The 100,511-nt window shown below is 64.8% G+C and carries 92 protein-coding genes and 2 pseudogenes; 42 read left to right on the top strand and 52 right to left on the bottom strand.

The features are described from left to right. Window positions 1-125: 125 nt before the first annotated feature. Together AB4Y34_RS32030 and AB4Y34_RS32025 are read left to right on the top strand one after the other, a co-directional pair. Window positions 126-599 (top strand): annotated as a pseudogene (locus AB4Y34_RS32030) (GGDEF domain-containing protein); the annotation flags it as partial. A 160-nt stretch (window positions 600-759) separates the two neighbouring features. Continuing rightward, window positions 760-2,067 (top strand): solute carrier family 23 protein, encoded by a 1,308-nt coding sequence (locus AB4Y34_RS32025; RefSeq protein ID WP_368718307.1) that lies wholly within the window; start codon window positions 760-762, stop codon window positions 2,065-2,067. A 62-nt stretch (window positions 2,068-2,129) separates the two neighbouring features. On the opposite strand, the gene AB4Y34_RS32020 is transcribed toward AB4Y34_RS32025, so the two are convergent. Then, window positions 2,130-3,785, bottom strand: coding sequence for a Na+/H+ antiporter (locus tag AB4Y34_RS32020; RefSeq protein WP_368718306.1), 1,656 nt, complete (start codon window positions 3,783-3,785; stop codon window positions 2,130-2,132). A gap of 239 nt (window positions 3,786-4,024) precedes the next feature. Here AB4Y34_RS32020 and AB4Y34_RS32015 point away from each other — a divergent pair, with 239 nt between their 5' ends. After that, on the top strand, window positions 4,025-5,311 hold the full coding sequence (locus tag AB4Y34_RS32015) for an EAL domain-containing protein (protein ID WP_176383824.1): 1,287 nt from the start codon (window positions 4,025-4,027) through the stop codon (window positions 5,309-5,311). Between the two features lie 35 nt (window positions 5,312-5,346). Next, window positions 5,347-6,042, top strand: coding sequence for a copper homeostasis protein CutC (locus AB4Y34_RS32010; protein ID WP_368718305.1), 696 nt, complete (start codon window positions 5,347-5,349; stop codon window positions 6,040-6,042). Between the two features lie 22 nt (window positions 6,043-6,064). Here AB4Y34_RS32010 and AB4Y34_RS32005 read toward each other — a convergent pair whose 3' ends face one another. Both AB4Y34_RS32005 and AB4Y34_RS32000 read right to left on the bottom strand, forming a co-directional pair. After that, window positions 6,065-9,652, bottom strand: coding sequence for an indolepyruvate ferredoxin oxidoreductase family protein (locus AB4Y34_RS32005; protein WP_368718304.1), 3,588 nt, complete (start codon window positions 9,650-9,652; stop codon window positions 6,065-6,067). 242 nt (window positions 9,653-9,894) lie between these two features. Next, the gene (locus tag AB4Y34_RS32000) at window positions 9,895-10,872 is read right to left on the bottom strand and encodes an ion channel (RefSeq protein ID WP_368718303.1); all 978 of its coding nucleotides are present in this window, start codon (window positions 10,870-10,872) and stop codon (window positions 9,895-9,897) included. Window positions 10,873-11,372: 500 nt separating this feature from the next. Between AB4Y34_RS32000 and AB4Y34_RS31995 the strand changes: the two genes are divergently transcribed. Next, a complete protein-coding gene (locus tag AB4Y34_RS31995) occupies window positions 11,373-11,948 on the top strand; it encodes a DUF3828 domain-containing protein (RefSeq protein WP_368718302.1) in 576 nt (191 codons plus the stop codon). 91 nt (window positions 11,949-12,039) lie between these two features. Here AB4Y34_RS31995 and AB4Y34_RS31990 read toward each other — a convergent pair whose 3' ends face one another. The 6 genes from AB4Y34_RS31990 to AB4Y34_RS31965 form a co-directional block, all read right to left on the bottom strand. After that, window positions 12,040-12,285, bottom strand: coding sequence for a hypothetical protein (locus AB4Y34_RS31990; RefSeq protein ID WP_368588395.1), 246 nt, complete (start codon window positions 12,283-12,285; stop codon window positions 12,040-12,042). Between the two features lie 77 nt (window positions 12,286-12,362). Continuing rightward, complete coding sequence (locus tag AB4Y34_RS31985; RefSeq protein WP_176383813.1) at window positions 12,363-12,593, bottom strand: hypothetical protein; 231 nt, start codon at window positions 12,591-12,593, stop codon at window positions 12,363-12,365. 153 nt (window positions 12,594-12,746) lie between these two features. After that, window positions 12,747-13,655, bottom strand: coding sequence for a carbohydrate kinase (locus AB4Y34_RS31980; RefSeq protein ID WP_176383811.1), 909 nt, complete (start codon window positions 13,653-13,655; stop codon window positions 12,747-12,749). Continuing rightward, window positions 13,652-14,953 (bottom strand): AGE family epimerase/isomerase, encoded by a 1,302-nt coding sequence (locus tag AB4Y34_RS31975; protein WP_368718301.1) that lies wholly within the window; start codon window positions 14,951-14,953, stop codon window positions 13,652-13,654. Before AB4Y34_RS31975 ends, AB4Y34_RS31980 begins: the two co-directional genes overlap by 4 nt. Further along, window positions 14,950-15,936, bottom strand: coding sequence for a LacI family DNA-binding transcriptional regulator (locus tag AB4Y34_RS31970; RefSeq protein ID WP_368718300.1), 987 nt, complete (start codon window positions 15,934-15,936; stop codon window positions 14,950-14,952). Before AB4Y34_RS31970 ends, AB4Y34_RS31975 begins: the two co-directional genes overlap by 4 nt. 371 nt (window positions 15,937-16,307) lie before the next feature. Further along, entirely contained in the window at window positions 16,308-17,333 is a 1,026-nt protein-coding gene (locus AB4Y34_RS31965; RefSeq protein WP_368718299.1) for a bile acid:sodium symporter family protein, read from the bottom strand. 531 nt (window positions 17,334-17,864) lie between these two features. Here AB4Y34_RS31965 and AB4Y34_RS31960 point away from each other — a divergent pair. From AB4Y34_RS31960 to icmF, 4 genes are all read left to right on the top strand, one after another. Then, window positions 17,865-18,401 carry a hypothetical protein gene (locus tag AB4Y34_RS31960; protein WP_368367393.1) on the top strand — a complete coding sequence of 179 codons (537 nt, stop codon included), beginning with the start codon at window positions 17,865-17,867 and terminating at the stop codon, window positions 18,399-18,401. A gap of 558 nt (window positions 18,402-18,959) precedes the next feature. Next, window positions 18,960-20,045 carry a porin gene (locus AB4Y34_RS31955; RefSeq protein ID WP_368718298.1) on the top strand — a complete coding sequence of 362 codons (1,086 nt, stop codon included), beginning with the start codon at window positions 18,960-18,962 and terminating at the stop codon, window positions 20,043-20,045. Window positions 20,046-20,195: 150 nt separating this feature from the next. After that, window positions 20,196-21,128, top strand: coding sequence for a LysR family transcriptional regulator (locus AB4Y34_RS31950; RefSeq protein WP_176383805.1), 933 nt, complete (start codon window positions 20,196-20,198; stop codon window positions 21,126-21,128). Between the two features lie 118 nt (window positions 21,129-21,246). Then, a complete protein-coding gene (icmF, locus tag AB4Y34_RS31945) occupies window positions 21,247-24,639 on the top strand; it encodes a fused isobutyryl-CoA mutase/GTPase IcmF (protein ID WP_368718297.1) in 3,393 nt (1,130 codons plus the stop codon). A 39-nt stretch (window positions 24,640-24,678) separates the two neighbouring features. Here icmF and AB4Y34_RS31940 read toward each other — a convergent pair whose 3' ends face one another. After that, complete coding sequence (locus AB4Y34_RS31940; protein ID WP_176122287.1) at window positions 24,679-25,638, bottom strand: nitronate monooxygenase family protein; 960 nt, start codon at window positions 25,636-25,638, stop codon at window positions 24,679-24,681. A 316-nt stretch (window positions 25,639-25,954) separates the two neighbouring features. Between AB4Y34_RS31940 and AB4Y34_RS31935 the strand changes: the two genes are divergently transcribed. Continuing rightward, window positions 25,955-26,845: an alpha/beta fold hydrolase gene (locus AB4Y34_RS31935; protein WP_176383803.1), complete on the top strand. Its 891-nt coding sequence runs from the start codon at window positions 25,955-25,957 to the stop codon at window positions 26,843-26,845. 38 nt (window positions 26,846-26,883) lie between these two features. On the opposite strand, the gene AB4Y34_RS31930 is transcribed toward AB4Y34_RS31935, so the two are convergent. Next, window positions 26,884-27,354 (bottom strand): Lrp/AsnC family transcriptional regulator, encoded by a 471-nt coding sequence (locus tag AB4Y34_RS31930; protein ID WP_129960278.1) that lies wholly within the window; start codon window positions 27,352-27,354, stop codon window positions 26,884-26,886. A gap of 113 nt (window positions 27,355-27,467) precedes the next feature. Between AB4Y34_RS31930 and AB4Y34_RS31925 the strand changes: the two genes are divergently transcribed. Beyond that, window positions 27,468-28,406, top strand: a complete 939-nt coding sequence (locus tag AB4Y34_RS31925; protein WP_176383802.1) for a DMT family transporter — start codon at window positions 27,468-27,470, stop codon at window positions 28,404-28,406. 282 nt (window positions 28,407-28,688) lie between these two features. Here the strand turns inward: AB4Y34_RS31925 and AB4Y34_RS31920 are convergent, their stop codons facing one another. From AB4Y34_RS31920 to AB4Y34_RS31895, 6 genes are all read right to left on the bottom strand, one after another. Further along, window positions 28,689-29,606, bottom strand: coding sequence for an MBL fold metallo-hydrolase (locus AB4Y34_RS31920; RefSeq protein ID WP_368718296.1), 918 nt, complete (start codon window positions 29,604-29,606; stop codon window positions 28,689-28,691). Further along, window positions 29,603-30,076: a MaoC family dehydratase gene (locus tag AB4Y34_RS31915; RefSeq protein ID WP_176383800.1), complete on the bottom strand. Its 474-nt coding sequence runs from the start codon at window positions 30,074-30,076 to the stop codon at window positions 29,603-29,605. Before AB4Y34_RS31915 ends, AB4Y34_RS31920 begins: the two co-directional genes overlap by 4 nt. Beyond that, window positions 30,073-30,318: a DUF1289 domain-containing protein gene (locus tag AB4Y34_RS31910; protein WP_176383799.1), complete on the bottom strand. Its 246-nt coding sequence runs from the start codon at window positions 30,316-30,318 to the stop codon at window positions 30,073-30,075. Before AB4Y34_RS31910 ends, AB4Y34_RS31915 begins: the two co-directional genes overlap by 4 nt. Window positions 30,319-30,323: 5 nt before the next feature. After that, window positions 30,324-30,845: a YbaK/EbsC family protein gene (locus AB4Y34_RS31905; RefSeq protein WP_176109725.1), complete on the bottom strand. Its 522-nt coding sequence runs from the start codon at window positions 30,843-30,845 to the stop codon at window positions 30,324-30,326. Window positions 30,846-30,880: 35 nt separating this feature from the next. Further along, the gene (locus AB4Y34_RS31900; RefSeq protein WP_176383798.1) at window positions 30,881-31,807 is read right to left on the bottom strand and encodes a hydroxymethylglutaryl-CoA lyase; all 927 of its coding nucleotides are present in this window, start codon (window positions 31,805-31,807) and stop codon (window positions 30,881-30,883) included. A 117-nt stretch (window positions 31,808-31,924) separates the two neighbouring features. Next, on the bottom strand, window positions 31,925-32,866 hold the full coding sequence (locus AB4Y34_RS31895) for a 2-hydroxyacid dehydrogenase (protein ID WP_368718295.1): 942 nt from the start codon (window positions 32,864-32,866) through the stop codon (window positions 31,925-31,927). 316 nt (window positions 32,867-33,182) lie between these two features. Between AB4Y34_RS31895 and AB4Y34_RS31890 the strand changes: the two genes are divergently transcribed. Both AB4Y34_RS31890 and AB4Y34_RS31885 read left to right on the top strand, forming a co-directional pair. Further along, window positions 33,183-33,785, top strand: coding sequence for an RBBP9/YdeN family alpha/beta hydrolase (locus tag AB4Y34_RS31890; RefSeq protein ID WP_368718294.1), 603 nt, complete (start codon window positions 33,183-33,185; stop codon window positions 33,783-33,785). A 102-nt stretch (window positions 33,786-33,887) separates the two neighbouring features. Then, window positions 33,888-34,925, top strand: coding sequence for a sulfate ABC transporter substrate-binding protein (locus AB4Y34_RS31885; protein ID WP_176383793.1), 1,038 nt, complete (start codon window positions 33,888-33,890; stop codon window positions 34,923-34,925). A gap of 263 nt (window positions 34,926-35,188) precedes the next feature. On the opposite strand, the gene AB4Y34_RS31880 is transcribed toward AB4Y34_RS31885, so the two are convergent. From AB4Y34_RS31880 to AB4Y34_RS31820, 13 genes are all read right to left on the bottom strand, one after another. Beyond that, complete coding sequence (locus AB4Y34_RS31880) at window positions 35,189-35,776, bottom strand: type VI secretion system amidase effector protein Tae4 (RefSeq protein ID WP_368718293.1); 588 nt, start codon at window positions 35,774-35,776, stop codon at window positions 35,189-35,191. Then, window positions 35,776-36,330, bottom strand: coding sequence for a PAAR domain-containing protein (locus AB4Y34_RS31875; protein ID WP_368718292.1), 555 nt, complete (start codon window positions 36,328-36,330; stop codon window positions 35,776-35,778). The genes AB4Y34_RS31880 and AB4Y34_RS31875 overlap by 1 nt, the downstream gene beginning before the upstream one ends. A gap of 261 nt (window positions 36,331-36,591) precedes the next feature. Next, complete coding sequence (gene bioB, locus AB4Y34_RS31870; RefSeq protein ID WP_368718291.1) at window positions 36,592-37,692, bottom strand: biotin synthase BioB; 1,101 nt, start codon at window positions 37,690-37,692, stop codon at window positions 36,592-36,594. Between the two features lie 52 nt (window positions 37,693-37,744). After that, on the bottom strand, window positions 37,745-38,485 hold the full coding sequence (gene bioD, locus AB4Y34_RS31865; RefSeq protein ID WP_368718290.1) for a dethiobiotin synthase: 741 nt from the start codon (window positions 38,483-38,485) through the stop codon (window positions 37,745-37,747). Next, window positions 38,482-39,666 (bottom strand): 8-amino-7-oxononanoate synthase, encoded by a 1,185-nt coding sequence (bioF, locus tag AB4Y34_RS31860; protein ID WP_368718289.1) that lies wholly within the window; start codon window positions 39,664-39,666, stop codon window positions 38,482-38,484. The genes bioD and bioF overlap by 4 nt, the downstream gene beginning before the upstream one ends. Continuing rightward, window positions 39,666-41,027 (bottom strand): adenosylmethionine--8-amino-7-oxononanoate transaminase, encoded by a 1,362-nt coding sequence (gene bioA, locus AB4Y34_RS31855; protein WP_368718288.1) that lies wholly within the window; start codon window positions 41,025-41,027, stop codon window positions 39,666-39,668. Before bioA ends, bioF begins: the two co-directional genes overlap by 1 nt. Before the next feature lie 449 nt (window positions 41,028-41,476). Next, window positions 41,477-42,784 (bottom strand): dienelactone hydrolase family protein, encoded by a 1,308-nt coding sequence (locus AB4Y34_RS31850; RefSeq protein ID WP_368718287.1) that lies wholly within the window; start codon window positions 42,782-42,784, stop codon window positions 41,477-41,479. A gap of 612 nt (window positions 42,785-43,396) precedes the next feature. Then, entirely contained in the window at window positions 43,397-43,852 is a 456-nt protein-coding gene (locus AB4Y34_RS31845) for a YchJ family protein (protein WP_368718286.1), read from the bottom strand. A 7-nt stretch (window positions 43,853-43,859) separates the two neighbouring features. Continuing rightward, a complete protein-coding gene (locus tag AB4Y34_RS31840; RefSeq protein WP_368718285.1) occupies window positions 43,860-44,990 on the bottom strand; it encodes an acyl-CoA dehydrogenase family protein in 1,131 nt (376 codons plus the stop codon). Between the two features lie 33 nt (window positions 44,991-45,023). Continuing rightward, window positions 45,024-45,701, bottom strand: coding sequence for an SDR family oxidoreductase (locus AB4Y34_RS31835; protein WP_176109713.1), 678 nt, complete (start codon window positions 45,699-45,701; stop codon window positions 45,024-45,026). A gap of 27 nt (window positions 45,702-45,728) precedes the next feature. Beyond that, window positions 45,729-46,937, bottom strand: a complete 1,209-nt coding sequence (locus AB4Y34_RS31830) for an acetyl-CoA C-acetyltransferase (RefSeq protein ID WP_368718284.1) — start codon at window positions 46,935-46,937, stop codon at window positions 45,729-45,731. A 72-nt stretch (window positions 46,938-47,009) separates the two neighbouring features. Further along, the gene (gene aceK / locus AB4Y34_RS31825) at window positions 47,010-48,827 is read right to left on the bottom strand and encodes a bifunctional isocitrate dehydrogenase kinase/phosphatase (RefSeq protein ID WP_368718283.1); all 1,818 of its coding nucleotides are present in this window, start codon (window positions 48,825-48,827) and stop codon (window positions 47,010-47,012) included. Window positions 48,828-48,866: 39 nt separating this feature from the next. Then, entirely contained in the window at window positions 48,867-49,271 is a 405-nt protein-coding gene (locus AB4Y34_RS31820; protein WP_368718282.1) for a MerR family DNA-binding transcriptional regulator, read from the bottom strand. Between the two features lie 158 nt (window positions 49,272-49,429). Here AB4Y34_RS31820 and AB4Y34_RS31815 point away from each other — a divergent pair, with 158 nt between their 5' ends. Next, on the top strand, window positions 49,430-50,503 hold the full coding sequence (locus AB4Y34_RS31815) for an MBL fold metallo-hydrolase (protein ID WP_368718281.1): 1,074 nt from the start codon (window positions 49,430-49,432) through the stop codon (window positions 50,501-50,503). A gap of 100 nt (window positions 50,504-50,603) precedes the next feature. Here the strand turns inward: AB4Y34_RS31815 and AB4Y34_RS31810 are convergent, their stop codons facing one another. Then, entirely contained in the window at window positions 50,604-51,038 is a 435-nt protein-coding gene (locus AB4Y34_RS31810) for a lysozyme inhibitor LprI family protein (RefSeq protein ID WP_255208996.1), read from the bottom strand. Continuing rightward, on the bottom strand, window positions 51,035-51,775 hold the full coding sequence (locus AB4Y34_RS31805) for a LysM domain-containing protein (protein ID WP_176383776.1): 741 nt from the start codon (window positions 51,773-51,775) through the stop codon (window positions 51,035-51,037). Before AB4Y34_RS31805 ends, AB4Y34_RS31810 begins: the two co-directional genes overlap by 4 nt. A 174-nt stretch (window positions 51,776-51,949) precedes the next feature. Between AB4Y34_RS31805 and AB4Y34_RS31800 the strand changes: the two genes are divergently transcribed. After that, window positions 51,950-52,543 (top strand): hypothetical protein, encoded by a 594-nt coding sequence (locus AB4Y34_RS31800; RefSeq protein ID WP_368718280.1) that lies wholly within the window; start codon window positions 51,950-51,952, stop codon window positions 52,541-52,543. Window positions 52,544-52,638: 95 nt separating this feature from the next. Here the strand turns inward: AB4Y34_RS31800 and AB4Y34_RS31795 are convergent, their stop codons facing one another. The 6 genes from AB4Y34_RS31795 to argS all read right to left on the bottom strand — a co-directional run bounded on the left by AB4Y34_RS31795 (window position 52,639) and on the right by argS (window position 59,566). Then, complete coding sequence (locus AB4Y34_RS31795; protein WP_368718279.1) at window positions 52,639-54,225, bottom strand: ABC transporter substrate-binding protein; 1,587 nt, start codon at window positions 54,223-54,225, stop codon at window positions 52,639-52,641. Between the two features lie 223 nt (window positions 54,226-54,448). Beyond that, on the bottom strand, window positions 54,449-55,267 hold the full coding sequence (locus tag AB4Y34_RS31790) for a helical backbone metal receptor (protein ID WP_368718278.1): 819 nt from the start codon (window positions 55,265-55,267) through the stop codon (window positions 54,449-54,451). A gap of 3 nt (window positions 55,268-55,270) precedes the next feature. Beyond that, window positions 55,271-56,044 (bottom strand): SDR family oxidoreductase, encoded by a 774-nt coding sequence (locus AB4Y34_RS31785; RefSeq protein WP_368718277.1) that lies wholly within the window; start codon window positions 56,042-56,044, stop codon window positions 55,271-55,273. Window positions 56,045-56,059: 15 nt separating this feature from the next. Further along, on the bottom strand, window positions 56,060-56,698 hold the full coding sequence (locus AB4Y34_RS31780; RefSeq protein ID WP_368588427.1) for a thiol:disulfide interchange protein DsbA/DsbL: 639 nt from the start codon (window positions 56,696-56,698) through the stop codon (window positions 56,060-56,062). Between the two features lie 176 nt (window positions 56,699-56,874). Beyond that, window positions 56,875-57,696 carry an SPOR domain-containing protein gene (locus AB4Y34_RS31775; protein ID WP_255215168.1) on the bottom strand — a complete coding sequence of 274 codons (822 nt, stop codon included), beginning with the start codon at window positions 57,694-57,696 and terminating at the stop codon, window positions 56,875-56,877. Between the two features lie 79 nt (window positions 57,697-57,775). Further along, complete coding sequence (gene argS / locus AB4Y34_RS31770; RefSeq protein ID WP_368718276.1) at window positions 57,776-59,566, bottom strand: arginine--tRNA ligase; 1,791 nt, start codon at window positions 59,564-59,566, stop codon at window positions 57,776-57,778. A 460-nt stretch (window positions 59,567-60,026) separates the two neighbouring features. Between argS and AB4Y34_RS31765 the strand changes: the two genes are divergently transcribed. Beyond that, a complete protein-coding gene (locus tag AB4Y34_RS31765; RefSeq protein WP_013088219.1) occupies window positions 60,027-60,353 on the top strand; it encodes a DUF1840 domain-containing protein in 327 nt (108 codons plus the stop codon). Window positions 60,354-60,485: 132 nt separating this feature from the next. Here the strand turns inward: AB4Y34_RS31765 and AB4Y34_RS31760 are convergent, their stop codons facing one another. The 7 genes from AB4Y34_RS31760 to AB4Y34_RS31730 form a co-directional block, all read right to left on the bottom strand. Then, entirely contained in the window at window positions 60,486-60,683 is a 198-nt protein-coding gene (locus tag AB4Y34_RS31760) for an acid-shock protein (protein ID WP_176122261.1), read from the bottom strand. Window positions 60,684-60,871: 188 nt separating this feature from the next. Beyond that, window positions 60,872-63,598: a methionine synthase gene (metH, locus tag AB4Y34_RS31755; protein WP_368718308.1), complete on the bottom strand. Its 2,727-nt coding sequence runs from the start codon at window positions 63,596-63,598 to the stop codon at window positions 60,872-60,874. Window positions 63,599-63,669: 71 nt separating this feature from the next. After that, on the bottom strand, window positions 63,670-64,740 hold the full coding sequence (locus tag AB4Y34_RS31750; RefSeq protein ID WP_368718275.1) for a homocysteine S-methyltransferase family protein: 1,071 nt from the start codon (window positions 64,738-64,740) through the stop codon (window positions 63,670-63,672). 294 nt (window positions 64,741-65,034) lie between these two features. Beyond that, window positions 65,035-65,292, bottom strand: coding sequence for a DUF3567 domain-containing protein (locus AB4Y34_RS31745; RefSeq protein ID WP_013088223.1), 258 nt, complete (start codon window positions 65,290-65,292; stop codon window positions 65,035-65,037). A 116-nt stretch (window positions 65,293-65,408) separates the two neighbouring features. Continuing rightward, the gene (locus AB4Y34_RS31740; protein WP_368718274.1) at window positions 65,409-66,197 is read right to left on the bottom strand and encodes an alpha/beta fold hydrolase; all 789 of its coding nucleotides are present in this window, start codon (window positions 66,195-66,197) and stop codon (window positions 65,409-65,411) included. Window positions 66,198-66,348: 151 nt separating this feature from the next. Beyond that, window positions 66,349-67,629: a DUF3108 domain-containing protein gene (locus tag AB4Y34_RS31735; RefSeq protein WP_368718273.1), complete on the bottom strand. Its 1,281-nt coding sequence runs from the start codon at window positions 67,627-67,629 to the stop codon at window positions 66,349-66,351. A gap of 41 nt (window positions 67,630-67,670) precedes the next feature. After that, window positions 67,671-68,597: an IclR family transcriptional regulator gene (locus tag AB4Y34_RS31730; protein ID WP_176122256.1), complete on the bottom strand. Its 927-nt coding sequence runs from the start codon at window positions 68,595-68,597 to the stop codon at window positions 67,671-67,673. 159 nt (window positions 68,598-68,756) lie between these two features. Here AB4Y34_RS31730 and AB4Y34_RS31725 point away from each other — a divergent pair, with 159 nt between their 5' ends. From AB4Y34_RS31725 to rfaE2, 6 genes are all read left to right on the top strand, one after another. Further along, the gene (locus AB4Y34_RS31725; RefSeq protein WP_368718272.1) at window positions 68,757-69,740 is read left to right on the top strand and encodes a fumarylacetoacetate hydrolase family protein; all 984 of its coding nucleotides are present in this window, start codon (window positions 68,757-68,759) and stop codon (window positions 69,738-69,740) included. 196 nt (window positions 69,741-69,936) lie between these two features. After that, on the top strand, window positions 69,937-71,190 hold the full coding sequence (locus tag AB4Y34_RS31720; RefSeq protein WP_368718271.1) for an ABC transporter substrate-binding protein: 1,254 nt from the start codon (window positions 69,937-69,939) through the stop codon (window positions 71,188-71,190). Between the two features lie 54 nt (window positions 71,191-71,244). After that, window positions 71,245-72,102 carry an enoyl-CoA hydratase/isomerase family protein gene (locus AB4Y34_RS31715; RefSeq protein WP_368718270.1) on the top strand — a complete coding sequence of 286 codons (858 nt, stop codon included), beginning with the start codon at window positions 71,245-71,247 and terminating at the stop codon, window positions 72,100-72,102. 82 nt (window positions 72,103-72,184) lie between these two features. Further along, the gene (locus tag AB4Y34_RS31710) at window positions 72,185-72,970 is read left to right on the top strand and encodes a PhaM family polyhydroxyalkanoate granule multifunctional regulatory protein (RefSeq protein ID WP_368718269.1); all 786 of its coding nucleotides are present in this window, start codon (window positions 72,185-72,187) and stop codon (window positions 72,968-72,970) included. A 620-nt stretch (window positions 72,971-73,590) separates the two neighbouring features. Continuing rightward, on the top strand, window positions 73,591-74,469 hold the full coding sequence (locus AB4Y34_RS31705) for a ferritin (RefSeq protein ID WP_013088232.1): 879 nt from the start codon (window positions 73,591-73,593) through the stop codon (window positions 74,467-74,469). Between the two features lie 153 nt (window positions 74,470-74,622). Continuing rightward, window positions 74,623-75,105, top strand: coding sequence for a D-glycero-beta-D-manno-heptose 1-phosphate adenylyltransferase (rfaE2, locus tag AB4Y34_RS31700; RefSeq protein WP_368718268.1), 483 nt, complete (start codon window positions 74,623-74,625; stop codon window positions 75,103-75,105). Window positions 75,106-75,173: 68 nt separating this feature from the next. Here rfaE2 and AB4Y34_RS31695 read toward each other — a convergent pair whose 3' ends face one another. The 3 genes from AB4Y34_RS31695 to AB4Y34_RS31685 form a co-directional block, all read right to left on the bottom strand. Next, entirely contained in the window at window positions 75,174-75,413 is a 240-nt protein-coding gene (locus AB4Y34_RS31695; protein ID WP_368718267.1) for a hypothetical protein, read from the bottom strand. Between the two features lie 78 nt (window positions 75,414-75,491). Continuing rightward, a complete protein-coding gene (locus tag AB4Y34_RS31690) occupies window positions 75,492-76,331 on the bottom strand; it encodes a type III pantothenate kinase (RefSeq protein WP_368718266.1) in 840 nt (279 codons plus the stop codon). After that, window positions 76,328-77,266 carry a biotin--[acetyl-CoA-carboxylase] ligase gene (locus AB4Y34_RS31685; RefSeq protein WP_368718265.1) on the bottom strand — a complete coding sequence of 313 codons (939 nt, stop codon included), beginning with the start codon at window positions 77,264-77,266 and terminating at the stop codon, window positions 76,328-76,330. Before AB4Y34_RS31685 ends, AB4Y34_RS31690 begins: the two co-directional genes overlap by 4 nt. A 148-nt stretch (window positions 77,267-77,414) precedes the next feature. Between AB4Y34_RS31685 and AB4Y34_RS31680 the strand changes: the two genes are divergently transcribed. The 10 genes from AB4Y34_RS31680 (at window position 77,415) to AB4Y34_RS31635 (ending at window position 86,188) form a co-directional block, all read left to right on the top strand. Continuing rightward, window positions 77,415-78,548 carry an MlaE family ABC transporter permease gene (locus AB4Y34_RS31680; RefSeq protein ID WP_368718264.1) on the top strand — a complete coding sequence of 378 codons (1,134 nt, stop codon included), beginning with the start codon at window positions 77,415-77,417 and terminating at the stop codon, window positions 78,546-78,548. Continuing rightward, window positions 78,545-79,423 carry an ABC transporter ATP-binding protein gene (locus tag AB4Y34_RS31675; RefSeq protein WP_176385431.1) on the top strand — a complete coding sequence of 293 codons (879 nt, stop codon included), beginning with the start codon at window positions 78,545-78,547 and terminating at the stop codon, window positions 79,421-79,423. The genes AB4Y34_RS31680 and AB4Y34_RS31675 overlap by 4 nt, the downstream gene beginning before the upstream one ends. Window positions 79,424-79,469: 46 nt before the next feature. Next, window positions 79,470-80,447 carry an MlaD family protein gene (locus AB4Y34_RS31670; protein ID WP_176385429.1) on the top strand — a complete coding sequence of 326 codons (978 nt, stop codon included), beginning with the start codon at window positions 79,470-79,472 and terminating at the stop codon, window positions 80,445-80,447. Window positions 80,448-80,477: 30 nt separating this feature from the next. Continuing rightward, on the top strand, window positions 80,478-81,104 hold the full coding sequence (locus AB4Y34_RS31665) for an ABC-type transport auxiliary lipoprotein family protein (protein WP_176385427.1): 627 nt from the start codon (window positions 80,478-80,480) through the stop codon (window positions 81,102-81,104). Between the two features lie 31 nt (window positions 81,105-81,135). Continuing rightward, window positions 81,136-82,293: a VanZ family protein gene (locus AB4Y34_RS31660; RefSeq protein ID WP_368718263.1), complete on the top strand. Its 1,158-nt coding sequence runs from the start codon at window positions 81,136-81,138 to the stop codon at window positions 82,291-82,293. 129 nt (window positions 82,294-82,422) lie between these two features. Continuing rightward, window positions 82,423-82,746: a ferredoxin gene (locus AB4Y34_RS31655; RefSeq protein WP_176122244.1), complete on the top strand. Its 324-nt coding sequence runs from the start codon at window positions 82,423-82,425 to the stop codon at window positions 82,744-82,746. A 32-nt stretch (window positions 82,747-82,778) separates the two neighbouring features. Continuing rightward, a complete protein-coding gene (locus AB4Y34_RS31650; protein ID WP_176385423.1) occupies window positions 82,779-83,423 on the top strand; it encodes an alpha/beta hydrolase in 645 nt (214 codons plus the stop codon). Window positions 83,424-83,744: 321 nt separating this feature from the next. Beyond that, window positions 83,745-84,974, top strand: coding sequence for a D-alanyl-D-alanine carboxypeptidase family protein (locus tag AB4Y34_RS31645; RefSeq protein ID WP_176109679.1), 1,230 nt, complete (start codon window positions 83,745-83,747; stop codon window positions 84,972-84,974). A 13-nt stretch (window positions 84,975-84,987) separates the two neighbouring features. Further along, window positions 84,988-85,947 carry a D-amino acid aminotransferase gene (locus AB4Y34_RS31640; RefSeq protein ID WP_368718262.1) on the top strand — a complete coding sequence of 320 codons (960 nt, stop codon included), beginning with the start codon at window positions 84,988-84,990 and terminating at the stop codon, window positions 85,945-85,947. Beyond that, complete coding sequence (locus tag AB4Y34_RS31635; protein WP_013088246.1) at window positions 85,919-86,188, top strand: DUF493 family protein; 270 nt, start codon at window positions 85,919-85,921, stop codon at window positions 86,186-86,188. Before AB4Y34_RS31640 ends, AB4Y34_RS31635 begins: the two co-directional genes overlap by 29 nt. A 21-nt stretch (window positions 86,189-86,209) precedes the next feature. Here the strand turns inward: AB4Y34_RS31635 and AB4Y34_RS31630 are convergent, their stop codons facing one another. Then, on the bottom strand, window positions 86,210-87,193 hold the full coding sequence (locus AB4Y34_RS31630; RefSeq protein WP_176122239.1) for a transcriptional regulator GcvA: 984 nt from the start codon (window positions 87,191-87,193) through the stop codon (window positions 86,210-86,212). 98 nt (window positions 87,194-87,291) lie between these two features. Between AB4Y34_RS31630 and AB4Y34_RS31625 the strand changes: the two genes are divergently transcribed. The 7 genes from AB4Y34_RS31625 to AB4Y34_RS31595 all read left to right on the top strand — a co-directional run bounded on the left by AB4Y34_RS31625 (window position 87,292) and on the right by AB4Y34_RS31595 (window position 95,463). After that, on the top strand, window positions 87,292-87,618 hold the full coding sequence (locus AB4Y34_RS31625; protein ID WP_368718261.1) for a DUF2917 domain-containing protein: 327 nt from the start codon (window positions 87,292-87,294) through the stop codon (window positions 87,616-87,618). A 118-nt stretch (window positions 87,619-87,736) separates the two neighbouring features. Then, window positions 87,737-88,462: a lipoyl(octanoyl) transferase LipB gene (gene lipB, locus AB4Y34_RS31620; protein WP_176385417.1), complete on the top strand. Its 726-nt coding sequence runs from the start codon at window positions 87,737-87,739 to the stop codon at window positions 88,460-88,462. Window positions 88,463-88,475: 13 nt separating this feature from the next. Continuing rightward, window positions 88,476-89,483: a lipoyl synthase gene (gene lipA, locus AB4Y34_RS31615; protein WP_368718260.1), complete on the top strand. Its 1,008-nt coding sequence runs from the start codon at window positions 88,476-88,478 to the stop codon at window positions 89,481-89,483. Between the two features lie 110 nt (window positions 89,484-89,593). After that, window positions 89,594-90,346 (top strand): glycerophosphodiester phosphodiesterase, encoded by a 753-nt coding sequence (gene ugpQ / locus AB4Y34_RS31610; RefSeq protein WP_176385413.1) that lies wholly within the window; start codon window positions 89,594-89,596, stop codon window positions 90,344-90,346. 377 nt (window positions 90,347-90,723) lie between these two features. Continuing rightward, the gene (locus AB4Y34_RS31605; RefSeq protein WP_176109672.1) at window positions 90,724-92,004 is read left to right on the top strand and encodes a dicarboxylate/amino acid:cation symporter; all 1,281 of its coding nucleotides are present in this window, start codon (window positions 90,724-90,726) and stop codon (window positions 92,002-92,004) included. Between the two features lie 152 nt (window positions 92,005-92,156). Continuing rightward, window positions 92,157-94,082, top strand: a complete 1,926-nt coding sequence (locus AB4Y34_RS31600; protein WP_368718259.1) for an ATP-binding protein — start codon at window positions 92,157-92,159, stop codon at window positions 94,080-94,082. 31 nt (window positions 94,083-94,113) lie between these two features. After that, window positions 94,114-95,463 (top strand): sigma-54-dependent transcriptional regulator, encoded by a 1,350-nt coding sequence (locus tag AB4Y34_RS31595; RefSeq protein WP_368718258.1) that lies wholly within the window; start codon window positions 94,114-94,116, stop codon window positions 95,461-95,463. A gap of 59 nt (window positions 95,464-95,522) precedes the next feature. Here the strand turns inward: AB4Y34_RS31595 and AB4Y34_RS31590 are convergent, their stop codons facing one another. Beyond that, window positions 95,523-96,059: a TlpA disulfide reductase family protein gene (locus AB4Y34_RS31590; protein ID WP_176122234.1), complete on the bottom strand. Its 537-nt coding sequence runs from the start codon at window positions 96,057-96,059 to the stop codon at window positions 95,523-95,525. A 205-nt stretch (window positions 96,060-96,264) separates the two neighbouring features. Between AB4Y34_RS31590 and AB4Y34_RS31585 the strand changes: the two genes are divergently transcribed. Beyond that, window positions 96,265-96,948: a hypothetical protein gene (locus AB4Y34_RS31585; RefSeq protein ID WP_176385405.1), complete on the top strand. Its 684-nt coding sequence runs from the start codon at window positions 96,265-96,267 to the stop codon at window positions 96,946-96,948. A 332-nt stretch (window positions 96,949-97,280) separates the two neighbouring features. Here the strand turns inward: AB4Y34_RS31585 and AB4Y34_RS31580 are convergent, their stop codons facing one another. Then, window positions 97,281-98,888, bottom strand: coding sequence for a YifB family Mg chelatase-like AAA ATPase (locus AB4Y34_RS31580; RefSeq protein ID WP_368718257.1), 1,608 nt, complete (start codon window positions 98,886-98,888; stop codon window positions 97,281-97,283). 120 nt (window positions 98,889-99,008) lie between these two features. Beyond that, the gene (locus AB4Y34_RS31575) at window positions 99,009-99,263 is read right to left on the bottom strand and encodes an accessory factor UbiK family protein (protein WP_176109667.1); all 255 of its coding nucleotides are present in this window, start codon (window positions 99,261-99,263) and stop codon (window positions 99,009-99,011) included. Between the two features lie 385 nt (window positions 99,264-99,648). On the opposite strand from AB4Y34_RS31575, the gene AB4Y34_RS31570 reads away from it, so the two are divergent. Further along, the gene (locus tag AB4Y34_RS31570; protein WP_013088261.1) at window positions 99,649-99,987 is read left to right on the top strand and encodes a P-II family nitrogen regulator; all 339 of its coding nucleotides are present in this window, start codon (window positions 99,649-99,651) and stop codon (window positions 99,985-99,987) included. A gap of 46 nt (window positions 99,988-100,033) precedes the next feature. Beyond that, window positions 100,034-100,511 (top strand): annotated as a pseudogene (locus tag AB4Y34_RS31565) (ammonia channel protein); the annotation flags it as partial.

Below are 100,511 nucleotides of genomic sequence, written 5' to 3'. Positions count from 1 at the left end.
GTCATGCGCAACGCCAATCCAGCCATCCGGTCCGCTCGGTCACGTTCCCGAAATAACCGGTCACGTTGCCGAAATCGCCGGTCACGATCCCGAAACGGCCGGTCACGTTCATCCGAAATACGCAGCTGTCGTTGCTGCTGATCGATGTCGACAACTTCAAGGGCTTCAACGACCTGTACGGTCATTCGGCCGGCGACGAAGCGCTGATTGGCGTCGCGCGCTGCATCGCGCAGAACGCGCGGCGTCCGGGCGACACGGCCGCCCGCTTCGGCGGCGAGGAGTTCGCGGTGCTGTTGCCGGACACGGATGCGACGGGCGCGCAGCGGATCGCCGAGCAGATCCGCGCGGCGGTGCAGGCGCTGCAATGCCGCCACGTGGCCAGCACGCATCACGTGCTGACGGTGAGTGCCGGAGCAGCAACGGCGCAGGACGCGGCGTTCGCGACCAGCCGCGCACTCGTCGACGCCGCCGACCAGGCGCTGTATCGCGCTAAGGATGCCGGTCGCAATCGAGTGATGGCCTACGGTGCAGCGATGGACAACTCCTCGCGGGCCGGCTCCGCGGTGACGCCGGACATCGACGCGCGCGGCGCGAAGTGACGCGCACCCGGGCCGTGCTTGTCGGCCCGCTTCATGGCCCGCTTTATAGCCTGCTTGCCAGCCCTTATTGCTCTCCGTAAACTCGCGCGTAATTTCGCCGAACCCACGCCGCAGCGCGTGATCGGCACACACCGCGCCGACCCAGAGGAGAATCCCCGCGATGGCCGCATCCTATTTCCCCCGCTGGCGCCGCCAGCCTGCCGCCGCCCAGGGCGGCATCGTCGGCATCGACGAGAGGCTCGGGTGGCCGCAGATGTTCGCGATGGGCGTCCAGCACGTCGTCGCGATGTTCGGCTCGACGGTGCTCGCGCCGCTGCTGATGGGCTTCGATCCGAATCTGGCCATCTTCATGTCGGGGATCGGCACGCTGCTGTTCTTCGTGCTCGTCGGCGGGCGCGTGCCGAGCTATCTCGGTTCGAGCTTCGCGTTCATCGGTCTCGTGATCGCGGTCACCGGCTACGGCGGACACGGAGCGAATCCGAACATTCCGGTCGCGTTGGGCGGCATCATCGCGTGCGGTGTTGCGTACGGGGTGATCGGTCTGATCGTGGCGGCGGTGGGAACGGGGTGGATAGAAACGCTGATGCCGCCGGTCGTGACCGGCGCGATCGTCTGCGTGATCGGTCTGAACCTCGCGCCGATCGCCGTGCATGGCGTGAGCGGCAGCAATTTCGAGTCGTGGATGGCGCTCGTCACGGTGCTGTGCGTCGGCGCGGTCGCGGTATTCACGCGCGGCATGCTACAGCGTCTCTTGATTCTGGTCGGCCTGCTGCTCGCCTACGTCATCTACGCGATCGTCACGAACGGTCTCGGCATGGGCAAGCCGATCGATTTCTCGATCGTCGCGAACGCCGCGTGGTTCGGCATGCCGCACTTCATGTCGCCGGTGTTCGACCCGCACGCGATGACGCTGCTCGCGCCGATCGCGGTGATTCTCGTCGCGGAAAACCTCGGCCACATCAAGGCCGTCAGCGCGATGACGGGCCGGAACCTCGATCGCTACATCGGCCGGGCGTTTCTCGGCGACGCGCTCGCCACGATCGTGTCGGGCTTCGCGGGCGGCACCGGCGTGACCACGTACGCGGAGAACATCGGCGTGATGGCGGTCACGAAGATCTATTCGACGCTGGTATTCGTGATCGCCGCGTTGATCGCGCTCGTGCTCGGCTTCTCGCCGAAGTTCGGCGCGGTAATCCAGACGATTCCGGGACCGGTGCTGGGCGGCGTGTCGATCGTCGTGTTCGGCCTGATCGCGGTGACGGGCGCACGCATCTGGGTCGTCAACAAAGTCGACTTCTCCGATAACCGCAACCTGATCGTCGCGGCAGTCACACTCGTGCTCGGCGCCGGCGACTTCTCGCTGAAGCTCGGCAGCTTCGGGCTCGGCGGCATCGGCACCGCGACGTTCGGCGCGATCATTCTGTACGCGCTGTTGAGAAGGAAGCCAACGCAAGGGCCGGTGGCCTGAGCTTCTTCTACCGGCACCGGCGTTTCGAGCGCCGGTGCCGAGCCTGATCCAGCAGCGACCTCCTACCTTTTGCGCGCGGTCAGCGCCGTCTCCGACAGATCCACTTCCCGCATCAGCTTGTTCATCGTCTCGTCGTTGATGCGCTGGGTGTCGCGCAAATCGAGCAGCGTCTTGCGCTCGGCACGCATCGCCGCGAGCTTCATGCGGAATTCGAGCGCATCGGCACGGCGCGCGAGTTCGCGTGGCGCCTGGTCGTCGTCGAGTGACGCGAGGCGGCGGCGGTACAGGTCCATCACGCGCGCAGTCACGTCGGTTGCATAGGCCTGCGCCGATTCATCGAGGTCCGCGCACTCGGTGTCGTGCAGATGATCGATAGCGCGAATCGCCGATTGAGCGGCCAGCGTGCGCGCGAGCGCTTCCTCGGCCGCGTGCGGGTCCTTGCCGCGCCGCCAGCCGCGCAGCAGCAGCGGCAACGCGGCCACCGCCACCAGCAGCGACAGCAGGATCACGCCCGACGCGATGAAGATCGCGAGATCGCGTCCCGGCAGCGGCGTGCCGTTGGGCAGCACCTCAGGCAACGACAGCACGCCCGCGAGCGTCACCGCGCCGCGCACCCCGGCCACGGTTGTCACCGACACCATGCGCAATCCCGGCACGGCGTTCGCGACACCATGTTTCGTCGCGCCGCGGCTCGCGAACCAGCGCAGCAGCCACACCCACGCGAAGCGCATCGCGTACAGCGCGAGCGCCACCGCAACGATATAGCCGATCAGCAGCACCACCTGCGCGTCGTTGGTTTCATGCGCGTCGAGCAGCGCCCGGCCGAGGATGTGCGGAAACTGCAGGCCGAGCATGATGAACACCATGCCGTTGAACACGAACTCGATCATCGTCCACGTGCTCGTGGCCCGCACTCGCGAGGCGACCTGCCACTTTTCCATGATGCTTGCGTAGTTCATCATCATGCCGGCGGACACTGCGGCGAGAATGCCCGACAGCTCGAAGCGCTCGGCGGTCAGATAGGCGGCGAACGGAATCAGCAGCGTCATCACGACGCCGGGCGCGGGATCGCCTTCCTCGGTGAGATTCAGGAAACGCGCGGACACGAAGCTGAACACCGCGCTCACCGCTGCACCGACCGCGAGGCCGCCCACCGCGATGATCACGAAGCTAACCGACGCTGCGCGCAGCGAGAACGCCCCGGTCAGCGCGGCGGCGATCGCGAACTTCAGCGCGACGAGGCCCGACGCGTCGTTCATCAGCGCCTCGCCTTCGAGGATATGCATCAGCTGCCCCGGAATCTTGCCCTTGCCGGCGATACCGGACAACGCGACCGCGTCGGTCGGCGACAGCACCGCGGCGAGCGCGAACGCGACCGGCAACGAGATCTGCGGCACCAGCACGTGCACGAATTGACCGACGACCAGCACCGTCATGAACACGAGGCCGAGCGCGAGCATCAGGATCGCGCGGCGCGCCATGAAGAACTCGCGCTTCGGAATGCGCCAGCCATCCGCGAACAGCAGCGGCGGAATAAACAGCAGCATGAAGATTTCCGGATCGAACGCGACGTGCAAATCGAGGCGCGGCCACGCGAGCATCGCGCCGATCGCGATCTGCACCAGCGGCAACGGCAGCTTGAACGGCAGCGCGCGAGTCAGCATGCCGGACGCGGCGACGGCGAGAAGCAGGATCAGAACGGTGAAGACTATTTCCATCGTGTATTCCGGGTGATGAAGGACGGACAATCCGCGCACCGCAACGGTGCGCGCCACGCCCTTGAGCGGCGCACGAACACTGTCGCCGGTGCAATCTTTCGGGCGAATTACAGCACAGTGTGCGCCAGCGTGCGCATGGACCTTGCTTAACCGGTAACGATGACGCACATTTTGAGAGACGGTGTCGGTCTCGTTGCCGTTCTCGTTCTGACCGACCGGTTCTCGCGTGAGAGGATTGCATGACGATTGCGCAACAGGACAGGGCGGCGGGCGTGCCGCACGGCTTCGAGGTCGAGGTGACCTCGGGCCTTCGACGCTATTCGGTGCAGCACGGCGAACTGACGCTGACTAGCGTGTTCCAGCCGATTTTCAGTCTGTCGCACCTGCGCGCGGTCGGCTACGAGGGCTTGCTGCGCGCACACGACGCGCTCGATCGCGCGGTGTCGCCGCTCGACGTATTCGGCGAGGCCGCGCGCCTCGGCGACGCGCTGCAGATCGACCGGCTCGCGCAGACGCTGCATCTGGAGAACTTCAAGGTGCTCGGCGCGGAGCGCGAATGGTTGTTCCTGAACGTGCATCCGGGCGTGCTGACCGACCCGTATCTCGCGGCCGCTTTGCTCGCGAATCTGCGGCGGCTCGATCTGTCGCCGCGACGTGTCGTGCTCGAAGTGCTCGAGCAGAGCGCCGAAGATCTCGATCGACTCGCCGACGCGGTGCGCGAATTCCGCGAGCGCGGCTTCCTGATCGCACTCGACGACTTCGGCGCCGGCCATTCGAACATCGAGCGGATCTGGCAGCTGAATCCCGACATCGTGAAGCTCGACCGCATCATGCTGTCGCACGCCGCGCATCGCGCCGACATGGCGACGATCCTGCCGGGGCTCGTGTCGCTGCTGCATGAAGCAGGCAAGCTCGTGCTGATCGAGGGCGTCGAAACCGAGCACGAAGCGCAGATGGCGCTCGCCTGCAATGCAGACTTCGTGCAGGGGTTTTTCTTCGGCCGGCCGAGTCCGGGTATTGCCGATGCGATCCACACGGCGATTTGCATCGGCGAAGTCACCGAGCGTTATCGCGAGCAGGCCGAGGCACGCGAGCGGCGCAGCGCGAGCCGGCTCGCGCCGTATCTGCGCGCGTTCGAGCGCGCCGCGGAGCGTCTCGCCGCCGGAGAGCCGCTCGATGAGGTGTGCTGGAATTTCCTCGCGCTCGATCACGCAGCGCGCTGTTTTCTGCTCGATGCGAAGGGCCGCCAGGCGGGCCGCAACGTCGTGCTGCGCGCCGATCGCGCGGCGCAGGAGACGCGCTTCCTGCCGCTCGCCGACGCGCAGGGCGCGAACTGGCTGCGTCGCCCGTACTTCAGCGTCGCGATCAATGCGCCGGAGCGCGTGCACGTGACACGGCCGTATCTGTCGATCAACGAGGCGTTGCCGTGCGTGACGCTGTCGGTGGCGACGCGTGTCGGCAGCGAGACCTGCGTGCTGTGCGGCGATATCGACTGGGTCGAGGAAGAACGCGACGCGCGCATCTGACATGATGTCGCTTTAATTGAAATCAGGTTGCGCTCATGTCCGTGCTGCTCGAAGTGATTGCCGCGACCGTCGCCGATGCGCGTGCGGCCGCGCAAGCCGGTGCCGACCGTCTCGAACTCGTGACCGCGATGGGCGAGGGCGGTTTGACGCCGAGTGTGGGCTTGATCGAGGCAGTGGTAGCCGCGGTTGGCATACCCGTGAACGTGATCGTGCGGCCGCATAGCCGCTCGTTCGTCTACGACGCCGACGACTACGCGGTGATGCTGCGCGACATCCGTGCGGTGAAGGCGGCCGGCGCGAACGGCATCGTGATCGGCATGCTCGATGCCGAGCGCACGATCGACCGCGAAGGTCTCGCGCGCGCGTGCGAAGCTGCCGATGGACTCGCGATCACGTTCCATCGCGCGTTCGACGAGGCGCGCGATCTACGCGAAGCGCTCGACGTACTGCTCGGCTTCGAGGCGGTGACGAATGTGTTGACGTCGGGCGGAAAGCCTTCGGTGCTGCAGGCGCAAGCCGTGGTCAGCGAACTGGTGCGGCAGGTTGACCGCTCGCCTTGCACCGTGCTCGCCGGTGCCGGCTTGACGGTCGATGCGGTCGCGGACTTCGTCAGCAACACGCACGTCGAGGCCGTCCATTTCGGCTCCGGCGTGCGCGTGAACGGCAACGGACTCGCGCCCGTCGATCAGGCGAAGGTGATGCAGGTGCGGGCGCTGCTCGACGCGACTTGAGCCGGGCAGCGCAGCGAACCTCTTACTTCGCGACCACCACCGGAATGCCGCGCAACTGGCCGGCGCCCTTCATCTCCTCGAGCGACTTCTTCACCGCGACACCGGTCGCCGCATCGATTCCGAGGCGTGCGGCGAGGTCGCGCTCGCCACGCTTGACGCCCGCCAGATTGGCCAGCTTCACGTGCCCATAACCGCGCACGCGCGCGTGCAGTTCTGCGAGTTTCGCGACTTCGTCGAGATGGCTCGCGTCGAGTTTCGCCAGCGCGCGTTGCAGCGTGGTTTCGTAATCGCTCGCGAGCTCGCGCTCCATTTTGCGCTCGAGCGTGCGGCCGAACGGATCGAGCGCCGTGCCGCGCAGACCGCGCCATTTCGCGAGCAGGCCGAGCACGGGCCACATCCACTGACCATAGGTTTTCTTCGTGGGCACGGCACCGGCCTGCGCGCGCGTAAGCGTCGGCGGCGCGAGGTTGAAGCGGATTGTGAAGTCCTTGCCGGCGACGCCCTCGAACTGCGCTTCGAGCGCATCGCGGAACGCGGCATCCGTATGCAGACGCGCGACTTCGTACTCATCCTTCACCGCGAGCAGCCGATAGAACGTCGTCGCGACCGCGCGCGTCACGCGCTCGCTCGCCGCATCGACCGCGGTTTCCGCGCGCCGTGCCGCATCGACGAGCGCGCGATAGCGCTTCACATAAGCCGCGCCACCATACGCGAGCAGACGTGCTTCGCGATGCGCGATCAGCTCGTCGAGCGTATCGACTCGCACGCTCGGCTTCGGCGCATGTCGCGACTGCCACAGCGATTCGAGCGCGGCGGGATCGGCCGCGGCCATGCGCCCGATCGAGAACGCGAGTTGATTCATCTGCACAGCGACGTTGTTCAGTTCGATCGCGCGCATCATCGCGGCGAACGACACCGGCACCAGACCGAGTTGCCATGCGAAGCCGAGCATCAGAATGTTCGCGCCGATCGTATCGCCGAGAAAACGCGTCGCGAGCGCTTGCGCGTCGCACGTCGACATGCGCTCTGCACCCGCCGCGTGACGCATCTTGTCGATCAGCGCATCGGCATGCAGCGTCGCGTCCGGGTTCTGCACGAAGCTCGCGTTCGGAATCGCATGCGTGTTGACGACGATCCGCGTGCGGCCATGCCGCACCGTCTGCAGTGCATCGGCACTCGCGCCGACCACCATGTCGCAGGCGAGCAGCACGTCGGCCTGCTGCGTGTCGATGCGCACCTGGTTCAGCCATTCGTCGCGCGCGGCAAAGCGCACGAACGACAGCACCGAGCCGCCCTTTTGCGCGAAGCCCATGAAGTCGAGCACCGACGCGCTCTTGCCTTCGAGATGCGCGGCCATGCTGATCAATGCGCCGACCGTCACGACGCCGGTACCGCCCACTCCGGTGACGAGGATGTCGTACGGCGCGGCATCGAGTGGCGTCGCGGGAATCGGCAACCCGTTGACGTGCATCGCGAGCGCCTGCGGATCGAACGCGACGCCCGCGGCCTTTTTCAGCGTGCCGCCTTCGACGGTGACGAAGCTCGGGCAAAAGCCGTTCACGCACGAGTAGTCCTTGTTGCACGACGACTGATCGATGCGGCGCTTGCGACCGAGCGCGGTTTCCACCGGTTCCACCGACAAACAGTTCGACTGCACGCCGCAATCGCCGCAGCCTTCGCAGACTTCTTCGTTGATGAAGAGCCGCTTGTTCGGATCGGGGAATTCGCCTTTCTTGCGCCGGCGGCGTTTTTCGGCCGCGCAGGTCTGGTCGTAGATCAGCACGGTCACGCCGTCGGTGTCGCGCAACTCGCGCTGCACGGTGTCAAGCTCGCTGCGATGGTGAAACGTCGTGCCCTGCGGAAACTGGCCGTGATGACCGTCGTATTTCTCGGGCTCGTCGCCGACCACGACGAAGCGCGACACGCCTTCGGCTTCGACCTGTCGCGCGATCTGCGGCACCGAGATGCTGCCGTCGACGGGTTGACCGCCCGTCATCGCGACCGCGTCGTTATAGAGGATCTTGTAGGTGATCGTCGCTTTCGCGGCGACCGCCTGGCGAATCGCGAGAATGCCCGAGTGAAAGTAGGTGCCGTCGCCGAGATTCTGGAATACGTGGCGGGTCTTCGTGAACATCGAATGCGCGGCCCAGTCGACGCCTTCGCCGCCCATCTGAATCAGTCCGGTCGTGTCGCGCTCCATCCACGACGCCATGAAATGACAGCCGATGCCGGCCTGCGCGATGGAACCGTCCGGCACTTTCGTCGACGTGTTGTGCGGACAGCCGGAGCAGAAGTACGGCGTGCGCTTCACGCTGTCCGCCGCGTTCGACAGGATCTGCGGCGCGACCAGATCGACGACGCGTTCGCGGCGATCGAGCGCCGGCTTGTGCTTCGCGAGCCAGTTCGCGAACACCGGCAGAATGCGCGACGGCCGCAATTCGCCGAGCGACGACAGCAGCAACGCGCCATCTTCGGCGTGCTTGCCGATCACCACCGGCCGCGTGCCTTGCGTGCGGTTGTACAGATAGTCCTTGATCTGCTGCTCGATGACGGGGCCCTTCTCTTCGATCACGAGTACTTCGGACAGGCCCGACACGAACGCGTCGATGCGTGTCATCTCCAGCGGAAACGACAGCCCGATCTTGTAGATGCGCACGCCGGCCGCGTCGAGATCGGCGACGGTCAGATCGAGCCGGCGCAGCGCTTCCATCAGATCGAGATGCGCCTTGCCGCACGTGACGATGCCGACGTTCGCGTGCGGGCTCGGTGCGATCCATTTGTCGATGCTGTTGATGCGCGCGAACTGGCGCACCGCGTCGAGCTTCGCGTGCAGACGCGCTTCGATCGTCAGGCTCGGCAGATCGGGCCAGCGGTTGTGCAAACCGCCGGCTGGTGCTTCGAATTCCTGCGGAGGTGTCCATTCGGTTTGCAGCGCGTCGAGATCGACGGTCGAGCCCGATTCGACGGTCTCCGAAATCGCCTTGTAGCCGACCCACGCGCCCGAGAAGCGCGACAACGCCCAGCCGTACAGGCCGAACTCGAGCATGTCCGCGATGTTCGACGGATTCACCACCGGCATATGCCACGCCATCATCGCGAAGTCGCTCTGATGAGGCATCGACGACGACACGCAGCCGTGATCGTCGCCGGCGACCACCAGCACGCCGCCGTGCGGCGACGAGCCGTACGCGTTGCCATGCTTCAGCGCATCGCCCGCGCGGTCGACGCCCGGGCCCTTGCCGTACCACATCGCGAATACGCCATCGACGGTACGCTCGGGATCGGCTTCGACGCGCTGCGTGCCGAGCACGGCGGTGCCGCCGAGTTCTTCGTTGATCGCGGGCAGAAAGCGGACATCGCTCGCGGTGAGCAGTTTTTTCGCCTTCCACAACTGCTGATCGACCATGCCGAGCGGCGAGCCGCGATAGCCGCTGATGAAGCCGGCGGTGTTCAGGCCGCGGGTTTTGTCGAGCGCGCGCTGCATCAGAGGGAGGCGCACGAGCGCCTGGGTGCCGGTCAGAAAGATCCGGCCGCGCGTCGCGGTGAGATTGTCGGAAAGCTTGTAGTCGGCGAGAGCGGGCGTGCCGTCGATGGGCAGGCGAGCGGTCATGGGGGAGTCTCCAATGTTCTGGCTCGGCGCGCGGGTGGTGGGGTCACCGATACCGCGCAGCGAAAGAGACTCTATTTTTTAGCGCTCGCGGGAGTGAATTATTGCTTCTTTAATCGGGCGTGCGCGAATGGGCGCGATGACTCGCGCGTTTCGGCCCGCTTTTGAGCCGGATTTGCCAGGCGGCGGCGCGCTTCGGGTATGCCCTGGGTATTGCGGGGCGTCGAATGGGACTGTGGCTATTGCTACTGCGCGGTGTGCGCCGCGAGGTCCGGTTGGAGCGGCGCCGCATCGAGCGGCACGATCTCGTCGAAGTGCGAGTAGTCGATGTGGCTCACGCCGTCTTGCTCGCTCATGATGTCGACGAACCGGTGCTGCCAGACGATCTGGTCGCAGGTCCACATGTGGCGCGCCTGCATGGTTTGCGACGTCGATTCGTCGATGCCTTCGAGCGTGAGCAGCAGCGACACGTCGCGGCCCTTCAATGATTCGGCGTTTTCGCCGAACAGCGGACTCGCTTCGTCGATGACGTGCATGAGCGTCCAGCCGAGCTTGAACACCGGGTGCTGGTCGCGTACCAGCGTGAGGTCGTAGAGCTTGCGCAGCGTAAAGCCTTCGATCGACGTCTCCAGACGCATGATGCGCAGCCGCGCGCGTGCCTCGGCGATCACGTTTTGACGCGCGTTGGCCGAGCGCACCATCAACGTCATGCGGCCGTCGATCGGCCGGATCACCGCATAGCGCGCGAACATGATCTTCGCGTGCGGCCGCGAAAAGCGCGCGAAGATCAGCCCGGTCGCCAACGCGATGCTGGACATGCCGATGAAGATTTCGAGCGTCGCGATCCAGTGCGCGTAGACGGTTTGCGGATGCATGTCGCCGTAGCCGACCGTCGCGAGCGTTTCGACGCTAAAGAAGAACGCGCCGCCGAAGCCCTTCGGAAACTGATTCGCAATCGGCGCGTCGCCGAGCATGTAGAGTATGGCGAACACGGTGTTGAGCAGCAGAAACAGCAGCGCGAGCGACACGAAGAACACCGGCCAGCGCACGCCGAGCGCGCGGTGATACAGGTCTTGCCACAACGGCGTCGGCATCCCGTGCGCGATCACCACGCGATCGTCGAGACGCATTTCGCGGCTGCCGCGCGCGTGGCGCCTCGGCGCGCTGCTGTCGGTGTCGGGGTCGCCGAGCGTGGAAAAACGGTCTGACGGTTCGCTTGCCATCACGCGCTCGTTGGGATTGATACAGGCACAGCGTAGCATGGCGCGAGACTCATGCAATTGACTAGAACGTGCCGATCAGCTTGATTTCCCTCGTAACTACCACGGTATTGACGAAGACTATATTTTTATTCAAAAGAGCTATCTCTATTTAAAATGTTTTTGAGATAATAAAATATCTTGGTTTGTTTTGGATTTGCTGTATGATTTCTAAATCAAAATATGATCGAGATAATCTAATATGTCGTGGAACAAAAATGCTGCTGTCGACTATTTGCAATTGAATGCAAGACCAGTGAGCCGTGGAGAATGTGCCCGGTACGTTAGAGAAGCAATTGAACGAGGCGGAATTGTATTGGCCCGCACACGGTCCGCGAAAGACTACGGGCTTTCGCTGGCTCACGCTTGGTTTCGCGCGGTATCGACTGCCTCTCTCCAAAAAGGCGATGTAATCGTGGTCGACGGCATCCATTTGCATCCGCACGGACATATAGCAATGTACGATGGACAATACTGGATTTCTGATTTCAAGCAGTGGCGTGGCTTCTATCCCGGTCCCGATCACCGGTCCGCACGACCGGATTACAAGATCTATCGCCACGATTGAGGTTGCATCCATGAGAAAATATCTGGCGATTTTTGTTGCCGGGCTGTTGCTGATTTTTAACGGCACCTCATATGCAGGAAACCCGACCCACGCCGAACAAGCAACTCCCGAAACCCGCGTAGGAGATTTCTACGCATGGTTCATTCCGCGCCTGGCCGCAGACCGCGACTATCCGATTATGGAAAAGGAGATATACAGGCACGTTGCAAAACCAACCGTCGATTTATTGCGAAAGCAATATCAGGCCAACAAATTGTCCGAAGATGCGGAGTACTTCACGAAAGTACAAGACTTCGACGAGAAAGATTGGGCCGGGCATATAGCGGTGCATCCAGTCTTCATGCTCGACAGCGTGGCGCTCGTGGCTGTTACGTTCGGCTCGAAAGACAAACAGAACAATATCGTGTTTTTGCGCCAGGAAAACGGAATCTGGAAGATCACCAAGGTCGTAGACACGCTCGACTATCGCTGACAGCTCAGCGTTACCTTGCGTGGCGACGCGCAGCGCTCAAGGCCGTCACGGCGCATTTCGACGCTGCCTCAAAAAGCGCGTCGACAACCGCTTACGGAAACACGTGCGGCTTCGGAATTCCCGCGCCATGCTCGATATCGTCGACGGCCTGCCGATGCGCGCTTTCCACCGCTTCGGCCTGCTCGGCAAAGCCCGCGTCGCCGCCGACCGTGGTCCACGGCTTGACGGCCTTCTCGCGATGACGGATTTCGTACTCCGCGTCCCAGCGCGCGCCGCTCAGCTCGAGCGGACGAACGTGAATCGAATACACGCCGTATTGGAACAGCTGTTCAGCCATGATCGCCTCCAGCCGGTCGACCCCGCAGCGGCGCGCCGATGCGCGAGCACGCGCGACGCGCTGCCCCTTGGTTCGGCCTACAGTTCGATTTCCCCGAGGATACGATGTGCGAGCGCTTTGGCTTCTTCGAGCGCTTCTCCCGGCGTCGACGACGTCGAGTCTACTTCGTAGAGCGTGGTCTCCTGATCTTCGCTGGGTTCGCCCTCGTCGCGCGCGAGGGTGACGACACCTTGAAAGGCGTCCTGTGCGACTTCCCTTATCGACGCAGTGGCCGTGTAGATCCCTTTGGTGTAGGTGACGTCCTCCATGGCCTCGCTCCTTTTCGCAAAGGTTTCGATATTTTCATCGTAGCACGGCGTGGCGGGATCGGTTCCCGCCCAGGGCGGCTTCCCGCCGCGCGACGCGCTCGACATCCGTCACGCTACGCGCGTCCCAAGGCAGCAGAATTACAGAGCCGCGATTTACAGCAGCGCGACCACCTCGTCGAGCGTCGGCGCGTGCGCGCCGGCGTGGCCGCAAGCCGCCGCGCCGGCCGCGAGCGCGAATGCGAGATGCTCGGGCCATCTGCGTTGCGGCGCGCTCATCAGGCTGAACAGCAGACCGCCGATCGACGCATCGCCCGCGCCGACCGTATCGACCACTTCGACGCGCGGCGGCTTCGCCTCGATCACCGCGGCGCCGTCGAGCAGCATCGCCGCGTCGGGGCCGCGCGTGACGAGCACGGTGGCGGCCGGATTCATCGCGCGCAATTGCGCGAGCGCGGCGGCTTCGTCGCTGGTCCTGAAGAACATGCGCAAGTCTTCGTCCGAAACCTTGATCAGATCCGCGAGCGCGGCCATCTGGCGCAATGTCGGCTCGTAGCCGTGCTCCATCAGATTGCGATAGTTCGGATCGAAGCTGATCTTCACGCCGTGCGAACGCAACTCGGCGGCGAGCGCCGCGAGCGTATCGCCGAGCGGCTGACGCGCGAGGCTGATGCCGCCGAAATGCGCCCACTTCACTGCGTTCATCCAGCCGGCCGGTAGCCTGGCTGGATCGAACGCGAGATCGGCGCTGTTCTCGCCCATGAAGAAGTAGGCCGGCGGATGCGTCTGATGCACGATCGCGAGCAGCGGCGGGTGCTCGACGCGCTGCAGGAAGCGCATGTCGAGCCCGGCGGCGACGCTCGCGTCCCACAGTTCGTCGGAAAAGTTATCGACGCCCAGCGAGCCCGCGCACGCGGTCGGCAGGCCGAGCCGCGCGACGCAGCGCGCGACGTTCCAGCCCGCGCCGCCCGGACGCGACAGCCAGTGCGATGCGCCGGTGCGCACGAGATCGGTGAGGATGTCACCGGCGGACACGAAAACGGGGAGTTCGGTGGTCGCGCTCATTGTGCTTTCTCCGCTGAAACCGCTGCGGCGGGCGCGGTCGATCCAGCCGACGCGTCTTCGCCGAGCGCATGGGCGAGCACTTCGTAGCACGCGCCCATCGTGTGATAGTCGGTCTTGCCGGCCGGGCTCTTTTCGTCGCTGTACTTGCGGTTGTCGCAAGTCAGGATGCGATACCACGCGCCGTACTTGTGGTCGACGAAGTGCGTCCAGCTATAGCGCCAGATCTCGTCGTACCAGTCCCAGAAGCGCTCGTTGCCGGTGCGCTTGCCGAGCAGCGCGGCGGCCGCGAAAGTTTCGGCCTGCACCCAGAAATACTTGTCGTGATCGCACACGGTGCCGTCGGGGCCAAAGCCGTAGTAGAGGCCGCCGTGGTCTTCATCCCATGCGTGCGTCATCGCGGCGTCGAACAGTTCGATCGCGCGCGGCAGCAGCCACGGCAGCGGACGGAAGCGTTCGAGAATCAGCAGCAGCTTCGCCCATTCGGTCTGATGGCCGGGCTGAAAGCCCCACGGACGGAAGATGTCCGAGCTGTCTTCCTCGTTGTAATGCCAGTCGACCGACCAGTCCGCGTGAAAATGCTCCCACACGAGCCCTTGCGACAGCTTCGCCTGGCGCAGCGTGATGTTCGACGCGACGCGCTCGGCGCGATCGAGATACACCAGATGACCGGTCGCCTCGTGCGCGGCGAGCAGCGCCTCGGTGGTATGCATGTTCGCGTTCTGCCCGCGATACGTGCTGACGCGCCAGTCGGCCGATGCGTCGTCGGCATAGAGGCCGGCGGCGGCGTCCCAGAAGCGGTGCTCCATCAGTTCGAAGGTCGCGCCGATCATCGGTTTCGCTTGTTCGATGCCGGCCATCGCCGCGTGCGAGTACGCGAGCAGCACGAACGCGAGGCCGTAGCAGTGGCGCGTCGCGTCGAGCGTGCGCCTTCTGCCGTCGCGCCATTCGATTTCCCAGTCGTAGCCCTCGTGCTGCGAGTCCCAGTGCGCGTCGCGCAGAAAGCGCAGGCCGTGGCGCGCGTATTCGAGGTGCTTCGGGTCGCCGAATTGCCGGTACGCCATCGCGTAGTTGAACACGTAGCGGCAACTGCTGACCAGGTGGCGCGTGGTGCGGTTGTAGATCGAACCGTCGTCGCGGAAGAAGTGGTAGAAGCCGCCGCTCGGATCGAGCACGTTCGGCGCATAGAAGCGCAGCGTGTCCTCGATGTGCGCGAGCAGAAACTCGCGCTTGCGGAAGCTGGCGACCGGCGGCGCCTTCGCGACGTCGGTGGAAGGGTGATGCGGATCGGTTTTCGTCATGGCGTTTTCACCAAAGTACTGGCACGGGCAACGAGTTGAACGGGCAAGCGGACTTCGAGTTCGGCGGGCGAGTCTTCGAGCAGCAGTTCGACGCCGCGTCGGCCGAGCGCCTCCTTGTCGACTGCGATCGTCGATAGCGGCGGGGTGGCGTGGGCGGCGGCAGGAATGTCGTCGAAACCGATGATCGCGATGTCGTCGGGCACGCTGAAGCCGCGCGCGAGGCACACGCGCAGCGCGGCGAGCGCGGCGGCATCGTTGAATGCGAATACGGCGTCGGGGCGCGGGCCCGGCGCATCGAGCAGGCGCTGCATCGCGCGCGCGGCGCCGGTGTCGGGATCGAGCCCGGCGTCGATGTTCACTTCGAGCGACGGGTCGAACAGCAGCCCAGCTTCGAAGAACGCGCGCCGGTAGCCGAGCGCGCGCTCGGCGATGCTGAAGTGTGCGAGCGAGCCGCCGATGAACGCGACGCGCTTGCGCTGCTGCTCGAACAGATGGCGCATCGCAAGGGTGGCGCCACCGGCGTTGTCGAGATTGACCGAGCGCAGGCCCGGCGACCATAGATCGATCAGCACCAGCGGGCGTTGCATCGCGACCAGCGTGGCGAGCGTTTCGGGCTCGACGAAGCCGGCGATCGCGACGGCGTCGGGCGCGTGTAGGCGCATCTGGTGAATCACGTCCTCGGTCGGCCCGGCGGTCAGCACCGACGGCACGATGCCGCGCTCGCGGCAAGCGTCTTCGACGCCGTGCAGCACGTGCGAGAAAAACGGGCTCGCGGCGAAGTTGTTGTGCTGACGATGCAGCAGGAACGTCAGGCGGCGGATGCGCGGACGCAGCTGCGCCGAATCGTAGCCGAGTTGGCGTGCCGCTTCGACGACGCGTTCGCGCGTGGCCTCGGAAAGGCCTGGCTGATTTTTGAGCGCGCGCGACACGGTGCCGATCGAAACGCTGGCCGCGCGGGCGACGTCGCGGATGGTTGTGGCCATCGAATGAAGCTGCCGCGCGTGGCGAGGCAGCACGGGTTCAGGTCGGGCGATTGTATAGTAAAACGCTGCTAAAACCGCCCGAAAAACGCCCGCGCGACACCGGTAAATACCCGTATTTAATGGAGTAGTCTGAAGTTAGATTGTTTAGTAAAAAAGACTAAACAATCGGCGAGTCGCTGTTTTCGACGCACATCCACAATCGTCCTATGCCATCCGGCCGAGGCGACAACGAGAGCGTTTGCGCGTGAAATAACGACAACGGCCAAAGAAGAGCCAAAAGAAAAAGCCGCCCGATGGCGGCTTCCTTCACACGATCAAAACGACGCTCAGGGAGGGCGCTTATGAATGTCCGGTTCGCATTGCGAGTGTGTTCAACGGCGCGCGACGGCGGCGGCGGGTCGCCGCGCCGCCGCCTCGCTCTCGCCGCTGAGGTCGCGGGCGCCCCAGCGCTGCGCGAGCGCGGCGCAGACCATCAGCTGGATCTGGTGGAACAGCATCAGCGGCAGCACCACGGCGCCGACCGCGTGCGACGCGAAGATCACCTTGGCCATCGGCACGCCGGCGGCGAGGCTCTTCTTCGAGCCGCAGAAGATGATCGTGATCTGGTCCGCGCGGTTGAAGCCGAGCCGCTTGCTCACGAAGATCGTCACGCCCAGTGCGAGCGCGAGCAGCACGCAGCTCACCACGACGAGGCCGCCGAGCGCAGAGAGCGGAATCGTGTGCCACAGGCCTTCGGTGACGGCCTCGCTGAACGCGCCGTACACGACGAGCAGGATCGAGCCCTGGTCGACGAACTTCAGCACGCCGCGATTCTTCTCGATCCACTTGCCGATCAGCGGGCGCAGCAGTTGGCCGGCCACGAACGGCACGAGCAGTTGCAGCACGATGTTGCCGATCGTATGCCACGGCGAAGTGCCGCCGCTCGCAGCCTGATTCGTCACGATGAGGCTGACGAGTGCTGGGGTAACGAAGATGCCGAGCAGACTCGAGGCGGACGCGCTGCATACCGCGGCCGGCACGTTGCCCTTGGCAATGGACGTGAACGCGATCGACGACTGGACCGTCGATGGCAGCGTGCAGAGGAAGAGGACGCCGGCGTAGAGCGACGGCGTGACCAGCGGCGAAAGGACCGGTTTAAGCGCGAGGCCGAGCAGCGGAAACAGCGCGAACGTGCTCAGCAGCACCACCAGGTGAAGGCGCCAGTGCGTCGCGCCCGCAATGATCGCCTCGCGTGACAGCTTCGCGCCGTGCAGGAAGAACAGCAGGCCGACCGCGATGTTCGTCACCCAGTTGAACCCCACCGCGGCCTGCCCATGAACGGGCAGCAGGCTGGCGAGGATCACGGTGCCGACGAGGCACAGGGTGAAGTTATCGGGAAGGAATTTCGGACGGGCCATGTCGCAATCTCAGTTCAATGACGCGGTGTGAGCACGGGACGGGCCTGTCAGGGCGCGGTGCGTGCCAATGGGAAACGGCTATTGTTGTCGAAAGTCGATTGAAAACGCAAATTCATTTGCCGAATCGATTGATGAAGTTTTCGCATTGACCCGTGCGGCGCACTCGATTTCAGTATTGGCGACGTGCTCATGCGCCACAAACCGTTTAACCCTTGACGTTGCAAGCGGCGTTTATTTCAACTAACGCCGCTTGCGTGGGCTAGGGGAAACGCCCCTGGCAAGCCGCAAAGACGCACCCGCACAAAGCCTCCAGCGCAGAAAAACGCCGCAGTAACAGGGTGTTACATCCACCGACGAGACCTAACACTTTTTGGCTCGACACCCTCTGTCCACGCCCATAAATTACTCAGTCAAAGGCCGCAGGGATGCCTGCGCCGCGGCAGACACGCGGCGCTTTTCTCCTCCCGCAACAGGTCCATCGCAGCTCGAACGGTGGATTTCAGGCAAGTCTTCGGGCGTGAGAGTCACAAGGTGGACGGGTTGTCGAGAACGAGGCACTGGGCGTGGGGCGCGGTCATCGCCGTGCTGTGCTCGTTCGCCTATGCGAAGGGGCAAGGTGTGCCACATGGCGGCGGTGGCGCCGTGGGCGGCGCTTATTCGCACCACCTTGGCGGGCACGCGCCGCGCATGGAGATCCGCGGCGACGGTCATTACGCCGTCGCGGGTGGCGCGCCTGCTCCGCGCGGCTCGCGCAATGCGACGGCTTGGCGTGACGCACGCGCACAGCGCGGCAATCCGAACATCGCGGACGCCAATTTTGGTTATGGCTTCGGCAGCTACAAGTCCGGTATGCGCCGTGTCGGCGATCCGTCCAGCTATGCCGGCGCGATCACGCCGGTCAGTGCGGAATCGCGTCCGGTACCACATCCACCGTCCAACATGCCGATGCGCAACGGCTCGATCCGCGCCGACGTCGCCCGTTACAACGAAGAGCGCGGCGCCGCGCGTCCAATGCAACGCCCGTCCGACGATCCGCGGCAACCGGGCGGTTCACCCTATCGCAATTAGCTGAGCGCGATTTACCTGGTCGATTCGCGTCAAGTGGGCCACGTTCGCCGCTACCTGAACGGGTGAGGCTGCCGGCTTTACACGCAACGCGACCGCCTATCACCTGTCGCAAAACCCGTCCTCCAGATCCCTTCGTGCGATCCTCCGCGCGCCTTCCTCTGCGCCCGAGCTCCGAATCTGACGTTTCGACGCCACACTTTTTTGAAAACGCTCGGCATCGAAGTATCGGTCAGCGTCAAATCTTGGCATTCTGCCGCGTCGCGTCATCGGCCCTTCATTTAAGGCGTTCCCGCCGCCCTGGCGCGCGGTTCGCCGCATGCCGCATTGCATCCGGGGCGCCGGCCGCGGTCCAGCTGAAAGTCTCATATCAAACCGATAACCGACCAAACTAATCAGACCGATATACCCGCAATAAGCAGCGATATTTTTGTTTATAAAAATGGTCCGCAAAGATGGACCCGCCCAGATTGACTCGACGATCGAACGGATAACAACAACGTTTCGCGCGAGCGCCCCCTTTCGCACAGCCACACCTTTTTGACAAAGATTGGAGAACCAATGAACACAAGCCTCAGCACCGCGCTGAAGACCACTCTCAAGGCCACCGCATGCGTCGCCGCGCTGGCGAGCGCATCGTCGGCATTCGCGCAATCGAGCGTGCAGCTCTACGGCCAGGTCGACGAATGGGTCGGTGCGCAGAAGTTTCCGGGTGGCAAGACCGCGGTAGTCGTGTCGGGCGGTGGCATGTCGACGTCCTACTGGGGCTTCAAGGGGACCGAGGATCTGGGCAACGGCTACAAGGCGATCTTCACGATCGAAGGCTTCTTCCGCGCGCAGACTGGCGAGTTCGGCCGCTTCACCGGCGACACGACGTTCTCGCGCAACGCGTACGTCGGCATCGAGTCGCCGTACGGCACGGTGACGGCCGGCCGTCTGACGACGCCGCTGTTCGTGTCGACGATCCTGTTCAACCCGTTCATCGATTCGTACGTGTTCTCGCCGATGGTTACCCACGTGTACCTCGGCCTCGGCACCTTCCCGACCTACACGACCGATCAGGGCGTGACCGGCGACTCGGGCTGGAACAACGCGGTGTCGTATGCGACGCCGAACTTCAACGGCCTGTCGGCGACGGCGATGTATGCGCTCGGCAACACGACCCAGAACGGCGCGAAGAAGTGGAGCGGCCAGGTGCTGTACTTCCACGGCCCGTTCGCGGCGACCGCGGTGTACCAGTACGTGAACTTCAATAACGTGCCGGGCGACCTCGGCAGCTTCGAAACCTCGGGCGTGCCGGGTCTGCGCAGCCAGAGCGTCGCGCAGGCGGGCGTGTCGTACGACCTGAAGTTCGTCAAGCTGTACGGCCAGTACATGTACACGTACAACAACCAGCAGGTGACGAGCTGGCACGTGAACACCGGACAGGGCGGTGTCACGGTGCCGTTCGGGCCGGGCTCGGTGATGGCGTCGTACGCGTATTCGCGTAACGGCGGCGGTTCGAACCAGACGCGCCAGACGGCGGCGGTCGGCTACGACTATCCGCTGTCCAAGCGCACCGACGTCTATGCCGCGTACATGTATGACCACATCACCGGTCAGTCGAGCGGCAACACGTACGGCGCGGGGTTGCGCGCGAAGTTCTGATTTCGGCCTACGGTTTCACCGCAAAGCCCGCGTTCCGCCCGGAACGCGGGCTTTGTCGTTTTCAGCGCAGTCGAATACGGGTGTTTGCTGCCGTTCCTTTGATAAACCCGGCAAAATGGCGTGGATTGATTCCTGAAGCGAGCGACTGAGATGGACACCCTCGTCAGCATGAAAGTATTTCGCCACGTGGTCGAAGCAGGGAGCTTCGTCGGTGCGGCGGACAAGATGGAGATGTCCGCCGCGATGGCGAGCAAGCACGTGATGCATCTGGAGCAGCAGCTCGGCGCGCGGCTGCTGAACCGCACTACGCGCCGCGTCGCGCCGACCGAGGCGGGCCGCGAGTACTACGAGCGGCTCAGCCAGGCGCTCACCGAGCTCGACGAGGCAGGCCAGGCGGTCGGCGCGGCGAGCGTCGTGCCGCACGGGCGGCTGCGGGTGTCGTCGCTGTCGGCGTTCGGCCTGAATCACGTGATGGCCGCGGTCGCGGACTATGCAGAGCAGTATCCGCAGGTCACCGTCGATATGACGCTGTCCGACCGCGTCGTCGAGCTGATCGACGAGGGTTTCGACGTCGCGATTCGCGCGTCGCCCGGCGGGCTCAAGTCGTCGTCGCTGATCGCGCGGCAGATCGCGACTGCGCATCTGGTGCTGTGCGCGTCGCCCGCCTATCTGCGCAAGCATGGCACGCCGAAGCGCGTCGCCGATCTCGCGCGCCACAACTATCTGCAGTACGCGGGCGTGTCGGCACTCGAAGTCGCGACCGGCGACGCGAGCTCGCGCGTGCGCCTGTCGGGCAACCTGATCGTCAATCAGCTCGAGGCGCAGCGCGTGGTCGTGCTGCACGGCGCGGGCATCGCGATGCTGGGCACCGAGGTGATCGGCAGCGATCTCGCCGAAGGGCGGCTCGTGCCGCTGCTCGTCGACGAAGTGCCGCCGCGCGAGCTGCCGATCCACGTCGTCTACACGAGCCGGCGGCATCTGTCGGCCAAGGTGCGCTCGTTCGTCGATTTTCTGGCGGCGCGGTTTGCGAACGAATCGCTGTGGCCGTCGCTTGATGAGATCAAGGCGTTGGCTGTGCGGTAGCGTTTCACGAAGCACCTAACAAACGCCGCCAACCGGCCGCCCGCCGCCCCGGCGCCGTCTTACCCCGTTTCTATATACTGATTGTCAACACCCATCAGTTAAATGAATTGGGGGAGACATGACCGATCTGTCCACGCCGCAGCGTGCCGGCAGCCACGAGCTGCCCGCGGGCCGGCGCCTGCGCTTCGTCACCGCCGCCGCACTGTTCGACGGCCACGACGCGTCGATCAACATCATGCGGCGCATCCTGCAGGCGAGCGGCGTGGAGGTGATTCACCTAGGCCACAACCGCTCCGTCGCCGAAGTCGCGACCGCCGCGCTCAACGAGGACGCCGACGGCGTCGCCGTGTCGAGCTACCAGGGTGGCCACAACGAATATTTCCGCTATCTCGTCGAGTTGCTGCGTGCGCGCGGCGGCGAGCGCATCAAGGTGTTCGGCGGCGGAGGAGGCGTGATCGTCCCCGAGGAGATCGCCGCGCTGGAACGCGACGGCGTCGAAAAAATCTACTCGCCGCACGACGGTCAGCGGCTCGGCCTGCAAGGCATGATCGACGACATGATCGCGCGCTGCGTCGAAGGCGCGCGCGCGGCCGAGGCGGCGCGGCCGACGCCGGTGCGCGAATGGCTCGCCGAGCTGGCCGCGCGTCCATTGCCGCTTTGCGTCGAGGCGGATGCTCCACACGGCCGCACTGCCCCCGGCTCGTACCCTAACGATCCCGCCGCGCCGATCTTCCGCCGCCTCGCGCAACTGATCAGCGCGTTCGAAACGAACACCGTCGACGCCGCCGCACGCGATCAGCTATCGACGCTCGCGCAGACCACGCGGGTTCCCGTGCTCGGCATCACCGGGACCGGCGGCGCGGGCAAGTCGTCGCTGACCGACGAGCTGATCCGCCGCTTCCGGCTCGACTACGACGACACACTGAACATCGCCGTGCTCGCGATCGATCCGTCGCGCCGCAAATCCGGCGGCGCGCTGCTTGGCGACCGCATCCGCATGAACGCGATCGGCGACTGGGGCGGCGGCGCAAGGGGCGACGCCCGTGTGTATATGCGCTCGATGGCGACGCGCGAGGCATCGACCGAACTCTCCGACTCTCTGCCCGCCGCGCTGATGCTGTGCAAGGTCGCGGGTTTCGATCTGATCGTCGTCGAGACCTCGGGGATCGGTCAGGGCGATGCGGCGATCGTGCCGTTCGTCGACGAATCGCTGTACGTGATGACGCCGGAGTTCGGCGCCGCGAGCCAGCTCGAGAAGATCGACATGCTCGACTTCGCGAGCTTCGTCGCGATCAACAAGTTCGATCGCAAGGGCGCGCAGGATGCGCTGCGCGATGTCGCCAAGCAGGTGCAGCGCAACCGCGCGGACTTCGCGACCTCGCCCGATGCGATGCCGGTGTTCGGCACGATCGCGTCGCGCTTCAATGACGACGGCGTGACCGCGCTGTACCTGCGCATCGCCGCTGCGCTGCGCAGCCACGGCCTGCGCGACGGCGGCGCGCGCCTGAGCGCTCCCGAAGGCCTGCGCTTTTCGAGCAACCTGCACGCGATCGTGCCACCCGCGCGCGTGCGCTATCTGGCCGATATCGCGCAGACGGTGCGCGGCTATCGCGAGCGGGCCGAGGCGCAGGCGCAGATCGCGCGCGAGCGTTGGCAGCTCGTCGAGACGCGCCGCATGCTCGGCGAAGCGGGCCACGACGCCTCATCGCTCGACGCGCTGATCGAGCAACGCAACACCGCGCTCGGCGAGCGCGAACGCAAGCTGCTCGATGCGTGGCCGCAAACGATGGCCGCCTATACCGGCGACGAACACGTGGTGCGCATCCGCGAACGCGAAATCCGCACCGCGCTGACCGTGACGACGCTGTCCGGCTCCGAAATCCGCAAAGTGTCGCTGCCGAAATTCGTCGATCACGGCGAGATCCTGCGCTGGCTGATGCTCGACAATCTGCCCGGCTATTTCCCGTTCACCGCTGGCGTGTTTCCGTTTCGCCGCGAGAACGAGGACCCGACGCGCATGTTCGCGGGCGAGGGCGATCCGCAGCGCACCAATCGCCGCTTCAAGCTGCTGTCGGAAGGCATGCCGGCCAAGCGGTTATCCACCGCATTCGACTCGGTAACGCTGTACGGCGAGGAGCCGCACGAGCGCCCGGACATCTACGGCAAGGTCGGCAATTCGGGCGTGTCGGTCGCGACCCTCGACGACATGAAGACGCTCTACGACGGCTTCGACCTGTGCTCGCCGGACACATCGGTGTCGATGACGATCAACGGCCCCGCGCCGACGATCCTCGCGATGTTCTTCAACGTCGCGATCGACCAGCAGATTGCTTTGAAAGAGCAACAGCAAGGCCGCCCGTTGACCGAAGCCGAACTCGCCGCTACGCGCCGTGCGGCGCTCGAAAACGTGCGTGGCACCGTGCAAGCCGACATCCTGAAGGAAGACCAGGGCCAGAACACCTGCATCTTCTCGACCGAATTCAGCCTGAAGGTAATGGGCGACATCCAGGCGTATTTCGTCGAACACGGCGTGCGCAATTTCTACTCGGTGTCGATCTCCGGCTATCACATCGCCGAGGCCGGCGCGAACCCGATCTCGCAGCTCGCCTACACGCTCGCGAACGGATTCACGTACGTCGAGGCGTATCTCGCGCGCGGCATGTCGATCGATGACTTCGCGCCGAATCTGTCGTTCTTCTTCTCGAACGGCATGGACCCGGAGTACACGGTGCTCGGCCGCGTCGCGCGACGCATCTGGGCGATCGCGATGCGCGAGCGGTATGGCGCCAACGAGCGCAGCCAGAAGCTGAAGTATCACGTGCAGACGTCGGGCCGCAGCCTGCACGCGCAGGAGATCGATTTCAACGACATCCGCACGACGCTGCAGGCGCTGATCGCGATCTACGACAACTGCAACTCGCTGCACACCAATGCGTTCGACGAAGCGATCACGACGCCGACCGAGGAATCGGTGCGCCGCGCGGTCGCGATCCAGCTGATCATCAATCGCGAATGGGGGTTGGCGAAGAACCAGAATCCGAATCAGGGCAGCTTCGTGATCGACGAGCTGACCGATCTGGTCGAGGAAGCGGTGCTCGCCGAGTTCGAGCGGCTCACGGAGCGCGGCGGCGTGCTCGGCGCGATGGAAACCGGTTATCAGCGTGGACGGATTCAGGACGAGTCGATGCTGTACGAGCATCGCAAACATGACGGCTCGTATCCGATCGTCGGCGTGAACACGTTCCTGAGCGCGCATCCGCATGAAGCGCCGCGTCCGCTGGTGCTGGCGCGTTCCACCGACGCGGAAAAGCAGAGTCAGCTGCGGCGGTTGCGCGATTTCCAGACGCGCCACCGCGACGCCGCGCCGGAGGCGCTCGAACGCCTGAAGCGCACGGTGATCGACGACGGCAACGTGTTCGCGGTGTTGATGGACGTGGTGCGCGTGTGTTCGCTTGGGCAGATCACCCACGCACTGTTCGAGGTGGGCGGGCAGTATCGTCGGAATATGTAGGCCGCGAGGGGCGGTCCGGCTCGCCCCCGTTCAACACCTTCAGCGCGCGATGCCGAGCCGCGCCTTCGCGTCGTCGTATTCCTTCTTCAGACGCTGCACGAGTTCGGCGACATCGGGTACGTCGTCCATCAGGCCGACGCCCTGGCCCGCGCCCCAGATGTCCTTCCACGCCTTCGCCTTTTCGCTGCCGAAGTTCATCTTGGTCTTGTCCGATTCGGGCAGCGCGTCCGGGTCGAGCCCCGCGTTCTGGATGCTCTCGCGGATGTAGTTGCCATGCACGCCGGTGAACAGGTTCGTGTAGATGATGTCCGACGCCTTCGCGTTGATGATCGCCTGCTTGTAACTGTCAACGGCATGCGCTTCTTTGGTCGCGATGAAGCGCGTGCCCATGTACGCGAGGTCCGCGCCCATCGCCTGCGCGGCGAGAATCGAGCCGCCGTTCGCGATCGAGCCCGACAGCACGATCGGGCCGTCGAAAATGCGCCGCACCTCGCCGACCAGCGCAAACGGCGAGGTGGTGCCCGCGTGGCCACCCGCGCCCGACGCGACCAGAATCAACCCGTCGACGCCAGCTTCCAGCGCCTTCTGCGCATGACGCAGATTGATCACGTCGTGCAGCACGATGCCGCCATAGCTATGCACCGCATCGACGATCTCGCGTGCCGGCGCCCGCAGGCTGGTGATGAAGATCGGCACCTTGTGCTCGACGCACACGCGCACGTCGTGTTCGAGCCGCGCATTCGACTGATGAACGATCTGATTGACCGCGATCGGGCCGATCACCGCATCCGGGTTCGCGGCCTTGTGCTCGGCGAGTTGCGCCTGGATCTGCGTGAGCCACTCGTCGAGCAGCTCGGCCGGACGCGCGTTGAGGGCTGGGAACGAGCCGACGATACCGGCCTTGCACTGTGCCAACACGAGTTCGGGATAGCTGACGATGAACATCGGTGAAGCGACGACGGGCAGAGCGAGGTTTTGCAGAACGGCGGGCAGTGCCATGGTGCGAATCTCCAGATTGGGCCAACCGGTGCGGCGCGCGCCCGGCGGATAGATGAGTTTAGCGGCGGCACGCGGCTTGCAGCGTGTCGGGCGGCGAATGCGTGTGGCAATCGCACGAAACCGGCATGCCTCAGTCACGACAAACATTTAAGAACGATCGTTCGATTATAGGCGAAGTGGACGCCCACCGCGCGTTAAGGACATCCGAAGCGGTTCGAAGGAGTATTCAGGTTCCACGTCTGCGTGGTTTATCCCACCTCGCACGGACTTGTCGGCCTTCTACAATGCACGGACCTCAAACGATCAACGAGACGTCATGGCCTTCGAAAATTTCACGCCTTTTCGTGTCGCCGTGGGCGATGTCGATGTTTTCGGGGTGAAGGGCGGCGCCGGGCCGCCTCTGTTGCTGCTGCACGGCCATCCGCAATCGCATCTGATCTGGGAACGCTGCGCCGCGCCGCTCGCGCAGCACTTCACGGTGATCGCAACCGATCTGCGCGGCTATGGCGCGTCAGGCAAACCGGCGAGCGATGCGACGCACACGCCGTATTCGAAACGCGTGATGGCCGCCGACCAGGTCGCGGTGATGCGCCACTTCGGCTTCGAGCGCTTCCTCGTCTGCGCGCACGATCGCGGCGCGCGCGTCGCGCACCGGATGACGCTCGATCACGCCGATGCGGTCGAGCGTCTGATGCTGCTCGATATCGCGCCGACGCTCGCGATGTACGAAGCCACCGACCGCACGTTCGCGACGCACTACTTCCACTGGTTCTTCCTGATCCAGCCCGAGCCGCTGCCCGAAACGTTGATCGGCGCGAATCCGGCCGCCTATGTCGACGCGGTGATGGGCGGACGTCACGCGGGCCTCGCGCCGTTCGACCCCGCCGCGCTCGACGCCTATCGGGCAGCGCTCGCGCAACCGGGCGCGGTGCACGCGATGTGCGAGGACTATCGCGCGTCGGCGAGCATCGACCTCGAACATGATCGCGCGGATATCGAGCGCGGCAACAAGATCGGCTGTCCGCTGCGCGTGCTGTGGGGCGACAAGGGCGTGGTCGAAAAATGCTTCGATGCGCTCGACGAATGGCGGCATGTCGCGCGCGACGTGAGCGGCCGCGCGCTATCGTGCGGGCACTATCTGCCCGAGGAAGCGCCGGACGAACTGGTCGCCGAGATGCTGTCGTTTTTCGAGGCGGTCGAAAAATAAGCGCCGGGCCGCTTCGCGCGGCCTTAGTGCGACTTTTGTCAGCCGAGCGGCGGCAGCCGCCGCGCGACCGGCGTCGACTTGACGATCGCGGTGCTGGTTTCCGCGCGCTCGGTCACTTTCGACAAGATCTCGTCGAGCTGCTCGATCGAATGCAGGTACAGTCGGCAGATGAAACAGTCGTCGCCGGTTACCTTGTCGCATTCGACGAACTCCGGAATGCGCCGGATCACTTCTTCGACCAGATGTAACTGGCCGGGCAGCGGCTTCACGCGCACGATTGCCTGCAGCGTGAAGCCGAGCGCGCGCGGATCGATCTGCACGGTGAAGCGCTCGATCACGCCCTGCGCTTCGAGCCGCCGCACGCGCTCGGCCGTGCTGGGCGCCGATAAGCCGACGACGCGCGCGAGTTCGCTGACCGGCTGGCGCGCGTCCTGCGCGAGCGCGGCGAGCAGTGCGCGGTCGGTGTCGTCGAGTGCGACCGGTGCGATCGATGCAAGGCGTTTGCTCATAATGGCCTTCGTTTATGAGGTGAAAAAGCGGTAACGCTTAAGTTTAGCCATGTATTCGCGCAGGTGGATTAATTACACTGCCAGTTATGCAGTCATCAATCCGGGATCGAATCATGGCTTCAAACAAGGCTTCACCGACGAGCTCGAGCAGTTCGTCCAGCGACATCCGCCGCGGCGCGGCCGAGATGAGCATTGCGATGCTGATGTCGGGCACGATCGGCTGGCTCGTCGTGTCGTCGCAGCAAAGCCCCTTTAACGTGGTGTTTTTCCGCTGCATCTTCGGCGGCGCGACGCTCGCGCTCGTGTGCGCCGTGCTCGGCCTGTTTCGCCGGGAGCTGTTTTCGTGGAAGATGCTCGGCCTCGCGTTACTCGGCGGCGCGGCGATCGTCGTGAACTGGGTGCTGCTGTTCGCCGCGTATTCACGCGCGTCGATTTCAATGGCGACGGCCGTCTACAACACGCAGCCGTTCATGCTGGTCGGGCTCGGTGCGCTGGTGTTTCGCGAGCGTATCAGCGCGTCGACGATCGCGTGGCTCGTGGTCGCGTTCGTCGGGCTCGTGTTCGTCGTGAAGGTCGAGCCGGCCGTGCTCGCGGTGCCGGGGCAATATCTGGTCGGCGTCGCCTATGCGGTCGGCGCGGCGGCGATGTACGCGGTGTCGTCGATCATCACGAAGCGGCTGAAGGGCACGCCGCCGCATCTGCTCGCGCTGATCCAGGTGTCGCTCGGCGTGCTGTTGCTAGCACCGTTCGTGCGTTTCGACGCATTGCCGGCAAGCGGTGTGCAGTGGCTCGAACTGGTCGTGCTCGGCGTCGTCCATACTGGTCTCATGTACGTGCTGCTGTACGGCGCGATTCAGAAGCTGCCGACGTCGATGACGGGCGCGTTGTCGTTCATCTATCCGGTGGTCGCGATCATCGTCGACCGGATCGCGTTCGGACAGACGCTCGCATGGATTCAGGTGCTCGGCGCCACGCTGATTCTGCTGGCAGCGGCGGGCGTGAATCTCGGCTGGCGGATCGTGCCGCAGAAAAAGCGCCTGTCGTCCACGTGATATGGATATTGCCAGGGATTCCGGAATAAAGCGCGCGCATTCGAACGCCTAACGCGGCGTGATGACAGAATATGTATGCATTTGTAAAACGCGGTGTCAATTTTCTGTAGGGAAATCACCGATGCGTTGCGAATATTCGCACGCGTATCATTGGTGGCGACGCTGATCACGTCCACACAGATGTTCCGCCGCTCGCCTTGTCGAGCGGCTTTCTTTTTGTAGGTACGGTTTTGGTTCCGGGGCCCTTTTCGACCGCACCCGCTGAACGGGCCAGTCCCACGTTCAACGCCGCGCGAGAATGCGCGTGCCGTCCACTTCGAGCGGTCCACCATTTGCCGCGAGCTCCCCGATCATTCCCGTTAGCAACGCTGGCCATTCGCCGCGTGGCTTCAGCATCGACGCGGCGGCGCGCATCACGGACGCGTCGTCGAGCATGCGCAAAAGCGTGTCCACGCTCATCTCGCGAACTTCGAGCAGCTTGAATACGATCAGCACCTTCAGCGCGTTCCTCGCGTTGCGCGCGGGATCGGCACGCAACCAGGCGACGCGCGACATCGCGCGGTCGAGCGCCGGTTCGACATGCGTGAACGGCGCGCCGTGGCCCGGGATGACCACGCGCACGTCGAGTGTCGCGATCATGTCGAGCACGGCCTGCTGCTCGGCAAAGCCGCTTTCGCCTTCGAGTTCGGGAAAGATCACGCCGAAGCCGTTTTCCCATAGCGCGTCGGCACTGATCAGCAAGCGTTCGTGCGCGCAATAAAGCATCAGCGAATGCGGATCGTGGCCCGGCGCGCCGAGCACCTGCCAGTCGAGCGCGCCGAGCCGCAAGCGTGCGCCGGGTGCGAGCGTGCCGGTAAAGCCGAAGCGCTCGCAGGTTTGACCGGTCGCGCGAAAGCTGAGGCGTGTTTCGTCCCAGTCGCGTACGGCATCGGCTTCGGATGACGGGATCAGCGTGCGACACGGCCACGTGGCCTGCAACAGCGTGTTGCCGCCGCAGTGATCCGAATGCAGATGCGTGTTGACGATCAGATCGAGCGGCCGCGTGTGCAACGCATTGCGCACCAGCGCGACCGTCTGCGAAGCGTGCGTCGCATAGCCGGTATCGACGAGCGCCGCGCAGGCTTCATCGACGAGCAGCACATTGTTCGACGACAGCCAGCCGCGCTCGAACACCTGGATCGATGCGGGCAGCGCGATCATGGTGCGGCCGTTTTCGATTGCGCGTGCTCGAGCGCGTCGGGCTTCGGCATCACGAGGATCGTCGAGGCGCCCGTCAGCAGCAGTTCGCCGCGCTGATTGACCACGGTGCCTTCGAGGTAGGTCAGGTCGCCGCTCAGGCTCGGCTTCCAGTGAGCGTCGCGCACACGCCATGTGATCGTCAGCGTGTCGTGCGCCTGCACCGCCTTCTTCAGCTTGATATCGAATTCGAGGCCGAGCGGTTGCGCGTAAGTGGAAAAATGCGTGGCGAGCAGCGCCATGAAATACGCGGTCGGTTGCGTGCCCGACGCGATCAGCCCGCCGAAGCGGCTTTGCGCGGCATACGCTTCATCGTGATGCAGCGGGTTCAGATCGACGACGAGCGTTGCGAACGATTTGATCGACTCCACCGACAACGCGAGCGTCGAACTGAACGTCTCACCGAGCGTGACGACGCGCGGCGCGGCTTTCATTGCTTCTCCTTCGCCGTCGATGCCGTGCGGCCAGCAATGAACTCCGCGTGGCGCGCTTCGATCGCGTCCCATACCGCGCGCTTATCGTCGTCGTCGAACCTCGACCAGCCGGCGATTTCGTCGATGGTGCGCAGGCATCCTTCGCACCAGCCGGTCGACGCATCCATCCTGCACACGTTGATGCACGGCGACGGCACGCAGACGTCGCCGGCTTTTTGTTCGTAAGGCTTACTGCTCGCCATCGTGTTCAGGCCGTCTCGCGCAACGCGACATCGACGACCGGCGCGCCCGTCAGCGCGATCAGCTCCTGCGCGGTCAGATTGAACACTGCGTGCGGATGACCAGCGGCAGCCCACAGGCTCTCCAGCTCGAGCAGATCGGCATCGATCAGCGTGACCGGCTCGGTCGCATGGCCGACCGGGCACACGCCACCGATCGCATAGCCGGTTTTTTCACGCACGAACTTCGCGTCCGCGCGGCCGATCTCGCCGACCTGCGCGGCCACCTTCTTTTCGTCGACGCGATTCGCGCCGCTCGCGATCACGAGCACCGGGGCGTCGTCTTCGCGGCGCCGGAACAGAATCGACTTCGCGATCTGCGCGACCGCGCAGCCAAGTCCAGCGGCCGCTTCGGCGGAAGTCTTGCCGGTTTCCGGCAGCATCACGATTCGCCCCGCGTGACCGCGTTCGCGCAGCAGCAGCGCGACGCGGCGTGCCGAGTCGGGCAGCGCGGCGAGATCGTCGGAGTCGAAAGACGCGAGGTCGTTCATCGTTGGAAATCCTGATTCAAAAATGGATGGAGCGTTTATACGCAGGTATTCGCTTCGCTGCGCGCCTTCGCGAGCAGTGCTTTGCCGGCGCGCGACACGTTGGCCCGGCCGATCGCGTTCGAAATGAAGTCGCCAATCTCGACCACCTGGGCGAGGTCGACGCCGGTCTGGATGCCGAGGCCGTTCATCAGGTACAACACGTCTTCGGTCGCGACGTTGCCGGTCGCGCCCTTCGCGTACGGGCAACCGCCGAGCCCCGCGACCGATGCATGAAAAATCTCGATGCCTTCGAGCAGCGCAGCGTAAATGTTCGCAAGCGCCTGGCCGTAGGTGTCGTGGAAGTGTCCCGACAGATGCCCGCGCGGAAACACTTCGGTCACCGCCTCGAACACTTCGCGGGTGCGCTTGGGCGTGCCGACGCCGATCGTGTCGGCGATATCGATCTCGTCGCAGCCGAGCGCCGCGAAGCGCTTGACGACGTCGACGACCGACGCGACCGGCACCTCACCCTGATACGGACAGCCGAGCGCGCACGACACGCTGCCGCGAATCCGCAGGCCATGTTGTTTCGCCGCTGCGGCAACCGGCGCGAAGCGCTCGATGCTCTCGGCGATGCTGCAGTTGATGTTCTTCTGCGAGAACGCCTCGCTCGCCGCGCCGAAGATCACGATCTCGTCGGCGCGCGCGGCGAGCGCGCCTTCGAAGCCGCGCAGGTTCGGCGTCAGCACCGAGTAGATGGTGCCGGCGCGGCGCTCGATGCCAGCCATCACATCAGCGCCGTCGGCCATCTGCGGCACCCATTTCGGCGACACGAAGGACGCCGCTTCGACGTTGCGAAAACCCGCCGCCGACAGCCGGTTGATCAGTTCGATCTTGGTCGCGGTCGGCACGAATTCCTTCTCGTTCTGCAGCCCGTCGCGCGGGCCCACTTCGACGATTTTCACTTGTTGCGGTAAGGCCATGATGTGTCTCCGATCCGATGCGGTTTTACCGCAGTCCCATCCACGATGGGTGCTGCCGCATTGCTGTAATTCAGTTCAGCCCGCGCGCCTGCGACGCGCGCGGGCGTGGGAATTCACCTAGTAGCCGCGCTTCACCTGCACTATTCCGCTCACCTGCTCACCGCGCATCATCGCGCCGATCTTGTCCGCGACCTGCGCGACGCTGTCCTCGCGCAATGTCAGCGCCGACGTATGCGGCGTGATCGTGATGCGCGGCTCGCGCCAGAACGGATGATCGGCGGGCAGCGGTTCCTCGCGGAACACGTCGAGCGTCGCGGCGGCGAGCTGGCCGCTCGCGAGCGCGGCGAGCAGATCCGTTTCGACCAGATGCGCGCCGCGCGCGACGTTGATCAGATATGCGCCGCGCGCGAGCTTCGCGAAGACTCGCGCATTCAGCACGCTTTCCGTGTCGGGTGTATGCGGCAGCAGATTGACGAGTACCTTCGCGCCGTCAAGGAAGCTATCGAACTGCACGTCGCCGGCGAACGTCGCGATTCCGTCGATCTGCTTCGCGCTGCGGCTATAGCCGCGCACCGGCAGGCCGAACGAAGCGAGCGATTGCACGACCTGCGTGCCGAGCACGCCGAGACCGAGCACGCCCACCGTGAACGTTGCGCGCGGATGCGGCTCGAGCGCTTTCCAGCGGCGCTCGCCCTGCAGCATCTGGTATTCGTCGAAGCGGCGCAGATAGCGCAGCACCGCATGCGTCACATACTCGGCCATCTGCGCGCCCATGCCGGTATCTTCGAGGCGAATCAGCGGCACCTCGGGCGGCAACGTGCCGGGGTGCGCGCGTTCGAGCGCGAGAATCGCATCGACGCCCGCGCCGAGATTGAAGATCGCGCGCAGCGTCGTGCGGCCGGCCAGCATCTCGCGCGGCGGACGCCAGACTACCGCGAAATCGGCTGGCGCGTTGTCGCCGGGCTGCCATTCGCGCAGCTCGGCCGCGGGCAAAGCGCGCGCGAAGTCGTGCAGCCAGGCGGCGGCTTCGGTGTGCGGTGCGTAGAAGAGTATTTTCATGCGGTACCGGTTGCGGCGGCGTCGATCTGCGCATCAGCGGGGCGGACTGTCAGCGCGCCTCGGCGATGGGACGACGCGAGCGGCATCGGGTCTCCTCCCGTTATGAAATAGGCTTCATTCTACTTTTTCGACACAAATCGCGCGCGTCTGCGCACGGGCGTGCGCTTCGGGATGCGTGTAGTCGCGGGCGTCGAGCCCGCGCGTACCGGCGCATTTCTTCGTTTGCCCCATAACCAAAGCACAAAATCTTGGTTCATCGATGCGCGACCGAGCGGGACAATGCTTGCCCGGATTCCCTGCGCAACGAGGCACGCACATGCTTTCATGCACCCGATCGAGCTGGCCGCCACGGCTCGTCACCGTTCCCGGCCTGCACGGCAGCGAAGGCGCGCATTGGCAAACCTGGCTGGAGCGGCAGTTCGCGCGCTCGTTGCGCGTCGAGCAGGCCAACTGGGACGCGCCCGATCTCGCGCTATGGGCAAAGTCGTTGCGCGATCTGCTCGCGCGCGAACGCGGTCCGTTCGTGCTGGCCGCGCACAGCTTCGGCTGCCTTGCGACTGTGCATGCGTTGCAGCAGGGCGCACTCGCCAGCGACGTGGTCGGCGTGCTGTTCGTCGCGCCCGCGAGTCCGCGCAAGTTCGAATTCGCGGGACCGTTCGACGCGCGACGTCTGGGCGTGCCGTCGATCCTGATCGGCAGCGAAACCGATCCGTGGATGACGCTTGCCGACGCGCGCAATCTCGCGCAGCGTTTCGGCAGCGCGTTCGTCAATCTCGGCGATGCGGGGCATATCAACACGGCGGCGGGCTTCGGTCCTTGGCCGCGTGCGAAGTACTTCGTCGATACGCTCGTGCACTGCGCGGCGCCGCTGCGCTTTCGCGAGGAGGCAATCGATACGGTGCAGCATGCGCTCGTGTGAGCACCCCGCTGCGGCGCGCGCCAGGTAAGCAATCCGTTAGAATCCCGCGTCATGCCGCGGATGCGCGGCTACAGGTTTTGATCATCGACAGACGGGGAAACAATGAAGGGCAACACGGGGACATCACGCCGGCTCACAGCGATCGTGACGGCAGGCATCACACTAGTTGCGCTCGCGTTCGGCGGCGTCACGACAGCGCGCGCGGATACGTCGCTGCTGAACGTGTCGTACGACGTGACGCGCGAGCTGTACAAGGACATCAACGCGGGCTTCATCGCGGACTACAAGCAGAAGAGCGGTGAGACGGTGTCGGTGCGGCAGTCGCACGGCGCGTCGAGCGCGCAGGCACTGTCGGTGCTGCAGGGGTTGCAGGCCGACGTGGTGACGATGAATCAACCGAACGACATCGACCTGCTCGCCGAAAAGGGCCACCTGGTCCCCGCCAACTGGCGCGCGCGTCTGCCGGACGATAGCGCGCCCTACACGACGACGATGGTGTTCCTCGTGCGCAAGGGCAACCCGAAGCACATCAAGGACTGGGACGACCTCGCGAAGCCCGGCGTCCAGGCAGTGATCGCGAATCCGAAGACCTCGGGCAACGGACGTTATACGTATCTCGCCGCGTGGGGTTATCGCAAGCAGCAGGGCGGCACCGACGCGCAGGCGCTCGACTTCGTGAAGGCGATCTTCCGCAACGTGCCGGTGCTCGATACCGGCGGCCGAGGAGCGACGACAACGTTCACGCAGCGCGGTATCGGCGATGTGCTCGTCACGTTCGAGAACGAAGTATCGCTGATCGATACGGGTGTCGGCGCGGGCAGCTATGAAGCGGTGTATCCGTCGCTGAGTTTGCTCGCGGCGCCGCCGGTGTCGATCGTCGATAAGGTCGTCGACAAGCGTGGCACGCGCAAGCAAGCGCAGGCATACCTCGACTATCTGTGGTCGCCGGCCGCGCAGGAGATCATCGCGCAGCATCATCTGCGTCCGCGCGACAAGAACGTCTTCGCGAAGCATGCGGCCGAGTTCAAGCCGATCAAGACGTTCACGGTCGAGCAGATGTTCGGCAGTTGGCAGAAGGCGCAGGACACGCACTTCTCCGACGGGGGGACGTTCGATCAGATTATTGTTGATCGGAAGTAGAGCGGAGATTCTCCTGCCGCTGACGTGCCCTCAAATTTCTCCGTTGCGTTTGCTCAAATAGCCGACATAACCGCCGACTATTGAACTCACGCATACCAGCACGAACCAGAAACTCAGAAAGGTGTCTTCTGCTGTACGGGAAGTGTCAAACAAGCTTCCTTTGCCGTGCAGCAGAAGAACACCATACAGGTAGAGCCCGAGCCATGAAAGCAGACTCGCGAAAATCGCTCCGAGTATCATGCCGACGAAGACCTTTGAAAGACTCATTTCACGGGAAAGAACAGAATAGTTTTCGAATTTCGAAAGTCCGACCAGATGCCGGGAATGACAATGTTCCAGCTGACTCTGAGTCCTGTGCCGAAACCGGTCAACGTGTTGCCGTTCCAGAGATCGATGTGACCGCCGCTTGTACTGCCGGTCGAATCGGTGTCGCGACTCCAGTACCCGTCAAACATTACGATGCCGGTGCGGCCTTTGATTTTCGCAACCCAGTCCGCTCCGGTAATGTTCTCCGGCTTTCCGATACCGGCTATCGGCTGAAGTTTTAACCACTCGCCAAGTTCATTGGCTCGTGTAGCCGTTGCTTTTCCGTCGAGCATGATACGACCAATGCTCGGCTGTCCAGCGAGCGGTCTGATCAACTTTGATGAAAACGACTTCATTGGAACGCCAACCTGATGGAAAGTCACACTCATGCGAATCGCGCACTGGTCAACATAGTCTGGATTGTCGTACGGATCGCGCGAAGGATAGTTGTTCCACAGTTGTTCGAACGTGACAGCATTCAGCAGGATTGATTTGGTCGACCCTGGCGTCGAATTCGTTCTGACTACGGTTATTCCGTTCGGCATTAGTCAGAGACTCCGAGCTGTCTTGCTAGCGCCTCGTCACCCCAATATACGGTGTACTCGGCGGCGCTCGCGCCACTCGGGATGCGTGGTAATCGACCGCTAGCGTCGAGACGACCGGACTCTACGCGTCCATCTGTGGTTTCAATGCAATACGGGTAGCCAGGAAGCAGGGCACCCATCGCACTGGCGAAGACCTGCTCGTCATACACGAGTGCGCTCGGGGATCTTGTAGCCACCGCAAGTGCAGCGACACATTTGCCATCCGACAGTTCATCATCGGTTTCAACGAAGACGGTCGGATTACTCCCCACGATGACCCGGTTTTTGCCGCAGGGACATAACACGCGATCACCGTCGAGAACAACAGCACGGTCTTTTTTCGATATGCCCTTGCCGGTGCCAAATATCTGGAATGCGCCCTTGCAGTTGCCGCATGTCGCTTCGTCGCCGCTCAGGGCGACCGTTTTGCCGTGATCGGAGATACTCGAAGAATAGGCGATGACGAATCCGCGAGTCGTGGTCGGATCACCATGCCGTACCGCTGCCTTACGCATTTGCACTCTCTGGGTGAACTTGGAAAAGTCACCCTACATGTGCCAGGAAATTTTGGAAATCAGACTGACTGCGACAATTCCGAATTTGACGAGATTTGTAATTGAATATGCTTCTCGAATCGCTGAGCAACGTTTCGCCAACCCCGACGATTGGATCAATGACCAACTGTCGGGGGGAATAGTCGATGCTTTGCGAGGCAGTCTTTCTGTTCGCGCGCACGCGTCACCACATGCGACTTACCGGCTAAGCCGTTCCGCGCTTCAATTCGCGGCGCCGTGATCCCCATGCCCATGTGCACATCCTCGCTCGCACTCACTCTGCTCGACCGGCATTTGCTGCGCAGCCTCAGCGCGAATGCCCAGACGCGCGAGCAGCTTGCGGTCCGCTTCCGCCTGCGGGTTGCTCGTGGTCAGCAACTGATCGCCGTAAAAGATCGAATTCGCGCCCGCGAGGAAGCACATCGCCTGCAACGCCTCGTCCATCTGTTCGCGGCCGGCCGATAGACGCACCATCGCGCGCGGCATCGTGATGCGCGCAACCGCGATCGTGCGCACGAATTCGAACGGGTCGATCGGTTCGGTGCCGGTCAGCGGCGTGCCTTGCACCTGCACCAGATTGTTGATCGGCACCGATTCCGGATACGGCTCCATGTTCGCGAGTTGCGCGATCAGCCCCGCGCGTTCGCGGCGCGATTCACCCATGCCGACGATGCCGCCACAGCACACGTTGATGCCCGCGTCGCGCACACGCTCGAGCGTGTCGAGGCGATCCTGATAGGTGCGCGTCGAAATAATCTGGCCGTAGAACTCCGGCGACGTATCGAGGTTGTGGTTGTAGTAGTCGAGGCCCGCATCACGCAGCGCTTGTGCCTGATGCGTTTCGAGCATGCCGAGCGTCACGCAGGTTTCGAGGCCCATCGCCTTCACGCCGCGGATCATGTCCTTGATCGGCTCGAGGTGGCGGTCCTTCGGATTGCGCCACGCGGCGCCCATGCAGAAGCGCGTCGCGCCGTTGTCCTTTGCGAGTTTCGCCGCGGCGAGCACTTCGTCGACCGGCATCAGCTTGTCGGCCGCGAGACCGGTGTCGTGATGCACCGACTGCGGACAGTACGCGCAATCCTCTTCGCAGCCGCCAGTCTTGATCGACAGCAGCGTCGACAGTTGCACCGCATTCGCGTCGAAATGCTCGCGATGCGTTTGCTGCGCGCGAAACAGCAGGTCGTTGAACGGCAGTTCGTACAACGCGACGATATCCGCGACGCGCCAGCGCGCGAGCGGCTTCGCTTCAGTGGCGGCGGCAGTCGGATTGCCGTTGGCGGCGCTCGTGTCGGCGCTGCCCGATGCGATGTTCAGTGGTGTCATGTGATCGATCCTCGTGTACGGATGAAATGGGGTTCGGCGCTGCTGGGCAGCGCTATGTCGCGCGCAATTGGCGCAGCGTTTGCAGAAGCCGTCGAATATCGAGCTGTTCGGCCGCAAGTTCCGGCGACAGCGGGCTGATATGCGGCACGATCCCGAGCAGCGGCGCGTCGTACGCTTGCGCGAGATGCGTGCGAATCGACGCGATGTTTTCGTCGGCGAAGGTCATATCCGGGTCGATGCGATTCGCGACCCAGCCCGCGAGCGTGAGACCGCGCGCGGCGATTGCTTCGGCGCTCAGCAGCGCATGGCTGATGCAGCCGAGCCGCATGCCGACCACCAGCACTACCGGCAGCCCCAGCGCGACGGCGAGATCGGCGGTGTCCTGCGTCGCGGTCAACGGCACGCGAAAGCCGCCGACACCTTCGACCACGACGACCTCGGCGAGCTTCAGCGCTTCGTGATGGCACGCAACGATATGATCGACATCGAACGAGACGTTTTCCAGCGCCGCAGCGATGTGCGGCGCAGCCGGTTCCTTCAGCAGATACGGCGTGCGCATCGCGGGCGGCAGCAGCACGCTCGACGCCGCATCGAGTTGATCCGCATCTTCGTTGTGCAGCACGCCGTTCACTTCGAACGCGCCCGCCGCGATCGGCTTCATCCCGGCCGCTTGCAGACCTTCGCGCACGAAGCCGCGCAATAGCGCCGACGACACGAAGGTCTTGCCGATTTCCGTATCGGTGCCGGTGACGAACAGCGACAGTGCGCCGTCATCGTTATTCAGGTTGCTCATGCGGCGCGCGCTCCGACTTGTTGCAGCGCGGTTTCGAGCCGGTCGAGATCCGCATGCGAGTGCGCGGCCGACAGCGAGATGCGCAGGCGCGACGTGCCGGTTGGGACGGTCGGCGGACGGATCGCGGGCACCCACAGCCCCGCGCGGTCTAGAGACGCGGCGATCTCGAGCGTCGCGTCGTTCGCGCCGATGATCAGCGGTTGAACGGCCGTATGCGAATCGACGGGCAGCCACGGCGTCGCCTTCAGCATCGCGCGCGTGCGTTCGATCAGTTGCTGCAGATGCGCGCGGCGCGCATCGCCCTCGTCGCCGCCGATGATGCGCAGGCTCGCCGACACCGCATGCGCGGCCGCCGGCACCGACGCGGTCGTGAAGATATACGGACGCGCGCGCTGCACGAGCCATTCGATCACGGTCGCGTGCGCGACCACGAACGCGCCGGAAACGCCCGCCGCCTTGCCGAGCGTGCCGATCGAGATCAGATGCGGGGAGCGCAGCGCGGCTTGCGCGATCGCGCCGCGGCCCTGCGGGCCGAGCACGCCGAAGCCGTGCGCGTCGTCGACGATCAGCCACGCGCCGTGCCGCTCCGCGAGTTCGAGCAAACGCGGCAGCGGCGCGATGTCGCCGTCCATGCTGAACACCGTGTCGGAGACGATCACCTTGACGTCCGCCTCCGACGCTTCGAGCATCGCGCTCAACGCATCCATGTCGCAGTGCGGATAGATCTGCACATCGGCGCGCGACAGCCGCGCACCGTCGATCAGCGATGCATGATTGAGCGCATCGGAGAATAGCGTCGTGCCGCGGCCCGCGAGCGCGGTCAGCGTCGCGAGATTCGCCATATAGCCGGTGCTGAAATACAACGCGCGGGCAGCGTCGACGAACCCGCCCGCGAATGCCGCGAGATCGTCCTCCAACTGCGCATGCGCGCGCGAATGACCGCCGAGCAGATGCGAGCCGCCGCTGCCCGCGCCATACAGCCGCGCGCCTTCGGCGATCGCCTCGATCAACTGCGGATGCGCGGCGAGGCCCAGGTAGTCGTTGCTCGCGAAGCCGATCATTTCACGGCCGTCGACCGTCATGTGCGCGGCGCAGGGCGTGTCCGCGGTGCGGCGGCGGCGGCGCAGGCCGCGTGCGTCGATTTCCTTCAGGCCTTCGGCGAGTGTGTCGAGCAGATGCATCAGCGGGCCTCCGCGAGCGTGGCGTCGAAGGTGTCGCGTGTGCGCGCGGCGAGCAGCGCGAGTTCTTCGTCGTCGAGAATGTACGGTGGCATCAGGTATACGGTGGTGCCGATCGGGCGCAACAGTAGCTCGCGTTGGAGCGCGTTTTCGAAGAAGCGGCGCGAGAACGTTTTGGCTCGCTGGGGATCGTCGATCACCGCATCGAACGCGAAGATCGTGCCGCGCTGACGCAGATTGCGCACCTGCGCGTGCTCGGCGAGCGGTGCGAGCGCGGCCTCGAGCTTTGCCGATTTGCGGGCGTTGGTGGCGAGCACGTCGTCGCTCGCGAACAGATCGAGCGTTGCGAGCGCGGCGCGGCACGCGAGCGGATTGCCGGTGTACGAGTGCGAATGCAGGAAGCCGCGTGCGGTGTCGTCGTGATAGAAGGCTGCGAAGATCTCGTCGCGCGACAGCACGATCGACAGCGGCAGATAGCCGCCGCTGATGCCTTTCGACAGACACAGGAAGTCGGGCCACACGCCTGCCTGTTCGCATGCGAAGAAGGTGCCGGTGCGGCCGCAGCCGACCGCGATTTCGTCGGCGATCAGATGCACGCCGTACTGGTCGCACAGCGCGCGCAATCCGGCGACGTACGACGCGTCGTGCATCGCCATGCCGGCCGCGCACTGCACGAGCGGCTCGACGATCAGCGCGGCGATGCGGTTCGCGCGCGCCTCGAACTGCGCGCGCACGTTGTGGAGCGCGCGGCGCGCGACGTCGGCGGCTGTCTCGCCCGCTTGCGCGAGCCGTGCATCGGGCGACGCGACGACGTGCGCGTGACGAATCAGCGGATCGTAAGCGTCCTTGAACAGCGCGACGTCGGTCACGCCGAGCGCGCCGATCGTCTCGCCGTGGTAGCTGTTGGCGAGGCAGACGAATTCCTGCTTGTCCGCGTAGCCCCGGTTGCGCCAGCTATGAAAGCTCATCTTCAGCGCAATCTCGACCGCCGACGCGCCATCCGACGCGAAGAACGCGTGGCCGAGCGTGTTGCCGGTCAACGTGTGCAGACGTTCGGCGAGCTCGACGGCGGGTTCATGCGTGCAGCCGGCGAGCATCGCGTGTTCGAGCGTATCGAGCTGCTCTTTCAGCGCCGCGTTGATGCGCGGGTTCGCGTGACCGAACAGATTGACCCACCACGAACTGATCGCGTCGAGATAGCGATGACCCGCGCGATCGTATAGCCATGCGCCTTGACCGCGCGCGACGGGGATCAGCGGCAGACGTTCGTGGTGCTTCATCTGCGTGCACGGATGCCATACCGCGCGAAGGCTGCGGGCGACCCAATCTTCAGGGGCGACCCGGGGGGCTGCTGAATTTTCCAAAGAGGTACTCCGAGGTGCTTTTATGCCACGCACGCGCGAGATCGGTCTCACGCCTTTCTGAAAGGCGTTTCCGTTTTTTCCGCAGACCTATTCCGGCCGCGAGGAGCGAGCCTTGGCGAGTGCGCGGGGTCGAGATTAGCGGTTTATTTCGCCGCGCGCATCAGCTGCGAAACGCGCGTTTTTCGCCGTGGCGTCGAGGTTTGCCGCTGTTCGACGCAGCTCGTTCGACTTCGGGATCAAAGCTCGCTAATCGACGGAGATAGCGACATCAAAGTAATGAGCTATTACTGGCGAGAATTTGTGGTGAAGAGGTGCTTTTTCACAGGCGCGCCGCACGAATGCTGGGTTGATGTCATGGCGCAACGGCGGCCCGAATGCAAAAAGGCCTGCTGAATCAGCAGGCCTTCGACACGTCGGAACCGAACTCGAATCCAGATGCTATGCGTACTTCACTCCCGGCTCGCAATCGCTTTCCGGCCATTCGCATCGGCATCACCCGCATCCGCCGTCTGCGAGCTCTGATTGCCCCACACGACCGAGTTATCGACCGCATACAGCCGGCACGGATCGGAGCTCTGCTTCTGGCAATTCGCCACCGCCACCGGCATCGGATCGTCGCCGCCCTCGGCCCACGACCACGCGCCCGAATCCGACACCGCGAATGCGCGGCTCGGATACTGATGCAGGAAGTTGCGATAGCCATTGCGGCCCTCGTTGTCGAGGAACGGCACCGCGTCGACGGCGTCGAGCGCGGCGAAGCCGGTTGCCTGCGGCGCGGCCGGATCGGCGACGTGATACTGCACGGCCGTCGGCATGCCGGCGCGCGCGAGGAACGCTTCGACGGCCGGCCACCATACGCGCACGCCGTCGCGGTCACCGACCAGCCGATGCGCGTCGTTCTTGTACTTGCCGAAGTCGACCATCTTCACGCTCGCGCCATGCGCGCCATACGCGGCGTACATGCCGGCGACGAGCGGCGCGTTCCACACCGAGTCGTTATCGCCATAGAGCCACAGCGACGGCACCGTGGTCTTCTCGCCGTATGCGCCGAATGCGCGCGTCAGATTGCCTTGCCAGTCCTCGCAGGAGTCCTGGCGCAGGCCGCCCGAGAAATTGATCAGCGCGCGCACGCCGGGCGCCGCTTCGGTGCCGTACGCAATCGTCGCGAGACCGCCATGCGAGGTGCCGGCCACCACGATGTGCGTCGCGTCGACATAAGGCTGCTTCGACATGTAATCGATCGTCGCGGCGACGTCGCCGGCCTGGCCGAGGCCATTGCGTTGGACGTCGCAGCCGTCCTGCTCGTACACGCCGTCCGAGTGGCCGAAGCCCTGGCGGTTCGGCGCGACGACCACGTAGCCGCGGCGCACGAATTCGCGCGCGAACGGCAGCGGGTCGCTGCGTTCCTGGGTGCGCGGATCGCCCGGAATCTTGCCGTGGTTGAACACGATCATCGGGAACGGGCCGCGGCCGTCCGGCTTGTAGATCGTGGTTTCGAGCGTGACGGTGCCGGCGGCGTCGACCGGCACGCGGATGATCTTTTCGTTCAGGTGAGCGGTGGGCAGATAGATGTCGTCGTCGAGCGCGAGGCGCGGCACGCGGGCGCGCGACAGCGGTCCCTGGGTGTCGCTGGTCGGTGTCGCGTTGTGTGCCGAAGGCGAAGAGTAAGCGAGCGGATCGGCGTGCGCAATCGTGACCGCACACGTGGCCGCGGCGCAGATCGCCGCACACTTCGTCAGAACCTTGCTCAACACCATTGACGCACCTGCTTGAAAGACCTGTCCTGAACTCCGTGCTGTCCGGTGGCCAAAACGCTGCTGACGTTCAGCTTTCGTTCGCGTTTTCGACACAAACAGACTCACTCGCGTGCGTAGTGCGCAAAGCGCACGCACGCAAATCGACATCGCACGGGATGAACCCAACGGCCGACGCGACCCCACGCGCCGAGGATGAGCGTCACTCTGTGCTACCGGAGCCCGCGCGGCGCGCTTACTATCAGCGGCCAGTCAGGCTTCCTTTGCATGTTGCGGAACTGGTGTGACCCGTTCTCGCAATGTGACGTCATGAAACTACAGACTCATCCTGGCACGACAATTTTGTTTTGTGCAATCAAGGAGAACCCGCGACGAAAAAATTGCTGCGTCTGCGAATAAGGCCTCAAAGCCTTGCCAGGCAAGGGCCGGGGACATGTGGCGGGAAGCGGCGACTAAAGGTCGTGTAAGTGCTGTGGCGCGAGGCCAACGAAGGAGCCTGCGCGCGTGGAACGAAAAAAAGCCCGAACCGAGGGTTTTTATGAATTTTGTCGAGAGCGAGAGGCAGGCACGAGAAAGCCTCGACGCGTAATGCAGCGATCACTTAATCAGCGCCTGCTACTCATTGACGTCTCCGTCTACATAACGCCAGCGACCATCATCGCCACGCAGGAAGCGGCTCAATTCATGCAGCCGATGCGCACGTCCCCCCACTTTGTAGCGGGCGATGAATTCGACGTTCGCATGATCGGCATCGCTTTCGGCGAACGCCTTGATCTGCAGTCCGAGCCAACGAGGCGCGTCGGGTGCGGTGGGATCGACGTCGAGATCGGCGGGGCAGGTGCGGGGGTCCCACGTCGCGCGCAGGTAGTCGATTGCCCCGAGCACGTACGCGCTATAACGCGAGCGCATCAGTTCGAGCGCGCGCGGCGCCGCTTCGCCGCCGTCGATATAGCGGCCGCAGCATTGTGCGAAACGCGGAGCCTTGGTCGCGGTGCCTCCGCGTGCGGCGGGCGCGGCGCCGCCGCATGGACAGTCGACAGGTCTTTGCAGAGACAACAATGGCTTTTTCATTGAAATTTCAGTTGAGCGCGCGAGCGATCAGGATCTTCTGGATATCGCTCGTGCCTTCGTAAATCTGGCACACGCGCACGTCACGGTAAATCCGCTCGACCGGGAAGTCGCTCAGATAACCGTAGCCGCCGTGAACCTGCAACGCGGCCGAGCAGATGCGCTCGGCTGCTTCGGAAGCGAACAGTTTTGCCATCGCGGCTTCGGTCAGGCACGGTCGGCCCGCGTCCTTCAGCGACGCAGCGTGCCAGATCAATTGACGCGCGGCTTCGAGTTGCGTGGCCATGTCGGCCAGACGGAACTGCACCGCCTGGTGCGAGAACAGCGGCGCGCCGAAGCTCTCGCGTTCTTTTGCGTAAGTCAGCGCCGCTTCGAACGCGGCGCGCGCCATGCCGACGCTTTGCGCAGCGATGCCGATGCGCCCGCCTTCGAGCCCTGACAACGCGATCCGGTAGCCTTCGCCTTCCGCGCCAATCAGGTTCGCCGCCGGCACACGGCAGTCCTCGAACACGATCTGCGCGGTGTCTGACGAATGCTGGCCGAGCTTGTCTTCGACACGCGCCACTACGTAGCCCGGCGTGCTGGTGGGCACGATGAACGCGCTGATGCCGCGTTTGCCGGCGGTCCTGTCGGTGACGGCCATTACGATCGCGACGTCGCCATTCTTGCCGCTCGTAATGAACTGCTTGACGCCGTTCAGCACGTACGCGTCGCCATCGCGCGTCGCGGTAGTGCGCAGCGCCGACGCATCCGAGCCCGCTTGCGGCTCGGTCAGGCAGAACGCGCCGAGCATCTCGCCGCGCGCGAGCGGCGTGAGCCAGTCGCGCTTCTGCGCGTCGTTGCCATAGGTGAGCAGGATGCTGCACACGGGGCAGTTGTTCACTGAGATCGCGGTCGACGTGCCGCCGTCGCCGGCCGCGATTTCTTCGAGGATCAGCGCGAGCGCGAGCGCGTCCATGCCGGCGCCGCCATACGCGTCGGGCACCAGCACGCCATAGGCGCCGAGCTCGGCGAGCTGCCGGTGCACGTCGCGCGGAAAGGTGCGCTCGCGATCCCATTGCGCCGCGTACGGCGTGATCGCTTCGCGCACGAAGGTGCGCAGCGCGTCGCGCACCATCAGGTGATCCTGGTCAAGCACCATGTGTGTGTCTCCGATCCGATGCAACCCGGTTGTCTACCAGTCGAGCTGCGTACCGTCGTGCTGAACGAAGCGGCCGTGGAACGCGTCGCGCGATGCCGCCGCCTGCGCCAGCACCTCGCGCATGCCCGCGACGCTGCGCGCCGGATCGAGCGCGGCCTGCGCGCCACCCATGTCGGTGCGCACCCAGCCGGGATGCAGCGACACGCAGGTCGCGCGTTGCGCGTCGAGCGACGCGAGCTTCAGCACGGCGTTCAGCGCCGCCTTGCTGGTGCGATACAGCCAGCCCGTCGTGCCGCTCGCATCGGCGATGCTGCCCATGCGGCTCGAAATCACCGCGAGCACGCCGTCCGTTTCCTCGACGAGCGGCAGCAGGATGGGCAGCAGCTGCATCGGGCCGCGCACGTTCGTATGCATCACGTGATCGAAGTCCTCGGCGGTGATGGTCTCGATCCCTTCGGTGCGCGGACCGTACACGCCCGACACCACGATCGCGACGTCGAGCCGTTCGCCGTCGAGCTTCCAGCCGAGCGCCGCGATCTCTTCGGGGGCGGTGACGTCGAGCATGAAGGTTTCGGCGCCGAGCTCGTTGAGTGCGTCGAGCGCGGCGCCGTCCCGCGCGGTCGCGAGCACGCGCCAGCCGCTTTTTTTGTACTGCCGCACGAATTCCTGGCCGATGCCACGCGACGCACCGACGATCAACACTGTTTTCATCGTATTCCTCGAAGTTTGGTCAACCCTTCAGATCAGTTCGATACCCATTGCGGTCGCCTCGCCGCCGCCGATACACAGCGACGCGACGCCGCGCTTCAGACCGCGATTCTTCAGCGCGCCGATGAGCGTAACCAGAATGCGCGCGCCCGAGGCGCCGATCGGATGGCCTAGCGCGCATGCTCCGCCGTTCACGTTGACCTTGTCGTGCGGCAGATCGTGCTCTTTCATCGCGGCCATCGTGACGACCGCGAACGCTTCGTTGATCTCGTACAGATCGACGTCGCCGGCGCGCCAGCCGTTCTTCCCGAACAGCTTGCGGATCGCGCCGACCGGCGCGGTCGTGAACTTCGCGGGCTCCTGCGCGAACGTCGAATGACCGACGACGCGCGCGAGCGGTGTCACGCCGATCCGCTTCGCAGTCGACTCGCGCATCATCACGAGCGCGGCCGCGCCGTCCGAAATCGACGACGAGTTCGCCGCCGTCACGGTGCCGGTCTTGCTGAACGCGGGCTTCAGCGTGGGGATCTTGTCGAGGTTGGCCTTGAACGGCTGCTCGTCGCGCGCGATCGTGACGTCGCCCTTGCGGGCCGCCACCGTAACGGGCGCGATTTCCCAGTCGAACGAGCCGTCCTCGTTCGCGCGTTTCGCGCGGTTCAGCGACTCGACCGCGAATGCGTCCTGCGCCTCGCGCGTGAAGTCGAACGACGCCGCGCATTCCTCAGCGAACGTGCCCATCAGACGGCCTTTGTCGTACGCGTCTTCGAGGCCGTCGTAGAACATGTGGTCGATGACCTGGCCGTGGCCCATGCGCATGCCGCCGCGCGCTTTCGGCAACAGATACGGCGCGTTCGTCATGCTTTCCATGCCGCCCGCGACGATCACGTCGAGCGAGCCCGCAGCCAGCATGTCGTGCGCGAACATCGCCGCGCGCATGCCGGAGCCGCACATCTTGTTGACCGTCGTGCAGCCTGTGGCGAGCGGCAGACCCGCGCCGAGCGCGGCCTGGCGCGCGGGCGCCTGGCCGAGGCCGGCGGGCAGCACGCAGCCCATCACCGCTTCGTCGATCTGCTCGGGCTTCAGACCCGCGCGCTCGACGGCCGCCTTGATCGCGACCGCGCCGAGTTGTGGCGCGGTCAGCGACGCGAAGTCGCCCTGAAAGCCGGCCATCGGCGTGCGCGCCGCGCTGACGATCACGATCGGATCGGCATGGATACCACTTTGAATTGCGTCACTCATGTTTGAGCTCCTTGGTCATAGCTTGGATGGCTACCGCCGCGCGCGGCCTGCTGCGAACCCTCGTGAGATTCATCAAGCCACGCGCACATTCGGCTCGTTCGCCTCTGCATCGGTTGTTTCGGCGAACCGCTCCGGATAACGCACGCAGAAGCGCACGCTCTGGTCGTACGGGAAAAAATCGGGCAACTCGCCCTTCAAGAGAAAATCCTTGTATCGCTGCCACAGTTCGGGCTCGAAGAGATCCGCGTGATGCCGCATGAACGAGCGGCGCACGCGTGGATCGCCGAGCAGGAAGGTGCCGTACGTCTCCGGGAAAATATCGTGCGGACCGACCCGGTACCACGGCTCGTCCGACATTTCGTCTTCCTCGTTGCGCGGCGCCGGCACCGCGCGCACGTTGCAGTCGGTCAGGTACTCGATCTCGTCGTAGTCGTAGAACACGACACGGCCGTGGCGCGTCACGCCGAAGTTCTTGTACAGCATGTCGCCGGGGAAGATGTTCGCCTGGATCAGCTCCTTCACCGCGTTGCCGTATTCCTTGATGCCGTGCTCGATGTCGTCGTCGTTGCCGTTCTGCAGGAACAGATTGAGCGGGATCATGCGTCGCTCGATGTACATGTGGCGAATCACGAGGTTCTCGCCGTCATATTCGATCAGCGACGGCACTTCCTCCTCGAGTTCGCGCAACAGCGTTTCGTCGAGCCGCGCGAGCGGCAGCGCGACGCTCGAATATTCGAGCGTGTCGGCCATGCGGCCGAGCCGGTCGTGACGTTTGACGAGCAGATACTTCTGCTGGATCTGCGCTCGCGTGGTTTCCTTCGGCGGCGGAAAGTTGTCCTTGATCAGCTTGAACACGTAGGGGAACGACGGCAACGTGAACACCAGCATCACGAGTCCCTTGATGCCGGGCGCGACGATGAAGCGGTCGCTCGAATGCTTGAGGTGATGCAGCAGATCGCGATAGAACAGATTCTTGCCCTGCTTCTGCAGACCCACCGACGTATAAATCTCCGCCTTCGGCTTGGCCGGCATCACCGTGCGCAGAAACTCGACATACGCGGACGGCACTTCCATGTCGACCAGAAAATACGAGTGCGAGAAGCTGAAGATGATCAGCAACTGCTCGCGCTTGAGCAGCACGGTGTCCAGTGCGAGCACGCCCGGTTTCACGTGACGCAGCGGCACCGCGAACGGCAGCAGCGCGTCGCCGTTGATGATGCGCCCGACGATGTACGCAGCCTTGTTGCGATAGAACAGCGACGACAGCACGTGAATCTGGAAATTCGGCGCTTCGTCGAACACGCCGAACGCTTCGCGAATCGACTGCACCACACAGGCGACGTCGCGCGTCAGATCCTCGAACGGCGGATCGAGCTGGAAGTTCGTGACGACCCGCTCCAGCGTCGCGGCGAGTCCGTCCGTACCGGGGTAATACGCGCGATAGGTCGGCTTCGCGGCCGGTTCGTCGTTCTCGATGTATTCGGTCGAAATCGCCGGGCGCACGAAAATGAAATCGTTGTTGAAGTACGAGCGGTGCAGGATCTTGCAGGAAACCGAATTAAAAAAGGTTTCCGCGCACTCGGGCTGACGGTGCGTGGTCAGAAGACCAATGTAGTGCAGCTTGATCTGCTGCCACACTTCGCTGTCGATGTTCTCCGCGTCGTACTCGTCTTCGAGCAGGTGCACGCATTCCTGCACGCGATCGTCGTACGACGCGATGCGGTCGCGCGCGAGCTTTTGCAGGCCGTGCCAGTCGCCGGCTTCGAACAGCGTCTTCGCATGGATCGCCGCGTCGCGAAAGATCCGGTAGTGACGGTCGAACCCTTCGAGCATCGTCTGCGCGACGTCGAAACCGATTTGCGACGATAACAGTTTGGGGAAGTGATTCATCACGCGCGCTCCGCAAACGCCGGTCAGAGTCAGGCAGCTTCAGGCAGGTTTCGCGTCGTGCCTCGTGCCATCGAGCAACGCGCGCGCCTGCGCTTCGTACTGCGCCAGATCTTCGAGCGTCGCGTCGAGATCTTCGCGCTGACGTTCGAGCACTTCGCGATGACGCGCGACCGTCGCGAGAAACGCGTGCAATTGCGGCACGGTGTCGGTCGGCGACTCGTAGACGTCGAGCAGGTCGCGAATCTCCGACAGCGTGAAGCCAAGCCGCTTGCCGCGCAGCGTGAGCTTCAGACGCGTGCGGTCGCGGCCGGAATAGACGCGTCGCAAGCCGCTCGAACCCTCGCGGCTCGGTGAGAGTAAACCCTGGTCTTCATAGAAACGAATTGCGCGTGGCGTGACGTCGAATTCGCGCGCGAGTTCGGTGATCGTGTATTGCATATTCATCGGGACATCTCGTGGCCGCTTGGCCGGCACAAAACCGGATTGAACGATAGAATCGACGTTTACGTTATCGTCAACCTGAGCGGAACGCAACCACAACCAGGCCGACCGGCATCGCATACCTGGCCATGCCGGAGAGTCGTCTGAGGAAGACAGTCCCCATGAATGCACTCGAACACCAACTCCAATACCCGTTCAACGACACGATGCCCGACTCGGGCCGCACGATGGAAGTCGCGCCAGGCGTGCTTTGGCTGCGCATGCCGTTACCGTTCGCGCTCGACCATATCAACCTGTGGCTGCTGCGCGATGAGATCGACGGTCAGCAAGGATGGACCGTGGTCGACTGCGGCATCACGTCGGACACGATCAAGGCGAATTGGGAGAGCGTGTTCGATTCGGCGCTCGACGGGCTGCCGGTGCTGCGCGTGATCGTCACGCATTGCCATCCGGACCACATCGGCCTCGCGCACTGGGTGTGCGGCGGCGGCGAGAAAAAGCGTTGGGACGCGCGGCTGTGGATGACGCTCGGCGAATACATGCAGGCGCGCGTGATGGCGACGGGCGACGGTTCGAACGCGGGCGGCGAGGCAGCGGCGCGGCACTTCGCGCGGCATGGTTTGAACGACACCGAATCGGTCGACAAACTGCGCAATCGCACGAGCTATTACTCGAGCCTCGTGCCGGCGATTCCGGGGCAATACCGGCGTTTGCGCGAAGCCGAGGACGTGAGGATCGGCGGCAGGACGTGGCGCGTGGTGACAGGCTTCGGCCACTCGCCGGAACACTGCGCGCTGCACTGTGCGGAAACCGGCACGCTGATTTCAGGCGACATGGTGCTGCCGCGCATTTCAACCAACGTGTCGGTGTTCGATATCGAGCCTGAGGGCTCGCCGCTCGAACTGTATCTGGAGTCGCTTGGCCGTTACGAGACGATGCCAGAAGATACGCTCGTGCTGCCGTCGCATGGCAAGCCGTTTCGCGGCGTGCGCACGCGCATTCAGCAACTGCGTGAGCATCACGACGCGCGGCTCGCCGAAGTGCGCGAAGCGTGCGCGGAAAGGCCGCGTAGCGCTGCCGATATCGTGCCGCTGATGTTCAAGCGCCAACTCGATATCCATCAGATGACGTTCGCGATGGGTGAGGCGCTCGCGCATTTGCATCTGCTGTGGCGGGCGGGGGAATTGAAGCGGACGCAGGATGCGGATGGGGTGATCCGGTTTGCGGCGGTGTGATCTCGGACCTTCGCCGCGGGCGGAGAAGCGCGGACGAATATGTCCGCGCTGGGCGAAGGCACTGAGCGGCGCAACGATGCTGGGTGTCCTCTCATGCGAATTACTTCAAGGGCAAGTCAGACGCAGCGTTGCGTAGTTGCTCAGCCCGCCGGTTGTTGAGTTCGGAAACGCAAGCTAAACGGCTGATTTCATGCGCATTGCCGGCCGCACCACCAGTCAGCGAAGCTGCGAAGTCGCATTGAGACTCACGGTACCGAGCGAATTTTCTGTTTGATGCGGCGAGTTTTGCCTTGGCCTGGTTGACGTACTTCTCGTCTTCATCCCATCTGGCGAGGGTGCCAGCCATCTTCTCCTCGGCTCGTCTGAGGGTCTTCTTACTCGCCTCTGCTTTTTCTGCCAGACAGTCCCGCATCCCCGCTTGCGAGAACGCGCTGCATTCCTCGCGCAAGGCCCGCTCGCTTGCGACGGGAACCGCTGAGGCTGCAAGGACCATTGTTGGCAGGCAGACGGCCAGGGCAAAACAGATCAGCTTCATTGTGCACATAGGGCCGCCTTTCCGTTCCGCACCGATGACAACGCGTAATCAAGTTTTCTGGCGTAGTTTGGATCCCGACCTCCGTTATAGCGCAGTGCTATGAATGTCGTGACAATGGGGTGCCAGCCTGCAATTACTTTTTGAATTGAAGCTTTCCGGTACGTCAATACTTGTCCAGGGCGAAGAACAGCGGCCGTCGGGTTCAGCTTTCTCAACGTCTCGATCGTGGTGCCTTGACCCTTCGCCATCTTGTCCAGACTATCGCCTGGCTTGACGGCGATTTCATAAACTTTCGGGTCAGCACCGGGTACGTTTCGGTACTCGAACTTTGCCATGCGCATAAGCAGATAGCCAATCCCGGCGCGGATGTTATGCGCCGCTATCGTTCTGACTGAGGACATTGTCAGCCGTCCTTTCCAGCCTGGTAGCAGAATCAGATCGCCGCCTTCTTTGCCTGATAGCAGCGATGCTAATCCGGGATCTCCAGAAACGCCGATTTGCATCGGCTTGGCGTTCCACTGAGGATCGTGTGCACCTGTTTCGACCCACAATATCGCCTTGATAATCTGCCAATCCAAGGCCACGTACCCCGAGGTGCCGCGAAGATGGAGGTTGTACTCGTTGACTGCCATCTGGATTTCGCAATCCCAGGAATTCCATTTTGCATCGCTTACAGCCTTGCTAACACCATCCTGCCACCGTTCGAAACCTGTCCTCGTTGGAGCTTGCATCGCCATAACCATTTCCTCTGCCAAAGTGTGGGCGGGTACTTTGCGAGCAATTATTGGCTTCTTGCATGAGGAAAATTGCATTAGGAAGGAGTCGGTATAACGGTCAAAGGCCCGAGATTACGTCGGCAAAAGGTTGCGGAGTGTCAGATGCACCCAGCGCGGACTACCATGGAAGATGGTATGACAAGACTTACCCGTTCAGGTGATTGGACCAAGGCGCTTGCAGTACTTTGTCTGGCAGGGTGGTTTGGCGGATGCAGCCTCGCGGCCGGACACTACGGACAAGATTCACAGATGACTCAACCGGACACGACACTGTGGCAGACCATCGACTCCTTGGTGCAGCAAATCCCGTTCACTAAGGCAAAGGTCGAAAGCGTGCTGGCGACTCACCTTGTCGACAGAGATACCACCAAAGATCCAATTCAAAATGCCGAATTCAACTTTTACGTCGGCGGTCCGGGGAAGATGGCAGATGGTGTCGTGGTCGGCAATGTGGGTTTGCGCGTTCGCCACACTGGAGGGCGTCATGGCTTTCTTGCACTTGGGCGGCTGAGCGGCGAATGCGTCACGCTCGCGATGGTCCGTGCGCATTACAGCAACCTCAAAGTTACCGACTCTCCGCGCGGGCATTCACTGGACGAAACCACGGCGTATTCAGCCTTTCTCCCGTGGGGAACCTTGTCCTTCGCTTTCGCTGAACGTAATCGTGATTGTCTCGAAGGCGTATCGTTCGATCCGATAATCGCCGCAGCAGACAGCGCGGTGAAGTAACGGGCGAACTGTATCGGCCGGAAACGCTGGACACAAAAAAAGCCGACCCGTGAAGGTCGGCCTTATCCTTCCCCGCTTTCAACCGCAGCGCAAAATCACTGCACCACCACCGCCCCAAAATTCTGCCGTCCAAACGGACTCACGCGATACCCGCTCACGTTCGTACGCGTGATCGCAGCAGCGGTCGGATAGCCGAGCGGGATCCACAGCGCTTCGTCATGGATGATCTGCTGCGCGGCTTCATACGCTTTCGTGCGCTTGGCGATATCGGACGTTGCTCTGCCGTCGGCGATCAGCTTGTCGAGATCCTGATCGCAGAAGCGCGCGAAGTTGATGCCCGACTTTACCGCGTTGCAACTGAAGAGCGGCGACAGATAGTTGTCCGGATCGCCGTTGTCGCCCGCCCATCCCATGAACAGCGAGTCATGCTGGCCTTGCTTCGCCTGCTTGATCAGCTCGCCCCATTCGATCACCTTGACGTCCGCCTTCACGCCGATCTTCGCGAAGTCGGCCTGCAGCAGTTCGGCACCGGCCTTCGGATTCGGATTCAACACGCTGCCGTTCGGACGCACCCAGATGGTCGTTTGGAAGCCGTTCGGAAAACCCGCGTCGGTGAGCAACTGCTTCGCCTTCGCCGGGTCGTACGGCCAGCCCTTGATCGAGTGGTTGTAGCTCCACGTGTTCGGCGGAAACGGGTTCACGGCCGGCGTCGCGGTGTTGTCGAACACGGTCTTCAGGTACGTCGTGCGGTCGAACGCCATGTTCAGCGCGGCGCGCACCTTCTGGTTGTCGAGCGGCTTCTGCTGCGTGTTCAGCGCGACGAAGGCCGTCATGAACGCGGGCGTCTGCACGATCGCGAGCGACTTGTCCTTCTTCGCGTCGGCGAGATCCTGCGGCTTCGGCGACAACGCGATCTGGCATTCGCCAGCCTTCACCTTCTGCGCGCGCACGGTCGCGTCCGGCGTGATCGCGTAGATCAGACGCTCGATCTTCGGCTTTGGCCCCCAGTAGGTCGGGTTCGCGTCATAACGGATCACCGCGTCTTTCGTATAGCTCTTCAGCACGAAGGGGCCGGTGCCGATCGGCTTCGCGTTCAGGTCGACCTGCTGGCCGGCCTTCAGCAACTGGTCCGCGTACTCGGCCGAATAGATCGACGCGAAGCCCATCGTCAGGATCGACACGAACGTCGCGTTCGGCTCGTTCAATTCGAACTTCACCGTGTTGTCGTCGACCTTGGCAATCGACTTGATCAGCTTCGGCAGCCCCATCGACTGCGCGTGCGGGAAGCCGCTCGCGCCCGCCACCTTGTGCCACGGATTGCTGTCGTTGAGCATGCGGTCGAAGGTGAAGATCACGTCGTCGGCATTCAGCGCGCGGGTGGGCTTGAAGTAGTCGGTGGTCTGGAACTGCACGTTCGGACGCAGGTGGAACGTGTAGGTCAGGCCGTCGGGGCTCACCTCCCATTTGTCGGCGAGCGCGGGCACGACCTTCTTCGCGGCTTCGTCGAACGACACCAGCGAGTTGAAGATCACGTCGGCCGATGCATTCGTCGTGACCAGCGAATTGAACTGCACGACGTCGAAGCCGTCGGGGCTCGATTCGGTACAGACGGTCAGTGGTTTGGCGAGCGCGAGCGCGGGCGCCGTGAGCAGGATGGCGGCTGCGAGCAGATTGAAGCGCATAGGATCTCCGGTAACGAGCGCAGTCAGGCAGTGCGTCTGGTTGTGTTTGTGATACGTTCCCGGCGCCGCCGTACAGGTCGGGCGATCCCGGCCTGAGGCCGAGGGGCCTGCCTTCGAGGCATGGCCGGCGGCGCGCCTTCGCGAAAGCTTATCGAAGGGCCATTATGGCGACAACAATTTAATCGACATATCCATATGGGGGCGGCGCGGCTGTGTTGCCGCCTCAGGCCGCCGCGGCCTGGCGCAGCAGATAGCCGATGCCATCGATTGCGCGCACGCCGTACCACGACGTCATTTCCCCATCGATCAGCTCGATGCGCTTGCCGGTGAACCGCGGATCGCGCGCGAGCGCATCGCGATGCGCGGCCGTGAAGCGGTACGGCTCGCTCGACAGCAGCACGCGGTCGACTTGCGCGAGCCATGGCGCGGCGTCGAAGTCGAGCGTCGGGTAGCGCGTGGCGCCAGCGCTGCCGCCGTGCACGTCGGGCAACGTGTGCCAGTTCACGAGACGCAGCATCGCGGCGATGTAGGTGTCGCGCGCGACGCTCATCCACGGTTCGCGCCAGATTAGGTACAGCACGTTCTGCGCGGCGAAGGTGTGAGCGGCGGCTTCGCGCAGACGCGCGTCGAGCGCGCCGCTCAAGCGCCGCGCTTCCTCTTCACGTCTGAAGATCGCGCCGAGCAGCGCGTACAGCGCGAGGTTGTCATGCGGCGTCTGCGGATGGGTGACGACGATGTGCGGCACGAACGCGCGCAGTTGCTCGATGGTGTCGCGTTCGTTTTCGTCGATATTGACGATCAGATGGGTGGGGCGCAGTGCGCGGATCGCTTCGAGCTTGACGGCTTTCGTGCCGCCGACCTTCGGCACCGCGCGGACCTTGTCGCGCGGATGCACGCAAAAGCCTGTGCGCCCGACGATCTGCCGCTCGAGCCCCAGCGCGAACAGGGTTTCGGTAAGGCTCGGCACCAGCGACACGATGCGCGCATCGGCGCCCGCGGATTCGTGCGCGACGCCGGCTGCATCGACCGCACGGGGCTGCATGACTTACTCGGTGGCGGCGCGCGGCTTGCGCGGCGCGCGTTCGAACACGCGGTCGTAGAGCCAGCGCGGCAGCACGCGCAGCAACATCGCAGCCACGCGCATCTGCCACGGAAACACCGCAAACGACGTCTGCCGTTCGACCGCCCGTGCGGCCTTCGCCGCGAAACGGTCGGCGTCCATCAGGAACGGCATGTTGTACGGATTGTGCTCGGTCATCGGCGTGCGGATATAGCCGGGCGCGATCGTCACGACACCGACGCCGAACGGCCGCATCTCGACGCGCAACGCTTCGAGATACTTTTGCGCCGCCGATTTCGACGCGCTGTACGCACCCGAGCCCGGCAAGCCGCGCACACCGGCGACGCTCGCAATGCCGACCAGCGTGCCGTGTTTCGTGTCGGCCATCGCAGCAGCGAACGGCTCGAACGTCGCGACCATGCCGAAGTAATTGATGTCCATCACCTCGCGGAAGGTGCGCAGATCGCCGTGACCGGTCAGCGCGCCGCGGCTGATGCCGGCGTTGGCGATCACGACGTCGGGCAGGCCGTGCTCGGCGATGAAGCGCGCGGCCGCATCGGCGAGCGCTTCCGCGTCGCGCACGTCGAGCGCATAGATCGAGACGGTGTTTTGGGGATGGGACTGCTGGAACGCGGCGAGCGCGTCGCCGCGGCGCGCGACGAGGCCGAGAATCGCGCCGCGCCGTGCATATTCGCCGGCGAGCGCGAGGCCGATGCCGCTCGAAGCGCCGGTAATGAAAACCTTCAGCGGAGAGGTCATACCGGCGCCTCGTGATTACATCTTTTTGGCGCGGACTTGCGAGACGAGGTAGTCGAGCACCTGGATCGTGCCCGGCAGGGTGCCGGTCGCGGCTGGGCCGGTCAAATACTTGCCCTGCACGGCGAGCGTCGGCACGCCGTCGATCTTGAACCCGTCGAGCAGTTTCTTGTCCTTCTGCAGCGCGCTTTGCGTCGAGAACGAGTTGTACGCTTCCATGTACTTCTTCGGATCGACGCCGAACTTCGCGAGGAATTTGGTCTGGTCTTCCGGCGTCAGCAGATAGTTCTTGTTGACGTGGATTTCGTTGAAGACCTTCGGCGTCAGTTCGTTCGCGAGGCCGAGCGCGTCGAGCGCGTGGAACATCTTCGAGTGCGGGATGAAGTCGTCGCGGAAGGCAACCGGCACGCGGCGGAACACGACGTCCGGGGCCTGCTTCTTGACCCATGCTTCGAGGAACGGGTTGAATTCATTGCAGTGCGGGCAGCCGTACCAGAAGAATTCGATGACTTCGATCTTGCCTGCCGGCACGTCGGTAGGTTGCGGCGAGGCCAGCACGGTGTAGTCCTTGCCGGCGACCGGCGCGCTCGGCGACGCATGTGCGCTCGCCGCGATCAGGCCCAGCGAGAGGAACAGGATGCTCAGCAGTTTTTTCATGTCGTGTAGACCCGGATAAGGCGGTGGCGCGGCGACGCCATGCGAAAGGCCCGTCACCGCTGGTGGGATTCGGTGTGGTGGCCCGCCACAATACAGGTCGAAGCGGCCATCGTCGTTGTGACTCGCGCGCCGCGCCGTTAGTTCGACGCGCCGCGCGGGCCGGCATTACTGTTTATTTATTGTTTGGTGAAGCGGATTACCGCGGTATCGACACCCGCGTCCGACAGACGCTGACGGCTCGAATTCATGTCCTCGAACTTCGAGAACGGCCCGATGCGCACGCGGTAGTACGTGACGCCGCCGGCATCGCGCTGCGTGACCTTCGATTCGAAGCCCTGGAACGCGAGGCGCGCGCGCTGCTGTTCGGCGTCGGCGGCGGTCTTGTACGCGCCGACCTGCAGGAAGTAGCCGGTGTTCGCGTCGCCGGGTGCAGGTGCGGGTGCGGGCGCGGGCGCGGCAGCCGAGCCAGGCTTGACGTTGGCCAGGGTGGTCGCGCTCGAGCTCTTCGGCGCGGAGCCCGCCGCGGTGGCGGCCGGCGCGCTCGAGGTCTGCGGCTTTTTCGCCGGCGCAGGCGCGACGATGCCGCCGGTGCCGTTTTCCTGCGCGGGGCTCGGCGCGACCGCCGTGCCGTTGTTATTCGCGTTGCCGCCCGACGGCGGCACTTCGACGATCTGCGGTTCTTCGAGCATGCCCGACTGGGTCTGCGCGTTGGTCTGGCCCGGCGCGGTGTTCGGTGGCGCGGGTTGCGCGGCCTGCGGCACCGGCTGGCCCGGCGTCTTGCCTTGCAGCGGACGGTTCGGATCGTATTGCGCCTGGCTCGCGCCGTTGTCGGTCGGCGCCGGCGGCGCGACCTTCGACACGAACGGCGTAGGCGCACGGGTGATATACAGCGCCACCACCACCGCGATCGCCAGGCCGACGATCAGGCCCAGCACGATCCCGAGAAAAGTGCCCCCGGTTTGCTTCGATTGCTTTGTTGTGCGGCGTGGTTTTGCCATCGTACGAATCACCTGCAAAAAGAATCCAGGAACGGCCGCCGATTATAACGACGGCCGCGCGCATATTACGCTGGAGGAGTTACATCTTGACGGGAGCGGAGACGCCGATCGTCGCGAGACCGTTGGCCAGCACCTGGCGCGTGGCCGCGAGCAGCGCGACGCGAGCGTTGCGTTCGGCCGCATCGTCGACCAGCACGCGCTCGGCACGATCATTGTAGAACGAGTGAAATTCGCCGGCGAGTTCTCGCAAGTAGAACGCGACCGCGTGCGGCGCGAGTTCGTCGGCGGCGTGCTGCAGCATGTCCGGGAATTCGGCGAGTTTGTTGAGCAGCGCCATCGAGCGCTCGCTCGCGAGCGGCGCGAGATCGATGCTCGGCAGTGCGCTTTCGTCGAGGCCGTAGCGCGCGTTGCATTCGGCGATCACCGAGCAGATGCGGGCGTGCGCATACTGCACGTAGTGCACCGGATTCTCGTCGTTCTGCTTCAGCGCGAGGTCGATGTCGAACACGAACTCGGTGTCCGCCTTGCGCGAGATCAGGAAGAAGCGCACCGCGTCGCGGCCGCGGCGGATGGTTTCCTCGTCGATCAGATCGACGGCCGCTTCCGAGCCCGGCATCGCGCCGCCCGACCATTCGATCAGGTCGCGCACCGTCACGTAGCTGCCCGCGCGCTTCGAGATCTTCACCTCTTCGCCGTTGCGCATGACCGTGACCATCTTGTGCAGGATGTAGTCGGGGTAGCCCTTCGGAATGCCGATGCCGAGACCCTGCAGACCGGCGCGCACGCGCGCGATCGTGCCGTGGTGATCCGAGCCCTGCACGTTGATGACCTTCGTGAAGCCGCGCTCCCACTTCGCGACGTGATAGGCGACGTCCGGCACGAAGTACGTGTAGGTGCCGTCGGTCTTGCGCATCACGCGGTCCTTGTCGTCGCCGTCGTCGGTGGTGCGCAGCCACAGCGCACCTTCCTGCTCGTAGGTCTTGCCTGCGGCAATCAGCGCGTCGACGGTTTTCTCCACGCGGCCTTCCGTGTACAGCGACGATTCCAGGTAGTACTGGTCGAACTTCACGCCGAACGCCTGCAAATCCATGTCCTGCTCACGACGCAGATACGTGACGGCGAAGCGGCGGATCGCCTCGAGGTCCTCGACGTCGCGCGCGCCGGTGACCGGCTCGCCGTCGCTCGCCTCGACCGTGATGCCGTTCAGATAGTCCTTGGCGATGTCGGCGATGTACTCGCCGTTGTAGGCCGACGCGGGCCAGCCTTCGTCGCCGGGTGCGAGGCCGCGTGCGCGTGCCTGGGTCGACAGCGCGAGCGTGTGGATCTGCACGCCGGCGTCGTTGTAGTAGAACTCGCGATGCACGTCCCAGCCTTGCGACTGGAGCACGTGCGCAAGCGCGTCGCCGAGCGCGGCCTGGCGGCCGTGGCCGACGTGCAGCGGGCCGGTGGGGTTGGCCGACACGAACTCGATCAGCACATGCTTGCCGGCGTCGCGCCGCGAGTGGCCGTACGCGTCCTTCTCGGCGAACACGGCGGCGATCACGCCTTGCTTGGCGGCGGCCGTGAGGCGCAGGTTGATGAAGCCGGGGCCCGCCACTTCGGCAGTATTGATCAGGCCTTTGGCCTGCGGATTGACGAGCAGCGCGTCGACGATCTGTTGCGCGAGTTGGCGCGGATTGGCGCGCAGCGGCTTGGCAAGCTGCATCGCGACGTTGCACGCGACGTCGCCGTGCGCGGCGACTTTCGGGCGCTCCAGCGCGATGGCGGGCGAGACGAAAGCGGCTTCGGTCGCGCCTTGCGTGGCGGTTGCGACCTGCTTCACCGTGTCGGCGAGCAGTGTTTCGAGTGTGTGTTTATGTGCGGGCAGCATGCTTGTTGCAAGTCCAGTGAGGCAATCCGGTAAGGCGGAAGAGGCGCCGGCCGCGGCCGGTGTCGCAAGCGTGGAGCGCGGCCGCGCTTTGCGGCCGTGATGGCTGCGCCGCCGGCAGAGCGTCCCGAGGCGATGCGACGACCCGCAACGCAAGCCGCGCAACGCGGTGGACTCCGCACGGCGGCTTGCCGTTACGCAGGCTCGCGCGGTATGCGGATTGCGGCCGATGATTCGACGCCCCCGGTTGCCCGCGTGCGCGATGCTCGTCGAGCCGCGCCGTACGTGGCGCTGGGCGGCGCGCTTTTCCGTTCAGACGGATTTTAGCAGGTGCTAATATGTTCAATGAGCTGCCCGCGAGGGGTGTGGCCGCCGCGCCTTGCCGGCGCCGCGTCAGGCGCGAGCAGCTGCAGCCCTTGAGACGCTCGTGCGCTCACCCGACATAACGAAAAAGGGAACAGTCATGCTGATTACTTTCAAGTGCCACGCCTGCCCGGACGTGATGATGCTGGAGAATCTGGCGCAGTATCTGGTCGGCATTGTCGGCAAACGCCTTGGGCAGCGGGGCGTCATCACTCACGACGAACTGGGCCCGGCCATCGAAAAGCTCGAAGCGGCGATCACGTCCGATAAGCAGGAGCGCGCCGAGCACGAGGGCCATTTCCACGAGGGCGAGGACGGCCGCGATCGTCACGAGATTCCGCCCGGTCTCGCGCAGCGCGCGTATCCGTTCCTCGATATGCTGCGCGCGGCGCAGAAGGAAAACGCGGATATCGTCTGGGGGATTTGATTTCTGCTGGGTTCCGAGCGTCGCGGCCCGTACTCAGAAGGTCTTCGTAAGCGCTCTTTTGGCGCACGCAAAGAAAAGAGCCCGCTCGACGCGGGCTCTTTGCCATTCAGAAGGTTTTATCCGCCGTGCCGCTCATTGGCTCTCGGAGGCCGCCGACGCTGCCGCGCCTTTCTTCATCTTTTGCTTCTTCGCCTTTTTGACATGCGCCTCGGTGGGGGGCGAGTAGGAGCTGACCGAGCTCGATCCGCCCGGCGCGGCGGGCTGCGCGAGCGCCATGGAGGCACCCGCGGCCAGTGAAACAGCGGTCAATAACAGTGTCAGCTTCTTCATACGATTTTCTCCGTTGACGGTTGCAATCTCGGTGAGCCGGCGCGTTGTGCTCGCGCCTGACGGGATGAAAGCCGACTCAGTCTACAAAGCCGAAATTGCCGTGGCGCCAAATATTCAGTCTTTCGGACTCGATATAGTGGCGCATGCGCGGCCCGGGCCGCACGGCCGGCCCACGCATCGCTTCACGCTCAAAGCAACGGCGCCAACGCGCGCTCGGCGTCCGCTTTCGAGAGCGACATCCGCTGAGCGTAGTCGTCGAGCTGATCCGTGCCGATCTTGCCGACCGAGAAATAGGTGCTGTCCGGATGCGCGAGGTAGAAGCCAGACACGCTCGCGGCCGGCAGCATCGCCAGCGATTCGGTCACGCTCATGCCAATTTCATTCGCTTGCAGCACGTCGAACATGTCTCGCTTGACGAGATGGTCGGGGCAGGCCGGGTAGCCCGGCGCCGGGCGGATGCCGCGGTATTTTTCGGCGATCAGTTCGTCGTTGGAGAGGTTTTCGCTGCTCGCGTAGCCCCACAGGTCGCGCCGCACACGCGCGTGCATCGCTTCGGCGAACGCTTCGGCGAGCCGGTCCGCGAGCGCCTTCAGCATGATTGCGCTGTAGTCATCGAGATCCTTCTCGAACTGCTTCTCCTTCACGTCGACGCCAAGACCCGCCGTCACCGCGAACATGCCGATGTAGTCGGCGACGCCCGAGTCCTTCGGCGCGATGAAGTCGGCGAGCGACCGGTTCGGTCGCATCAGCCCGTCGACCACCGGCCGCACACTCTGTTGACGCAGATTGCGCCAGGTGAGCGCGACTTCGGTGCGCGATTCGTCCGTGTAGATTTCGATGTCGTCGTCGTTCACCGTGTTGGCCGGCAACAGCGTGATCACGCCGTTGGCCTGCAGCCAGCGGCCCTGAATCAGACGCGCGAGCATCGACTTGCCGTCGGAGAACACGCGTCGCGCCGATTCGCCGACGATCTCATCGTTGAGGATCGCCGGATACGGGCCGGCGAGATCCCACGTCTGGAAGAACGGACCCCAGTCGATATAGTTCGCGAGCTCGTTCAGATCGAAGTTCTTGAACGCGCGCCGGCCGATGAACTTCGGCTTGACCGGCTGATAGCCCGCCCAGTCGATCTTCGTCTTGTTGGCGCGCGCTTCGGCGAGCGTGACCATCGGCTGCGCTTTTTTGTTCGCGTGCTGATCGCGGATGCGGTTGTAATCGGCGTTCAGTTCGTCGATGTACTTCGCGGCGCCCTCGTCGGACAGCAGGCTCGAGGCGACCGACACCGAGCGCGATGCGTCCGGCACGTAGACCACCGGACCCTCGTATTGCGGGGCGATCTTCACCGCCGTGTGCACGCGCGAGGTGGTCGCGCCGCCGATCAGCAGCGGGATCTTCTTCACGCGGAAGTAGTCGTCGCGCTGCATTTCCGACGCGACGTAGGCCATCTCTTCGAGACTCGGCGTAATCAGGCCCGACAGCCCGACGATGTCCGCGCCCTCGACCTTCGCCTTCGCCAGGATCTCATTGCACGGGACCATCACGCCCATGTTGACCACTTCGAAGTTGTTGCACTGGAGCACGACCGACACGATGTTCTTACCGATGTCGTGCACGTCGCCCTTGACGGTCGCGATGATGATCTTGCCCTTCGCGCGCACATCGCCGCCGGCCGCCGCGAGCTGGCGCTTTTCTTCCTCGATGAAGGGGATCAGATGCGCGACCGCCTGCTTCATTACGCGCGCCGACTTCACGACCTGCGGCAGGAACATTTTGCCCTGACCGAACAGGTCGCCGACGATGTTCATGCCGTCCATCAGCGGGCCTTCGATCACATTGATCGGACGGCCGCCCTCGGCGGCGATCTTCGCGCGCACTTCCTCGGTGTCTTCGACGATGAAGGTCGTGATGCCGCTCACGAGCGCGTGCGCGAGACGCTTTTCGACCGGCTGGTTGCGCCACTCGAGGTTCTCTTCCTTCTTCGCGGCGCCGCTCTTGAACTTGTCGGCGATTTCGAGCAGACGGTCGGTACCGTCTTCACGTCGATTCAGCACGACGTCTTCGACGCGCTCGCGCAGTTCCGGATCGAGCTCGGCATAGACGCCGAGCTGACCGGCGTTGACGATGCCCATGTCCATCCCCGCCTGGATCGCGTGATAGAGGAACACGGTGTGAATCGCCTCGCGCACCGGGTCGTTGCCGCGAAACGAGAACGACACGTTCGACACGCCGCCGCTCACCTTCGCGTACGGCAGGTTCTGCTTGATCCAACGCGTCGCCTCGATGAAGTCGACCGCGTAGTTGTTGTGCTCCTCGATGCCGGTCGCGATCGCGAAGATGTTCGGATCGAAGATGATGTCTTCGGGCGGGAAGCCGACTTCGTTGACGAGTATCTCGTACGAGCGCCGGCAGATTTCCTTCTTGCGCGCGAACGTATCGGCCTGGCCCTGTTCGTCGAAGGCCATCACGACGCTGGCCGCGCCGTAGCGCCGAATCAGCTTCGCGTGGTGAACGAACTGCTCCTTGCCTTCCTTCAGCGAGATCGAATTGACGATCGCCTTGCCCTGCACGCATTTGAGCCCCGCCTCGATCACGTCCCACTTCGACGAGTCGATCATGATCGGCACGCGCGCGATGTCCGGCTCCGACGCGATCAGATTCATGAAGCGCACCATCGCCGCTTTCGAATCGAGCATCGCCTCGTCCATGTTGATGTCGATGACCTGCGCGCCGTTCTCGACCTGCTGGCGCGCGACGGCCAACGCCTCGTCGAACTGATTGTTCAGGATCATTCGCGCGAACGCTTTCGAGCCGGTCACGTTGGTGCGTTCGCCAACGTTGATGAAGAGCGTCCCGGACGTGACGTTGAACGGCTCGAGGCCGCTAAGGCGCATGGTGTGATCGGTCATGGCGTATATGCGAGTCGGGTGCGTGCGTTAAGGGTCGTGCTGGGCGTGCTGGGCGTCTGGGTGAAGTGCGTGAGGCCGGCTCAGGCCGCGTCGCGATACTGGCTCGGCCACTTGCGCGGCTTCAGCTCGGCGAGCGCCTTCGCGATCGCCGCGATGTGCTCGGGCGTCGTGCCGCAGCAGCCGCCCGCGATGTTCACGAGTCCCGCTTCGGCGAATTCCTTCAGCAGGCCCGAGGTATCCGCGGGCAACTCGTCGAAGCCGGTGTCGCTCATCGGATTCGGCAGACCGGCGTTCGGATAGCACGACACGTAGGTGTCGCACAGCTTGGCGAGCTCGGCGATATAAGGGCGCATCAGCGCCGCGCCGAGCGCGCAGTTCAGGCCGAACGTGAGCGGCTTCGCGTGACGCAGCGAGTTCCAGAAGGCCTCGACGGTCTGGCCGGACAGAATGCGGCCCGAGGCATCGGTGACGGTGCCCGAGATCATGATCGGCAGACGCTCGCCGGTGTTTTCGAACAGTTCGTCGAGCGCGAACAGCGCGGCTTTCGCGTTCAGCGTGTCGAAGATCGTTTCGACGAGGAACAGGTCCGCGCCGCCGTCGAGCAGCGCTTTCGCCTGCTCGTAGTACGCGGCGTGCAGTTCGTCGAAGGTCACATTGCGGGCGCCCGGATCGTTGACATCCGGCGAGATGCTGGCGGTTTTCGGCGTCGGGCCGATTGCGCCGGCGACGAAGCGCGGCTTGTCCTGCGTCGCGTATTTGTCGCACGCGGCGCGCGCGAGCTTCGCCGATTCGATGTTCATCTCGACGGCGAGCGACTCCATGCCGTAGTCGGCCTGTGCGACCGTGGTCGCACCGAACGTGTTGGTCTCGATGATGTCCGCGCCCGCCGCCAGATACTGCTCGTGAATCTCGGAAATGATCTGCGGCTGGGTGATCGACAGCAGTTCGTTGTTGCCCTTGATGTCGCGCGCGTAGTCCTTGAAGCGCTCGCCGCGATAGCTGGCTTCGTCGAGCTTGTAGCGCTGGATCATCGTGCCCATCGCGCCGTCCAGGATCAGGATGCGCGAGTTCAGCAGCGCGGGCAGCGCTGCGCCGCGAGTATAGGCGGGCTCGGAACGGACTGGCGTGATGGATTGAGCAGGCTGGGTCATGGCGGACGAGGGCTTGCGCCGGCGTTGGCGGAAAGCCTGTCATTGTAGCCGCTGACGCGCGGATGCGCCCGGCGAGCGGGAGGTGGGCTTGAGGGGCGGCCGGCAAAATCGACCGATAGGAACGCGCCGCGCCAGCAATTCAGAACGCGCTAACGAACGAGGCAATAAAAAATAGCCCGGCAAGCCAGAGCCTGCCGGGCCGTTTCTTGCCGCCGACCGCAAGATGGAACCCGCTGGACAAGCCGCGCGGTACGGTCGATCGATGTCGCCTGAGCGCCAGCTAAACCCCTCCGCTCAATGCAGAACAACGGGTTGGTGCATCAAGCTGTCGAATTGACCGAGGAATTCGTCGACCTCGTCGAGCGTCGGCTCGCCTTCGATCAGCTTTTGCACATGCTCGCGAAAACGCGCCGCCATTGCACCGTCGATGTAGATTTCGCGCTGCATGTTCTTGTCAACAATCTCGTAGCCGCCCGACTTCATGGCCAGCTGACCTTCCTGCGGAGGAAACTCGACGACACAGTAGTTAGGGCTGTTATAGATCATTTGCATGGCGACACTCCTTATTTCCGTTGGGCTCCTGCCCTTTTCTGCATAGGTGGAGCATGGGGGATGGAATTCAAGGGGTGGGTCCGGACGACGCAAGTAAAAAACTCCGGACCTGACGGTTAGACTCGCCGCTCCAGAAACGATTCAAGCAACGCGGCAAAACGGTGAGATTGCTCGACGGGCGTGAGATGCGCGGCATCCAGCAACTCGAAGCGGGCACCCTCGATCGCCTCCGCTATTGCCTGCGTAGCAGCAGGGGGCGTGCCCGTATCGTGACGTCCGGCCACCGTCAGCGTAGGCAGGCGGATCGCGCCGTGCTTGCCGCGCAGGTCGAAGTCGCGCAGCGCCTCACAGGCCATCGCGAAGCCTTCCGGCGGGGTGCGCGCAAATGCCTCACGGATCGGCTCGACCGCTTCGGGATGCGCGGCCTGAAAGTCGGGCGTGAGCCAACGCGCGATCGTCGACGGCAGCAGCGCCTCCATGCCGTCGCTGCGAGCGGTGTGGGCGCGCTGATTCCACAACTCGCGGTTTTCGGGCGGAGTGCCGCCGGTGCTGTCGGCGATCGTCAGCGTGTCGAGACGCGATGGGTGGTCGAGCGCGAATTGTTGCGCGATCATGCCGCCGAGCGACAGGCCGACCAGGTGCGTCGTCGGCGCGCCGAGCGCATCGAGCAGTTTGGCGAGATCGTCGGCCAGCTCGCGCATGGTGAACGGCTCGCGCGCGACCGCGCTGTGGCCGTGGCCGCGCACGTCGTAGCGCAGCACTGTGTAATCGTCGCGGAAATAGCCGGCCATCTGATCCCAGATGGAAAGATCGCCGCCCAGCTGATGGATGAACGTGAGCCACGGGCCGCCGCCTTCGTTGCTCAGCACGTAGCGTGTTTCGATACCGTTGATGTTCACTGGCATGCAGACTCCTTTGAAGGAAACACAGTGAAAAAACGCGGTGGATCGCCCCGTTCGCGCAAACGGAGACTCCATTGACGTGCGAGTCAGTGTTGCAAAGTAAGTTTCGCCGATCTCGAGCAGTTCTGCTGGTGACACTCTGTCACGACAAGTGTCACGGTTTGATGATTGTTGGAGCGGTTGAATCGACCGCTGCGGCGGGGGTGGGCTCGGGCGTTACTGCCGATGCGTCGCCCGGCGCCGGCGCAGGGCTCGTGGCGGAGGGGGCTGAGGGCGAGGCATCCACAGCCGAGGCCCCATCGACATTTAGCTTGCCGCGCCACACCAGCTCGAACTGGGTACCGTTCGGCTCCGACTGCAGAATGCGCGCGGGCAGCCAGCCGAGCGACGGCGCGAGCCACACGTCGATGCGGCGCTGGTCGCCATCGTGCCGCGGCAGACGTTTGAAATGACGCGTCTGCAGGTAGCCCTGCGCCGCGCGAATCGTTTCGTCGCCGATCGTCTCGATCGGCCAGTTTTCACCGCTATCGGAATCGACCACGAAAAACTGTCGCGTCACGCCAGGCTTATAGGCGTCCGGTTCGCCGCGCACGAGGCTTGCGAGCTGCATCACGACGCTGAAGCGGTCCTGCGCGCCGTCGGGCAACGGCAGCGAGGCGGGCGTGCGCGTGAAGCCAATCTTCCTGTCGCTGCGATTGAAGATCGCGATGTCTTCCGCGCGACGGCCACGCTTTTCGCTGTACTGCGCCGGCGCGAGGCCAAACGCGTCGATCCCTCCGTGGCTCGAAAACACGAACGGACCGACGAACGGCAGCGGCACCGATACGACCATTTCGTAGCCTTGCCCATTGCTCGCCCAATGGATCGTGCCGGGCGCGTTGCGCACGCCGTTGTAGAACGTGTCGTAGTCGAGTTCGGCCGATGGCGGCACCGAAAACTTCACGCCCTGCGACGCCTGCGGCGCGCTAGCCGCGCCAGCGGCGCTCGCCGCGGCGCCACTGGCATTGGCATTGACCGGCGCAGTCGCGCTCGCGGCGGCGGGCGGCGCGCTTGCCGCGACCTCCGATGCCGGCGTGGCCGCCGGCTCGTTCGGCTTGGCCGGCTGCAACGCGCTCAACACATGCTGCTCACGCGGCGGACGCGCCACAGGCTTGCGTGTGGGAGCGGGTGGGTGCGGTGCCGGCGCGGCCGGCTTTGGCGCCGGTTGACGCTCGACCCTCTCGGGCCTCAGCAGCGCGACCTGCACCGGCACATGCTCGTGATTCGCCGGATTCAGATCCACGCGATTGCGCTCGAACCATTGCGCCGCGATCCAGTGCAAGACCGCCACGACCACGAGCACCGCGATCCAGCGTCCCGTGCGCGCCCCGCGTCCTGGCCCGCTGCCCAAAGCGGGAAGGCGATCACCACGGCGGTTGGCGGAAGCAAAATCCATCGGCGCTTGAATCTGTGAGAGCTTGAAAGGACTGGCGCGTATCAACCGTTGTCGCTACGCGGGATCGCGCTATAGCCGAGTTCGTACGACAGCTTGCGCGCGCATTCGCGCAGCGCGGTATCGATCTCGCCACCCCAGCGGATATCGAACCCGCCTTCATGGCCGAGCGCGACGAGAGCGAGTGCGAGTTCGCCGGTCGAATCGAACACCGGCATCGAAAACGCGTGGATCGTCGGCAGCAGCATGCCTTCGACTCGCGCGGCCTCGTGCTCGCGCACCTCGGCGAGCACCTTGTCGACGTCTTCGCGGGTGCGCGGCGCGCCGCTATGCGACGAACGCCGCGAGTCGGCCAGCTCGCGCTCGATCATCGCGTCGGTCTTGCCGGATGGCAGGTAGGCAGCGAACAGCAGGCCTGTCGCGGAACTGAGCAAGGGCATCACGTCGCCGAGTTTCAACGATGCCTTGGCCGGATAGCTCGACTCCATCCAGTGCACCATCGTCGGCCCCTGATTGCCCCACACGGCGATGCCGACCGTCAGATCGAGCCGGTCGCGCAACTCGGCGAGCGCGATGCGCGCGAGCTTCACACCGTCGACCCGCGCAAGCCGCGCGAGCCCCAGCTGCAAAGCGAAGCCGCCGAGTTCGTAGCGGCCGGACAGCGGGTCTTGCGCGACCACGCCGAGACGCAGAAAGCTGACCAGATAGCGATGCGCCTTCGCCGGACTCATGCCCGCGCGCTGCGCGAGATCGCGCAGCATCATTGCGCGCGGCTCGTGGGTCAGCACGTCGAGCAGCCTGAACCCGACCTCGATCGACTGGATGCCTGAGCGCAGTTTTTCTTCGCCGGGTTCACCAGCTTCGTCATCGACACCGGTTGCGTCGGTGGCATCGGCGGGGTCGGGCAGTTCGTCGGCGGACGCGGGGTCGGTGCGGGTGCGGATCGTGCCGGAGCGGGCGTTGGCGGACATGTGCAAAAGGCGCGGGCAGCGCGTTCGGTAATCGTAAAAGGCGCGTAACGGCGGTGGTGACAGTGACAGCGACGAAGAACACGCACATCTTGGGCCGCGCCGATTCACCATCGTAGAATAGATTCCTTCCATCGTCACTAATACACGGTTCACAGCTCTATGAAACTTGCCTCGCTGAAGGACGGCACGCGCGACGGTCAACTGATCGTCGTGTCCCGCGACCTGCACACGGCGGCCATCGCCGACGCGATCGCGCCCACGCTGCAGCGCGTGCTCGACGACTGGGCCTTCTACGCGCCGCAACTGCACGACCTCTACGATGCGCTGAACCAGGGCCGCGCGCGCAACAGCTTTTCGTTCGACGCTAAAGAGTGCATGGCGCCGTTGCCGCGCGCGTTCCAGTGGGCCGACGGTTCATCGTACGTGAACCATGTAGAACTCGTGCGGCGCGCACGCGGCGCGGAAATGCCGCCCGAATTCTGGACCGACCCGCTGATGTACCAGGGCGGCAGCGACGACTTCATCGGCCCGCGCGACGACATCGTGTGCGCATCGGAACAGTACGGCATCGACTTCGAGGCCGAAGTCGCGGTCATCACCGGTGACGTGCCGATGGGCGCGACGCCCGAGCAGGCATTGCGCGGCGTGCGGCTGGTGACGCTCGTCAACGACGTGTCATTGCGCGATCTGATCCCCGCCGAACTCGCGAAGGGCTTCGGCTTTTTCCAGAGCAAGCCGGCCACGTCGTTCGCGCCGGTCGCGGTGACGCCCGACGAGCTCGGCGAACACTGGCGCGAAGGCCGCGTGCATCGGCCGATGATCGTCCACTGGAACGGCAGGAAAGTCGGCCAGCCCGACGCGGGCACCGATATGGTGTTTCACTTCGGTCAGCTGATCGCCCATGCGGCGAAAACGCGCAATCTCCGGGCTGGTTCGATCGTCGGTTCGGGCACGGTGTCGAACAAGGACGCGAAGCGCGGCTACTGCTGTATCGCGGAGAAGCGCTGCCTCGAAACGATCGAGCACGGCGCGCCGCAAACGGAGTTCATGAAGTACGGCGACACCGTGAAGATCGAAATGTTCGACGACGCGGGCAAGTCGATTTTCGGTGCGATCGAGCAGAGCATCGCGCCGCTCGAATGAAGCGCGGCGCTCACGCGGCGATGCGTTGGCGCGGCGAGATGTGCGAAAGGGTTTCGCCCGATGCCACCGCCCGCGCGCGCGGCTACACTGACTGGCGCGCCGGCTGGGACGGTGCGAATGTCATAAAGCGTGCAGCAACGCATCGGTAGCACATCGGCAATACACCACAACGAAAATCCCGACGTGAGGAGACAGCATGCCGCGATTGAACTTCCCCGCAGCTCGATATCGACGCGCTGATGCGTCACTCGTTCAAGCGCGCACGAGCGCGCGCGGCTCGTATCAACGCGGCCGGCGCTTCGCGCGGCGCGCCGCGACGCTGTGCGCCGCGCTCGTCTGCGCGTTGCCGCTGACATCGTTCGCGCAGGTGAAGATCGGTCTCGTGTTGTCGCTGACCGGACCGGCCGCATCGCTCGGCATTCCCGCGCGCGACACGGTCGCGCTGCTGCCGAAACAGATTGGCGGGCAAAACGTCGAGTACATCGTGCTCGACGATGCCTCGGACACGACCCAGGCCGTGCAGGACACCAAGAAGCTGATCAGCGAGAATCACGTCGACGCGATCATCGGCTCATCGATCACGCCGAATTCGCTCGCGATGATCGACGTGGTCGCCGAGGGCGAAACGCCGATGATATCGCTCGCGTCGTCCGCGAAAATCATCGAACCGGTCGATGCGAAACGTCGCTGGGTCTTCAAGACGCCGCAGACCGACGCGATGATGGCCTCGGCGATCGCCGAGCATGCGAGCGGACACGGCGTGAAGACGATCGCGTTCATCGGCCAGGCCGACGCGCTCGGCGAGACCTTCTACGCCGAGGTCGCGAAGTTCGCGCAGCTGCATCACATCGACGTGGTCGCGAGCGAGCGCTTCAATCGCACCGATCCGAGCGTGACCGGCCAGGTGCTGAAGATTCTCGCGACTCACCCCGACGCAGTGGTGGTCGGCGCGGCCGGCACACCTGCCGCGCTGCCGCCGAAAACGCTGCGCGAGCGCGGCTACAAAGGCGTCATCTATCACAACCACGGCGTCGGCAATAACGACTTCCTGCGCGTGTGCGGCGCCGATTGCAATGGCACGTTCCTGCCCGCGAGCCCGGTGCTGGTCGCCGCGCAATTGCCGGCCGATCATCCGGCCAGGCGCCTCGCGCTCGAATACATCGCGCGCTTCGAGGCGCAGCACGGCGCGGGCAGCGTGTCGGCGTTCGGTTCCTACACTTCGGACGCGGACGCGTTGCTCGAGCACGCAATTCCGCTTGCGTTGAAGAGCGGTGCGCCAGGCACGCCGGCGTTTCGCCGCGCGCTGCGCGATGCGCTCGAAGGAACCCGCGGTCTCCCTGATACCAACGGCGTCGTCAACATGAGCGCGGCCGATCATCTCGGGCTCGATCAGCGCGCGCGCGTGATGGTCGAAATCACGAATGGCAAGTGGCTTTATCAGCCGCATTGAACGGGTCGCGACGTTCCGCGCGCGACTGAACGAATCACCTACGGACTGCTCACCATGACTCAGTCATCGCAACCGAACGACGCGTACTACGCGCACTACCAGTCGCTGCGTTTGCAGCGTCATCCGCACGGCGTGCTCGAAGTCGTGATGAGCGGCGAGGGCGCGAATAAAAGCGGCCTCGCGACCGCGGACGCACGCATGCATTGCGAGCTCGCGGAAATCTGGCGCGACATCGATCGCGATCCCGACACGCGCGTCGCGATCATTCGCGGCGAGGGCAAGGGCTTTTCGGCCGGCGGCGATCTGCAGCTCGTCGAGGACATGGCGAACGATTTCGAGGTGCGCACGCGGGTGTGGCGCGAAGCGCGCGACCTCGTCTACAACGTGATCAACTGCGGCAAGCCGATCGTGTCGGCGATGCACGGGCCCGCGGTCGGCGCGGGGCTCGTCGCGGGGCTGCTCGCCGATATCTCGATCGCGGCGAAGACGGCGCGCATCATCGACGGGCATACGCGTCTCGGCGTCGCCGCGGGCGATCATGCGGCGATCGTCTGGCCGCTCCTGTGCGGCATGGCGAAGGCGAAGTACTACTTGCTGCTGTGCGAGCCGGTGAGCGGTGAGGAGGCGGAGCGCATCGGGCTCGTATCGCTCGCGGTCGACGAAAGCGCGCTGCTGCCGAAAGCGTTCGAAGTCGCGCGCAAGCTCGCCGACGGGTCGCAGACCGCCATCCGCTGGACCAAGTACGCACTGAACAACTGGCTGCGCACGGCGGGGCCGGCGTTCGATACATCGCTCGCGCTGGAGTTCATGGGCTTCGCAGGGCCCGATGTGCGCGAGGGCTTGAGCTCGTTGCGCGAGCGGCGCGCGCCGGATTTTGGCGCAGGCCGTCCGCGTCACGACGAACCATCGTGATGTCATACCTCAAACGGTATGATCGAATCAACGCGCGCGGCATCGCGCGCTCTACCTGTCATCCAGCACCGAGGCGACAACCATGACCGACACCACTGGCTCCGCGCCGCCCTTTCCCGGCTTTCCCGGTTTTCCGCCCGCTGAAATGCTCGATCGGATGTGGAGCATGATTCGGCTGTCACCCTTCGGCGCCGCCATGACGGGCGCGCAGCCCGGTGGCGGCACGAGTCCGTCGCTGTCGATGATGTCCGACATGATGGCGCCGCTCACGAGCGTCGAGGAGCTCGACAAGCGCATCACCGACATGCGCGCGGTCGAGCAATGGCTGAAGCTGAATCTGAGCATGCTGCAGTCGGCGATCCAGGCGCTCGAGGTGCAGCGTGCGACGCTCGCGACGCTGCGCGCGTTCGGCGCGTTCGCACAGACCTCGATGTCGCAGGCGGCGGCTGCTGCAACGGGCGCGGCCGCGACTGACGCGCCGAGCCCCGCGCCGGCGCCGAGCTGGACGAAGCCCGCTGAACCCGCGCCCGAAAGCGCCCCTCCAGCCGACAGAGACGAGGAGGGAGCGCCCGCGGCACCCGGTTTCGATGCATCCGCGTGGTGGAATCTGCTGCAATCGCAGTTCAATCAGATCGCGCAGTTCGCGATGACGCAGCCGTCCGTCGCGGTCGCGGCGGCGGGCGGGGGCACGCAGGGCAAGGCGGAGTCGTCGAAGGCTGCGGATCCGTCGGGCGGCGATCCGTCGGGCACCGGTGCGCAAAGCGCGAAGCCCGCCGCCAAACGGCCGGCCGCGAAGCGCGCCGCGACATCGGCCAAACGCGCGTCCGGCGAGGGCACGAGCGCAGCAACGCAGAAAAAGTCGACGTGAGCGGGCGGTGCGGGCGACACGCTCGCAACCCGTGCGACTGCGCAAGCAATCAGTAGAAGGGGCGGTCAGGTCCGCGCTTGCATCACCTCTCGCCCCCGCGAATCAGTGCCCGATGACGAGACAACCCATCGCCTACCTTTTTGCCGTATGCCAACGCCGGCGATTTTCTGCCGCGCGAATTGCCGACTTTATTGAGAGAAGTCAATGCCATAGCACGCTCGCACCGGTTCTGTCACGGGTTTCGCCGGAGGCGCGTGCTATCATTGTGTAAGCTTGATCTGGCTTTGGGGCGTGCGCCGAAAACACCCAATCCCGCCGCTCTCTCGTCATTCGCCGCCGGCGCTACCGGTGCAGGGCTGAACGGAGCGGTTGTCGACCCAGACTGGCTCGACCTCAGGCAAGGGTATTCCTCACCCACGGTTGGCCGCGGCGCCTGATTCACGCTCCAGGCGCCAATACAACAGACCGGACTTCTTTGCTGCCCGATGCTTCTGGGCGGCCGGTTAACGCGTAAAATTGAATGCTTGGCCGATAAACGGCATGTCCGTTCGTCACAGGTGAAAACGGCTACACGTAGCAGCAACAGACACACACAGTATGTGCAGAACAGGGGTGGGACTATGAACACCATGCTTTATCCGGAACTTTATAAATCGCTCGAATCCGTTCGATGGGACATGGAGAAGGACATTCCCTGGGACAAATTCGATGCATCGCTGTTGACCGACGAGCAGGCCGCGACAATCAAGATGAACGCGATCACCGAATGGTCGGCGTTGCCTGCCACGGAAATGTTTCTGCGTGACAATCATCACGACAGCGATTTCTCCGCGTTCATGAGCGTCTGGTTCTTCGAGGAGCAGAAACACTCGCTGGTGCTAATGGAATACCTGCGCCGCTTCAAGCCGGAACTGGTCCCGACCGAAGAGGAACTGCACGCGGTGCGCTTCGAGTTCGATCCCGCGCCGCCGCTCGAAACGCTGATGCTGCACTTCTGCGGCGAAATCCGCCTGAATCACTGGTATCGCCGCGCCGCCGAATGGCACACCGAGCCGGTCATCAAGCACATCTACGAAACCATCTCGCGCGACGAAGCGCGCCACGGCGGCGCGTATCTGCGCTACATGAAGAAGGCGATGGCGCAAACCGGCGACATCGCGCGTGCCGCGTTCGCCAAGATCGGCGTGCTGATGGCCTCGGCGCGTCGCACCGAAAAGCCGCTGCACCCCACCAACCTGCACGTGAACCAGGCGCTGTTCCCGCGCGACACGATCCAGTCGCGTCTGCCGGATCCGGAATGGCTCGAGCGCTGGCTCGACGAGCAGATCCGTTTCGACGACGGCTGGGAAAAGAAGGTCGTCGAGCGCATTCTGCACAACCTGTCGCTGCTGTTTGAACGCACGTTCACCACCGCGCAGGAACTGAACCGTTATCGCAAGGAAGTGGTCGCCCGTCTGCAAGCCGCTGAACAGAGCCCGGCGCAGCAGCAACCGGCGTAACGGCTCGGGCGGCGTCAGCACCGTTTCAAATGGCGGTCCGGCAGGCGTGAGCTTGCCGGACCGTTTTGCTTCGAGCCGCCCAGCGTGTATCGTGGCGGCACCCTGCATTCCTCTTCCCGCAACTTCGCAACTCCCCAACTCTGTGACCGTGCGATGACCGCCATCTTTGAACGCAAGATTCTGACGCGCGATGCCCTGGTGAAGCTGCGTCCTGCGCTGCGCGCGCCCGTCGTGTTTACGAACGGCGTGTTCGATATTCTGCATCGCGGTCACGTCACCTATCTGGCCGACGCGAAGGCGTTGGGCGCGTGCCTGATCGTCGGTGTGAATAGCGACGCATCGGTGCGGATGCTCGGCAAAGGCGACGACCGGCCGATCAACAACGAGGCTGACCGCATGGCCTTGCTCGCGGCGCTGGAAAGCGTCGACTACGTGGTGGGCTTCGGCGAGAAAACACCGGTCGAGCTGATTTGCGCGCTGCGCCCGGACGTGCTCGTGAAGGGCGGCGACTACGACATGGACGCGCTACCCGAATCGGCGCTCGTGCGCGGTTGGGGCGGCAAGGCGCTCGCGATCGCGTTCGAGCATGATCGCTCGACGACCGCGCTGTTGAAGAAGGTGCGCACGCAGGATTGATGCTGCGCGTTGCCGCGCGAACGCGCGGCGCAATGCCGAGCGTCTGATCGACCGCGTCGCTCGGCCGATTACTGCGGCAACTCCGATGTCGAAATCGGTGCCTGCGGCGCGGGTCCGCCGACCACGGCCTGATCGGCCGCATCGGCGGCGCTGACCGGGCGCACCTTCAGCCAGTTCGGATGAATCTGGCGATTCAGGTGATTTGGCTCGCGTCCGCTGGCGCTGGGTATCGGGCCGAAGGCGCCACGCAGCGCGACGAAAGCCAGCACGTTGACAACAATCAGAATGGCGATCGGCCAGCGAAGCATCGTGGGTGTTTCCAATCCAGAAAGAAGTTGAGCGCGGGGTCTGAGGGCGCAACTCGGCCGCACCCGCCCGGCAGGCATTCAGCCGGTTTGGCGCGCCGTATCCTCGGCGGCGATCAGCGCGAGCCCCGACAGCACCAGCGAATCGTGGCGAGTATGCGGCACTTTCAGCGCGCTCGCCACTTCGTCGGCGGCGCCGCCGCTGACCACGAGACGCACCGGCACTTGCCATTCATCCTGCAGATCCCGCCACATCCGCTCGGTCAATCCGGCCTGCGCCAGCGTGCAGCCCGCCGACAGCGAGCGCGGCGTATCCGTTGCGAAAAACGGACCGCGTCGTGCCGCGTCGGCTGTAGCGGCCCCGCCGAGCAGACCGCGCGCGTACTTGGCGTCGAGCGTCGGCAGTTGTGCGGTGTGCTCACCGAGCGAGCGCATCATCAGCGTCCAGCCCGGCGCAATCAATCCGCCGATAAACGCGCCGTCCGCACGCAACGCCTCGAGCGTCGTCGCGGTGCCGAAGGTCGCGAGCAGCAGATGTTCGCCGGGAAAGGCCGCGTGCGCGCCGATCATGCCGCACCAGCGGTCGCTACCGAGCGAGTGCGGTGTCGTATAGCAATTGGTCACGCCGCATTGATGAGCGCTCGCGCCGATCGTCGCGAGCGGCAGTTGCGGCCAGTACGCTTCGACGAGCGCGGCGATGTCCGTCGCGATCTGCGTGCCCGCGACGTTGGAGAGCCACGCGCCGCAGGGCGCTGGCAAGTCGGCCCAACCGGTCTGCGAAGCAGATTGCGCGCGTGGCCCGGCAATGTCGTGATGCGCGAGCGCACCGCTCGCCAACTGCGTCCCGTCCGGCTGCACCAGCGCCCACTTGATCCGGCTATTGCCCGCGTCGATCAGCAGATAAGGCGCGCGCTGCGTCATGCGGCACCGTCGACGAGGCGCAGCGACACGTCGCCGGTCGCGATGCTCTGGCGGCCTTCGGCCGTATCGAGCAGCAACTGGCCGCGTTCGTCGACGCCCGCCGCCACGCCGCGCGCGAGTTCTTGACCCTGCTCGAGCAGCACCACCTCGCGGCCCGCGTATGCATGCACGCCGTTCCAGCGAGCCTGGAACGGTGCGAAGCCTTCAGCGCCGAAGCGCTGCAGCATCGGTTCGAGCGCGTTCAATTCGGCGGCCAGCGTATCGGTCAGATTCGCGTTCGGCAGCGCGCGCTGCAACGCGGTCGGCACGGTGCCGCGCGCCTGCGGCGATACCTCGGCGTTCAGCGCGCCGACCTTCGCCGCGAGTTCGTCGGCACCCTTCACGTTGGTGCCGATGCCGATCACGACCGCACTCGCATCGTCGGTGCTCCACGCGGTTTCGATCAGGATGCCGGCGAGCTTGTCGCCTTCGAGCAGCACGTCGTTCGGCCACTTCAGCGCGATCTGTCCGGGACCCGCGACCGGCAGCGAGCGCAGCCCGTCGACGAGCGCGACGCCCACCGCGAGGCTCAAGCCCGCGAGCCCTTCGAGCGGGCGCGGCAACACGCACGCGACCGAAAACAGCAGCGCGTTGCCGGGCTCCGCATACCACGGCCGGCCACGACGGCCACGCCCGGCGGTCTGCAGATACGCGACGCGCACGATCGGCCGCGGCAGCGCGTTCGCGTGTCGCGGTAGTGCTTTCATGTGGGCCATCAGATCGGCGTTGGTCGAACCGGTTTCTTCGACGATTTCGATCGGCCAGTCATGCGCATGCGCGCCGAACAGTTTGACCGCGCGCTCGCGATCGATGCGCCAGTCGGCCGAAGCCGACGACGAGGCCGCGGCCGCGCTTGCCGCAGCGGGCGGAGAGGCGGGAGTCTTGGAGGCATTCATGCCTCGTATTGTAGCCACAGCAAACCCGCCTGGGACTCGAATGCGGACCGGCGAAGAGGCGACGCGGATCGATGCACATCCTGGCGGACCGGGCGGCCGAGCCTTCGTTACAATGGCCGCTAATCCGATAACCAGATTCACGCGATCCTTGAACTACGACACTCCGCCCGGCCTTGAAGTCGCGGCCGGCAGCCAAGGCAAGATCGTCCGTCTCTCGGGCCAGTGGACGGCGCTCGCGCTCGCGCGCGATCGCGACACCGGGCACGTGATTCCGCAACTGCGTTCGCTGACCGGAGCGCAGGGCATCGGCGGGTGGGACCTGTCGCGCGTCGACAGCATGGACCACGTCGGCGGCCAGGCGCTGTGGCGCGTATGGGGCCGCAAATTGCCGCCGGGCACCGCGCTCACGGATACGCAGCGCGACATCTTCGAGCGCATCGCGCTGCTCGACACGGTGCGCGAGAGCGCCGAGCCGGTCACGCGCTTCGATCCCTTCACGCGTCTCGGCCTTGGCATCTTCTCGTTCGTCGAGCACATGCAGGGCGGCGTCACGATGCTCGGGCGCTTCGTGCTCGATCTGCTCGCGATCGTGCGCAAACCGAAACTCACGCCGTGGACCGAAATCTCCGCGAACATCTACAACGCCGGCGCCCGCGCGCTGCCGATCACTGCGCTCGTCGCGTTCCTGATCGGCATCGTGTTGAGCTATCTGTCGGCACAGCAATTGCGCATCTTTGGCGCGAACCAGTTTATCGTCAATATTCTCGGCCTCGCGGTGATTCGGGAACTCGGCCCGGTCTTGTCGGCGATTCTGGTGGCGGGCCGCTCGGGCTCGGCGATCACCGCGCAGATCGGCGTGATGCGCGTGACCGAGGAGCTCGACGCGATGCGCGTGATGGGCATCCCGCACGGTCTGCGGCTGATCCTGCCGCGCGTGATCGCACTGTCCGTCGCGATGCCTCTGCTCGTGATGTGGACCAACGTGATCTCGTTGACAGGCGGTGCGCTCGCCGCGAAGCTCGTGCTCGGTATCGACATGAGCTTCTTCGCGCGGCAGCTGCCCGTCGTCGTGCCGATCGCGAACCTGTGGATCGGCCTCGGCAAGGGCGCGGTGTTCGGCATGCTGATCGCGCTCGCCGGCTGTCATTTCGGTTTCCGTATCAAGGCCAATTCGCAGAGTCTCGGCGAAGGCACGACGACCTCGGTGGTCACGTCGATCACCATCGTGATTCTCGCGGACGCGGTGTTCGCGATCCTCTTTCAGAACGTGGGGCTCGGATGATCGCGCCACTAACCGAAGCCGTACGCGGCCAGCCCGTACCGTCGATCGCCGAGCCGGTGATCGAGGTGATCGACATCACCAAGCGCTACGGCCGCAACATCGTGCATCAGCATCTGAGCCTCGACGTGCGGCGCGGCGAGATCGTGTCGATCGTCGGCGGCTCGGGCTCGGGCAAGACCACGCTGGTGCGGCAGATTCTCGGCCTCGAGCGGCCGTCGCGGGGCACGATCAAGCTGTTCGGCGAAGACCTCGCCACGATCTCGCCCGAGACCGCGCTGCTGATGCGCAGCCGCTCCGGCATGCTGTTCCAGCGCGGCGCGCTGTTCTCGTCGCTGTCCGTGTTCGACAACGTCGCGCAACCGGTGCGCGAGCTCGGCAAGGTGCCCGAAGACCTGCTGCGCGACATCGTGATGCTGAAGCTCGAAATGGTCGGGCTGCCGTGCAAGCACGCGTCGAAGATGCCGTCGGCGCTGTCGGGCGGCATGATCAAGCGGGTTGGCATCGCGCGCGCGATCGCGCTCGAACCCGAACTGCTGTTCCTCGACGAACCGACCGCCGGCCTCGACCCGCAGGCATCCGACGAATTCGTCGAGCTTATCTCGGGGCTGCATCGCGCGCTCGGTCTGACAGTCGTGATGATCACGCACGATCTCGATACGATGGTCGCGTTGTCGACGCGCGTGGCCGTGCTCGCTGATCGGAAAGTGCTCGTCAACGCGCCGGTCGAGGAGGCCGCGGGCGTCGACCATCCGTTCATCCGCGAATATTTCCTCGGCCTGCGCGGGCGCCGCGCGCTGCAGGCGCTCCCGCCGGAGCGCCGCGCGAAGCTGCCGCAGGCGGCGCTCGAGCCGGCGTCGTCCGAGTTGTCGCTGTGAGGCCGGCCGTCATCAAGCGGGCCGCTATGAATCAGGAAAACTGACCATGGAAAACAAAGCGCATGCTTTCTGGGCCGGGCTTTTCACGGTCGTGCTGACGGCGGCGATCGCGCTGGCCGCGTATCTGTTCAATGTCGACCGCACCGTGCGAGTGCCATACGACCTGATCGCACGCACCAACGTGACCGGCCTCTTTGCGGACGCGGCGGTGCGCTTTCGCGGCCTCGACGTCGGCCGGGTACAGTCGATCAAGTTCGATCCGACCCATCCGGGGCAGATCCTGATCCGCATCATGGTCGACGAGCACGCACCGATCACGCATTCGACGTTCGGCAGCCTCGGCTTGCAGGGCGTGACCGGCATCGCGTTCATCCAGCTGGACGATACCGGGCGCGACCTGACGCCGCTGCACTCGTCGGTGCACCAGGTCGCGCAATTGCCGATGCACCCCGGTCTGTTCGACCAGTTGCAGCAGCGCGGCGACGTGCTGCTGCGCAAGCTCGAAAAAGTCACCGACAGCGTGAACGACATGCTCTCGCCGGAAATGGTCGAACAGCTGCACGAGACGGCGGCGAGCATCGCGCAGGCGGCTTCGGGCGTCGCGACGCTGACTCGTGAGATGGCGCCGGTCGCCAGCAAGCTGCCCGGCACGATCGACCAGCTGAACCACACGCTCGCGTCGACCGACCAGATGATCACCGGCCTGAACCGTCCGGACGGACCCCTCGAGCGCAATCTGAACAAGGTCGGCACGGCCGCGCAGCAGGCGGGCGATGCGCTCGCGCAGATGAACACATCGCTGCAGGACCTGTCCGCGCGGGTCGGCTTCGAGACGCTGCCGCGCGTCAATTCGCTGACCGAGGACGTGCGCTCGGCGGCGCAATCGATCGATCGCGCCGCCGACACCTTCAATACCAATCCGCGCAGCGTGCTGTTCGGCGCGCCGCGCGCGGCGCCGGGTCCGGGCGAGGCCGGCTTCGCGTGGCCCGCCGCCGCCACGCCCGCAGCCCCCGCAGCCCATTAAATTCGCAGGCTAGAACAGAGGAAGATGCCCATGTCACGCTCGATTCACCGACTGTTGTCCTCGCGCGCCGCGCTCGCGGCGCTGCTCGCGTTCGGCGTGCTGGCGGCGGGCTGCGCGGGCACGTCCGCGGTCGTGTCGGACGTCCGCTACGACTTCGGACCGCCGCCGCAGGCCGCCGCCACGAGTCGGCTGGCGGCCGTCAAGGTGCTCGAGGTCAGCGCGCCGTCCGTGCTCGAATCGGACCGGCTGACGTATCGGCTGAGCTACGCCGATGCGCAGCAGATGGCCGCCTACGCCAACAGCCACTGGACGATGATGCCGTCGCAACTGCTGACGCAGCGCCTGCGCAACGCGCTGAGCGAGCGCGGCACCGTGCTGACGGGCGCGGACGGCGTGAGCGCGCCGGTGCTGCGGGTCGATCTGACAGAGTTCGAGCAGGTGTTCGCCAGCCCGACCGACAGCCACGGTGCGATCACCGCGCGCGCCACGCTGATGCAGGGTGGCAAGGTGGTCGGCCAGCACACCTTCGTCGCGCACGCGCCCGCGCATTCGGCGGATGCGGCCGGCGGCGCGCGGGCGCTCGCCGCGGCCAGCGACGATCTCGTCGCGCAGATCGCCACGTGGCTCGGCTCGCAGGCGCTGGTCGCCGCGCAATGACGGGCAGGCAGCGCACGCAAAGGAGCGCCGCATGAGCGAACGCCCGTGGCTGCGCCGCCCGTCGACGCTGGCACGTCGGGCGCTGCTGCTGTACGCCGCGCTGATCGTGTACGGCTCGTGGTATCCGTTCTCGGGGTGGCGCTCGCTCGGCATCGCGCCGTTCGCCTATCTGTTCGATCCGATGCCGCAGTACCTGACAGCATTCGACGTCGTCACCAACGTGCTCGGCTATATGCCGTTCGGCGCGCTGGTGGTGCTTGCGGTGTATCCGCGGCGGCGGGGCACGCCGGCCGTCGCGCTCGCGTTCGTGTTGGGCGGACTGCTGTCGGGCACGATGGAAGCCGTGCAGACCTACCTGCCGACCCGCGTCGCCTCCAATCTCGACCTTGCGGCCAACACGCTCGGCGCGCTAATCGGCGCGGCGATGATGTCGCCGTTGACCGGCGCGCTGCTCGATCGCGGCCTGCTCAGGCGTCTGCGGCTGCTGTGGTTCGAGCGCGGCCATGCGACGCTCGCGTGCATCGTCGCCGCGTGGCCGTTCGCGACGATGTTTCCGGCGCCGCGCCTGTTCGGCCTTGGCAACTGGCCGCGCGCGCTGTGGCTGAGCGTCGATCCGGCCACCCAGGACGCGCTGCTTGCGTGGACGCCGTCTGCATGGCAGGTCGGCACATGGCCGGCGGCGGCCGCCGCGTGGCTTGACGACGACACATGGGAAGCGCTGATCACGACGCTGAACCTGTTCGCGGCGCTCGCGCTCGCGTCTCTGCCGATGCGCCGTCATGCGCCGCGCGTGCGCCTGCTGTTCGTGTTCATCGTCGCGACCTTATGCGTGAAGGCCGCCGCGACGTTCCTGCAATCGCAATCGGGCCTCGCGTTCGACTGGGCGACGCCGGGCGCGTTGCTCGGACTCGTCTGCGGCACCGTCGCGGCGCTCGTCGCGGTGCCGCTGCGGCGGCGCGTGCGCGCGACGCTCGCCGGGGTCGCGCTGGTCATCGCACTCGTGTTCGTCAATCTGCTGCCGGTGAATCCGTATTTCGACGCGGTGCTCGCCGACTGGAGGCAGGGACGCTACCTGCATTTCAACGGACTCGCGCGTTGGCTCGCGTGGATGTGGCCCTATGCGGCGCTGGTGTGGCTCGCGTTCGCGGTCGAGCGGGCGTGGCTGAAGCGGCGCGTGAAGCCGGCCTGACGTGCTCGCGCTGCGGCCGCCAGGCCCCGGCGCGTGCACAGCCCGGTCGCTATAATCGTCCGCACGACGGGCGCTTCGGCATGCCGACTGCGCCATTGCACTTCCTTTCAGGCTCGCCTCCCGAACATCATGGATTCCTTTTATAAGCACCACGTTTTCTTCTGTCTGAATCAACGCGACCCCGGCGCCGAGCGTCCGAGCTGCGCGAACTGCAATGCGCAGGCGATGCAGGAGTACGCGAAAAAACGCGTGAAGCAACTCGGGCTCGCCGGTCCCGGGCAGGTGCGCATCAACAAGGCCGGCTGCCTCGATCGCTGCGAACTGGGCCCGGCGCTCGTCGTGTATCCCGAGGCGGTCTGGTACACCTACGTCGACGAGAGCGACATCGACGAGATCGTCGAATCGCATCTCGTGAACGGCAAGGTCGTCGAGCGTCTGAAGATCGATCAATAACGCGAACCACGAAACGATCCACAGGCATCCCGATGAACGTCAACACGAAGAAGTATCTGATCGACGGCCCGGTCGGCAAGATCGAGGTCGCGCTGGACCTGCCCGACGACGTGCGCGATAAACGCGCCGCGCCGCGCGGCATTGCGCTCGTCGCGCATCCGCATCCGCTGTTTGGCGGCACGATGGACAACAAGGTCGCGCAGACACTCGCGCGCACGCTCGTGCAACTGAACTACGTCACGTACCGGTCGAATTTCCGCGGCGTCGGCCAGACTCAGGGCGAACACGACGCGGGCGTCGGCGAGCGTGACGATCTGTGCGCGGTGCTCGAGCACATGCGCGCCGATCCGGACTTTGGCGATCTGCCGCTCGTGCTCGCGGGCTTTTCGTTCGGCACCGTGGTGCTGTCGCACGTCGCGGCGAAGCTGCGCGACGAAGGCAAGGAAATCGAGCGCATCGTGTTCGTCGGTACCGCGGCGAGCCGCTGGGACGTCGCGCCGGTGCCCGAAGGCACGCTCGTGATTCACGGCGAAGTCGACGAGACCGTTCCGATCCAATCCGTGTTCGACTGGGCGCGGCCGCAGGAACTGCCGGTCGTCGTGATTCCGGGCGCCGAGCACTTTCTGCATCGTAAGCTTCACATCCTGAAGCGCATCATCGTCGACGCCTGGCGCTGAAACCGCGCGACACGCGTTTGAAGGGGGACAGGTACGCGCAAACGTGTGCAAATCAACGACACACGCACGAAGTTGACCAGGTAGCGCGCGTATAATGAGCGCTCTTTTTTTGGGCACAGCGCCGCCCAGCCGGCAGAATCGCGCGCCGCGGAATCATTTCGCGGGAGGGCGCGGCCGGGTGCTTAGCGCTGTGCTCGCGAACCGATTGCGTCGCCATCAGTCCAACGGGCGCCCGCCGTTTTACGGCCAGATGCCCCGCCGACCGGCTCCCCCAACTCCGCGCGCTGTCGCGCAACGTATTTTTCTGCACCAATCGACCCTATGCGTTTCTCCTCCTCTGGCCGCACGTCTTTCCCGTCAGTCGCTTCTTTCATTCCCACTTCGCTCAACCGTGCCATCACCGTCGGCCTCGTGCTGCCGGCCACGCTGGTCGCGAGCACCGCGTTCGCGCAGGTGCCCCCGCCGGGCGTCAACGCGCGCTCGTGGGTGCTCGTCGATGCGACCAGCAACCAGGTGCTCGCGTCCGCCAATGCCGACGAACGCGTCGAACCGGCGTCGCTGACCAAGCTGATGACCGCGTATCTGGTGTTCGAAGCGCTCGGCACCAAGAAGATCACGATGGATCAGAGCATCGAGCCGAGCGAAGCCGTGCGGCGCGTGCGCAACGACGAGTCGCGCATGTTCATCGAGGCGCTCAAGCCGGTGACCGTGCACGACCTCGTGTACGGCATGATCGTGCAGTCGGGCAACGACGCGGCGATCGCGCTCGCCGAACTGGTGGGCGGCAACGAGGCGCAGTTCGTCGACATGATGAACAAGGAAGCGCAGAAGCTCGGCATGAAGAACACGCATTTCGCCGACGTGAACGGCATGCCCGACCCGCAGCACTACACGACCGCGGGCGATCTCGCGATCCTGTCGGCGCGCCTGATCCGCGACTATCCGGACTACTACAACATCTTCTCGGTCAAGGAATTCACGTACAACAAGATCAAGCAGCCGAACCGCAACCGTCTGCTGTGGATCGACCCGAGCGTCGACGGTCTCAAGACTGGTCACACGCAAGCGGCCGGCTACTGCCTGATCGCGAGCGCGAAGCGTCCGCTGCCCGGCACGACCGACGCGTCGCGCCGTCTCGTCTCGGTGATGATGGGCGAGACCAAGGAACACGACCGCGTGCAGGACAGCCTGAAGATGCTGAACTACGGCTATACCGCGTATGACACGACGCGTCTGTACAAGGCGAACCAGGTCGTGGCCACGCCGCGCGTCTACAAGGGTTCGCAGGACAGCGTGCAGGTCGGCGTGAAGAGCGACCAGTACATCACTCTGCCGAAGGGCGCCGGCGACAAGGCGAAGCCGCAGATCGAACTGAACGATCCGCTGATCGCGCCGATCGCGAACGGCCAGCAGATCGGCACCGCCAAGCTCGTCGCCGACGGCAAGGTGCTCGCGCAGTTCCCGGTGCTCGCGCTGCAGCCGGTGCCGCAAGCCGGTGTGGTCGGCCGCGTGTGGGATTCGCTGATGCTGATGTTCAACAAGAAAAAGTAAGGGCTACGTCGCAATGACCGCTGTCTGCGAGGTTGCGCCGGACCCGATCGTTTATCTGAACGGCGAACTGGTGCCGTTGTCCGAAGCGCGCGTGCCGGTGCTCGACCGCGGCTTCATTTTCGGTGACGGCATTTACGAAGTGGCGCCGTTGTACGCGCACGCGAGCGGCCGCCGCACCGCGTTTCGTCTGAAGCAGCATCTGGCGCGGCTCGCGCGCTCGGTCGGCAAGGTCGGCATCGCCAATCCGCTCGACGACGCCGGCTGGCGCGAGCTGATCGAGCGGGTGGTCGAGGCCAACGAAGCGGACGGCGGCTTGCGTGCCGATCAGGACGCGATCGCGTACATTCAGGTGACGCGCGGCGTCGCGAAGCGCGCTCACGCGTTTCCGGCCGGCGTGAAGCCGACCGTGTTCGTGATGGTTACCGCGCTGAGCCTGCCCGGCGCCGCGCAACGCGCGAGCGGCGTCGCGTGCGTGAGCGCGGAGGATCGTCGCTGGCTCAATTGCGATATCAAGTCGGTGTCGCTGCTCGGCAACGTGCTGATGGCGCAATACGCGGCCGAAAACGACGCCTTCGAGACGCTGCAGTTCCGCGATGGTTTGCTGACCGAAGGGTCGTCGTCGAACGTGTGGGTCGTGAAGGATGGCGTGCTGGCCGCGCCGCCGCGCAGCAACAAGATTCTCGAAGGAATCCGCTATGGGCTCATCGAGGAGCTGACGGCCAAATGCGGCATACGCTTCGAGGCGCGCGACATCACCGAGGCCGAAGTGCGCGCGGCCGATGAAATCATCGTCAGCTCGGCGACCAAGGAAGTGCTGCCGGTCACGCGGCTCGACAGCGCGCCGGTCGGCGCGGGCCAGCCGGGCGTGGTGTTTGCGGCGCTGTATGCGGCGTATCAGCGAGCCAAGGCGGCCGAAGCCGCCGCGGCGCAAGAAGGAGTAGAGAATGAATCCCGAGAACGACTCACTGTTTGAATTTCCCTGCGATTTCCCGATCAAGATCATGGGCAAATCGCACCCCGAGTTTGCCGCGACGATCGTCGAAGTGGTGCGCGAGTTCGATAGCGAGGTCGATGCGTCGCGCGTCGAGACGCGGCCGTCGAGCAGCGGCACCTACACAGGGCTGACCGTCCACGTGCGCGCGACGAGCCGCGCGCATCTCGACGACATCTATCGCGCGCTGACCGGCCATCCGATGGTCAAGGTCGTGCTGTAACGCCGCACGCGGTTTTTCACCTCACGGCGCAGCGCGCAACGCGTCCGCCGTCGCCCCCTCCGCCGCAAGGCGCGCACTCGCCTCGGGCCCCGCCGCGCAGGCGAGATCGAACAGCTGCCTGAAGCGCGCCACCTCATCGAACACCCAGTCGCGAAACGCCTTGACCCGCGCGGTCTCCAGCGTCTGCGGCAGGCAGACCAGATAGTATTGCCACGGGCTGGGCCCATCCACATCGAACAGCCGCACGAGCCGGCCTGCTGCGATTTCGTGCATCGCGAGCGAGCGGCGCGTGAGCGCAACCCCCTGGCCGTCGACGGCCGCCTGCAGCAGATTCGACGAATCCTGATACAGCACGCCGCGTTTCGGCTCCGGCCAGTCGGTGAGGCCGGCGGCGTCGAACCACGGGCGCCATAGCTCGTCGTCGGAGCGCAGCAGCGGGACTTTGGCGAGATCGGCCGGGGTTTGAGGCAGCTTGCCGCCGTTGAAGTTGGGCGAGCAGGCCGGGAAGAAAATCTCGTCGAGCAGCAGCTCGGCGTGCAGTCCCGGATATTTGCCGAAGCCGAAACGGATCGCCACGTCGACGTCGTCGCGCGCGAAGTCCGTCAGCGCGTTGGTGGTCAGCAGCTCGAGATCCCACTGCGGATTCGCCTCGATAAAGCTGCCGATGCGCGGCGTCACCCAGCGCGCCGCGAACGACGACAGCATCGATATCACGAGGCGCCGCTCGCGGTCGCCGGCGCGTATCGCGCGGGTCGCATCGGCGAGTTCCATCAGCGCGGCGCGCACCTGGGTGGCGTAACGGCGGCCGGTTTCGGTGAGGCGCACGCGCTTGCCGTCACGCGCAAACAGCGACACGCCGAGCTCGGCCTCGAGCCCGCGGATCTGGTGGCTGACCGCGCCGTGCGTGACGAAGAGCTCGTCGGCGGCGCGCGAAAAGCTCTCGTGGCGGGCGGCGGCTTCGAACGCCTTGATCGCGTTCAGAGCGGGGAGTTGACGCAGGTCCATCGCAATATTTCTCACATAGACGTGAAAATTGATCGTTTTGCCCAAGTCCTTGCTGCACCTAGGATTCTAGTCAGGAAACGATTTTTGGCGAGGGCCTCATGCGAGAAATTTCCTCTAGCATTGCATATGAAATCCGCGCTGGCGACACGCTGCCGCTGAAGGTCGCGCGCAGCACGAAGCTGATCGTGCGCGGCGGCGCAGTGTGGGTCACGCGCAGCGACGACACCAAAGACTACTGGCTGCAGCCCGGCCAGACGCTGCATCTGCGCCGCGGCGAGCGGCTCTGGCTCAGCGCCGAGGGCGCCACGTTCGCAAAGGTCACGTTCTCGGTGCCGACCCGCTGCGACAAGCGCGCGCTGAACTGGTTCGCGCGCATCGGCGAGCGCTGGATGATGCGCGTGCGCGGCGGCTGGCGCACGGTTTGAGCGTGGGTGCGGCGGCTGCGCCGCGTCTTACGATGGGGCTGGCGGCGCGCCAGTCCCTCTGCGTTGCGTCCCGTCCCCTCGGGCGCGGTTTCCGAGATTTCGGTAAACTCGCGGGATCATGTGCGCCACCCCGGTTTCTCCGTCTCCTCTAGCTGCCATCGAGCCACCCAAGCTGCGCTGGCTCGGCCTCGAACCCTACCAGGTCAGTTTCGACGCGATGCGCGCGTTCACCGACGCCCGCACCGCCGACACCCCCGACGAAATCTGGCTCGTCGAACATCCGCCCGTCTTCACGCTCGGCCAGGCCGGCGATCCGGCTCACCTGCTCGCGGCCGACAGCAGCATTCCGCTCGTCAAGGTCGACCGCGGCGGGCAGATCACGTATCACGGGCCCGGCCAGGTGGTCGCGTATCTGTTGCTCGACCTGCGCCGGCGCAAGCTGATGGTGCGCGAGCTGGTCACGCGGATCGAGCAGGCCGTGATCGACACCCTGGCGGCGTATAATCTCGCCGGAGAACGCAAGGCGGGCGCCCCCGGCATCTACGTGGCGCCCGGGCCCGAGGCCGGGTCGCATGCCGGCGCGAAGATCGCGGCGCTTGGCCTGAAAATCCGCAACGGTTGCAGCTATCACGGCGTGAGTCTGAACGTGAACATGGACCTGCTTCCGTTTCTCGCGATCAATCCATGCGGCTACGCGGGGCTCGAAACGGTCGACATGGCGACGCTCGGCGTCGCCGCCGGCTGGGACCACGTGGCACGTACCCTCGCAGCAAGTCTCACCGCAAACCTCGACGGCAATCCCGCGGCCGTCGCCCAACCGCAGGCCGGTGCGCTCACCGCCTGACTGGATCGAACGAATGACTGACGTAACCGCGAATTCCGCAGCAGCCAACCCCGCGCCCGAAGGCGTGCCGGCCCCCGCCGCCTACGACGCTACCGCGAAGCAGAAAGCGCAAGCCAAGACCGCGCGCATCCCGATCAAGGTCGTCCCGATCGAAAAGCTGAAGAAGCCCGACTGGATTCGCGTGAAGGCGGCCACCGGCAACTCGCGCTTCTACGAGATAAAGCAGATCCTGCGCGAGCACAATCTTCACACGGTGTGTGAAGAGGCGAGCTGCCCGAACATCGGCGAATGCTTTGGCAAGGGCACCGCGACCTTCATGATCATGGGCGACAAGTGCACCCGCCGCTGCCCGTTCTGCGACGTCGGCCATGGCCGTCCCGATCCGCTCGACGCCGACGAACCGGCTAACCTCGCGCGCACCATCGCCGCGCTGAAGCTGAAGTACGTCGTGATTACCAGCGTCGACCGTGACGATCTGCGCGACGGCGGTGCGGCGCACTTCGTCGAATGTATTCGTCAGACGCGCGAGCTGTCGCCGCAAACGCGCATCGAGATCCTGACGCCAGACTTCCGCGGCCGCCTCGACCGCGCGCTCGGCATCCTCAACGCGGCGCCGCCCGACGTGATGAACCACAACCTCGAAACGGTGCCGCGTCTGTACAAGGAAGCGCGCCCGGGTTCGGACTACGCGCATTCGCTGAAGCTGCTGAAAGACTTCAAGGCGCTGCATCCGCAAGTCGCGACCAAGTCCGGCCTGATGGTCGGTCTCGGCGAAACCGAAGAGGAAATCCTGCAGGTGATGCGCGATCTGCGCGATCACGACGTCGACATGCTGACGATCGGCCAGTATCTGCAGCCGTCGGAGCACCATCTGCCGGTGCGCGCTTACGTGCATCCGGACACCTTCAAGATGTACGAGGAAGAGGCGTACAAGATGGGCTTCACGCACGCCGCGGTGGGCGCGATGGTTCGTTCGAGCTATCACGCCGACGTGCAGGCGCATGGAGCCGGCGTAGTCTGACGCGCTGACGCCTCGCCGCTGTTGCGTCGCTTCACGCCCGCAAAAACGAAAAGCCCGCCGATGTGCGGGCTTTTTTTTGAACCGTTCACCTATCAGTAAGGAAACGACACGTGGCAACTGGGATCGACCGCAGGACCTCCGCGCAATGGCCTTATCCGCGGCTGATCGCGCACCGCTGCGGCGGCACGCTCGCGCCGGAAAACACGCTGGCCGGTTTCGACGCCTGCGTGCGCTACGGCTATCGCATGGTCGAATTCGACGCGAAGCTGTCCGCCGACAACGCGTCGTTCCTGCTGCACGACGACACGCTCGATCGCACGACCAACGGCCACGGGCCCGCGGCCATGCATACGTGGCAGCAACTCGCCGCTCTGGATGCCGGCGCGTGGCGCGGCGCCGAGTTCGCCGGCACGCGGCTGCCGACGCTGGCCGACGCGGCCGGGCGTTGCGCGCGCGACGGCATCGCCGCGAACATCGAGATCAAGCCGTGTCCGGGCCGCGAAGTCATCACCGGCACGCTGGTCGCCGAAGGCGCGCTCGAGCTTTGGCGAGGGCGGACGCCGCCGCTCCTGTCGTCATTTTCGTTCGACGCGCTCGCCGCCGCGCGCGCTGCCGCGCCGTCGCTGCCGCGCGGCATGCTGTTCGAGCAGGTGCCGGCGGACTGGTTGAGCATCGTGCGTGAGCTCGACTGCGCATCGCTGCACGCGAGTCACCGTTATCTGAGCGAGCCGCTGGTCGCGCAGATCCGCGCGGCCGGGCTGCGCGTGCTCGCGTACACGGTGAACGATCCGGCGCGCGCGCGGGTGCTCGAAGAATGGGGCGTCGACATGATTTGCACGGATCGGATCGATCTGTTGAGCTGAAGTCGCGCTCGCGAGCTTCGCACCAACCCCTGCGGGTTTTCCCGCAACCGTGCGCGCACTGGATTCCGGATTCCCCGACGGCATTCGTCCGGATTTCCGGAATCCCGGACGGCGCGCGCCGCGCCTTGTCAAAAAACCCATAAGAATCAAGGCGCTTAGTCTGAAATTAAACTGGCATCGACCTTGCAATTTAAAACGCGTGGCCGCCACGGCCCGACATAAAAGCAAGGAGACAACGATGTCCGATTTCCCTTCCCGGTATTTCTGAATTCGTCGTCTTTGCAGCGGCCCGCAATCGGGCGCGCACGTGACGACGTTTCGTTCGCGTGTCGCGCGTCGCGGCGGGTCATTCGCTCATATCCCTCGCAGGAACCATCGTGAAGAAACCTATCCATAAAGTGCTGTACGTCCAGGTGATCGTGGCGATCATCATCGGCATCGTTCTCGGACATTTCTACCCGAATCTCGCCACCGACATGAAGCCGCTCGGCGACGGCTTCATCAAGCTGATCAAGATGGTGATCGGGCCGATCATTTTCTGCACGGTCGTGACGGGCATCGCCGGCATGGAAGACATGAAGAAGGTCGGACGCGTCGGCGGCAAGGCGCTGCTGTACTTCGAAATCGTCTCGACGTTCGCTCTGGTGCTCGGCCTCGCCGCCACGCACCTGCTGCGACCCGGCGCCGGCTTCAACGTCGACCCGGCCTCGCTCGATAGCCGCGCGGTCGCGTCGTACGCCGCGAAGGCGCACGGCCAGTCGACCGTCGACTTCTTCATGCACCTGATTCCGGACACGCTGTCGTCGGCGTTCGCGCAGGGTGAAATCCTGCAGATCCTGCTGATCGCGCTGCTGTTCGGCGCCGTGCTCGCGACGGCCGGTGAGAAGGGCAAGCCCGTCACGAACTTCATCGAAGGGCTCTCGCACATTCTGTTCGGCATGGTGCGCATCATCACGAAGCTCGCGCCGATCGGCGCGTTCGGCGCGATGGCCTTCACGATCGGCAAGTACGGCATCGGCTCCCTGCTGCCGATGCTCAAGCTGATCGGCACGTTCTATCTGACCTCGATCGTATTCGTGGTGGTCGTGCTCGGCGCAATCGCACGGATGGTGGGCTTCAACATCCTGCGTTTCGTCGCGTACATCAAGGAAGAGATGCTGATCGTGCTCGGCACGAGCTCGTCCGAAGCCGCGCTGCCGCAACTGATGCAGAAGCTCGAAAATCTCGGCTGCTCGCGCTCGGTGGTGGGCCTCGTGGTGCCGACCGGCTACTCGTTCAACCTCGACGGCACCAACATCTACATGACGATGGCGGTGCTGTTCATCGCCCAGGCGACCAACACCGACCTGTCGTGGGGCCAGCAGCTGACGCTGCTCGCGGTGACGATGCTGACCTCGAAGGGCGCGAGCGGCGTGACCGGCGCGGGCTTCATCACGCTCGCGGCGACGCTGGCCGTGGTGCCGACGATTCCGCTGTCGGGCATGGTGCTGATCCTTGGCATCGACCGCTTCATGAGCGAGTGCCGCGCGCTGACGAACATCGTCGGCAACGGTGTCGCGACGGTCGTCGTATCGGCCTGGGAAAAAGAGCTCGATCGCGCCAGGCTGAACAAGGTGCTGCGCGGCGAGGTGGCGGTCAAAGAGCCGGCCGGCGTTTGAGCCGCGCTCGCCAACCCAGTCGTGACCAGCGCGGACGCTTGAGCATGAAACCGGCGTCCGCGCGTCTTTCCGAGGCGTCTGCTGTCGCTCCGGCGTCCCCGGCACCTTCGACGCCTACCTCTGGCGGCGAGCCGTTGCCGCCCTATGCCACAATGTCCGATGCTCATCTATCGGACCTTGCCAACGTGACCCGCCGCCTGCTGATTCTCTTCGCGCTCGCAGCCGGGCTCGTGGCGGCATGCTGGCTCACCTACAGCCTTGCGTGGAAAAGCGGTGTCGACACGCTGCGGCGCAACGCCGCCGTGCGCGCCGAGCGCACCGCGAGGGCGCTCAGGAGCACGCTCGAGCGCTACGAATCGCTGCCTTATCTGCTCGCCGAGCATCCGATCGTGCAGGACGTGCTGATCGATCCGAACCCCGCCAACGTCCAGCGCGCGAATCTCTATCTCGAAGACCTGAACCGCCATGCGCGCGCGACGGTCACCTACATCATTTCGCTCGACGGCTACTGCGTCGCCGCCAGCAACTGGCGTGGCCCGGGCAGCTTCGTCGGCGCCGGCTATCAGTTCCGGCCGTATTTCGTCGATGCGATGAATGGCGGCGTCGGCCGCTTCTTCGGCATCGGCACGATTTCGCAGGCGCCCGGCTACTACATCTCGCAGCCGGTGCGGCGCGACGGCAAGATCGTCGGTGTGGCGGTCGTCAAGCTCGACCTCGAATGGTTTCAGGGCGTCGACGCGTCCGAGCCGCTCGTCGTCACCGACGATCATGGCGTGATCTTCCTGTCGTCGGTGCCGGCGTGGAAGTACCACACGATCCGGCCGCTGCCCGGCCGGATCGCCGATTCGATCTATCAGGCGCGCCAGTACGCGCAGCAGCCGATCGAGCCGCTGCCGGTGACGGTCGAGCGCATGCTCGAAGGCAATGCGCAGATTCTGCGCATCGGCGGCGGGCGCCTCGCACCGCGCTACCTGGCGTCGCGGCACGCGATGGGCGAGCCGGACTGGCATCTGATCACGATGTCCCCAGTCGATCCCGTCGATGCCGACGCGCTCAAGGCGACCATCGTCACCGGCTTCGGCTACGCGTCGCTGGTGCTGCTCGCGTTTTACTGGCGCATGCGGCGCGCGCGCGTGCGCGAAGTGATGCGCAGCCGCGCGCTGCTGCAGAAGGCGTATGCCGAACTGAACCAGCGCGTCGCCGAGCGCACCGCGGATCTGTCCGAGGCGAACCAGCAGCTGCACAAGGAAGTCGCCGAGCGCACCCGCGCCGAACAGGAGCTGCGCGCCGCGCACGACGAACTGATCCAGGCGAGCAAGCTCGCCGCGCTCGGCCAGATGGCGGCCGGCATCACGCACGAGCTGAACCAGCCGCTCGCGGCACTGCGCAGTTTCTCCGACAACACCCGCGTGCTGCTCGAACGCGGCGATCAGGCATCGGCGCGCGAGAATCTCGAAGCGATCGCGGCGCTCACCGAGCGCATGGGCAAGATCACCAATCAGCTGAAGCTGTTCGTCGGCCGCGCGCGGCCGCGCAGCGCACGCGCGTCGATCGTGCGGGCGCTGCGCAACGTCGTCGCGCTGCTGCAGAAGCGTCTGCAGGGTGTCGAGCTCGAATTCGTGCTGACCGATGTCGAGGCTGACACCGTCGCGCGCACGCCGCTGAATCTCGCCGACGATCATCCGGAGCTGATCGCGAATTGCGACGATCTGCGGCTCGAACAGGTGCTGATCAACCTGCTCGGCAACGCGCTCGACGCAACTGCCGGCATGAACCCGCCGCGTATCACGGTCGAGGTCGAGGCCGGCGCCGCGAACCTGTCGATCGCGGTCGGCGACAACGGCCCCGGCATTCCCGACGACGTGTTGCCGCACCTGTTCGAACCGTTCTTCACGACGAAGGAAATGGGCCAGGGGCTCGGCCTTGGCCTCGCGATTTCGTCGTCGATCGCGCGTGATTGCGGCGGCTCGCTGGTCGCGCGCAACGCGCCGCAAGGCGGTGCATCATTCGTGTTGACGCTGCGTCGCGCGCGCGTGCAGACCAGTCCTTCGCACGATCCGCTGACGGCGGGCTCCTGATTTCACACTGACGCATCACCCGGAACACGCAATGAACGACGGCCTGCAAGTGCTGTATATCGAAGACGACGAACTGGTGCGGCGCGCGAGCGTGCAGAGCCTGCAACTGGCCGGCTTCGACGTGATCGGCCATGCATCGGTCGAGGCGGCGGCGAGGCTGATCAGCGCGGACTTTTCCGGCGTGATCGTCAGCGATATCCGGCTGCCCGGCGCGAGCGGCCTCGATCTGCTCGCGCAGTGCCACGAGCGCGCGCCCGACGTGCCGGTGATTCTGGTCACCGGCCACGGCGATATCTCGATGGCCGTGCAGGCGATGCGCGATGGCGCCTACGACTTCATCGAAAAGCCGTTCGCGTCCGAGCGGCTGATCGAAACCGTGCGGCGTGCAATGGAGCGCCGCAAGCTCGTGCTCGAAAACATCGCGCTGCGCCGTGAGCTAGCCGGGCAGAACGCGGTGGCGCCGCGCATCATCGGCCGCAGTCCGGCGATCGAGCAGGTGCGGCGGCTGATCGCCAACGTCGCGCCGACCGATGCGTCCGTGCTGATCAACGGCGATACCGGCGCGGGCAAGGAGCTGATCGCACGCAGCCTGCACGAGCTGTCGCCGCGGCGCGACAAGCCGTTCATCGCGGTGAACTGCGGCGCGCTGCCCGAGCCGATGTTCGAATCGGAAATGTTCGGCTACGAGCCGGGCGCGTTCACCGGCGCGGCCAAGCGACGGATCGGCAAGCTCGAACATGCATCGGGCGGCACGTTGTTTCTCGACGAGATCGAGAGCATGCCGCTCGCGCTGCAGGTCAAGCTGCTGCGTGTGCTGCAGGATGGCGTGCTCGAGCGGCTCGGCTCGAATCAGCCGATTCGGGTCAATTGCCGCGTGGTCGCGGCGGCGAAGGGCGATATGGCCGAGCATGTCGCGGACGGCTCGTTCCGGCGCGATCTGCTGTACCGGCTCAACGTGGTGACGATTGCGCTGCCGCCGTTGAGCGAGCGTCGCGAGGACATCGTGCCGCTGTTCGAGCATTTCCTGCTCGATGCGGCGGTCCGTTATCAGCGGCCGGCGCCGATGCTCACCGATCGCCAGCGTGCGAGCCTGATGCAGCGCGACTGGCCGGGCAATGTGCGCGAGCTGCGCAATGCCGCCGACCGCTTCGTACTCGGCATCGCCGACGAACCGGTGCTGTCGTTCGACGAAGACGACGGGGCCACCCATCCGCTAAAGGAGCGTGTCGAGCAGTTCGAGCGCGCGATGATCGCCGAGGCGTTGGAACAGGCGGGCGGCGTGGTCGCGGTCGCGGCAGACCGGCTGCAGCTCGGCAAGGCGACGCTCTACGAGAAGATCAAGCGATATGGCCTTGCGGCCAAAGGGGATGGGGAGCGGTGAGGAGGAAGGCGCCGGCGGCGGGAAATTGCGCCGGCGCGTTGCGGACTGCTTGACCCGGCTTAAGCCGCGCCAGCTTTCAGCGCTTTCGCGAGCAACTGGTCGAGTTCCGCGAATTGCGGCTCGCCGACATAGCGCTTCAGGATCTTGCCGTCTTTATCGACGACGAAGGTGGTCGGCGTGAGCTGCACGTTGCCGAACTGCTTGGCGGCCGAGCCGTCGTCCATGGCGACCTTGAACGGCAGCTGACGCGTTTGCGTGTAGTTGGTCACGTACATCGGCGCGTCGTAGTTCATCGCCACCGCGACGAATTCGAGGCCCTGGCCCTTGAAGCGGTTATAGGTCTCGACCATCTGCGGCATTTCCTTCATGCAGGTGTCGCAGCTCGTTGCCCAGAAATTGACCAGATAAACCTTGCCTTTCAGGTCCGCGGTCGTGAGCTTCTGTCCCGACAGCAGCGTGAAGGTCGCATCCGGCACGCGCTGTTGACCGGCGAACGCCAGGTAACCGGCGACGGCGAGCGCAATGGCCACGGCCACCGCAATCAGATAGCGAAGCGGGTTCGTGCGCCGGGCGGCGGTCGGTGAATTGGAACTCATGGACGGAACCTCGTGAGTCGCGCGCGGCGCGGAACAATGGGTCGGTGCAATGGCGCTCGGGCCGGTGCTGAATAGCTTTTCCATTGTAGCTGCAATGGGGCGGCTGCGCCGAGGTCGCCGAAGCGTGCGGCTCGGCGCGACGGGCCAGAAGCCGATCAGCGGATAATGGCGTTTTACGCTCCGCAAGCCCGATCTCTTTCGCCCCATGCTCCAAATCGTTCTTCGCGTCTGCCGCTTGGTTGCCCGCGTTTCGTGCCGCTTTCCGTTGATCCGCCGAATTCCCGCCCGCCGTGCGGACGTCTTCCAGCCGGCGGGCCATTTCCTTCGCGCTCTCACGCGACCCGGTCACGCTCGTACCGTGCTCGGCGCGATGACGGCCGCGTTGGCCCTCGGCGTCGCGCTCAGCGCCTGCTCGCCGACCTTCGACTGGCGCACCGTGATGAACAACGACAAGGGCTACACGGTCGACTTCCCGGCCAAGCCGGGCAACGACCAGCGCGCGGTGAAGATCGACGGCACACTCATGCAGATGGCGATGCAGACTGCCGAAGCGGGCAATGCGGTCTTCGCGGTCGGCACCGTGATGCTGCCCGACGATAGCGACGCGACGCAGCGCGCCGCACTCGATTTCCTGCGCGCGGGACTGGCGCGCAACGTCGGCGCGACACCCGATGCTCACGCGGTGCAGATCCCGCTGGCGGCGGGCGGCAAGATTCCGGGGCAGGAAATGACGGTGAGCGGCGCCGCGGGCGCCAAACGCGAAACGCGCACCGTGTATGCGCGGCTCGTCGCGCGCGGCCGGCACGTGTACCAGGCTGCAATCATCGCCGATCAACCGCTGCCGCAAGACCAGGTCGACCAGTTTTTTTCGTCGTTCCAACTCTACTGAACGCGGTATTTTTGGCCGAACGGAAGCGCCTCAGAATGCCGAACGCAGTGAAAGTTCCTTCGCAGGTTTGCGCGCTAATTACCGGTTTACGTTGAGCTTTTTGAGTTACGCGCACAACCTGTGGATAACTCTGTTGAGAAGTCGCCTTCAAAGGCCGCAAAAGCCCATCAGACGGGCCTTTCATCAAAATCCATGAGCGCAGGGGGTTTTAAAAAAGTCAATTAAATCAATGGCTTGAAGGGATGCCTGTCTGCGCGCTTTCGAGTTGTATCAAAATCTAACAGGATCGTGGCTGTGTGAATAAGTCAAGTCTTGACAGTAGTTTTTTCTCATCATAACGAGCCAAAAGCGCGGCGGTATTGGATTGCCTCGGCAATCTGCGCGGCGGTCGGCATCGCCTCGCCAGCCAGATCCGCGACGGTGCGCGCGACCTTCAACACCCGGTAGTACGCGCGCGCCGACCAGCCGAAGCGCTCGCCGGCTTCGCGCAACAGTGCCTCGCCTGCTGCGTCCGGGCGGCACACATCGTCGACTTCGCGCCCGTCCAATTCGCGGTTGGTCTTGCCTTGCCGGACCAGTTGCCGTTCGCGCGCAGCGCTTACGCGGTGTGCGATCGCCGCGCTTGCCTCGCCGGCGGTAGCGGCGCGGGCCGCGAGTTCGGTGGCGGTCAGAGCTGGAATTTCCAGCTGGATGTCGATGCGGTCGAGCAGCGGTCCCGACAATTTACGCAGATAGCGCGCCGCAACTTCGGGCGTACAGCGGCAGCGCCCGCCCGGATCGCCGCGCCAGCCGCACGGGCACGGGTTCATTGCGGCGATCAGTTGGCAGGCGGCGGGGAAGTCCGCTTGCCAGGCGGCGCGCGAGATCGTGATCCGGCCGGCTTCGAGCGGCTCGCGCAGCGTTTCGAGCACCACGCGGTCGAATTCAGGAAGCTCGTCGAGAAACAGCACGCCCAGATGCGCGAGCGTGATCTCGCCAGGCTGCGGCGGATTGCGTCCGCCGACCAGCGCCGCCGCGCTCGACGAATGGTGCGGCGCGCGAAACGGCCGCTGCCGCCACTGCGACGGCTTGAAGCCGATGCGGCTCGCCGACAGCAGCGCGGCGGAAGCGAGCGCTTCGTCGTCGGTGATGGACGGCAGCAGGCCGGGCAGGCGCGCCGCGAGCATCGACTTGCCGGCGCCGGGCGGCCCGATCAGCAGCACGTGATGGCCGCCGGCCGCCGCGACTTCGAGTGCGCGCCGCGCGGCGCGCTGGCCGATCACGTCAGCCATGTCCGGCGCCGGAGCGGGGGCGTGCTCGTGGAGCTCGGGTGCGGCGACCGGGCTAAGACGCGCGTCAGGCGCGCCTGCGAGGTGCGCGCATAGCGACGGCAGATCGGCGGCACCGTACACATCGACACGGGGCACGAGCGCCGCTTCCGCCGCGCTAGCGGCCGGCAGGTAGAGCTGTGGGGTGTGGAACGCCTGCGCGGCTACTTGATCGAGGAGGGCTGGCAACGCGGAACGCGTTTCAGATGATGCGTCGGCGTCTGCGCTCGTCAGAGCGCCCCGTGCGGTGCCGCATGCCATCGCGAACGCGCCGCGCATCGGCCGCAGCGCGCCGGTCAGCGACAGCTCGCCGGCGAACTCGCGATGGAGCAGCGATTCTGCCGGAATTTGCCCACTCGCGGCGAGGATGCCGAGCGCGATAGGCAGATCGAAACGACCGGATTCTTTCGGTAGATCGGCGGGCGCGAGGTTGACGGTGATGCGGCGGACCGGGAAATCAAAACCGCAGTTCTGCAGCGCCGCGCGCACGCGCTCACGGCTCTCGCGCACTTCCAGGTCGGGCAGGCCGACGATCGAAAAGGACGGCAGTCCATTGGCGAGGTGAACCTCGACGGTCACTTCGGGCGCACGGCCAGCGGCCGGCGCGCGGCTGCGCACCACGGCAAGCGACATATTCCCTCCCGTCGGACAGCGCGCTCACTTCGCGCGCAAATCCCCTAAAACGCTGATGACGTCACGGCCCGCTTGCCGGTGATGTGCGGCACTGCGCAGCGCGAAGGCTGCAACCAGTGCTTACGGCGTCTGCGTGAGCGGCAGCTTCTGTTCGAGCTCGGCGACGCGGCGCTCGAGTTCTTCCAGGCGCGCGCGCGTACGCACGAGCACCTGGGTCTGCGTATCGAATTCCTCACGCGTGACCAGATCGAGCTTCGAGAAGCCCTGCGTCAGCATTGCTTTGACGTTGCGTTCGACATCCTTGGCCGGCGAATTCTTGAACAGATCGCTGACGCGAGCCTGGAAGTCGTTAAAAACGTCGTTCGGTTGTTTCATCGTGTTCCCCTTGGTGCACAAAAAATGTGCATGTTTCATTGCGCCCGTGCCCCGTTGCGGCGAATGGGCGGTCCTGGTGCGCGCGGCCGGTTCGCTGCCGCGGCCTCGTGAGCGTGATTGGTGCGCGCCTCGCGTTCAGAACGTTCGAACACTCTAGCAACGATCCCCCCGCCGCGCCACCGCCGGCCGCGCCGCTGGCCGTTCGGACAAGGCCGCCCGGGCGTGCGGCGCCACGCGCGCGACGCGCAGTCAGACACGATATGGCATAAGAGTTGCTGTTACTGCCGCGCGCGCACTGCCAGGACAGTTTTACCGGGCGCAGGAGACCGCGGTCACGGGTACGCAACGGGCCAGTAACGGTTCAGCAACAACTAGCGAGGATTTCATGAAACTCATTACCGCAATCATCAAGCCGTTCAAGCTGGATGAAGCGCGCGAAGCCCTGTCGGCGATCGGCGTGTCGGGCATCACGGTGACCGAAGTCAAAGGCTTCGGACGGCAGAAGGGCCACACCGAGCTGTATCGGGGCGCTGAATACGTGGTTGATTTTCTGCCGAAGGTGAAGATCGAAGCGGCGGTATCGGACGACATCGTGGATCAGGCGATCGAGGCGCTCGAGCGCGCGGCGCGAACCGGCAAGATCGGCGACGGCAAGATCTTCGTCACGCCGATCGAGCAGGTGGTTCGGATCCGCACCGGCGAGACCGGCGCGGACGCACTGTAAAAAATCAGAGCATAGCGACACGGATCGCGACAAGAGGAAAACCAAGATGCGCAAACTCATGATGTCCCTGCTGATGGCCGGCTCGCTGCTCGCGGCCGGTGTCGGCACCGCCCTCGCGGACGACGCGTCCGCTCCCGCGGCCGCCTCCGCTCCCGATACGACGGCGAGCGCGCCCGCACCGGACGCCTCCGCCGCAGTCGCTGCCCCGGCTGCTTCGGCTCCCGCCGCCGAAGCGTCCGCCGCGCCGGCCGCAAGCGCACCGGCCGCCACCGACGCGTCGGCTGCCGCAGCCGCAGCCGCGCCGACCGCACCGTTCTCGGTCGATTCGTCGAAGATCAACTCCGGTGACACCGCGTGGATGTTGACTTCCACCGCGCTGGTGCTGTTCATGACGATTCCGGGCCTCGCACTGTTCTACGGCGGCATGGTCCGCAAGAAGAACGTGCTCGCGACGCTGATGCAAAGCTTCGCGATCACCTGTCTGGTGACGATCGTCTGGACCGTGGTCGGCTACAGCCTCGCGT

It is taken from the genome of Paraburkholderia sp. BR10954 (assembly GCF_040965775.1).
GTDB lineage: Bacteria > Pseudomonadota > Gammaproteobacteria > Burkholderiales > Burkholderiaceae > Paraburkholderia > Paraburkholderia youngii.
The sequence above is the reverse complement of the archived record's forward strand: the minus strand, read 5'-3'. Positions and strand labels throughout refer to the sequence as shown.

Coding starts and splice junctions, on each gene's coding strand:
- AB4Y34_RS31675 (WP_176385431.1), top strand. CDS start 78,545: ATGATCGCGCCACTAACCGAAGCCGTACGCGGCCAGCCCGTACCGTCG.
- AB4Y34_RS31775 (WP_255215168.1), bottom strand. CDS start 57,696: ATGGCAAAACCACGCCGCACAACAAAGCAATCGAAGCAAACCGGGGGC.
- AB4Y34_RS32000 (WP_368718303.1), bottom strand. CDS start 10,872: ATGGCAAGCGAACCGTCAGACCGTTTTTCCACGCTCGGCGACCCCGAC.
- AB4Y34_RS32015 (WP_176383824.1), top strand. CDS start 4,025: ATGACGATTGCGCAACAGGACAGGGCGGCGGGCGTGCCGCACGGCTTC.
- AB4Y34_RS32020 (WP_368718306.1), bottom strand. CDS start 3,785: ATGGAAATAGTCTTCACCGTTCTGATCCTGCTTCTCGCCGTCGCCGCG.
- AB4Y34_RS31810 (WP_255208996.1), bottom strand. CDS start 51,038: ATGAAGCTGATCTGTTTTGCCCTGGCCGTCTGCCTGCCAACAATGGTC.
- AB4Y34_RS31740 (WP_368718274.1), bottom strand. CDS start 66,197: ATGCCAGTGAACATCAACGGTATCGAAACACGCTACGTGCTGAGCAAC.
- AB4Y34_RS31780 (WP_368588427.1), bottom strand. CDS start 56,698: ATGAAAAAACTGCTGAGCATCCTGTTCCTCTCGCTGGGCCTGATCGCG.
- AB4Y34_RS31800 (WP_368718280.1), top strand. CDS start 51,950: ATGACAAGACTTACCCGTTCAGGTGATTGGACCAAGGCGCTTGCAGTA.
- AB4Y34_RS31655 (WP_176122244.1), top strand. CDS start 82,423: ATGGATTCCTTTTATAAGCACCACGTTTTCTTCTGTCTGAATCAACGC.
- AB4Y34_RS31910 (WP_176383799.1), bottom strand. CDS start 30,318: ATGGCGAGCAGTAAGCCTTACGAACAAAAAGCCGGCGACGTCTGCGTG.
- AB4Y34_RS31970 (WP_368718300.1), bottom strand. CDS start 15,936: ATGGCCACAACCATCCGCGACGTCGCCCGCGCGGCCAGCGTTTCGATC.
- AB4Y34_RS31930 (WP_129960278.1), bottom strand. CDS start 27,354: ATGAGCAAACGCCTTGCATCGATCGCACCGGTCGCACTCGACGACACC.
- AB4Y34_RS31785 (WP_368718277.1), bottom strand. CDS start 56,044: ATGACCTCTCCGCTGAAGGTTTTCATTACCGGCGCTTCGAGCGGCATC.
- AB4Y34_RS31760 (WP_176122261.1), bottom strand. CDS start 60,683: ATGAAGAAGCTGACACTGTTATTGACCGCTGTTTCACTGGCCGCGGGT.
- AB4Y34_RS31735 (WP_368718273.1), bottom strand. CDS start 67,629: ATGGATTTTGCTTCCGCCAACCGCCGTGGTGATCGCCTTCCCGCTTTG.
- AB4Y34_RS31885 (WP_176383793.1), top strand. CDS start 33,888: ATGAAGGGCAACACGGGGACATCACGCCGGCTCACAGCGATCGTGACG.
- lipA (WP_368718260.1), top strand. CDS start 88,476: ATGACTGACGTAACCGCGAATTCCGCAGCAGCCAACCCCGCGCCCGAA.
- AB4Y34_RS31635 (WP_013088246.1), top strand. CDS start 85,919: ATGAATCCCGAGAACGACTCACTGTTTGAATTTCCCTGCGATTTCCCG.
- bioF (WP_368718289.1), bottom strand. CDS start 39,666: ATGCATCTGCTCGACACACTCGCCGAAGGCCTGAAGGAAATCGACGCA.
- AB4Y34_RS31640 (WP_368718262.1), top strand. CDS start 84,988: ATGACCGCTGTCTGCGAGGTTGCGCCGGACCCGATCGTTTATCTGAAC.
- AB4Y34_RS31940 (WP_176122287.1), bottom strand. CDS start 25,638: ATGGCACTGCCCGCCGTTCTGCAAAACCTCGCTCTGCCCGTCGTCGCT.
- AB4Y34_RS31905 (WP_176109725.1), bottom strand. CDS start 30,845: ATGAACGACCTCGCGTCTTTCGACTCCGACGATCTCGCCGCGCTGCCC.
- AB4Y34_RS31975 (WP_368718301.1), bottom strand. CDS start 14,953: ATGACGAAAACCGATCCGCATCACCCTTCCACCGACGTCGCGAAGGCG.
- AB4Y34_RS31695 (WP_368718267.1), bottom strand. CDS start 75,413: ATGCTTCGCTGGCCGATCGCCATTCTGATTGTTGTCAACGTGCTGGCT.
- rfaE2 (WP_368718268.1), top strand. CDS start 74,623: ATGACCGCCATCTTTGAACGCAAGATTCTGACGCGCGATGCCCTGGTG.
- AB4Y34_RS31765 (WP_013088219.1), top strand. CDS start 60,027: ATGCTGATTACTTTCAAGTGCCACGCCTGCCCGGACGTGATGATGCTG.
- AB4Y34_RS31595 (WP_368718258.1), top strand. CDS start 94,114: ATGAACGACGGCCTGCAAGTGCTGTATATCGAAGACGACGAACTGGTG.
- AB4Y34_RS31570 (WP_013088261.1), top strand. CDS start 99,649: ATGAAACTCATTACCGCAATCATCAAGCCGTTCAAGCTGGATGAAGCG.
- AB4Y34_RS31990 (WP_368588395.1), bottom strand. CDS start 12,285: ATGGCTGAACAGCTGTTCCAATACGGCGTGTATTCGATTCACGTTCGT.
- AB4Y34_RS31715 (WP_368718270.1), top strand. CDS start 71,245: ATGACTCAGTCATCGCAACCGAACGACGCGTACTACGCGCACTACCAG.
- AB4Y34_RS31935 (WP_176383803.1), top strand. CDS start 25,955: ATGGCCTTCGAAAATTTCACGCCTTTTCGTGTCGCCGTGGGCGATGTC.
- AB4Y34_RS31840 (WP_368718285.1), bottom strand. CDS start 44,990: ATGGTGCTTGACCAGGATCACCTGATGGTGCGCGACGCGCTGCGCACC.
- AB4Y34_RS31920 (WP_368718296.1), bottom strand. CDS start 29,606: ATGATCGCGCTGCCCGCATCGATCCAGGTGTTCGAGCGCGGCTGGCTG.
- AB4Y34_RS31890 (WP_368718294.1), top strand. CDS start 33,183: ATGCTTTCATGCACCCGATCGAGCTGGCCGCCACGGCTCGTCACCGTT.
- AB4Y34_RS32025 (WP_368718307.1), top strand. CDS start 760: ATGGCCGCATCCTATTTCCCCCGCTGGCGCCGCCAGCCTGCCGCCGCC.
- AB4Y34_RS31950 (WP_176383805.1), top strand. CDS start 20,196: ATGGACACCCTCGTCAGCATGAAAGTATTTCGCCACGTGGTCGAAGCA.
- AB4Y34_RS31745 (WP_013088223.1), bottom strand. CDS start 65,292: ATGCAAATGATCTATAACAGCCCTAACTACTGTGTCGTCGAGTTTCCT.
- AB4Y34_RS31980 (WP_176383811.1), bottom strand. CDS start 13,655: ATGAGCGCGACCACCGAACTCCCCGTTTTCGTGTCCGCCGGTGACATC.
- AB4Y34_RS31590 (WP_176122234.1), bottom strand. CDS start 96,059: ATGAGTTCCAATTCACCGACCGCCGCCCGGCGCACGAACCCGCTTCGC.
- AB4Y34_RS31815 (WP_368718281.1), top strand. CDS start 49,430: ATGAATGCACTCGAACACCAACTCCAATACCCGTTCAACGACACGATG.
- AB4Y34_RS31845 (WP_368718286.1), bottom strand. CDS start 43,852: ATGAAAAAGCCATTGTTGTCTCTGCAAAGACCTGTCGACTGTCCATGC.
- AB4Y34_RS31805 (WP_176383776.1), bottom strand. CDS start 51,775: ATGGCGATGCAAGCTCCAACGAGGACAGGTTTCGAACGGTGGCAGGAT.
- AB4Y34_RS31900 (WP_176383798.1), bottom strand. CDS start 31,807: ATGGCCTTACCGCAACAAGTGAAAATCGTCGAAGTGGGCCCGCGCGAC.
- AB4Y34_RS31830 (WP_368718284.1), bottom strand. CDS start 46,937: ATGAGTGACGCAATTCAAAGTGGTATCCATGCCGATCCGATCGTGATC.
- AB4Y34_RS32005 (WP_368718304.1), bottom strand. CDS start 9,652: ATGACCGCTCGCCTGCCCATCGACGGCACGCCCGCTCTCGCCGACTAC.
- AB4Y34_RS31705 (WP_013088232.1), top strand. CDS start 73,591: ATGAACACCATGCTTTATCCGGAACTTTATAAATCGCTCGAATCCGTT.
- AB4Y34_RS31665 (WP_176385427.1), top strand. CDS start 80,478: ATGTCACGCTCGATTCACCGACTGTTGTCCTCGCGCGCCGCGCTCGCG.
- AB4Y34_RS31955 (WP_368718298.1), top strand. CDS start 18,960: ATGAACACAAGCCTCAGCACCGCGCTGAAGACCACTCTCAAGGCCACC.
- AB4Y34_RS31585 (WP_176385405.1), top strand. CDS start 96,265: ATGCTCCAAATCGTTCTTCGCGTCTGCCGCTTGGTTGCCCGCGTTTCG.
- AB4Y34_RS31850 (WP_368718287.1), bottom strand. CDS start 42,784: ATGGTGTTGAGCAAGGTTCTGACGAAGTGTGCGGCGATCTGCGCCGCG.
- AB4Y34_RS31965 (WP_368718299.1), bottom strand. CDS start 17,333: ATGGCCCGTCCGAAATTCCTTCCCGATAACTTCACCCTGTGCCTCGTC.
- AB4Y34_RS31580 (WP_368718257.1), bottom strand. CDS start 98,888: ATGTCGCTTGCCGTGGTGCGCAGCCGCGCGCCGGCCGCTGGCCGTGCG.
- AB4Y34_RS31790 (WP_368718278.1), bottom strand. CDS start 55,267: ATGCAGCCCCGTGCGGTCGATGCAGCCGGCGTCGCGCACGAATCCGCG.
- AB4Y34_RS31600 (WP_368718259.1), top strand. CDS start 92,157: ATGTCCGATGCTCATCTATCGGACCTTGCCAACGTGACCCGCCGCCTG.
- AB4Y34_RS31575 (WP_176109667.1), bottom strand. CDS start 99,263: ATGAAACAACCGAACGACGTTTTTAACGACTTCCAGGCTCGCGTCAGC.
- AB4Y34_RS32010 (WP_368718305.1), top strand. CDS start 5,347: ATGTCCGTGCTGCTCGAAGTGATTGCCGCGACCGTCGCCGATGCGCGT.
- aceK (WP_368718283.1), bottom strand. CDS start 48,827: ATGAATCACTTCCCCAAACTGTTATCGTCGCAAATCGGTTTCGACGTC.
- AB4Y34_RS31820 (WP_368718282.1), bottom strand. CDS start 49,271: ATGAATATGCAATACACGATCACCGAACTCGCGCGCGAATTCGACGTC.
- AB4Y34_RS31630 (WP_176122239.1), bottom strand. CDS start 87,193: ATGGACCTGCGTCAACTCCCCGCTCTGAACGCGATCAAGGCGTTCGAA.
- AB4Y34_RS31710 (WP_368718269.1), top strand. CDS start 72,185: ATGACCGACACCACTGGCTCCGCGCCGCCCTTTCCCGGCTTTCCCGGT.
- bioD (WP_368718290.1), bottom strand. CDS start 38,485: ATGAGCAACCTGAATAACGATGACGGCGCACTGTCGCTGTTCGTCACC.
- AB4Y34_RS31650 (WP_176385423.1), top strand. CDS start 82,779: ATGAACGTCAACACGAAGAAGTATCTGATCGACGGCCCGGTCGGCAAG.
- AB4Y34_RS31660 (WP_368718263.1), top strand. CDS start 81,136: ATGAGCGAACGCCCGTGGCTGCGCCGCCCGTCGACGCTGGCACGTCGG.
- AB4Y34_RS31835 (WP_176109713.1), bottom strand. CDS start 45,701: ATGAAAACAGTGTTGATCGTCGGTGCGTCGCGTGGCATCGGCCAGGAA.
- AB4Y34_RS31750 (WP_368718275.1), bottom strand. CDS start 64,740: ATGACCCAGCCTGCTCAATCCATCACGCCAGTCCGTTCCGAGCCCGCC.
- AB4Y34_RS31895 (WP_368718295.1), bottom strand. CDS start 32,866: ATGAAAATACTCTTCTACGCACCGCACACCGAAGCCGCCGCCTGGCTG.
- AB4Y34_RS31875 (WP_368718292.1), bottom strand. CDS start 36,330: ATGCGTAAGGCAGCGGTACGGCATGGTGATCCGACCACGACTCGCGGA.
- AB4Y34_RS31995 (WP_368718302.1), top strand. CDS start 11,373: ATGGACAATACTGGATTTCTGATTTCAAGCAGTGGCGTGGCTTCTATC.
- AB4Y34_RS31725 (WP_368718272.1), top strand. CDS start 68,757: ATGAAACTTGCCTCGCTGAAGGACGGCACGCGCGACGGTCAACTGATC.
- AB4Y34_RS31915 (WP_176383800.1), bottom strand. CDS start 30,076: ATGAAAGCCGCGCCGCGCGTCGTCACGCTCGGTGAGACGTTCAGTTCG.
- AB4Y34_RS31685 (WP_368718265.1), bottom strand. CDS start 77,266: ATGAATGCCTCCAAGACTCCCGCCTCTCCGCCCGCTGCGGCAAGCGCG.
- AB4Y34_RS31645 (WP_176109679.1), top strand. CDS start 83,745: ATGCGTTTCTCCTCCTCTGGCCGCACGTCTTTCCCGTCAGTCGCTTCT.
- AB4Y34_RS31925 (WP_176383802.1), top strand. CDS start 27,468: ATGGCTTCAAACAAGGCTTCACCGACGAGCTCGAGCAGTTCGTCCAGC.
- AB4Y34_RS31720 (WP_368718271.1), top strand. CDS start 69,937: ATGCCGCGATTGAACTTCCCCGCAGCTCGATATCGACGCGCTGATGCG.
- AB4Y34_RS31795 (WP_368718279.1), bottom strand. CDS start 54,225: ATGCGCTTCAATCTGCTCGCAGCCGCCATCCTGCTCACGGCGCCCGCG.
- AB4Y34_RS31985 (WP_176383813.1), bottom strand. CDS start 12,593: ATGGAGGACGTCACCTACACCAAAGGGATCTACACGGCCACTGCGTCG.
- AB4Y34_RS31690 (WP_368718266.1), bottom strand. CDS start 76,331: ATGACGCAGCGCGCGCCTTATCTGCTGATCGACGCGGGCAATAGCCGG.
- icmF (WP_368718297.1), top strand. CDS start 21,247: ATGACCGATCTGTCCACGCCGCAGCGTGCCGGCAGCCACGAGCTGCCC.
- lipB (WP_176385417.1), top strand. CDS start 87,737: ATGTGCGCCACCCCGGTTTCTCCGTCTCCTCTAGCTGCCATCGAGCCA.
- AB4Y34_RS31670 (WP_176385429.1), top strand. CDS start 79,470: ATGGAAAACAAAGCGCATGCTTTCTGGGCCGGGCTTTTCACGGTCGTG.
- argS (WP_368718276.1), bottom strand. CDS start 59,566: ATGCTGCCCGCACATAAACACACACTCGAAACACTGCTCGCCGACACG.
- AB4Y34_RS31880 (WP_368718293.1), bottom strand. CDS start 35,776: ATGCCGAACGGAATAACCGTAGTCAGAACGAATTCGACGCCAGGGTCG.
- AB4Y34_RS31625 (WP_368718261.1), top strand. CDS start 87,292: ATGCGAGAAATTTCCTCTAGCATTGCATATGAAATCCGCGCTGGCGAC.
- bioB (WP_368718291.1), bottom strand. CDS start 37,692: ATGACACCACTGAACATCGCATCGGGCAGCGCCGACACGAGCGCCGCC.
- AB4Y34_RS31730 (WP_176122256.1), bottom strand. CDS start 68,597: ATGTCCGCCAACGCCCGCTCCGGCACGATCCGCACCCGCACCGACCCC.